111 protein-coding genes, 1 tRNA gene, 6 pseudogenes and 1 riboswitch (1 of these 119 running past the window's edge) are annotated in these 115343 nt (G+C 35.3%); of the genes and pseudogenes, 99 read left to right on the plus strand and 19 right to left on the minus strand.

Translation table 11 applies throughout. The annotated features are described in order from the left end of the window. Nucleotides 1-586, plus strand: a 586-nt coding sequence (locus RV14_RS04325) for a fibronectin type III domain-containing protein (protein WP_143139734.1), incomplete at its 5' end; no start/stop codon positions are given. A 155-nt stretch (nucleotides 587-741) separates the two neighbouring features. Here RV14_RS04325 and glmS read toward each other — a convergent pair. Beyond that, nucleotides 742-2550, minus strand: coding sequence for a glutamine--fructose-6-phosphate transaminase (isomerizing) (gene glmS, locus RV14_RS04330; RefSeq protein ID WP_071855079.1), 1809 nt, complete (start codon nucleotides 2548-2550; stop codon nucleotides 742-744). A 398-nt stretch (nucleotides 2551-2948) separates the two neighbouring features. On the opposite strand from glmS, the gene RV14_RS04335 reads away from it, so the two are divergent. From RV14_RS04335 to yihA, 7 genes are all read left to right on the plus strand, one after another. Further along, a complete protein-coding gene (locus tag RV14_RS04335) occupies nucleotides 2949-3239 on the plus strand; it encodes a hypothetical protein (RefSeq protein WP_071855080.1) in 291 nt (96 codons plus the stop codon). 13 nt (nucleotides 3240-3252) lie between these two features. Beyond that, complete coding sequence (sppA, locus tag RV14_RS04340; protein WP_071855081.1) at nucleotides 3253-4281, plus strand: signal peptide peptidase SppA; 1029 nt, start codon at nucleotides 3253-3255, stop codon at nucleotides 4279-4281. A gap of 2 nt (nucleotides 4282-4283) precedes the next feature. Beyond that, a complete protein-coding gene (locus RV14_RS04345; protein WP_071855082.1) occupies nucleotides 4284-4931 on the plus strand; it encodes an RDD family protein in 648 nt (215 codons plus the stop codon). A 48-nt stretch (nucleotides 4932-4979) separates the two neighbouring features. Continuing rightward, entirely contained in the window at nucleotides 4980-5927 is a 948-nt protein-coding gene (locus tag RV14_RS04350; RefSeq protein ID WP_071855083.1) for a hypothetical protein, read from the plus strand. Between the two features lie 136 nt (nucleotides 5928-6063). Continuing rightward, on the plus strand, nucleotides 6064-7347 hold the full coding sequence (gene tig / locus RV14_RS04355) for a trigger factor (protein WP_071855084.1): 1284 nt from the start codon (nucleotides 6064-6066) through the stop codon (nucleotides 7345-7347). A 176-nt stretch (nucleotides 7348-7523) separates the two neighbouring features. Next, entirely contained in the window at nucleotides 7524-8774 is a 1251-nt protein-coding gene (clpX, locus tag RV14_RS04360; protein WP_071855085.1) for an ATP-dependent Clp protease ATP-binding subunit ClpX, read from the plus strand. Nucleotides 8775-8991: 217 nt separating this feature from the next. Continuing rightward, complete coding sequence (gene yihA / locus RV14_RS04365; RefSeq protein WP_071855086.1) at nucleotides 8992-9585, plus strand: ribosome biogenesis GTP-binding protein YihA/YsxC; 594 nt, start codon at nucleotides 8992-8994, stop codon at nucleotides 9583-9585. Nucleotides 9586-9643: 58 nt separating this feature from the next. Here the strand turns inward: yihA and RV14_RS12205 are convergent, their stop codons facing one another. Further along, nucleotides 9644-9793 (minus strand): SPJ_0845 family protein, encoded by a 150-nt coding sequence (locus RV14_RS12205; protein WP_167359837.1) that lies wholly within the window; start codon nucleotides 9791-9793, stop codon nucleotides 9644-9646. Between the two features lie 136 nt (nucleotides 9794-9929). Here RV14_RS12205 and RV14_RS04370 point away from each other — a divergent pair, with 136 nt between their 5' ends. The 5 genes from RV14_RS04370 to RV14_RS04390 all read left to right on the plus strand — a co-directional run bounded on the left by RV14_RS04370 (nucleotide 9930) and on the right by RV14_RS04390 (nucleotide 15601). Next, on the plus strand, nucleotides 9930-11312 hold the full coding sequence (locus RV14_RS04370) for a hypothetical protein (protein ID WP_174544634.1): 1383 nt from the start codon (nucleotides 9930-9932) through the stop codon (nucleotides 11310-11312). Nucleotides 11313-11680: 368 nt separating this feature from the next. Further along, nucleotides 11681-11836 (plus strand): hypothetical protein, encoded by a 156-nt coding sequence (locus RV14_RS12210; RefSeq protein ID WP_167359838.1) that lies wholly within the window; start codon nucleotides 11681-11683, stop codon nucleotides 11834-11836. A gap of 155 nt (nucleotides 11837-11991) precedes the next feature. After that, a complete protein-coding gene (locus RV14_RS04380; RefSeq protein WP_071855188.1) occupies nucleotides 11992-12744 on the plus strand; it encodes a DeoR/GlpR family DNA-binding transcription regulator in 753 nt (250 codons plus the stop codon). Then, on the plus strand, nucleotides 12741-13655 hold the full coding sequence (gene pfkB, locus RV14_RS04385; RefSeq protein ID WP_071855089.1) for a 1-phosphofructokinase: 915 nt from the start codon (nucleotides 12741-12743) through the stop codon (nucleotides 13653-13655). Before RV14_RS04380 ends, pfkB begins: the two co-directional genes overlap by 4 nt. 17 nt (nucleotides 13656-13672) lie before the next feature. After that, nucleotides 13673-15601, plus strand: a complete 1929-nt coding sequence (locus tag RV14_RS04390; RefSeq protein ID WP_071855090.1) for a PTS fructose transporter subunit IIABC — start codon at nucleotides 13673-13675, stop codon at nucleotides 15599-15601. 832 nt (nucleotides 15602-16433) lie between these two features. On the opposite strand, the gene RV14_RS04395 is transcribed toward RV14_RS04390, so the two are convergent. Next, entirely contained in the window at nucleotides 16434-17987 is a 1554-nt protein-coding gene (locus RV14_RS04395; RefSeq protein WP_071855091.1) for a ClC family H(+)/Cl(-) exchange transporter, read from the minus strand. Between the two features lie 228 nt (nucleotides 17988-18215). Here RV14_RS04395 and pcrA point away from each other — a divergent pair, with 228 nt between their 5' ends. From pcrA to rlmD, 7 genes are all read left to right on the plus strand, one after another. After that, nucleotides 18216-20453, plus strand: coding sequence for a DNA helicase PcrA (gene pcrA / locus RV14_RS04400; protein ID WP_071855092.1), 2238 nt, complete (start codon nucleotides 18216-18218; stop codon nucleotides 20451-20453). 16 nt (nucleotides 20454-20469) lie between these two features. Continuing rightward, nucleotides 20470-22500, plus strand: a complete 2031-nt coding sequence (gene ligA / locus RV14_RS04405; protein ID WP_071855093.1) for an NAD-dependent DNA ligase LigA — start codon at nucleotides 20470-20472, stop codon at nucleotides 22498-22500. A 109-nt stretch (nucleotides 22501-22609) separates the two neighbouring features. After that, nucleotides 22610-22915 carry an Asp-tRNA(Asn)/Glu-tRNA(Gln) amidotransferase subunit GatC gene (gene gatC, locus RV14_RS04410; RefSeq protein ID WP_071855094.1) on the plus strand — a complete coding sequence of 102 codons (306 nt, stop codon included), beginning with the start codon at nucleotides 22610-22612 and terminating at the stop codon, nucleotides 22913-22915. Continuing rightward, nucleotides 22915-24387, plus strand: a complete 1473-nt coding sequence (gene gatA, locus RV14_RS04415; protein WP_071855095.1) for an Asp-tRNA(Asn)/Glu-tRNA(Gln) amidotransferase subunit GatA — start codon at nucleotides 22915-22917, stop codon at nucleotides 24385-24387. The genes gatC and gatA overlap by 1 nt, the downstream gene beginning before the upstream one ends. Next, nucleotides 24384-25814 (plus strand): Asp-tRNA(Asn)/Glu-tRNA(Gln) amidotransferase subunit GatB, encoded by a 1431-nt coding sequence (gene gatB, locus RV14_RS04420; RefSeq protein ID WP_071855096.1) that lies wholly within the window; start codon nucleotides 24384-24386, stop codon nucleotides 25812-25814. Before gatA ends, gatB begins: the two co-directional genes overlap by 4 nt. Nucleotides 25815-25823: 9 nt before the next feature. After that, complete coding sequence (locus RV14_RS04425) at nucleotides 25824-26861, plus strand: diacylglycerol kinase (RefSeq protein ID WP_071855097.1); 1038 nt, start codon at nucleotides 25824-25826, stop codon at nucleotides 26859-26861. A gap of 298 nt (nucleotides 26862-27159) precedes the next feature. Further along, complete coding sequence (gene rlmD, locus RV14_RS04430) at nucleotides 27160-28530, plus strand: 23S rRNA (uracil(1939)-C(5))-methyltransferase RlmD (protein ID WP_071855098.1); 1371 nt, start codon at nucleotides 27160-27162, stop codon at nucleotides 28528-28530. 290 nt (nucleotides 28531-28820) lie between these two features. Here rlmD and RV14_RS04435 read toward each other — a convergent pair whose 3' ends face one another. Next, nucleotides 28821-29609 (minus strand): glycyl-radical enzyme activating protein, encoded by a 789-nt coding sequence (locus RV14_RS04435; RefSeq protein WP_071855099.1) that lies wholly within the window; start codon nucleotides 29607-29609, stop codon nucleotides 28821-28823. Between the two features lie 145 nt (nucleotides 29610-29754). Between RV14_RS04435 and RV14_RS04440 the strand changes: the two genes are divergently transcribed. From RV14_RS04440 to RV14_RS04450, 3 genes are all read left to right on the plus strand, one after another. Further along, nucleotides 29755-30498: a DeoR/GlpR family DNA-binding transcription regulator gene (locus tag RV14_RS04440; protein WP_071855100.1), complete on the plus strand. Its 744-nt coding sequence runs from the start codon at nucleotides 29755-29757 to the stop codon at nucleotides 30496-30498. Between the two features lie 286 nt (nucleotides 30499-30784). Further along, nucleotides 30785-33226 carry a glycyl radical protein gene (locus RV14_RS04445; RefSeq protein WP_071855101.1) on the plus strand — a complete coding sequence of 814 codons (2442 nt, stop codon included), beginning with the start codon at nucleotides 30785-30787 and terminating at the stop codon, nucleotides 33224-33226. A 300-nt stretch (nucleotides 33227-33526) separates the two neighbouring features. Further along, a complete protein-coding gene (locus RV14_RS04450; RefSeq protein ID WP_084650286.1) occupies nucleotides 33527-34276 on the plus strand; it encodes a fructose-6-phosphate aldolase in 750 nt (249 codons plus the stop codon). A gap of 220 nt (nucleotides 34277-34496) precedes the next feature. Here RV14_RS04450 and RV14_RS04455 read toward each other — a convergent pair whose 3' ends face one another. Then, complete coding sequence (locus tag RV14_RS04455; protein WP_071855102.1) at nucleotides 34497-35672, minus strand: AraC family transcriptional regulator; 1176 nt, start codon at nucleotides 35670-35672, stop codon at nucleotides 34497-34499. Nucleotides 35673-35835: 163 nt separating this feature from the next. Here RV14_RS04455 and RV14_RS04460 point away from each other — a divergent pair. The 37 genes and pseudogenes from RV14_RS04460 (at nucleotide 35836) to clpB (ending at nucleotide 76156) form a co-directional block, all read left to right on the plus strand. Further along, nucleotides 35836-38042: pseudogene (locus RV14_RS04460) on the plus strand (glycoside hydrolase family 3 N-terminal domain-containing protein). A 12-nt stretch (nucleotides 38043-38054) separates the two neighbouring features. Beyond that, nucleotides 38055-39401 carry a PTS sugar transporter subunit IIC gene (locus RV14_RS04465; protein WP_071855103.1) on the plus strand — a complete coding sequence of 449 codons (1347 nt, stop codon included), beginning with the start codon at nucleotides 38055-38057 and terminating at the stop codon, nucleotides 39399-39401. Nucleotides 39402-39414: 13 nt separating this feature from the next. Next, a complete protein-coding gene (locus RV14_RS04470; protein WP_071855104.1) occupies nucleotides 39415-40296 on the plus strand; it encodes an ROK family protein in 882 nt (293 codons plus the stop codon). Continuing rightward, the gene (locus tag RV14_RS04475; RefSeq protein ID WP_071855105.1) at nucleotides 40293-41657 is read left to right on the plus strand and encodes a glycoside hydrolase family 1 protein; all 1365 of its coding nucleotides are present in this window, start codon (nucleotides 40293-40295) and stop codon (nucleotides 41655-41657) included. The genes RV14_RS04470 and RV14_RS04475 overlap by 4 nt, the downstream gene beginning before the upstream one ends. A 4-nt stretch (nucleotides 41658-41661) precedes the next feature. Continuing rightward, nucleotides 41662-42636 (plus strand): alpha/beta hydrolase, encoded by a 975-nt coding sequence (locus tag RV14_RS04480; RefSeq protein ID WP_071855106.1) that lies wholly within the window; start codon nucleotides 41662-41664, stop codon nucleotides 42634-42636. Further along, nucleotides 42633-44330 carry a DUF4091 domain-containing protein gene (locus RV14_RS04485; protein WP_071855107.1) on the plus strand — a complete coding sequence of 566 codons (1698 nt, stop codon included), beginning with the start codon at nucleotides 42633-42635 and terminating at the stop codon, nucleotides 44328-44330. The genes RV14_RS04480 and RV14_RS04485 overlap by 4 nt, the downstream gene beginning before the upstream one ends. Nucleotides 44331-44647: 317 nt before the next feature. Beyond that, entirely contained in the window at nucleotides 44648-45319 is a 672-nt protein-coding gene (locus RV14_RS04490; RefSeq protein ID WP_071855108.1) for an LCP family protein, read from the plus strand. A gap of 43 nt (nucleotides 45320-45362) precedes the next feature. Next, on the plus strand, nucleotides 45363-45803 hold the full coding sequence (locus tag RV14_RS04495; protein ID WP_071855109.1) for a hypothetical protein: 441 nt from the start codon (nucleotides 45363-45365) through the stop codon (nucleotides 45801-45803). A gap of 268 nt (nucleotides 45804-46071) precedes the next feature. Then, nucleotides 46072-46689 (plus strand): HAD-IA family hydrolase, encoded by a 618-nt coding sequence (locus RV14_RS04500; protein ID WP_174544635.1) that lies wholly within the window; start codon nucleotides 46072-46074, stop codon nucleotides 46687-46689. Nucleotides 46690-46745: 56 nt separating this feature from the next. Beyond that, entirely contained in the window at nucleotides 46746-47132 is a 387-nt protein-coding gene (locus tag RV14_RS04505; protein ID WP_071855111.1) for a DUF1149 family protein, read from the plus strand. Nucleotides 47133-47338: 206 nt separating this feature from the next. Beyond that, the gene (locus tag RV14_RS04510) at nucleotides 47339-48730 is read left to right on the plus strand and encodes an L-cystine transporter (protein ID WP_071855112.1); all 1392 of its coding nucleotides are present in this window, start codon (nucleotides 47339-47341) and stop codon (nucleotides 48728-48730) included. Between the two features lie 221 nt (nucleotides 48731-48951). Further along, a complete protein-coding gene (locus tag RV14_RS04515) occupies nucleotides 48952-49326 on the plus strand; it encodes a VOC family protein (RefSeq protein ID WP_071855113.1) in 375 nt (124 codons plus the stop codon). Between the two features lie 191 nt (nucleotides 49327-49517). Continuing rightward, nucleotides 49518-50456 (plus strand): oxygen-dependent tRNA uridine(34) hydroxylase TrhO, encoded by a 939-nt coding sequence (gene trhO, locus RV14_RS04520; protein WP_071855114.1) that lies wholly within the window; start codon nucleotides 49518-49520, stop codon nucleotides 50454-50456. 538 nt (nucleotides 50457-50994) lie between these two features. Beyond that, nucleotides 50995-51723, plus strand: coding sequence for a metallophosphoesterase (locus RV14_RS04525; protein WP_071855115.1), 729 nt, complete (start codon nucleotides 50995-50997; stop codon nucleotides 51721-51723). A gap of 517 nt (nucleotides 51724-52240) precedes the next feature. Further along, entirely contained in the window at nucleotides 52241-54427 is a 2187-nt protein-coding gene (locus tag RV14_RS04530; RefSeq protein ID WP_071855116.1) for a Tex family protein, read from the plus strand. Further along, nucleotides 54424-54888: a SprT family protein gene (locus tag RV14_RS04535; RefSeq protein ID WP_071855117.1), complete on the plus strand. Its 465-nt coding sequence runs from the start codon at nucleotides 54424-54426 to the stop codon at nucleotides 54886-54888. Before RV14_RS04530 ends, RV14_RS04535 begins: the two co-directional genes overlap by 4 nt. A gap of 46 nt (nucleotides 54889-54934) precedes the next feature. After that, nucleotides 54935-55693 (plus strand): YdcF family protein, encoded by a 759-nt coding sequence (locus tag RV14_RS04540; protein ID WP_071855118.1) that lies wholly within the window; start codon nucleotides 54935-54937, stop codon nucleotides 55691-55693. Nucleotides 55694-55869: 176 nt separating this feature from the next. Then, the gene (gene murC / locus RV14_RS04545) at nucleotides 55870-57204 is read left to right on the plus strand and encodes a UDP-N-acetylmuramate--L-alanine ligase (RefSeq protein ID WP_071855119.1); all 1335 of its coding nucleotides are present in this window, start codon (nucleotides 55870-55872) and stop codon (nucleotides 57202-57204) included. A 212-nt stretch (nucleotides 57205-57416) separates the two neighbouring features. Then, complete coding sequence (locus tag RV14_RS04550) at nucleotides 57417-57902, plus strand: MaoC/PaaZ C-terminal domain-containing protein (RefSeq protein WP_071855120.1); 486 nt, start codon at nucleotides 57417-57419, stop codon at nucleotides 57900-57902. After that, nucleotides 57895-58578 (plus strand): Bax inhibitor-1/YccA family protein, encoded by a 684-nt coding sequence (locus tag RV14_RS04555; protein ID WP_071855121.1) that lies wholly within the window; start codon nucleotides 57895-57897, stop codon nucleotides 58576-58578. Before RV14_RS04550 ends, RV14_RS04555 begins: the two co-directional genes overlap by 8 nt. Nucleotides 58579-58874: 296 nt before the next feature. Next, complete coding sequence (gene polA / locus RV14_RS04560; protein WP_071855122.1) at nucleotides 58875-61520, plus strand: DNA polymerase I; 2646 nt, start codon at nucleotides 58875-58877, stop codon at nucleotides 61518-61520. Nucleotides 61521-61570: 50 nt separating this feature from the next. Next, nucleotides 61571-62407: a DNA-formamidopyrimidine glycosylase gene (gene mutM / locus RV14_RS04565; RefSeq protein WP_071855123.1), complete on the plus strand. Its 837-nt coding sequence runs from the start codon at nucleotides 61571-61573 to the stop codon at nucleotides 62405-62407. Next, complete coding sequence (gene coaE, locus RV14_RS04570) at nucleotides 62371-63000, plus strand: dephospho-CoA kinase (RefSeq protein WP_071855124.1); 630 nt, start codon at nucleotides 62371-62373, stop codon at nucleotides 62998-63000. Before mutM ends, coaE begins: the two co-directional genes overlap by 37 nt. A gap of 52 nt (nucleotides 63001-63052) precedes the next feature. Further along, nucleotides 63053-63385 carry a CsbD family protein gene (locus RV14_RS04575; protein ID WP_071855125.1) on the plus strand — a complete coding sequence of 111 codons (333 nt, stop codon included), beginning with the start codon at nucleotides 63053-63055 and terminating at the stop codon, nucleotides 63383-63385. 384 nt (nucleotides 63386-63769) lie between these two features. Then, nucleotides 63770-64243, plus strand: a complete 474-nt coding sequence (gene nrdR / locus RV14_RS04580) for a transcriptional regulator NrdR (protein WP_071855126.1) — start codon at nucleotides 63770-63772, stop codon at nucleotides 64241-64243. Nucleotides 64244-64276: 33 nt separating this feature from the next. Next, nucleotides 64277-65659: a replication initiation and membrane attachment family protein gene (locus tag RV14_RS04585; protein ID WP_071855127.1), complete on the plus strand. Its 1383-nt coding sequence runs from the start codon at nucleotides 64277-64279 to the stop codon at nucleotides 65657-65659. Then, on the plus strand, nucleotides 65659-66585 hold the full coding sequence (dnaI, locus tag RV14_RS04590) for a primosomal protein DnaI (RefSeq protein WP_071855128.1): 927 nt from the start codon (nucleotides 65659-65661) through the stop codon (nucleotides 66583-66585). Before RV14_RS04585 ends, dnaI begins: the two co-directional genes overlap by 1 nt. A gap of 253 nt (nucleotides 66586-66838) precedes the next feature. Next, on the plus strand, nucleotides 66839-67273 hold the full coding sequence (locus RV14_RS04595) for an LptM family lipoprotein (RefSeq protein ID WP_071855129.1): 435 nt from the start codon (nucleotides 66839-66841) through the stop codon (nucleotides 67271-67273). Nucleotides 67274-67362: 89 nt separating this feature from the next. Continuing rightward, nucleotides 67363-68061: a tRNA (adenine(22)-N(1))-methyltransferase gene (locus RV14_RS04600; protein ID WP_071855130.1), complete on the plus strand. Its 699-nt coding sequence runs from the start codon at nucleotides 67363-67365 to the stop codon at nucleotides 68059-68061. Next, nucleotides 68061-69182 carry a Nif3-like dinuclear metal center hexameric protein gene (locus RV14_RS04605; RefSeq protein WP_071855131.1) on the plus strand — a complete coding sequence of 374 codons (1122 nt, stop codon included), beginning with the start codon at nucleotides 68061-68063 and terminating at the stop codon, nucleotides 69180-69182. The genes RV14_RS04600 and RV14_RS04605 overlap by 1 nt, the downstream gene beginning before the upstream one ends. Further along, a pseudogene (locus tag RV14_RS11865) lies at nucleotides 69163-69335 on the plus strand (transposase); the annotation flags it as partial. The gene RV14_RS04605 and the pseudogene RV14_RS11865, both read left to right, overlap by 20 nt. 166 nt (nucleotides 69336-69501) lie before the next feature. Next, nucleotides 69502-69878: pseudogene (locus RV14_RS04615) on the plus strand (transposase); the annotation flags it as partial. Then, nucleotides 69779-71011 carry a peptidase T gene (pepT, locus tag RV14_RS04620; protein WP_071855132.1) on the plus strand — a complete coding sequence of 411 codons (1233 nt, stop codon included), beginning with the start codon at nucleotides 69779-69781 and terminating at the stop codon, nucleotides 71009-71011. The pseudogene RV14_RS04615 and the gene pepT, both read left to right, overlap by 100 nt. A 124-nt stretch (nucleotides 71012-71135) precedes the next feature. Beyond that, nucleotides 71136-72041: a diacylglycerol/lipid kinase family protein gene (locus RV14_RS04625; protein ID WP_071855133.1), complete on the plus strand. Its 906-nt coding sequence runs from the start codon at nucleotides 71136-71138 to the stop codon at nucleotides 72039-72041. 14 nt (nucleotides 72042-72055) lie between these two features. Further along, nucleotides 72056-72328, plus strand: coding sequence for a DUF1294 domain-containing protein (locus RV14_RS04630; protein ID WP_071855134.1), 273 nt, complete (start codon nucleotides 72056-72058; stop codon nucleotides 72326-72328). Nucleotides 72329-72338: 10 nt separating this feature from the next. Continuing rightward, nucleotides 72339-73385, plus strand: a complete 1047-nt coding sequence (locus RV14_RS04635; RefSeq protein WP_071855135.1) for a lysylphosphatidylglycerol synthase transmembrane domain-containing protein — start codon at nucleotides 72339-72341, stop codon at nucleotides 73383-73385. Between the two features lie 161 nt (nucleotides 73386-73546). Next, nucleotides 73547-76156 carry an ATP-dependent chaperone ClpB gene (clpB, locus tag RV14_RS04640; protein ID WP_071855136.1) on the plus strand — a complete coding sequence of 870 codons (2610 nt, stop codon included), beginning with the start codon at nucleotides 73547-73549 and terminating at the stop codon, nucleotides 76154-76156. A gap of 310 nt (nucleotides 76157-76466) precedes the next feature. Here the strand turns inward: clpB and RV14_RS04645 are convergent, their stop codons facing one another. From RV14_RS04645 to RV14_RS04655, 3 genes are read right to left on the minus strand one after another with little or no spacing between them, the layout of a single operon-like run. After that, nucleotides 76467-77120 carry a DUF2238 domain-containing protein gene (locus tag RV14_RS04645; protein ID WP_071855189.1) on the minus strand — a complete coding sequence of 218 codons (654 nt, stop codon included), beginning with the start codon at nucleotides 77118-77120 and terminating at the stop codon, nucleotides 76467-76469. Between the two features lie 4 nt (nucleotides 77121-77124). Next, nucleotides 77125-77619, minus strand: coding sequence for a nucleoside 2-deoxyribosyltransferase (locus tag RV14_RS04650; RefSeq protein WP_071855137.1), 495 nt, complete (start codon nucleotides 77617-77619; stop codon nucleotides 77125-77127). Nucleotides 77620-77634: 15 nt separating this feature from the next. Continuing rightward, nucleotides 77635-78855 carry a GNAT family N-acetyltransferase gene (locus RV14_RS04655; protein ID WP_071855138.1) on the minus strand — a complete coding sequence of 407 codons (1221 nt, stop codon included), beginning with the start codon at nucleotides 78853-78855 and terminating at the stop codon, nucleotides 77635-77637. Nucleotides 78856-79001: 146 nt separating this feature from the next. Between RV14_RS04655 and lepA the strand changes: the two genes are divergently transcribed. Next, complete coding sequence (gene lepA / locus RV14_RS04660) at nucleotides 79002-80837, plus strand: translation elongation factor 4 (protein ID WP_071855139.1); 1836 nt, start codon at nucleotides 79002-79004, stop codon at nucleotides 80835-80837. A 93-nt stretch (nucleotides 80838-80930) separates the two neighbouring features. Here lepA and RV14_RS04665 read toward each other — a convergent pair whose 3' ends face one another. Beyond that, entirely contained in the window at nucleotides 80931-82067 is a 1137-nt protein-coding gene (locus RV14_RS04665; protein WP_071855140.1) for a tyrosine-type recombinase/integrase, read from the minus strand. 269 nt (nucleotides 82068-82336) lie between these two features. On the opposite strand from RV14_RS04665, the gene RV14_RS12620 reads away from it, so the two are divergent. From RV14_RS12620 to RV14_RS12640, 7 genes and pseudogenes are all read left to right on the plus strand, one after another. Further along, nucleotides 82337-82498: a hypothetical protein gene (locus tag RV14_RS12620; RefSeq protein ID WP_245785463.1), complete on the plus strand. Its 162-nt coding sequence runs from the start codon at nucleotides 82337-82339 to the stop codon at nucleotides 82496-82498. A 65-nt stretch (nucleotides 82499-82563) separates the two neighbouring features. Next, complete coding sequence (locus tag RV14_RS12625; RefSeq protein ID WP_245785464.1) at nucleotides 82564-82917, plus strand: hypothetical protein; 354 nt, start codon at nucleotides 82564-82566, stop codon at nucleotides 82915-82917. A gap of 20 nt (nucleotides 82918-82937) precedes the next feature. Then, on the plus strand, nucleotides 82938-83207 hold the full coding sequence (locus RV14_RS12630; protein ID WP_245785465.1) for a hypothetical protein: 270 nt from the start codon (nucleotides 82938-82940) through the stop codon (nucleotides 83205-83207). Nucleotides 83208-83342: 135 nt separating this feature from the next. Next, a complete protein-coding gene (locus RV14_RS12635; RefSeq protein WP_281245795.1) occupies nucleotides 83343-83426 on the plus strand; it encodes a putative holin-like toxin in 84 nt (27 codons plus the stop codon). A gap of 196 nt (nucleotides 83427-83622) precedes the next feature. Continuing rightward, nucleotides 83623-83827, plus strand: a pseudogene (locus tag RV14_RS13020) (hypothetical protein); the annotation flags it as partial. A gap of 4 nt (nucleotides 83828-83831) precedes the next feature. Beyond that, a complete protein-coding gene (locus RV14_RS04675) occupies nucleotides 83832-83954 on the plus strand; it encodes a phage holin (RefSeq protein WP_167359840.1) in 123 nt (40 codons plus the stop codon). Between the two features lie 2 nt (nucleotides 83955-83956). Beyond that, nucleotides 83957-84262: a glycoside hydrolase family 25 domain-containing protein gene (locus RV14_RS12640; RefSeq protein ID WP_071855142.1), complete on the plus strand. Its 306-nt coding sequence runs from the start codon at nucleotides 83957-83959 to the stop codon at nucleotides 84260-84262. A gap of 345 nt (nucleotides 84263-84607) precedes the next feature. On the opposite strand, the gene RV14_RS04690 is transcribed toward RV14_RS12640, so the two are convergent. Both RV14_RS04690 and RV14_RS04695 read right to left on the minus strand, forming a co-directional pair. Continuing rightward, the gene (locus tag RV14_RS04690; RefSeq protein ID WP_071855144.1) at nucleotides 84608-85246 is read right to left on the minus strand and encodes a hypothetical protein; all 639 of its coding nucleotides are present in this window, start codon (nucleotides 85244-85246) and stop codon (nucleotides 84608-84610) included. An 8-nt stretch (nucleotides 85247-85254) separates the two neighbouring features. Continuing rightward, complete coding sequence (locus tag RV14_RS04695; RefSeq protein ID WP_071855145.1) at nucleotides 85255-85437, minus strand: hypothetical protein; 183 nt, start codon at nucleotides 85435-85437, stop codon at nucleotides 85255-85257. 919 nt (nucleotides 85438-86356) lie between these two features. Here RV14_RS04695 and RV14_RS04700 point away from each other — a divergent pair. Then, nucleotides 86357-86663, plus strand: a pseudogene (locus tag RV14_RS04700) (phage terminase small subunit-related protein); the annotation flags it as partial. Nucleotides 86664-86702: 39 nt separating this feature from the next. On the opposite strand, the pseudogene RV14_RS11875 reads toward RV14_RS04700, so the two are convergent. Continuing rightward, nucleotides 86703-86867: pseudogene (locus RV14_RS11875) on the minus strand (DUF5067 domain-containing protein); the annotation flags it as partial. Between the two features lie 501 nt (nucleotides 86868-87368). On the opposite strand from RV14_RS11875, the gene RV14_RS04705 reads away from it, so the two are divergent. The 23 genes from RV14_RS04705 to RV14_RS04820 all read left to right on the plus strand — a co-directional run bounded on the left by RV14_RS04705 (nucleotide 87369) and on the right by RV14_RS04820 (nucleotide 105946). After that, nucleotides 87369-87665 carry a hypothetical protein gene (locus tag RV14_RS04705; protein ID WP_071855147.1) on the plus strand — a complete coding sequence of 99 codons (297 nt, stop codon included), beginning with the start codon at nucleotides 87369-87371 and terminating at the stop codon, nucleotides 87663-87665. 726 nt (nucleotides 87666-88391) lie between these two features. Then, entirely contained in the window at nucleotides 88392-88673 is a 282-nt protein-coding gene (locus RV14_RS04715) for a conjugal transfer protein TraF (protein WP_071855148.1), read from the plus strand. A gap of 105 nt (nucleotides 88674-88778) precedes the next feature. Further along, the gene (locus tag RV14_RS04720) at nucleotides 88779-89042 is read left to right on the plus strand and encodes a hypothetical protein (protein WP_071855149.1); all 264 of its coding nucleotides are present in this window, start codon (nucleotides 88779-88781) and stop codon (nucleotides 89040-89042) included. A 54-nt stretch (nucleotides 89043-89096) separates the two neighbouring features. After that, nucleotides 89097-90521 (plus strand): ethanolamine ammonia-lyase reactivating factor EutA, encoded by a 1425-nt coding sequence (eutA, locus tag RV14_RS04725; protein WP_071855150.1) that lies wholly within the window; start codon nucleotides 89097-89099, stop codon nucleotides 90519-90521. A 15-nt stretch (nucleotides 90522-90536) separates the two neighbouring features. Next, nucleotides 90537-91670, plus strand: a complete 1134-nt coding sequence (eutC, locus tag RV14_RS04730) for an ethanolamine ammonia-lyase subunit EutC (RefSeq protein ID WP_071855151.1) — start codon at nucleotides 90537-90539, stop codon at nucleotides 91668-91670. 13 nt (nucleotides 91671-91683) lie between these two features. Beyond that, complete coding sequence (gene eutL / locus RV14_RS04735) at nucleotides 91684-92337, plus strand: ethanolamine utilization microcompartment protein EutL (RefSeq protein ID WP_071855152.1); 654 nt, start codon at nucleotides 91684-91686, stop codon at nucleotides 92335-92337. A gap of 13 nt (nucleotides 92338-92350) precedes the next feature. Beyond that, the gene (locus RV14_RS04740) at nucleotides 92351-92887 is read left to right on the plus strand and encodes a BMC domain-containing protein (RefSeq protein ID WP_071855153.1); all 537 of its coding nucleotides are present in this window, start codon (nucleotides 92351-92353) and stop codon (nucleotides 92885-92887) included. Then, nucleotides 92887-94362, plus strand: coding sequence for an acetaldehyde dehydrogenase (acetylating) (locus RV14_RS04745; RefSeq protein ID WP_071855154.1), 1476 nt, complete (start codon nucleotides 92887-92889; stop codon nucleotides 94360-94362). The genes RV14_RS04740 and RV14_RS04745 overlap by 1 nt, the downstream gene beginning before the upstream one ends. A gap of 40 nt (nucleotides 94363-94402) precedes the next feature. Continuing rightward, nucleotides 94403-94690 carry a BMC domain-containing protein gene (locus RV14_RS04750; RefSeq protein ID WP_071855155.1) on the plus strand — a complete coding sequence of 96 codons (288 nt, stop codon included), beginning with the start codon at nucleotides 94403-94405 and terminating at the stop codon, nucleotides 94688-94690. A gap of 143 nt (nucleotides 94691-94833) precedes the next feature. Continuing rightward, entirely contained in the window at nucleotides 94834-95394 is a 561-nt protein-coding gene (locus RV14_RS04755) for a hypothetical protein (protein ID WP_071855156.1), read from the plus strand. Between the two features lie 13 nt (nucleotides 95395-95407). Then, the gene (eutD, locus tag RV14_RS04760) at nucleotides 95408-96040 is read left to right on the plus strand and encodes an ethanolamine utilization phosphate acetyltransferase EutD (protein ID WP_071855157.1); all 633 of its coding nucleotides are present in this window, start codon (nucleotides 95408-95410) and stop codon (nucleotides 96038-96040) included. A gap of 11 nt (nucleotides 96041-96051) precedes the next feature. After that, on the plus strand, nucleotides 96052-96654 hold the full coding sequence (locus RV14_RS04765) for a hypothetical protein (RefSeq protein ID WP_071855158.1): 603 nt from the start codon (nucleotides 96052-96054) through the stop codon (nucleotides 96652-96654). An 11-nt stretch (nucleotides 96655-96665) separates the two neighbouring features. Continuing rightward, nucleotides 96666-96926, plus strand: coding sequence for a EutN/CcmL family microcompartment protein (locus RV14_RS04770; RefSeq protein ID WP_071855159.1), 261 nt, complete (start codon nucleotides 96666-96668; stop codon nucleotides 96924-96926). Between the two features lie 12 nt (nucleotides 96927-96938). Next, nucleotides 96939-98057 carry an ethanolamine utilization protein EutH gene (gene eutH / locus RV14_RS04775; RefSeq protein ID WP_071855160.1) on the plus strand — a complete coding sequence of 373 codons (1119 nt, stop codon included), beginning with the start codon at nucleotides 96939-96941 and terminating at the stop codon, nucleotides 98055-98057. A 28-nt stretch (nucleotides 98058-98085) separates the two neighbouring features. After that, a complete protein-coding gene (locus RV14_RS04780) occupies nucleotides 98086-98535 on the plus strand; it encodes a cupin domain-containing protein (RefSeq protein ID WP_071855161.1) in 450 nt (149 codons plus the stop codon). 16 nt (nucleotides 98536-98551) lie between these two features. Beyond that, nucleotides 98552-98697: riboswitch (adenosylcobalamin (AdoCbl) riboswitch) on the plus strand. Nucleotides 98698-98742: 45 nt separating this feature from the next. Beyond that, complete coding sequence (locus tag RV14_RS04785; RefSeq protein ID WP_071855162.1) at nucleotides 98743-99138, plus strand: DUF4430 domain-containing protein; 396 nt, start codon at nucleotides 98743-98745, stop codon at nucleotides 99136-99138. Beyond that, complete coding sequence (locus tag RV14_RS04790; RefSeq protein ID WP_071855163.1) at nucleotides 99125-99685, plus strand: ECF transporter S component; 561 nt, start codon at nucleotides 99125-99127, stop codon at nucleotides 99683-99685. Before RV14_RS04785 ends, RV14_RS04790 begins: the two co-directional genes overlap by 14 nt. Nucleotides 99686-100106: 421 nt before the next feature. After that, entirely contained in the window at nucleotides 100107-100436 is a 330-nt protein-coding gene (locus RV14_RS04795; RefSeq protein WP_071855164.1) for an EF2685/EF0750 family sortase-dependent surface protein, read from the plus strand. Further along, complete coding sequence (locus tag RV14_RS04800) at nucleotides 100433-101092, plus strand: WxL domain-containing protein (protein WP_071855165.1); 660 nt, start codon at nucleotides 100433-100435, stop codon at nucleotides 101090-101092. The genes RV14_RS04795 and RV14_RS04800 overlap by 4 nt, the downstream gene beginning before the upstream one ends. Before the next feature lie 31 nt (nucleotides 101093-101123). Beyond that, nucleotides 101124-101837 (plus strand): WxL domain-containing protein, encoded by a 714-nt coding sequence (locus tag RV14_RS04805; RefSeq protein ID WP_071855166.1) that lies wholly within the window; start codon nucleotides 101124-101126, stop codon nucleotides 101835-101837. Beyond that, nucleotides 101830-102870 (plus strand): WxLIP family cell surface protein, encoded by a 1041-nt coding sequence (locus tag RV14_RS04810; protein WP_071855167.1) that lies wholly within the window; start codon nucleotides 101830-101832, stop codon nucleotides 102868-102870. Before RV14_RS04805 ends, RV14_RS04810 begins: the two co-directional genes overlap by 8 nt. Before the next feature lie 13 nt (nucleotides 102871-102883). Then, complete coding sequence (locus RV14_RS04815) at nucleotides 102884-104608, plus strand: hypothetical protein (protein ID WP_071855168.1); 1725 nt, start codon at nucleotides 102884-102886, stop codon at nucleotides 104606-104608. Nucleotides 104609-104689: 81 nt separating this feature from the next. After that, nucleotides 104690-105946, plus strand: coding sequence for a GHKL domain-containing protein (locus tag RV14_RS04820; RefSeq protein WP_071855169.1), 1257 nt, complete (start codon nucleotides 104690-104692; stop codon nucleotides 105944-105946). Nucleotides 105947-105993: 47 nt separating this feature from the next. Here the strand turns inward: RV14_RS04820 and RV14_RS04825 are convergent, their stop codons facing one another. Further along, nucleotides 105994-106728: a LytTR family transcriptional regulator DNA-binding domain-containing protein gene (locus tag RV14_RS04825; RefSeq protein WP_071855170.1), complete on the minus strand. Its 735-nt coding sequence runs from the start codon at nucleotides 106726-106728 to the stop codon at nucleotides 105994-105996. 1073 nt (nucleotides 106729-107801) lie between these two features. Here RV14_RS04825 and RV14_RS04835 point away from each other — a divergent pair. After that, nucleotides 107802-108593, plus strand: a complete 792-nt coding sequence (locus RV14_RS04835; RefSeq protein WP_071855172.1) for a hypothetical protein — start codon at nucleotides 107802-107804, stop codon at nucleotides 108591-108593. Between the two features lie 135 nt (nucleotides 108594-108728). Here the strand turns inward: RV14_RS04835 and RV14_RS12215 are convergent, their stop codons facing one another. After that, nucleotides 108729-108878, minus strand: coding sequence for a hypothetical protein (locus RV14_RS12215; RefSeq protein WP_167359839.1), 150 nt, complete (start codon nucleotides 108876-108878; stop codon nucleotides 108729-108731). Between the two features lie 298 nt (nucleotides 108879-109176). Here RV14_RS12215 and RV14_RS04840 point away from each other — a divergent pair, with 298 nt between their 5' ends. After that, nucleotides 109177-109377, plus strand: a complete 201-nt coding sequence (locus tag RV14_RS04840; protein WP_071855173.1) for a cold-shock protein — start codon at nucleotides 109177-109179, stop codon at nucleotides 109375-109377. A 100-nt stretch (nucleotides 109378-109477) separates the two neighbouring features. Here RV14_RS04840 and RV14_RS04845 read toward each other — a convergent pair whose 3' ends face one another. From RV14_RS04845 to RV14_RS04855, 3 genes are read right to left on the minus strand one after another with little or no spacing between them, the layout of a single operon-like run. Beyond that, complete coding sequence (locus RV14_RS04845) at nucleotides 109478-109849, minus strand: TIGR02328 family protein (RefSeq protein WP_071855174.1); 372 nt, start codon at nucleotides 109847-109849, stop codon at nucleotides 109478-109480. A gap of 2 nt (nucleotides 109850-109851) precedes the next feature. After that, nucleotides 109852-110127: a helix-turn-helix domain-containing protein gene (locus RV14_RS04850; protein WP_071855175.1), complete on the minus strand. Its 276-nt coding sequence runs from the start codon at nucleotides 110125-110127 to the stop codon at nucleotides 109852-109854. A 36-nt stretch (nucleotides 110128-110163) separates the two neighbouring features. After that, a complete protein-coding gene (locus tag RV14_RS04855) occupies nucleotides 110164-110418 on the minus strand; it encodes a hypothetical protein (protein ID WP_071855176.1) in 255 nt (84 codons plus the stop codon). Nucleotides 110419-110796: 378 nt separating this feature from the next. Between RV14_RS04855 and RV14_RS04860 the strand changes: the two genes are divergently transcribed. After that, nucleotides 110797-110870, plus strand: a tRNA-Ile gene (locus tag RV14_RS04860). A gap of 193 nt (nucleotides 110871-111063) precedes the next feature. Here the strand turns inward: RV14_RS04860 and RV14_RS04865 are convergent. Continuing rightward, nucleotides 111064-111555 carry a cysteine hydrolase family protein gene (locus tag RV14_RS04865; protein ID WP_071855177.1) on the minus strand — a complete coding sequence of 164 codons (492 nt, stop codon included), beginning with the start codon at nucleotides 111553-111555 and terminating at the stop codon, nucleotides 111064-111066. Nucleotides 111556-111572: 17 nt separating this feature from the next. After that, a complete protein-coding gene (locus tag RV14_RS04870; RefSeq protein WP_071855178.1) occupies nucleotides 111573-112385 on the minus strand; it encodes a Cof-type HAD-IIB family hydrolase in 813 nt (270 codons plus the stop codon). A 315-nt stretch (nucleotides 112386-112700) separates the two neighbouring features. Here RV14_RS04870 and RV14_RS04875 point away from each other — a divergent pair, with 315 nt between their 5' ends. The 4 genes from RV14_RS04875 to RV14_RS04890 form a co-directional block, all read left to right on the plus strand. Beyond that, on the plus strand, nucleotides 112701-113558 hold the full coding sequence (locus RV14_RS04875) for a glycosyltransferase family 8 protein (protein WP_071855179.1): 858 nt from the start codon (nucleotides 112701-112703) through the stop codon (nucleotides 113556-113558). Then, nucleotides 113551-114456: a glycosyltransferase family 8 protein gene (locus RV14_RS04880; protein ID WP_071855180.1), complete on the plus strand. Its 906-nt coding sequence runs from the start codon at nucleotides 113551-113553 to the stop codon at nucleotides 114454-114456. Before RV14_RS04875 ends, RV14_RS04880 begins: the two co-directional genes overlap by 8 nt. Before the next feature lie 34 nt (nucleotides 114457-114490). After that, entirely contained in the window at nucleotides 114491-114841 is a 351-nt protein-coding gene (locus RV14_RS04885; protein ID WP_071855181.1) for an iron-sulfur cluster biosynthesis family protein, read from the plus strand. Nucleotides 114842-115258: 417 nt separating this feature from the next. After that, nucleotides 115259-115343 carry the beginning of an SDR family oxidoreductase gene (locus tag RV14_RS04890; RefSeq protein WP_071855182.1) on the plus strand. The gene runs 809 nt beyond the window's last position, so the window shows 85 of its 894 coding nt (coding positions 1-85); the start codon lies at nucleotides 115259-115261; its stop codon lies beyond the right edge, outside the window.

Consider the following 115343-nt stretch of genomic DNA (forward strand, 5'->3'; position numbering starts at 1 on the left):
AGCAAAAGATCAAGCCGGTAATATTTCCGAGGCCAGCAATCAAGTACATCCTAGAACAAGTGTAGAAGAAGAAAATAATGAGCCTTTGCCGCCGAGTGAATTGCGAGCAGCAACAGTTATGGAAGATAAGGTCGTTTTAATGTGGCAAGCTGCTGATTCTAATGGGATAAGTGCTTATCAAGTTTATCGAAATGATGAGTTAGTAGGAGAGGTGCCAGCGGATATTTTGTCTTATACGGACGCTGGTTTAACAGAAAATACAAATTATTCCTATACAGTTAAATCAAAGGATCCTTCGGGCAATCTTTCTAAAGCTAGCAACTTGATCGTAGTTCAGACGAGTCAAAAACCAGCAAAGAAGACGCCTAAACAACCATCGTCTGACGATCCTGTGAACCATACAAAAAATAATACGACAGATAAAAGTATTCCAGCACAAATTATCAATAAGGTTTCAACTGATAAAACTCTGCTTGATAAATTACCGTTAACGGGCAGCCGCGTGCATCCAGCTTTGCAAATAGCGGGAGTAGTTATTGTAGGGGGAATAGCTGTGGTATGGTTTAAGCGACGAAAAAAGAGCTAATTCTTTTTTAAAAGAAAAATAAATAAAAATTTAGCCTCTAATTAATCTAATGGGAACAAAAAGATTTAACTTAACTTTCTAATACAAAACCGAAGAATTGCGATAAAAGTTTCTTTTTTATCACAATTCTTCGGTTTTTTGAAAGTAATTTTCGTTTATTCTACCGTTACTGATTTTGCTAAGTTACGTGGTTTATCCACATCTAGTCCTCTTAGTAAAGTTGCATAATAAGCAATAAGTTGAGTCGGTAAAACGGTGATTAAGGAAGTAAATAATGGATGAACCAAAGGTAATACTAAGTTATCTTCTTCTTTTTCTAGTCCTTTTGTTGCAATAATTAACGTCTTTGCTCCACGACTTTCTACTTCTTTAAGATTTCCGCGAGTGTGGGCTCCAGTTATTTTTTCACTAATTAAGCCGATAACTGGTGTATCTGTTTCAATTAAAGCAATGGTTCCATGTTTTAATTCGCCGGCAGCAAAGCCTTCTGCTTGAATATAACTGATTTCTTTTAATTTTAATGCCGCTTCTAATGAAACAGCATAATCTGTACCACGACCAATGTAAAAGGCATTCTGTGTGCCTGTGAAATAGCTTTCAGCCAATTCTTGCAAATAATCTTTTTGTGAGATGACTTCTTCCATAGCATTTGCAACGATACTTAGTTCGTGATCAATATCAAAATTTAAAGCAGATGGAATTTGCTTTTTGTCGCCAATTCCTTTTGCAAATACAGCTAAAAGTGCAATTTGAGCGGTATACGCTTTTGTTGAAGCTACTGCAATTTCAGGACCAGCGTGCAAAAGCAAGGTGAAAGAAGCTTCTCTTGATAAAGTAGAACCGGGAACATTTGTGATCGTTAACGAAGGATAGTGCAATTTATTTATTTTTACTAATACTTGTCGGCTGTCGGCCGTTTCACCGCTTTGACTCAAGAAAATAAAAAATGGTTTATCTGAAAGTAACGGCATGTTATAGCCAAATTCACTAGCAAGATGTACTTCTACAGGAATATGAGTAAGCGTTTCTAGAATAGGTTTTCCTGCCAATCCTGCATGATAGCTTGTTCCACAAGCGATGATGTAAATGCGGTCACTATTTTGGACGGTTGTTAAAAGCTGTTGATCTATTGTTACTTGGTTGCCATGATTGACATAAAATTGAGCAATTTTTCGCATGACGATAGGTTGTTCATCAATTTCTTTAAGCATGTAATAAGGATAAGTTCCTTTTTCTATGTCGCTTGCGTCAATTTGTGCTTCAAATGAAGTACGATTAACGGCTTGACCAGTAAGTGTTTCAATTGAAATTCCATTACGGGTTACCATAACTAACTCACCATCTTCAATTTCAACAAATTCTTTTGTATGTGAAATCATTGCCATGGCGTCGCTAGCAATTACATTAAATCCATCTCCTAAGCCAACCAATAAAGGACTCTTGTTTTTAGCAACAAACATTTTATCTGGTAATGCACGATCAACCATGGCAAATGCATAAGAACCTTTAACTAACTGTAAGGTTTTTACAAAGGCAGATTTTGTATCAAGTCCTTTATTGGAAAAAAATTCAATGAGATGAACAATAATTTCTGTATCTGTTTCACCTAAAAAGCGATCATTTATTAGATATTCTTTTTTTAATTCTTCAAAATTTTCGATTACTCCGTTATGAACAAGTACAAAGCGTCCACTTTGAGAAGTATGAGGATGGGCATTTGCATTTGAAGGTTCCCCATGAGTAGCCCAGCGTGTGTGTCCGATGCCAATTGTGCCAATCATATCCTTTGACAATTGATTCTTTAAGTTCTGTATTCTTCCTTGTGCTTTGACCAAAAAATCATTTTCATGAGTTGCCACAAATATTCCCGCTGAATCGTACCCTCGATACTCTAATTTTTCTAAACCATTAATCAATCCGGGAGTTACATTTTCTAATCCAATCATTCCAACAATTCCACACATGAGAAATCCCTACTTTCTATATCATAAAATCAAATGAACGTTTCCAATTGCGTGAATAGGTTCTTGTTCGATCTTCACAGATCGTTTTTTTGCTATTCTGTAGAGTGCAGTCCCTAGGGCCATCCGCCGAAAATTTCGATAAACCCTTTCCTCGTCATCTGTTTTCACAGATCAGGCGCTATTTTATTAATGATAAATGGTATATTCAAACTCCTTTTTATTTTTTTTTGGAAACTTCTTAAAGAATAACGTTTAATTATATCGTTTGTCAATTAAAAAGATAAAAAGTTGAATTGGTATACATGTAAATGTGATTGCTATATAAAATAAGTTTTGACTATCATCTTTTGACAGACTTCGGTACAATGAGAATGTAAAAATAAAAAGGAGGATAAGTAGTGGAAGCAAAGATAGAAACGATAACAGTAGGAATGTTGAAAAAACAGCTTGCTGAATTTGAAAAATTAAATTTTGTAAGTGATGAAACTAAAATTCTTTTAGATACAGGATGGGATAGTCTTCAAGAAATTGCACCTGATGCACTTGCCGTTAGTTGCGTACAACAATTTGTAGTGGAAGACGAGTGGACAAAAGAGAAATTTCGAGGATTTGTGCTGGAAGAAAAAGCTGAAAAAATGAATGGAGAAGGACCGAAAGAACAAGTGCTTGTCCTAAAAAATTTGTATTAAAGAGAGGGAATTTATGAATAAAAAGCGTTGGATAGCAGTTTTAATTGCAGCGGGACTATTCATTGTTTCAATAGTATCTGCTAGGTGGACATCAAATTTACAAGAAGAAAAACAAGTCGGTGGCTTGAATCGTTTTCTTTATGGAGATACTGAACTTTCTCCAACAGTTCTAGAAGAAGGAAATAGTACCGAAAAAATTGTTAAATTATCTGTGGAAGGTACGATTACAGATGAAGGTTCAACGGGTTTTTTTGCTACACAAGGGTACGATCATGAAAAATTCATGGAACAATTAGAAGCAATAAAAGAGGACGAAAGTGTCAAAGGAATCTTTTTGGAAGTCAATTCTCCCGGCGGCGGCGTTTATGAAAGTGCGGAAATTGCTAACGCTCTAAATGATATTCGTCAAACACGCCATCTTCCCATGTACGTCAGCATGAAAAATACCGCAGCCAGCGGTGGGTATTATATTTCAGCACAAGCAGATAAAATTTATGCAACAAAAGAGACCGTTACAGGGTCTATTGGAGTGATTATGTCAAGTTTGAATTATGCTGGATTATTAAAAAAACTGGGAATAGAAGATACAACGGTTAAAAGTGGTGCGTTAAAAGATATAGGTTCTAGTACTAGAGCGCAAACTCAAGAGGATCAAGCAGTTTTACAAGCTTATGTTGATAATGCGTATAATCGATTTGTTAAGGTAGTTAGTGCTGGCAGGCATAAATCAGTAGAAGAAGTGAAAAAAATAGCGGATGGTCGCATTTATGATGGCGAGCAAGCAAAAGAAGTAGGCTTAGTGGATGAGTTAGGATATCCAGAAGATGCACTAGAGGCAATGAGAAAAGAACAAGGTTTAGAAAACGCGCAACTTGTAGAATATACCACAAGTACTACAGGATTTGTCAATACTTGGTTAGGTTCAAAATTGGCGGAAATTCAAGGGTTAAAGACATCTGAAACAAGTCAGATTTTAACTTTTCTCGAAAAGCAAGGAACGATAGCATCACCAAAAGCCATGTATTATTATGGAGGTGAGTGAGCGTGAAGAAAAATGCTGGCGAAAAAATTGCTCATAGCGACCGTCCGAACGTAGGTCCAGATCCTGACTTTTCACAAAAAGTGCTTCGGTCTTTTAAGAAAAGCCCATTATCGGAAAGTGAAATAAAAGCGAAACAACAGCATTGGAAAAAATATACAGAAGAAACATCGGAGAAAGTAGAAATAAACGATTTTCCTAACTATTTTTATGCTGGATTTTGGATAAGATTAAGCGCGTTTGTTATTGATTTGATTTGTATTGGAGCGATTATGCGTTTAACGTTGCAAACTGCTGCTAATCTAGGTTGGCTGAAAATTTCAGACTCCTATTTGAGTGTCTATGGTCTAACTGCATTGGTTATTTATCTTGGGTATTTTATTTTGTTAACTAAATTGAATCATGGACAGACGATTGGAAAGATGGTTTTTGGTATTCGGGTAGTTTCTTTTGATGAGCTTGAGTTGAGTTGGTCAACGATATTAGTCCGAGAAGGCGCTTGTCGCTTTATTTTAAAATTTCCTTTGCTGTTTGTTGGATATTTTCCAATGATTTTTAATCAAAAAAAACAACATGTAGGTGATTATTTTTCAAATACAAGTGTTGTTACTCTTAATTTGATTAAAGCGTTTAATCAAGAAACAAATGCTTAAAGTAAATTGTTTTGTTGTTGATAAAAGAAGAGAAGGGAGAAAAAATGTGTGGAGCAAATTAACTTTCCTGATAAATATGAGAATCTCATGCGTTTGGCACGGCAAACATTAGCCGATCACCAATATTTTCAAGCAAAAACTTTGCTTCAACGTGCATATGAACAAAAGACGACATTTGAAGCAAACCGTCTACTTGTATTTTGTTTAATTGAAATGGACGAAAAAAAGGAAGCGTTAAATCAAGCATTTGCACATGAAAAGGAATACATGAACGAGGAAGAGACTGCGGCATTTTATTTTGATTTACTGATTCAAACCAATGATTACTTATATGCACGTAAGCTAATTGCCAACCATGATTTCTCAGATTCATTTGAACAGATCGTGTTGGATAAAATTCAACAAACGGAAACCTTTATGAGACAAAAAGAACGTCAAAAAATCCGTGAGATTCGTTGTAGCGTGGAATTATTGCCGAGGTTGTCTCCTACTGAACAATTACGAATGGTGTCAAAAATTGAAAAATTACCGTATCATGAATTTACTCAAACTGTAAGGAAACTGATTGTCCAGCCAGAAATTCATTTATTTGTGCGCGCCAAATTGTTAGAGTTATTAGTACAAGTAAAAAATAATCAATTGGGTTCTTATTTGACCATCGATAAGTTATTGATAGAAGTTACGCCAAATACATTGCCAAAGCCACAAGAACAGCTGGCTTATCAGAAATTATCGAGGTTAGCTGAAAACTATGAGGTGCAAAATGCGCCTCTTAGTGCGATTTTAAAAGAAGAATTTGTATTGCAATGTGCTCTTCTTTACCCTGTTTATGATACGTATGTCGGAGACCCTAAAAGTTGGTTTGATCATACTGTCAGTATCTATGAGGGTGCTACTGATAAGAAGCGAACAGAAGAAGAAAAAATTTTTGCGAAAAAAAGAAAAATTATTTTAAGAGAAATTCGTCTTTTTCAAGAACAAGAAAGTGGATTATAAGATGAAAAAGTCATGAAAAACGGGGATTCTACCTGCTCAATAGGTTTACAATTCGCAAGGGTTAGTGTACTATTTAAAGGTATGCATGAAACGTTTTTGATGTATAAAATGAATTTCTAAACTCGGAGGGAATTAAATGACTGCAACATTTGAAAAAAAAGGCACGAATGACGGTGTTTTAAAATTTACGATTGCGCAAGATGAAATCCAAAAGGGATTAACGACTGCGTTTAACAAAGTAAAAAGAAACTTGAACGTACCGGGGTTTCGTAAAGGAAAAGTATCGCGCCAAGTATTTAATCGTATGTATGGTGAAGAAGCGCTTTACGAAGATGCGCTGAACGCAATATTGCCAGAAAATTATGAAGCAGCAGTAAAAGAAGCGGGAATTGAGCCTGTTTCACAACCTAAAATTGATGTAGAGAGTATGGAAAAAGGTCAAGATTGGGTGATTACTGCTGAAGTTACTGTAAAACCTGAAGTGAAATTAGGACAATATAAAGATTTAATAGTTGAAAAGCAAGACCGCCAAGTAACAGATGCGGACGTTGAAGAACGCCTTAAACGTGAACAAGAAGCACAAGCGGAGCTAGTGATTAAAGAAGATGCTGCGGCTGAAAATGGAGATACAGTCGTAATAGATTTTGAAGGTTTTGTTGATGGAGAAGTGTTTGAAGGCGGAAAAGGTGAAAATTATTCGCTTGAATTAGGTTCTGGCTCATTCATTCCTGGGTTTGAAGATCAATTAGTCGGTAAAAAATCAGGAGAAAGCTTAGACGTAACGGTTACTTTCCCGCAAGACTATCAAGCAAAAGATCTTGCAGGAAAAGAAGCTGTTTTCAAAGTAACTGTTCATGAAGTAAAAGCAAAAGAAGTGCCTGAATTAGATGATGAATTTGCAAAAGATGTCGATGATGAAGTATCAACATTAACTGAATTAAAAGAAAAATATCGCAAAGAATTAACGGAAACAAAACAAAAAGCAGCAGATGATGCAAAAGACGAAGCAGCGATTCGCATGGCTGTAGAAAATGCAGAAATTATTGACTTGCCTGAAGTGATGATTCATGATGAAGTTCACCGTTCTATGGAAGAGTTTTTAAATAACATGCAACGTCAAGGCATCTCTTCAGAAATGTATTATCAAATGACGGGGACGTCAGAAGAAGATTTACACAAACAATTTGAAGGCGAAGCAGAAATGCGTACAAAAACCAATCTTGTAATCGAAGCAGTTGCAAAAGCTGAAAAACTAGAAGCAACGGAAGAAGAAATTCAGGCGGAAATTCAAGAGTTGGCTGATTCATACAATATGCCGATTGAACAAATTAAACGTGTTTTAACGGATGAGATGTTAAAACATGATGTTATCATGAAAAAAGCGATCAATTTAATTACTGAAACAGCAACTGAAGCATAAATATTGGTTGGAGAAAAAAGAGGAGGCTGAATAAGTCGCTCCTCTTTTTTCTTAGATTAAATTTTTTGAGTTTATTTAGCACTTTTGCTTTTTTTTGAATTATGGTATTATAATGAAAGACTTTTAAGTCTGTGATAGTTTCTTGCATTGAACGTGCAAGTTAAGGGGTGAAGACCATGTATGATAATCCAAATGGCAATGAGACCGTACGTTGTTCATTTTGTGGAAAAACACAAGAAGAAGTAAAAAAAATCGTAGCTGGTCCAGGGGTCTACATCTGTAATGAATGTATTGACCTGTGTAAGGAAATCATTGATGAAGAATTTTATGATGAAGCAGTACGTGAGTTAACAGAAGTACCAAAACCTTTAGAAATTTTAGAAATCTTAAACGATTATGTGATTGGTCAAGATCGTGCTAAACGTTCATTGGCTGTAGCGGTGTATAACCACTACAAACGAGTGAACCAGCAGTCCCAAGAAAATACAGATGATGTGGAATTGCAAAAAAGTAATATCTGTTTGATTGGTCCGACTGGATCAGGTAAGACATTTTTGGCACAAACTTTAGCGAAAACGTTAAATGTCCCTTTCGCAATAGCAGATGCTACGAGTTTAACGGAAGCAGGGTATGTTGGCGAAGATGTGGAAAATATTTTACTGAAGTTGTTGCAAGCGGCTGATTATAACGTGGAGCGGGCAGAAAAAGGAATTATTTATATTGATGAAATTGATAAGATTGCTCGTAAAAGTGAAAATGTTTCAATTACCCGTGACGTATCAGGAGAAGGTGTTCAACAAGCACTTTTAAAAATTCTAGAAGGAACTGTAGCGAGTGTACCGCCTCAGGGAGGTCGGAAACATCCTCATCAAGAGTTTATCCAAATTGATACTACAAATGTATTATTTATCGTTGGTGGTGCGTTTGATGGAATTGAAACAATTGTAAAAAATCGTTTGGGAGAAAAGACTATTGGATTTGGTACGCAAAATCAAAAATTGGCTGAAGGCGAAAGCGTTATGCAGCAAATTATTCCAGAAGATTTATTAAAATTCGGATTGATTCCAGAATTTATCGGACGCTTACCGGTAATGGCTGCGTTAGAGAAATTGACGACAGAAGACCTTGTACGGATTTTAACGGAACCAAAGAATGCATTAGTAAAACAATACAAAAAACTACTGTCTTTGGATGACACGGAATTAGAATTTGAACCAGATGCGTTAAAAGCCATTGCGAAAAAAGCGATTGACCGCAATACTGGTGCACGTGGCTTGCGCTCCATTATTGAAGAGATTATGATGGATGTTATGTTTGATATTCCTTCAAATGAAACGATTGAAAAAGTAATTATCACAAAAGAAGCTGCTGAACTTACAGGAGAACCGACTGTAATTTATAAAGATTCTGAAAAAAAAGCTGGATAGATACAAAAGGCTGTCGCAAAAGTTAAGTGGTGCTTTTACGACGGCTTTGTGTTTTCCTCACAAAAGTAACAGTTTTTTACGAATTATGATAAGCGGTGTTTGAAGAGTTTGAAATTTGACGCTAAGTCAGATCTTCTTAAAAAATAACGGTTGTTTCCAGAAGATAGTTCTTATTGCTCAGGTTGCTCTTTTTCACAGCCTTTTTAGGAGAGATTTTATGAAAGTACATCATGCAGAAATAGTTATTAGTGCGGTTGCTCCTCAACAGTATCCAGAATCTGATTTACCTGAGGTTGCTTTAGCAGGACGTTCGAATGTCGGAAAATCTTCTTTCATTAATACGTTAATTGATCGAAAAAATTTAGCGCGTACGTCGGGAAAACCAGGTAAAACACAAACTTTGAATTTTTATTTAATTGAAAATGTTTTACATTTCGTTGATGTTCCGGGGTACGGTTATGCAAAAGTATCAAAAATGGAACGTGCTAAGTGGGGGAAAATGATCGAAACCTACCTTACTACTAGAAAACAATTACGGACAGTAATTGCTTTAGTTGATTTGCGCCATAAGCCGACTCAAGAAGATGTTCAAATGTATGAATTTTTGAAATATTATGGGATATCGGTGATTGTAGTGGCGACGAAGGCGGATAAAATACCACGAGGGAAATGGAATAAACATGAAAGTGAGATCAAAAAAGCGCTAAACTTTGATGACGACGATCAATTTCTTCTATTTTCTTCTGTTACCAAACACGGAAAAGACGAAGCATGGCGGGCAATTGAAGAGGCAATAGCAGATAAAGCCTAAAAAATTTGCAGCACGCACAAGTTCTAATTTATAGGAGCTTGTCGTGCTGCAAATTTTTTTATTTTTTCTCAGATTCTTTTTTTTGTTCTTTTTTTGGTTTTAAAAAACGATCAATTTCTTCTTTAGAAGCCACTGTTTTTTCAGGATCAACCGCAAAAGATTCAAATAGTTTATCAAGATTATCTGTTCGTTCAAATTTAAGTCCCATTTTTTTCACCTCGTTAGTTAGTTACTTTTTATTTTATCATGGAATATAGACTAAAAATGCTTAAGGCGTTAAATTTTTGTTTTTTCTTATGTTTAGTTATAATTTGATTATAAAATAATTTGAAATAGGTGAGATTATTATGGGTTGTGATAAATTAATGATGAATATTCAATTAACAAATGTAAGTCGATCTCAAATAAAAAAAGAAATAAATGATTGGCTGGTTTTTATCCGAATAATATTTGAACCATCGTTTTTTCAGTCTTCTCATCAAATAAAACAACCTTTTGACTGGCAAACATTTTCACGTGAAGCGATAAAAGAATGCTATTTTTTGTCAGGAAATTTGAGTGTGGGGGACGACTATAACGAATGTAATATTTACTTTAAGGATCAACAATTATTAATTAAGAATATTTTAAAAAAAGAAAGTTTCTTTTTAAATGAATCCGTAATCCGTGATTATGTCAAAATCAAAATGGAAAAAAATGGAATATTTGCATACATTAGGGCATATGACGAATTTATTTATCATAATACAAAAGAAATAAATGAGCGATTTACTTTTGAAACAGCAGAAGAAATTGAGCGGTTGCCTAAGATGAAAGGGTTATCTAATAAAATTGTGATCGATTGTAATCAATTTCCCGGTTATGATTTATTTTATGAAGGAATGTGTTTTACTTCTTGTTGGGAGATGTATTATAGTTCTCATTATTATCAAATGATTCCTAAACAGATGTTTTTGGAAGTGCAACAAGTAGAGTATATCAAAGAATATCAAAATGAAGTCATTGAAATTCAATTGTATCGTGATCCTTTTAAATGGCAAGAAGCTGTAAATCTTCATTTTCAAGTTTATTATCGTGATCAATTAGGGTTTGATCATCTTGCTTGGGATAATGGTGTGGGCGTTTTAAAAGCACCTTTTGTTGAATATGCTTATACAAATTGTGGTATTCAATCTGTTCAATATCAAAATGAATATATGCAGCCTACGCAAAAGAAACTGGCGGTATTTTTTGTTACCCGAAATTATCATGCTGAAAAAAATGAATGCTGTGAAAAAAGGGTTAAAGGTAGATTGAATGCTCAAGCTTATTTTCCTTTGAAAGATGAAGAAAGGGCACAAATGATGTTTTGTAAAGCAATTGACCCGCGTATTTCATTAGATAATGGAATTGAGGCTTATTGTTACTATATAAGAGAATATTTAGAAATAAGCGTTGAAGATGAACAGTATAAAGAATATTTAGCTGTTTTACGTCTTTATGTTCCTGCTGAAAATGTGAGACGAGTACCTTTAAATGAGATTCGAAAGAGATTACCAGATATTAAGTTTAAACGTTTTAGAAAAAGACGTAAATTTTTTAGCTTTGATGTAAAAAAAGGAGAAAACCATCTGAGAGTAGAGTTTTATAATGATCCTAGGTTAAATAAATTTGAAACGTTGCAAAAAAATGAGGTGGATCGTCTGTGGCCTCAAGAAAGTAGGATATCAAATAATATTGTTGAATAGTTTCTAGAGGAATAAGGCTGCTTTTTTGAAGAATCTATAAAATTACTATTATTTTGTAGTTAAATAAATCTTTTTAGCTTGGTAGATGATAACAGAAATGATTTTTCAATGTTTGTGATGACGAGTTTTTAGGTGAAACTAGTCATGTGAACTGCAGTTTTATTTAAAAGCGGAAGTAGAAATAATTTTTTCACCGACCGATTGGTATTTACAGTCATTAATTTCATCAATTTTGACTTGGTTTGTGAAATTTAAGAAGTTTTGTTTTAAATACAAATACTTATTCATTGTCTTAACTTAATTAGCAAACATGAATGTTAAGGAGACGGTCAAAAAAATTGAGTAATTTAAATGAAAAAGGTGATAGAATGGATAAACACTTGTATTATCGTGTGATGGGACCAACAGCTGGATTTGCTTTACTTATGCTTCTTATTCCTGGTATACCAATGCGTTCTTTGTTTGGTTTTTTAGTAATGTTTCTTGGATTTGGTAGATATTATTATTTGATGTCCAGAAAATAAGACTAAAATAAAAAAGTGTTTAATTCTTTGTCCTTATTCAATAAAGAGTTGAACACTTTTTTGATTGTTTTAGAATATAAATGAATGTTTTTGAACGTTTTTTGTTGCTAATTAAAAAGAAATATGCTAATATGTGTCGTGAGGTGATCGTGGAAATGCTTACAGAAGAGCGCAGACAAAAGATACTACACTTGTTAGATCAACAAAAAATTGTCAAATCACAAGATTTAATTGCAATATTAAATGCTTCTGAATCAACAATTAGGCGTGATTTACAGGAATTAGAAAATGAAGGACTTTTAGAAAGAATCCACGGTGGAGCTAAAAAAGGTCAGCTTTTAGGTTTTGAACAAAATATGACTGAAAAAACACTCAAAAACATTCATGAAAAACAAGTAATCGCTCAACTAGCTGCGAGTTTGATTAATGAAGAAGATGTGATTTATTTAGATGCTGGCTCCACCACACTAGAAATGATCCCTTATTTGCAAGGAAGAAAACTAACGGTAGTAACGAATTCAGTAAAACATGCAGCAGGTTTGGTTGATTTACAACTTTCTACGATTATTTTAGGCGGACAAGTAAAATTATCAACTAATGCCGTGTTGGGCGCCAATGCATTGGATCAATTAAAGGATTATCACTTTAATAAAGTGTTTATGGGAATGAACGGTGCAGACTTAACGCATGGTTTTACTACGCCGGATCCAGAAGAAGCGGCAGTAAAAAAACTAGCAATGGCAAATGCAGAAGAAAGTTTTGTACTCATTGATCATTCCAAATTTAACAAGCTTAGTTTCACCTCTGTTGCTTCTTTATCAGCAGCTACGATCATAACTGAGCGTTGTCCTATAGAAATTGCAGAAGATTATCGTGAACGGACAACAATTAAGGAGGCAATACAATGATTTACACTGTAACATTAAACCCATCAATTGACTTTATCGTACGAGTAGAAGGATTAAAAATCGGCCAATTGAACCGAATGAAAGAAGACTTTAAAGTTCCGGGAGGAAAAGGAATCAATGTTTCTAGAATTTTGAAAAGAATTGGTTCAAATTCAACCGCTCTTGGTTTTTTAGGTGGATTTACCGGAAACTTTATATCGGATTGGCTGGAAAGAGAAGAAATTCATACTTCATTTACGACTGTTCAATCAGATACTAGAATCAATATCAAATTAAAATCAGATTCTGAAACAGAGATCAACGGATTAGGACCAATGATTTCAGAGGAAGAAATTAATCATTTAAAGCAAACGCTAAGTGCGGTGGAAAAAGGAGATATTGTTGTTTTGTCCGGCAGTACGCCAGCTAGCTTGAGAAACGGTTTTTACCAAGAATTAATTGAGCTTATTCGTGAAAAAGAGGCAGATTTTGTGATCGATACGACAGGTGATGAGCTTAAACATTCACTTGAAAAAAATCCACTTTTAATCAAACCGAATAACCATGAGTTGGCAGAATTATACCAAACAAAGTTTCAAAAAATTGAAGACATCCTTCCTTATGGGAAAAAATTATTGGCTGAAGGTGCGCAAAATGTCTTAATTTCAATGGCTGGTGACGGAGCGTTGATGTTTACGAGCGAAGGTGTTTATCAATCCAACGTATTGTTTCGTCCGTTAAAAAATTCAGTAGGTGCAGGAGATTCAATGATTGCTGGTTTTATTGGTGCTTATAGTAAAAATCAAAATCCGATAGAAGCGTTTCAATGGGGAGTTGCTTGTGGGAGTGCAACAGCATTTTCTGATGATTTAGCTTCTAGAGCATTGATTGACGAATTGTTACCCGAAGTTGAGATAACAAAAATAGATTAGTTTTCAGGAGGAATATGATGAATATTAAAGACTTAATGATCAAAGAGGCTATGATCATGGACTTGCAAGCAACCGATAAAACAGGTGCAATTGATGAAATGGTCCAAAAAATGTATGAAGCAGGCAGAATCTCTGATATTGAAACCTACAAAAAAGGGATCCTGGCTCGTGAAGCGCAAACCTCTACGGGATTAGGTGATGGCATTGCGATGCCTCATGCAAAAAATGCAGCAGTAAAAGAAGCAACAGTTTTATTTGCTAAAAGTAAAAAAGGCGTTGATTATGAAGCCTTAGATGGTCAACCGACTTATTTATTTTTTATGATTGCTGCACCAGAAGGAGCAAATGATACACATCTTCAAGCTTTAGCGGCACTATCTCGTCTTTTAGTTGATCCGGATTTTGTGGAAAAGTTAAAGAAAGCTAATTCACCAGAGGCTGTACAAGATTTATTTCAAGTGGCACAAGCGCAAAAAAATGCAGAAGAAAAAGCAGAACAGGAAAAGCAAGTAGAAAAAACAACTGCTGATGCAAAGAAATTTGTTATTGCAGTTACTGCTTGTCCAACTGGTATTGCTCATACGTATATGGCAGAAGATTCATTGAAGAAAAAAGCGAAAGAAATGGGCGTTGAAATCAAAGTGGAAACAAACGGCTCAGAAGGGATAAAAAACCGTTTAACGGCAGAAGATATCGCCCGAGCAGATGGTGTGATTGTCGCGGCGGATAAAAAAGTTGCTATGGATCGTTTTGATGGTAAAGCACTTGTCAATCGTCCTGTGAGTGATGGCATTCGTAAGCCGGAAGAATTAATCAATCTTGCGTTGAGTGGAACGGCTCCAGTTTATCATGGAGAAGGAAAAGAAAATTCATCTGATGAAGGAAATGCGTCGGGTACAATTGGACAAAGAATTTACAAAGATTTGATGAATGGAGTTTCCCACATGCTGCCTTTTGTAATTGGCGGTGGGATTGCGATTGCCCTTTCATTTATGGTTGACCAATTTATAGGAGTGCCTCAAGATCAACTGGCCAATCTAGGAAATTATAACCAAGTAGCTAGTTGGTTTAATCAAATTGGTCAAGCGGCATTTGGGTTTATGCTACCTGTTCTTGCAGGTTTTATCGCTTCAAGTATTGGTGATCGTCCAGGTCTAATTGCCGGTTTTGCTGCAGGAGCCTTGGCAAATGTTGGCGGGGCAGGATTCTTAGGGGCTTTAATTGGTGGATTTTTAGCAGGATACGTGATTGTCTTTTTGCGCAAGCTCTTCAAGAAATTACCTCAATCATTGGATGGAATTAAAACTATTCTCTTTTATCCAGTTTTTGGGTTGTTAATTACAGGTTTTTTGATGCTGTTGGTTAATGTCCCAATGAAAGCAATTAATGACGCATTAAACGGCTTTTTGACTAGCATGAGTGGATCAAATGCTGCGTTACTTGGTGCATTGCTTGCTGGTATGATGGCTGCTGACTTAGGCGGACCAATTAATAAAGCAGCTTATGTTTTTGGAACAGCAACTTTAGCTACAACAGTAGCAACTGGTGGTAGTGTTGTCATGGCTTCTGTCATGGCTGGTGGGATGGTTCCGCCACTCGCCATTTTTGTAGCTACTCGTTTATTTAAAAATAAATTTAGTAAAACTGATAGAGATGCTGGCTTAACGAATATTGTGATGGGCTTATCATTTGTTACAGAAGGGTCTATTCCATTTGCAGCAGCCGATCCAATCCGCGCCATCCCAAGCTTTATTATTGGTTCAGCTTTAACAGGTGGCTTAGTTGGTGCGTTTGGTATTAAATTACTTGCACCACATGGCGGAATTTTTGTTGTCTTCTTGTTGAGTCACCCAATCATGTATCTCGTATTTATTGCTATTGGGGCAATCGTTTCTGGTGTGATTTATGGATTATTAAGAAAATCACCCGCAGAAAAAATAGCTTAATTGTTATTAAAGATAAGCCTTCTTGTGAAAATCAGAGATGATTCTTATAAGAAGGTTTTTTAATGTTTGTGATCAAAATATTAAAAAAGGAAAATTTTTTAAACACCCAAATGACTGTTATGAAGGGGTTTGAAATTTATTAAACTTATTTTTTCTTTGCAGTAATTTTTCAAACAATAGCTGCGTTGAGAAAAAATTTTTTATACAAAAATGCTTGGTGAAGCAAGGTACCTTCGTTAACTAATTATGAAAGAGAAATCAAATGAAGTGAAAAAAGAGTCCACCTTTAAAAAAATGAAAATTTATAAAAGAGGTTAGTCCATATTACTTGTTTTTTATCATGTATACAATTGTAAGAAGCAGAAGCAAAAAAATTAAAGTAAAAAAAGAAAATCTTAAAAAAAAGTATATAGCGATGGTACCTTCTCCCACATTCATTAGTTCTCCTTTCTAAAAATGATATTATTAAAAATATATCATTTTAAACTATTTAAAAAGATATTTTATTTTTATACTTTACTAATAATAGTGTAGCATAAAACTTAAGGACTCGAAACAAATAAAGTAACAGAAAGTAAGAAGCATACTAAATAAAAATTGACTAAATTGAAATGATTAATAAGTAAATTTTTTAACTCGGATTAGAGATTTCCAATACAGTAAACAGTTAGAAATATCCATAAAAAATAAAAGACCATTAGATGAAGAAAATGAGCGTGGGGCAAAAGTAAAGAATACTTTTACTCCACGCTCTAAACATAGATAAACGGTGGAAACAAAAAGCAGCTCCTTCGGAGTTAAATACTTCTGTCCCAGCTTTATTGTGTAGATTTTAAAAGTGTTTATTGATCATAGTGGAAGAACGATCGAGGATTGCTTTTCGCACACTTAAAAGATGTTGCTCGTCTGTCAAAATAACCAAAATGTCTCCAATAGTTATGATGGTATCTCCATGAGTTAAGATTTCTTTATTTCCTCTGATGATAGAAACTAAGAGCATATGATTTGGCCAATTAAAATCTCGGACCATTCGTCCATCTAATGAACTCTCAGCAGTAATTGGAAATTCAAAAGTTGTTTTACCAACTAATATTGGCTGTTTTTGTTGTTGGAGCAAACGTTCTAACAGTGATTCATAAATCGGATTTCCTCCTAATAAGTCATCAACAATATACGCAAATAATGAAACCACTCCTAGAGGCATTAAATGGTTTAAGGAGCCCACCATTTCTGTTACAAGAATAATCGCAGTTAGTGGAGCTTTCCCAATTGCTGTAAAGTAGCCAGCCATGGCAATCACAATAAAATCTTTTACATACATGGAATTCATTCCCGTTAGCTGGACTAGCATTGTGCCATAAAAGCAGCCGATTAATGCACCTAATGTTAAGATAGGCAAAAAGATTCCACCAGGTAAATTTGCGCCATATGAAATCATGGAAAAGAAAAAACGCAATACAAAAAGACCAAAAATGAATGTTAAAGGATAAATCGCATGTCCTGAGGCGATGATGAGTTGATTTCCACCGCCTAATGTAGTAGGCCAAAAATAGCCAATTGGTAGAACTAGCAGGAACGGCACGAATCCATAAAAATGAGCAGGAAGTGGTAATTGACAATAAATTTTTGGTAAATTCAATAATACCCGTTGATAAATAAAGCCGAGTATTCCTAAAACAACTCCTAAAAGAATCAAGTAACCATAATAATTAAATGGCAACGAAGGAATCTCTCCTAAAGATAACACAGGTTTTAACCCAAAAAAATAAAGTGAAACAAAATTAGCAGTAATAGCAGAGGTAAAAGACGTCAACCAAACTAACGGAGAAAAAGAATGGTGAATTTCCTCTAACACAAATAATAAACCAGCAATAGGAGCATTAAAAGCTGCGGCTAAGCCAGCACTTGCACCACTTGAAATGAGAATTTTCTTTTCAGCAGAAGGACTATGTAAGAAGTAACTTGTCCCCTCTCCAACTACCGCACCTAATTGAATTGATGGACCTTCACGTCCTAAAAACAAGCCTGAACCAACCGAAAGGACACCACCAATAAATTTTTTCCATAAAACAGAAAACCATGAAATCGTCAATTCGCCTTGTAATTGACCTTCAACTTGTGGGATGCCACTTCCTTTAATGTCTGAGTCGCTTTTAATAAGCAAGCCCACAAAAAAAGCAGCGCCGATTGAAGTTACTAATAGAAGCAGCAAATCCCACGATTGTTTTTGGCTTAGGAGATACATTTTTTGTGTCAATTCGCCTAAGCGTTCAATCGTTAAACGAAAAAGACTGACCACGACCCCTGTTAGTAACCCAACTAGAATCCCCTTTAAAATATAGTAAAGCTGTGTTTTGTCTACTTGCTTAAAAAACATTTTTTTCATAACTAATCCCTCACTCCAATTTAATTTAGCGTGAATCAGTCATTTTTACAAGAGGAAAAGAAAATAAATTTATTTTCTTTTCAAATTCATGACATTATCAATGATTTTTCATGACTTTTGGCGATTATTGTTAATTGAGCACTTAAAGGAGTGAAGGAATATTTTCTTTAATGAACGCTAGGTAAATGCTATAATTAAAAGGATTGATAGTAAGAAAGGATGTTGTAAATGTCATCCAAAATTGAATTATTGAACGGGATGAATCCTCGACAAAAAGAAGCTGTTCTTCATACCGAAGGACCTCTATTACTAATGGCGGGCGCAGGTAGCGGGAAAACTAGAGTGTTAACGCATCGAATTGCATATTTAATTGAAGAAAAAGAAGTGAATCCATGGAATATCTTAGCGATTACTTTTACTAATAAAGCAGCAAAAGAAATGAAGGAACGAGTTAATGCGATCTTGGAAGTTGGGGGAGAAGATGTTTGGGTTTCGACCTTTCATTCGATGTGTGTACGTATTTTAAGAAGAGATGTCGATTTTATTGGATATAACCGTAACTTTACAATTATTGATTCTTCCGAGCAATTGTCTTTAATGAAACGTATTTTAAAAGAATTAAATGTTGACCCAAAAAAATATGATCCAAGAAGCCTTCTTAGCACCATTTCCCAAGCAAAAAATAAGTTGCAAAACCCTCAAGATTTTGCTAAGGGACAAGGCAATTATTATGAAGAGATTGCAGCAAAATGTTATGCTGTTTACCAAAAAGAATTACAGTATAACCAATGTATGGATTTTGATGACTTGATTATGAATACAATTCGCCTATTTAAAGAACATCCAGATTCATTAACCTATTATCAAAATAAATTTCATTATATCCATGTAGATGAATATCAAGATACAAATCACGCACAACATACGTTAGTAAATTTGTTAGCAGATCGATTTCAAAATCTATGCGTAGTAGGCGATGCAGACCAAAGCATTTATGGTTGGCGTGGAGCAGATATGCAAAATATTTTGGATTTTGAAAAAGATTATCCTCATGCAACTGTTATTTTGTTAGAACAAAATTATCGTTCGACTCAAAATATTTTAAAAGCTGCCAACCAAGTGATTGAAAATAACAACAATCGTAAACCAAAAAATCTTTGGACGGAAAATTGTGAAGGAAATAAAATTACTTATTATCGAGCAGACAACGAACGAGAAGAAACACGTTTTATCGTTGACCATATACAGGAAGAAATACGAGAACACAAGCGTAATTATGGTGATTTTGCCATTTTATATCGAACTAACGCACAATCTCGTGTGATGGAAGAAACATTATTAAAAGCCAACATTCCTTATAAAATGGTTGGTGGGCATAAGTTTTATGATCGAAAAGAAATTAAAGACATTTTAGCGTACTTAAATGTGATAGCTAATCCACAAGATTCAATCAGCTTTGAACGAATTGTCAATTCGCCAAAACGAGGGATTGGACCTGGATCAATTGAAAAATTAAGAAATTTTGCCACTATTCATCAGTGGTCATTACTTGAAGCCGCTCAAAATGTTGAGTTGACGAATATTGGTGGAAAAGCGGGGCAGCAATTAGGTTCCTTTGGTGAAATGATTCAGGCGATCACACAAATGGTTCCTTACCTGACGGTGACAGAATTGACAAAAGAAGTACTAGAACGTAGCGGTTATTTAGAAGATTTAAAGATTCAAAATACGTTAGAATCGCAAGCAAGATTAGAAAACTTAGAGGAATTCTTGACGGTTACACAGGAATTTGATAAAAAGTTTGAAGATCAAACACAAGAAAATAAAGATACACCAGAAGAAAAATTGATTGTATTTTTAAATGATTTAGCGCTAGTTTCTGATATTGATAATTTAGAAGAAGAAGCAACTCAAGTTACTTTGATGACTTTACATGCAGCAAAAGGGTTAGAATTTCCAGTTGTCTTTTTGATTGGTTTAGAAGAAGGAGTTTTTCCTCTTTCAAGAGCTTTGATGGAAGAAAGTGAATTAGAAGAAGAGCGAAGGCTTGCTTATGTCGGAATCACAAGAGCAAAAGAAACATTATATTTAACAAATGCGTTTTCTCGTACGCTATATGGTCGTACGCAATATAATCTCCCTTCTCGTTTTGTGGAAGAAATTGATCAAGAATTATTAGAAATTCAAGGAGTGCGCCCAATATCAAAGCAAACGAATCCCTTTGTAACTAAAACAGCAAAGTCCACTTATAAACAGCCCACAACGACGATTGTTTCATCAAAGACAGCAACTGGTGGAGAAAGTAATAATTGGAAAGCCGGCGACAAAGTCAAACATAAAAAATGGGGAGTCGGAACGGTGGTTCGAGTAAATGGAATATCTAAAGATTTAGAATTAGATGTTGCTTTTCCAAATCAAGGTGTGAAACGGTTATTGGCAGCTTTTGCACCGATCGAAAAAGCTTAAATTGGAGGGATAAACGATGAAACGTGAAAGAACAATTGATGAAGCTGCTAAAAAAGCAGAAGAACTGAGAAATCGGTTAAATCGTTGGTCCAAAGAGTACTACGTAGAAGATAAGCCGACTGTTGAAGATTACGTTTATGATAAAGAATATGCGGAATTAATGGCTATCGAAGAACAATATCCTGATTTAATCACGTCTGATTCTCCGACACAGCGAGTTGGTGGCAAAGTACTTACTGGATTTGACAAGGTCACTCATGATATTCCGCTATATAGTTTGAATGATGTGTTTAATAAAGAAGAATTGCTGGCATTTGACCAACGTGTACAAAAAGCAATTGGTCATTCTGTTGATTACTGTTGTGAATTAAAAATTGATGGCTTGTCTGTTTCTTTACGTTATGAAAACGGTGAATTTGTGCGTGGAGCAACAAGAGGAGATGGCACGGTTGGAGAAAACATTACAGAAAATTTAAAAACTGTACGTTCGGTACCATTAAAGTTAAAAGAAATGATTAGTGTTGAAGTTCGTGGCGAATGCTTTATGCCAAAAAAATCATTTGTTCAATTAAATCAAAAAAGAGAAGCGCAGGGACAAGATATTTTTGCCAATCCTCGAAATGCTGCTGCTGGTTCTTTAAGGCAGCTTGACTCTAAAGTTACTGCGAAACGAAACTTAGATACTTTTCTTTATACGGTTGCTGATTTTGGTCCTATGAAAGCACAAACGCAATATGAGGCGTTAGAAGAATTAGAAAAAATGGGGTTCCATACAAATCATGAGAAACGCTTATGTCGGTCAATTGATGAAGTGTGGACTTTTATTGAAGAATATCACGAAAAGCGCCTTGCCCTTCCTTATGAAATTGATGGAATCGTCATTAAAGTAAATCAGTTTTCGTTACAAGACCAACTAGGATTTACAGTTAAGGCTCCTCGTTGGGCGACTGCTTATAAATTTCCGCCGGAAGAAGTAGAGACAAAAATTGAAGAGATAGAATGGACTGTGGGTCGCACGGGTGTAGTTACGCCTACAGCACTGATGTCTCCTGTGAGAGTTGCTGGTACAACTGTTAGCCGAGCAAGTCTTCATAATGGTGACTATATTAAAATGAAAGATATTCGTCTGTATGATACAGTTCGAATCTATAAAGCAGGAGACATTATTCCGGAAGTGGCTCAGGTGGTGATGGAAAAACGAGCGAAAGATAGCAAAGAATATGCGTTGCCAACTCATTGTCCTGTTTGTCACAGCGAACTGGTGCATTTGGATGAGGAAGTCGCACTGCGTTGCATTAACCCCAAATGTCCTGCTCAAATAAAAGAAGGGCTCAACCATTTTGTTTCTCGCAATGCTATGAACATTGATGGTTTAGGACCTAGAGTATTGGCTCAGATGTATGACAAAAAACTAGTTTCAGATGTAGCAGATTTGTATAAATTAACTGAAGAAGAGTTGTTGACATTAGACAAAATTAAAGAAAAATCGGCAAACAACATTTTATCGGCAATTCATCTGAGTAAAGAAAATTCAGTGGAGCGTTTAATATTTGGTTTGGGAATTCGTCATGTAGGAGCGAAAGCTGCTAAGATATTAGCTGAGCATTTTGGTGATTTAGAGACGTTAAGCAAAAGTGATTTTGCAGCAATCATCGCATTAGATACGATTGGTGACATAATCGCTGATAGTGTTGTCACTTATTTTAATAATGAAGAGGTTCATGAGTTGATGACTGAACTAAAACAAGCGGGTGTAAATTTTAACTATAAAGGGATTCGCTTTTCACAAATCAAAACGATTGAGTCACCTTTTAAGGAAAAAACAGTTGTATTGACAGGAAAATTAACGCAATTTACACGTGAAGAAGCCAAAGAAACGATTGAAAATTTTGGCGGAAAAGTGACTGGAAGTGTTTCGAAAAAAACGGATATCGTGGTGGCAGGCGAAGAGGCGGGCAGTAAGTTGACGAAAGCACAGGCGTTAGGAATCGAAATATGGACGGAAGAAAAAATGGCAGAAGCGTTAGCTAAAAGTCGCACGTTTTAATAAGGGGATTGATTTTTTCAGATAAATTTCAAGAAATAATTTCAGATGAGAAACTCTTATGTTAAAATAGAGAGCAAAGTTTTTAACTCGTTTAGAAAGAAGGGGTAGTATGGCAATCAGTGAAGAACAAGTAAAACACGTGGCCAAATTAGCAAAACTTTCGTTTGCAGAAGAAGAACTGACAAGTTTTACGGATCAGTTAGGAAAAATCATTGATATGGTAGAAATGCTGGAAGAAATAGAGACAGAAGGTGTGCCATTTACATCAAACGTGGTTGAAACAGTGAACGTTATGCGGCAAGACCGAGCAAGCACTGGTTGGAGTCGCGATGAATTGTTGAGAAATGTGCCAGAAATACAAGACGGTTTTATTAAAGTACCAGCGATTATTGATAATGGGGAGGCTGGCGCATAATGACTAAGCTATATGATCTTTCTCTAGAAAAATTACACGCATTACTGGTTTCTAAAGAAATCACTGCACAAGATTTAACGAGAGCAACTTTTGAGCGTATCAAAAAAACAGAATCGGCGATTGCGGCTTTCATTACATTAAATGAGGAAAAAGCAGTAGCACAAGCAAAAGCATTAGATGAAAAAGGAATAGATGAAAATAACGTTTTAGCAGGAATTCCGATTGGCGTCAAAGACAACATTGTGACAAAAAATTTGTTAACTACGGCGGCTTCTAAAATTTTGTATAATTTTGATCCTATCTATGATGCAACTGTGATGGACAAAGTGTACCAAGCGGATATGATTCCAGTAGGTAAATTGAACATGGATGAATTTGCAATGGGTGGAAGTACAGAAACTTCTTATTATAAGAAAACAAAAAATGCTTGGGATCATTCAAAAGTTCCGGGTGGTTCTTCTGGTGGTTCTGCTGCATCAGTGGCTGCTGGACAAATTCCCGTGTCTTTAGGTAGTGATACAGGTGGAAGTATACGTCAACCAGCTTCGTTTAACGGAATTGTAGGGATGAAGCCTACGTACGGTCGTGTTTCTCGTTTTGGTTTGATTGCTTTTGCATCTTCTCTTGACCAAATCGGACCGATGACTCGTACTGTAAAGGACAACGCTTTTGCTTTAACTGCAATCAGTGGCTACGATGAAAAAGATGGAACTTCATCAGGCGTTTCTGTTCCTAAATTTGCAGAAGGATTAACAGGTGAAATTAAAGGAATGAGAATTGCTTTACCAAAAGAATACCTTGGTGAGGGAATAGCTTATGGAGTCAAAGAAACTATTTTGAAAGCCGCAGATACTTTCCGTTCATTAGGCGCGACGGTAGAAGAAGTCAGTTTGCCGCATTCAAAATATGGAGTAGCGGTATATTATATTATTGCTTCATCCGAAGCAAGTTCAAACTTACAGCGTTTTGATGGCATCCGCTATGGTTATCGTTCTGAAAATGTAAAAAATTTAGAAGATGTATACGTAAACTCACGTACTGAAGGATTTGGTGAAGAAGTAAAACGCCGAATTATGCTTGGAACTTTTTCGTTAAGCGCAGGGTATTATGATGCTTACTTTAAGAAAGCAGGACAAGTTCGAACATTGATCAAACGAGATTTTGAAAAAGTCTTTGCCAATTATGATCTGATCATTGGACCATCCTCTCCTACGGTTGCTTTTGGACTTGGTGAAAAGATTAATGATCCAATCACGATGTATATGAGTGATATTTTAACTATTCCAGTTAATTTAGCGGGACTGCCGGGAATGTCCGTTCCTGCTGGCTTATCTGATAATATGCCGGTTGGCTTACAAATCATTGGAAATTACTTTGATGAAAAAACTATGTATCAAGCTGCTTATGCTTTTGAACAAGCAACGAAATTCAGTAAAAACAAACCAGCGATTTTAGGAGGGAAAGGTGAATGAACTTTGAAACAATTATCGGACTTGAAGTCCATGTCGAATTAAAGACAAACTCAAAAATTTTCTCTCCAGCGCCTGCACATTTTGGAGCTGAACCAAATAGTAATACGAATGTAATTGACTGGGGATATCCGGGTGTTCTACCAGTAATGAATAAAGCCGCTTTGGAATTTGGGATGCGTGCAGCGCTGGCTTTAAACTGTAAAATTTCTAAACATACTCATTTTGATCGTAAAAATTACTTTTACCCTGATAATCCAAAAGCTTACCAAATTTCACAATTTGACCAGCCTATCGGTTATGATGGATGGATTGAAATTGAAGTGGAAGGAAAGAAAAAGAAAATTCGTATCGAACGCGTGCATTTAGAAGAAGATGCTGGTAAAAATATGCATGGGATTGACGGCTACTCTTATGTTGATTTAAACCGTCAAGGGACGCCATTAATCGAAATCGTTTCTGAAGCCGATATGCGTTCACCAGAAGAAGCGTATGCTTATTTAGAAGCTCTGCGGTCCATTATTCAATTTACAGAAGTTAGTGATGTGAAAATGGAAGAAGGTTCGATGCGCTGCGATGCGAATATCTCTTTACGTCCTTATGGTCAGGAAGAGTTTGGAACAAAAGCAGAATTGAAAAATTTGAATTCACTTTCATTTGTAAAAAAAGGTCTTGCATTTGAAGAAAAACGTCAAGCAAAAGTGCTGCTTTCAGGCGGAGAAATTCAACAAGAAACACGGCGATTTGACGAAACGACGAATCAAACTATTTTGATGCGCGTCAAAGAAGGATCAAGTGATTATCGCTATTTCCCAGAACCTGATATTCCTAAATTTGTAATTGATGATGAATGGATTCAGCGAGTAAAAACAAGTTTGCCGGAACTGCCGGCTTCACGACGTCAACGTTATATTCAAGAATTAGGCTTACCAGAATACGATGCAATGGTATTAACTTTATCAAAGGAAATGTCTGATTTCTTTGACGAAACTTTAAATAATGGTGCAGATGCAAAACAAGCATCAAATTGGTTGATGGGTGAAGTATCTGCTTACTTAAATAGCGAAAAATTAGAGTTAGCTCAAACAAACTTAACACCTGAAAATCTAGCGGGTATGATTCGTTTAATTGCAGATGGAACGATTAGCTCTAAAATTGCTAAAAAAGTTTTTCGTGAATTGATTACCAAAGGTGGTCGTGCTCAAGAAGTAGTTGAAAAAAATGGCTGGGTACAGTTATCTGATCCAAGTAAACTTTTGCCAATAATCAATGAGATTTTGGATAACAATCAACAATCTGTAGCTGACTTTAAAAACGGGAAAGATCGTGCTGTTGGCTTCTTAGTTGGACAAATCATGAAAGCAACCAAAGGACAAGCAAATCCAAGTGTTGTCAATCAATTACTTAAAGATGAATTAATAAAACGCTAGGAGTAAGCCATGAAAAAAGCTCGCGTTATTTATAACCCAACTTCTGGCAAAGAGTTAGTAAAAAAAAATTTAGCGGATATCCTCCAAGTATTGGAGGATTCCGGCTATGAAGCCAGTGCATATGCTACAACACCAGAAATAAATTCTGCCCAAAATGAAGCAAAACGAGCGGCGAATATGGGATTTGATTTAGTCGTGGCTACTGGTGGAGACGGCACAATTAGTGAAGTGGTGAATGGAATTGCCCCCCTTGAAAAGCGGCCAAAAATAGCAATTATCCCAGCCGGCACTACGAATGATTATGCACGAGCATTGAAGATTCCTCGTGATAATATCAAAGCAGCTGCGGAAGTGATCAAAAAGAATCAGATAGTAAAAATGGATATTGGTCATACAGATGATCGATATTTTATCAATATCGCTGCTGGTGGTTATTTAACTGAGCTAACCTATGATGTTCCTTCTGAATTAAAGAGTATATTTGGGTATTTAGCCTATTTAGCAAAAGGAGCAGAGATGCTTCCTCGCATTAAACCTATTAAAATGCGCTTGAAATATGATGAAGGAGAATACATAGGCAATGCTTCCATGTTTTTTCTAGGTCTTACGAATTCGGTTGGCGGCTTTGAAAAAATTGCGCCTGATGCCAAGCTTGATGATGGAAAATTTTCATTGATTATTGTGAAGACAGCAAATATTTTTGAGATTTTGCATATTGCTGCATTAATGTTAAATGGCGGACGACATGTAGATGATCCTCGTGTTATTTATACTAAAACGAGTCGTTTATTTGTTGAGACAGAAGATGATATCAATCGACCTGTTATGATTAATTTGGATGGAGAATACGGTGGAAATGCACCCATGTACTTTCAAAATCTGCATCAACATATCGAATTTTTTGCTAATACTGACCAAATTCCAGATGAAGCAATCACTGGATCAGAAGACTTAGAGGAGGTAAGCAAAGAATTTGTTAAGGAAGTTGAGCGTTTGACAGATGAAGATATTGATGGTGATGGAAAAATTGCAGACGAAGAAAAATGATAAAAAGGGTGGGACAGATGATCGTTCCACCCTTTCGTATGAGAGAAATGAAACGAATAAAAAAGATTTTTTTCGTTAGTGTATGATGAAAAATGGCGTAAAAATAGATGACGGTATGCTTGCGTATGACGATTCAGGTCAACGTAAATTTGTCAAAACCTAAGATAAACGGTGTTTCAAAGCCAATTCTTCGGTAGTAAGCTAGCATCAGTAAAAATGAAACAACTATTTTCTCTGATGTTTTCTTACTACTTGGAGTTAATCGGCTCTGTCACAATCTAAGATAAAGGAGTTATTTATGAAAGATCAACGATTGATTAAAAAAAATGAACGGTATACGGTAGAAATAATTGATTTAAGTTACGAAGGAATGGGGGTGGCTAAGATTGAAGGCTATCCGTTATTTATCGAAAATGCTTTACCGGGAGAACGAGTGGAAGTTCTTGTTTTAAAGGCTGGAAATAAATTTGGTTATGGAAAAGTTGAAAGTTGGTTAACAAAATCACCTGCTCGTCAGCCATTAAAAGATAATCGCCTACTTCGTACAGGAATTGCTCCTTTGGCGCATTTGAAATATGAAGACCAGCTTGCCTTTAAACAAAAGCAAGTCGAAAATGTAATGAGTAAAATTGCCCATATATCAGAAGTAGAAATTTTGCCGACGATTGGTATGGATGTTCCTGTAGGTTATCGCAATAAAGCCCAAATTCCCGTTAGACGAATGAATGGACGCTTAGCTACTGGTTTTTATAAAAAAAATAGTCATGATCTTGTTGAGATTGAAGATTATTATATTCAAGAGCCTGCGATTGATCAGGCAATTGCTCGTGTTAGAGAAATTCTACAACGATTTCAAGTACGCGGGTATAATGAGGTAAAAAATGAAGGACAAATTCGGCATATCATTATTCGTAGAGGACATTATTCTCATGAGATGATGGTTGTTTTAGTGACACGTAAAGAAAAATTTTTTAAAGGAAGAGAAATTGCGCAAGTGATCCATGAAGAAATTCCAGAAGTTGTATCTGTTATGCAAAATATCAATGAAGAGAAAACGAATGTGATTTTAGGTGATAAAGAAAAAATACTTTATGGTAGAAGCTATATTGAAGACCAGCTTTTAGGTAAGACGTATCGTATTTCTGCTAAATCATTTTATCAAGTGAATACACAGCAAACTGAAAAATTGTATCAAACGGCAATGGCATTTGCACAGCTAGAAAAAAAAGATGTGGTTATTGATGCGTATTCAGGAATTGGAACGATCGGGTTGTCATTGGCTGATCGGGTGAAAAAAGTATATGGCATGGAGTTGATTCCAGAAGCAATTGAAGATGCACAATTTAATGCGCTAATAAATAAAGTAACAAATGTTCACTATGAAGTAGGAAAAGCAGAAACGGTGATGAAGAAATGGCAAGAAAAAGGTATAAAACCGTCTGTGATTATTGTTGATCCGCCAAGAAAAGGGTTGGATCACAAATTTATCGAATCGGCGATTGAGATGTCGCCAGAAAAAATAGTTTATATCTCCTGCAATCCAGCAACTTTTGCAAGAGATGCCAGAGCTTTTGTGGAATTAGGTTATGAAGTCTCGAAAGTACAACCAGTCGATTTATTCCCACAAACACATCACGTCGAGACAGTAGCGTTGTTGCAACGACATTAAGATTGGAAATTTTTATTTTAAATACTTTTATAAGCATATCGTCTTCATTGATGGGAGAAATAAATTGTAGAATAAGAAGATCTGCGGCTATACTATTTAAATGAGAGGGCGACAAAATAGGTAGAATCTTCTATATAGAATAGTAGGAAGAAATGACTGGATAGTACTGTAAATTATAGATTTTCTATTCTAGAGATTGGAACAAAAAGCAGCTTGATTTAGCCAGCAGCTGTGTCTTTTCTATTCCAATCTCTTATTTGGCTAAAAAAGTGCGGGATTAAGGATGACTGTTATCGTACGAAACAATAGATATCATGTTCTTGCATAATTTGTTTAAAATAATTTAAATCTTCTGTGTGAAGAGGAGGGATATTTTTCATTTGATAAATTCGATTTAATTGTTCATATTTTTTTTGTCCAAATTGATGAAAGGGTAGCAATTCAATGTTGTCAACACCTAAGCGCTGAAATAAACGGGCAAACTGTTTTGCATCTTGCGGTTGGTCATTAAAGTTTGGAATGACTGGAATTCGGACGATTAAGTGTTTGTGATGTTTTAAAGCATAACTTAAGTTTTTTAAAATTAACTGATTGGTCACGCCAATGCCGGTTTGATGTTTTTCGGAATCATAGTGTTTTACATCAAAATATAATGTATCCACTTGTTGGATATAATTGGCAAATATATCTAACTTTGCATACCCAGTAGTTTCTGTAGCGGTGTGAATCCCTTTTTCTTTTAATACTCGTAACAATTCCGTTGCAAATTCTGCTTGATAGAGTACTTCACCGCCAGATAAGGTGACGCCGCCACCAGATTCTTCATAAAAAGCAACATCTTTCATGACTTCAGTTACTACTTCGTCGATTGTTTTATATTCTCCCACCATTGTGTTTTTTTTTCGTGTGTTTTCCCACATTTTTTCTGGTTTTCTACTTTGTGACTCAGGGTTGGCACACCAGTAGCATCGTAAAGGACAACCTTTAAAGAAAACAACAGTTCGAATACCAGGACCATCATGAATACTGAATTTTTGAATATTAAAAATGCATGCTTGTAATTTAGTCGGTGTTGTCATACATGATCACTCCTTTTTCAATCATGTATATTATATCATATGTTTTATCAAACGTAAATATTTATAGTTACGAATGAAATTTAATAAGAGTGTTATTGTAAGGATTTATTAAATATGATATGCTAAAAAAAAGTGAGGGATAGAAATGTCACGAGAAGAAGAGATTATTTCAATAGTGAGTAAGAATAAAAAAATGGAAGTGAATGAATTAGCCGAATTGCTAAAAGTATCTCAAGTAACGATTCGTAAGGATTTGGATAAATTAGAAGCAAGAGGAATTCTTCATCGCCAACATGGCTTTGCACTTATTAGTAATCAAGATGATATCAATTATCGGTTGGCCTCTCATTATGAGCTAAAACGCAAGATTGCATTGAAGGCGGCAGAACTGGTCAGTGACGGCGAAACAGTGATGATTGAATCAGGATCGACTTGTACGCTTTTAGCAGAGGAGTTGGCTTATAATAGAAATGATATTACTATTATCACTAATTCTTGTTTTATTGCTTCTTATATTAGAAAAGCAGAGTCAGTAAAAGTGGTATTGATTGGTGGGGAGTATCAAAAGGATTCACAAGTCAATGTTGGCCCCTTAGTTAGAAAACTGATCAATGCGTTTCACGTCGATAAATTATTTGTCGGGATTGATGGTTTTGATAAAAGACGTGGCTTTACTGGAAGTGATATTACTCGATGTGATACGGCTAATGCAATGATGAAGGCAGCAGATAAGACGATTGTATTAACGGATTCGAGTAAGTTTTCTCAAATTGGGGTGGTTTCTGAATTTGCTTTTGAAGATATTTCTATTGTTTTTACAGATAAAGGGATTTCGGAAGAGAAAGCACAATTTTTAAGAGGAAAAAATATTGAATTAGTGACAGTGTAGTCAATTATGGCGAAACAATATCGTAAAGGTAATTTTTTTATTTTTAGATTAATGAATAAAAAACAAGCAGACGATCACAAAAATTAGTGTTTCAAATTTTTGTGATCGTCTGCTTGTTTTTATTGTAACTATTTTTTTGTATTGCATGAAAAAATGATTTGTTTGATACATGCCATTTTATTTTTTTGAAAGATAATTAAATTTCCTTTGACACTTTGTGAATAAGTATGCTATATTTGTTTCGAAAGAAAGTTTAAAAGTTTCAAATGAAAAGGAGCGTGTAGGTATGAATACTCAAGTTAAATTAAAAACAGCAAGCAAGCAGTTTCATTTTGGTTTATTAACCGAACGGATGAATCATTATCGTGAAACAGTGTTAAACAAAAAACCTTATATATGTGCTGAACGTGCGTTATTAGCTACAGAAGCATATAAAGTGCATCAAAATCAACCAAGTGTTATGAAGCGGGCGTTAATGTTAAAAAACATTTTAGAAAAAATGTCAATTTACATTGAAGAAGAGACATTCATTGTCGGTAATCAGGCTAGTTCTAATAAGGATGCGCCTATTTTTCCTGAGTATACGCTGGAATTTGTGATAGATGAATTAGATAAATTTGAAAAACGTGACGGGGATGTTTTTTATATCACGGAAGAAACAAAAGAACAGTTACGTTCAATTGCACCATTTTGGGAAAATAATAATTTGCGTGCAAAAGCGGGGGCGTTACTTCCAGAAGAAGTCCAAGTGTATATGGAAACAGGTTTTTTCGGGATGGAAGGAAAGATGAACTCAGGGGATGCGCATTTAGCTGTAAATTATCAAAAGATACTAGCAAATGGCTTAAAAGATTTTGAAAGACGGACGCTTGAAACAAAAGCTACATTAGATTTAACGGTTCCTGAAAATATAGGAAAATATCATTTTTATCGCGCTGTATTGATTGTGATTGATGCAGTGAAGACTTTTGCTAATCGTTATGCTCAATTGGCAAAAGAAATGGCTGAAACAGCTGCTACGAAACAACGTAAAGAGGAATTGCTTGAAATTAGTCGAATTTGTTCAAAAGTTCCATATGAGCCAGCAGGAACGTTTGCAGAAGCTATTCAAGCTACGTGGTTTATTCAATTAATTTTACAAATTGAATCAAATGGTCATTCGTTGTCTTATGGGCGTTTTGATCAATACTTGTATCCTTATTATGAAGCAGATATTAAAAATGGCAACATAAATAAAGACAAAGTCGTAGAGTTATTAACTAATTTATGGATTAAAACGTTAACAATTAATAAAGTACGTAGTCAAGCACATACTTACAGCAGTGCAGGAAGTCCGCTATATCAAAACGTAACGATCGGCGGCCAAACAAGAGATAAAAAAGATGCGGTAAATGAGCTTTCTTTCCTAGTTTTGCGAAGTGTAGCCCAAACCAAACTTCCTCAACCTAACTTAACTGTTCGATATCATTCGGGGTTAAATCAAGATTTTATGAATGAAGCCATTGAAGTAATGAAGTTAGGTTTTGGTATGCCGGCTTTCAATAATGATGAAATCATTATTCCTTCTTTTATTGAATATGGGGTGAAAGAAGATGATGCGTATGACTATAGTGCAATTGGTTGTGTAGAAACTGCTGTTCCGGGAAAATGGGGGTACCGTTGTACGGGAATGAGTTATATTAATTTCCCTAAAATCATGATGATTGCTATGAATGATGGTATTGATCCTGTTTCAAATAAACGTTTTACAAAAGGTTGTGGCCATTTTACAAAGATGACTTCATATGAAGAATTAACAGAGGCTTGGGATAAAACTTTGCGTGAATTGACTCGTATGAGCGTTATTGTGGAAAATGCAGTGGATTTGGGAATCGAAAAAGAAGTACCTGATGTTTTGTGCTCTGCTTTGACAGATGATTGTATTGGACGAGGAAAGACTTTAAAAGAAGGTGGGGCGGTTTACGACTATATCTCTGCTTTACAAGTGGGAATTGCTAATTTAGCGGATTCATTGGCAGCGATCAAAAAGTTTGTTTTTGAAGAAGGAAAAATAACTCAAGAAGAGCTTTGGACAGCGTTAATGACAAACTGGGAAAGTGAACGCAGCCAAGAAATTCAACAAATGATTCTTGATGAAGGACTAAAATATGGGAATGATGAAGACGAGGTGGATCAATTAGTCGTTGAAGCTTATGACGTGTATATTGATGAAATCAAAAAATATCCAAATACTCGTTTTGGACGTGGACCAATTGGCGGGATTCGCTATTCAGGAACTTCTTCTATTTCTGCTAACGTAGGACAAGGACGAGGAACAATGGCTACACCGGATGGTCGAAAAGCATGGACACCCTTAGCAGAAGGTTGTTCTCCTTCACATAATATGGATAAAAATGGTCCAACTGCGGTATTAAAATCGGTGGCCAAATTACCAACGGAAAAGATTTTAGGAGGCGTTTTACTCAATCAAAAAGTCAATCCGCAAACATTAGCTAAGGAAGAAGATAAACAAAAATTAATTATGTTATTACGTACGTTCTTTAATAAACTAAACGGTTATCATATTCAGTATAATGTCGTGTCAAAAGAAACATTGATCGATGCGCAAAAGCATCCTGAAAAGCACCGTGACTTGATTGTTCGAGTAGCTGGTTATTCCGCCTTCTTTAATGCTTTATCAAAAGCGACGCAAGATGATATCATTGAACGTACAGAGCATGTGATTTAACCTATTTGCCAAACAACTGATCGGTTAGGGTCAGTTTAACGTCTTATGTGTAATGAAAGAAATGAACGACCGTTAATGTTTTGCTTTGCAAATCCCTAATAAAAAGTAAGAACTTGACCATGCTAAATAAGAAATCTAACTGCTGTTTTTTTAGAAGTGTATTCACTTTTTCTTGTAAATGGATATGTAAGCAAGAACAAAAAATGTTACAAAAGTTTTTTTATTAAAATAAAGAAGAAAAAGCATTAATAAATGACATACAGGGGTTGTAATGAGTAACGAAAAGGAGGATAAAAAAATATGGAATTTTTATTAGACACAGCTAATTTAGAAGAGATCAAAAAATACAAAAAAATTCTCTCATTAGCGGGGGTTACTTCTAATCCATCCATTATCAAAAATGAAGGAAAAATTGATTTTTTCAATCACATGAAGCAAATTCGAAAAATTATCGGTAAGGACAGAACGCTCCATGTTCAAGTGGTCGCTACAGACTATGAAGGAATGCTTCGTGATGCGGAAACAATCATTAAAAGAGTTGATTCAGATGTATATATAAAAGTTCCAACAAATGAAACAGGTCTAAAAACCATAAAAGAATTGAAAAAACGTGAAATAAAGGTGACTGCTACAGCAATTTATACAAAATTTCAAGCTTATTTAGCGATTGCTGCAGGAGCTGATTATATTGCCCCTTATTTTAATCGCATGGAGAACTTGAATATCGATCCAAAAGAAGCCATTCGAGAAATAGCAAATGAAATTTCACGTACGAATTGTTCAAGTAAAATTTTAGCAGCTAGTTTTAAGAATGTTGCACAAGTAAATGCTGCGCTTGAAGCAGGCGCTCAAGCAGCTACGATGGGGTGCGCTATTCTTAATCAAGCGTTGGCCATGCCTGCAATCAATCAAGCTGTTACCGACTTTTCGTCTGATTGGGAAACGAATTTTGGGAAAGAAAAGGTAATTTATAAAGAAAGAAAAAACAAAAGTTTACTGATAATAGAAAGTGACATTTTGGTATTGGAAGTCTATTTCTTTCACAATTAATGAACGGTAAGAAAAATGACAAGGAGGTTTTCTAATAGAAACATAAAATAAAAGGAATGAACTATTACATGCATGTAACGGATTTTTTCATGTATTTTTGGCAGTAATTAACACCTAGTCGGGGAATGTTCAACAAAAAGCAGTACAAATTTAATGGATGTGTGCGACAAAAGCGTTTTCGCTTTTGTCGCACATTTTTTATAAGGATAGGTAAAAAATTTTAAACTAAAGAATGTGCATAATGAATGCTTTTGTATTCTTTTGGTGTATGACCTGTTATTTTTTTAAATACTTGGATAAAATGACTTTGGCTAGAAAAAGCGAGTAAGTTGCTGATTTCATCATACGAATGATCAGTGAACAGTAATAAATGTTTTGCTTCGTTAATTTTTTTTTCTTGAATATAATGATGAATTGTTGTACCAATTTCTTTTTTAAAGTGACTACATATATGTGTTTTGTGTTTGTCAGTAATTGTTGCTAACTCATCAATTGTGATGCGTTCATATAAATGATTATCGATGTGATTAACAATGGTTTTTACCAGTAATGATTTGTGCGCTAACGGGTAACGATGAAGTAATTCCATAAAACGATAGGTTGCTTCTTTTATATACCGTAAACACTCATCAGATGTGTGAATATGAACGAGTCCTTGAATTAAAGAATCAGATAGTCCAAATGCTTGATTAATAGGAACCCCTTCATCAATGCTCATTCGAGTAACAATGGCTACAAAAGCAGCGAATTTTAATTTTAAACTTTCTAATTCAAAGGGAGATAAGGCGACTTTATAGGTTTCTTTCATTTTATTAAAAATCCAAATCACTTTTTCTGGTTCATTGCGTTTGATGTAATCTAAATAACGCAACTCAAAATGGTAAGAATCAAAGGTTTCTTTATGTACCCTTCGATCATAAAGATTGGTTTCTAAGCTATGATCAGTATGTAAATTTTTCTTATCTTTTTCTTGCTGAAAAGACCAATGAAAATCTTCTTTTTTTGCAGTTGTTTGAGTAAGAATGGTGTGTAAGAGTTGCAGATATTCTTCAAAGGAATATTTGTCTTCTTTGGAATAATGGATATTATAATGATATTCGTGCCCCATAAAAAAACAAGAAGTTTCTTTTGAACCGATAACACCGCAAGGACCAACAAGCATGTAAAAATCTTTTTCTTTGATTGAAAATGAAAAATGACCGTATAAATAAGTTTTCATATTGTACAGCTTGATTTTTTTTGATTTTTCAAATGGAATTGATTCATTGATAGAAACGTTTAATTCTAGGGAACTTTTGGGATAAATGATTTGTCCTTTTTCATTAAGCAGCATCATGGGAATGAGAAATTTTTGATATAAAAGATCCATCGTTAGTTTGATACTTTCAATATTCATGACAGAAAACACTTCCTATGCTAAAAATAATTACGTCCTTATCTTACACTAAATAGTTTGATAGATCACGAATTTTTTAATATAAATACGTTTTTTTTTATATAAAAGAGAGAGTTATTTATATATAATCAACCTAGTAAAACGGTTCCAAGAGGAGGTACGAATGAGAAAGCAGGAGTTACAAACATTATTTGAAAATTTATCCCTACAAGAAAAAATTGCTCAAACGATTCAATTAAATGGAAGTGTTCTAATCGAAAATGATGTGATGAATACTGGACCAATGGAAGAATTAGGATTGCCTAAAGAACTTAACGTGTATGAAATTGGTTCGATTTATAATATCAATGATCATCAAAAGCTAAAAGAATTACAAACAAAGGCTTTAGAAAATAGTAGGAACAAAATTCCAATGTTATTTATGTCAGATGTTATTTACGGGTTTCGTACGATCTTTCCCATGCCCCTTGCACAAGCTGGTTCGTATGATTTTGAACTCATTCAAAAAGCCGCAGAATTAACTGCTAAAGAAAGTTATTTAAATGGTTTACATGTGCTGTTTTCTCCAATGTTGGATTTATCACGTGATCCGCGTTGGGGAAGAGTAATGGAGTCACCGGGAGAAGATGTTTATACAGCAAAAGCGTTTGCCAGAAGTATCGTAAAAGGCTATCAAGGAAAATCAGGAATGCAAATTCCACAATATCATGTAGCGGCTTGTTTAAAACATTTTGCGGCTTATGGTGCGCCGGAATCAGGGCGTGAATATAACACAGTAGATCTGTCGAATCAACGCTTATTTAATGAATATCTTCAACCCTATCAAGCAGCAATAGAAGCGAAAATCGAGTTAGTCATGACTGCTTTTAACTTATTAAATGGAGTTCCAGCGACAGGAAATGAATGGTTAAATCGGGATATTTTACGTAGTCGCTTTGGCTTTGAAGGGGTTTTAGTTTCTGATTATGCAGCCATTAAAGAATTAATTCCTCATGGATATGCCAAAGATGAAATAGATGCTGCTAAAAAGGCAATGATAGCAGGAGTTGATTTAGATATGATGACTTCGATTTATGCCAATCATTTAGCTGAGTTAGTCACAGATTCTTATTTTATGACGTTGCTTGATGAAGCAGTTTGGCGTATTTTAACATTAAAAAATAAATTAGGCCTGTTTGAAAATCCTTATCGTGGATTAGAAGAAGAGAATACTGGTGAAATTTTAACGGATAAAGCAAAATGTGTGGCAGTTGAATTAGTTGAAAAAAGTTGTGTTCTTTTGAAAAATGAAGGGGCATTGCCGCTTAACAAAAATAAAAAGATTGCGGTTATTGGTCCATATGGGGAAAGTAAATTAACGTTAGGGTTTTGGGCTTCGGTAAGTGGCAAGCCGCAAGATACGGTTACCTTAAAAGAGGGATTGAGCGAACATTTTCAACCGAATCAGTTAACTTTTGCTAAGGGGTATAATTTATTTGATTCATATGAAGAATTTGGACCAATGAAAAAAGGCATGGAAATGCTAAATGGACCCATTGAAGAGGCTGAAAAATTAATGGACGAAGCATTGATGATTGCCAAAAAAGCAGATAGTATTGTCTTGACTTTCGGCGAACAATTCATTGAAAGCGGAGAAGGGGCTTCAAAAGCACATCTAAATATTCCTTTAAAACAACAACGATTGATAAAAAAATTGCATGAATTAAATAAACCAATTATTGGGGTGCTATACACAGGTCGACCATTGGTTTTAACTGAAGTAGAACAATACTTTGATAGTTTATTACTGGCATGGTTTCCAGGGACGATGGGGGGGTTGGCCTTGCGAATTTGTTGGTAGGAAAAACAAGTCCTTCTGCACGTTTATCGATGACTTTTCCTAGAAGTGAAGGACAAATACCGATCTACTATGCTCAATGTTCGACAGGGCGTCCATTAACTGGTGGTGAACATTCTGAGCGTTTTGTTTCAAAATATATAGATGAATCAAACGAACCACTTTTTAAATTTGGTACAGGAAAAAGTTATGCAGAATTTGAAAGTCATTTGTTAGCAAGTGAACGAGTGGATTCATTCATTGAAATAACTTATCTTGTTAAAAATCTTTCGTCTATTGCGGCTGAAACAGTTGTTCATCTTTATCTTCACCAAGAATATGCATCAATTGTTAGACCGGAAAAACGTTTAGTTGGTAGTCAAAGGATTTATCTAGATAAAAATGAAGAAAAACAGTTTAAATTAAAAATACCTATTTCTGATTTAGTTATTTTTAATAATAAAGGAGAAAAGTTAATGGAAGAAGGAGGCTATCATTTTTATTTAAATATTGCAGGAAAAGAAAGTGTTGCTAGATGGAATTACACGAAATAGGAGGAAAATATGATGGAAAAATTAGAAGGGTTTTTAAGTAGTAAGCTATTGCCATTATCTCAAAAATTACAACAAAATAAAGTATTAGCTGCTTTAATGGAAGGATTTATTCGTACAAGTCCGATTACTTTAGGAATCGCTTTGATCACGATCGTGGGAAATTTTCCTATTCCTGGATGGATTGATTATTTAACTAAAATTGGTATTTATTCGCATGTAGAAGCTATCACAAATGGTGCGACGGGTGTTTTTTCATTATATGTGGTTTATAGCTTGGCCTTTTCATATGCAAAACAACTTGGAACTAATGAACGAAACGCGTCAATTATTTCTTTAGCTAGTTTTGTGATGTTGATGCCACAAACAGTAGCAACGATGGTTATGCAAGATGGTAAAGCAGTAGATTCTACTGTTTCTGCGTTACGTTTAGATTTTTTGGGCGGTCAAGGATTGTTTATCGGTATGATCGTCGCATTAGTCGTTACCCAGTTTTATGCTTTTTTATCAAAAAAAAATATCGTTCTTAAATTACCAGACAGTGTACCGCCGATGGTGACTCAATCTTTGGCACCGGTTTTTGTCGTAACGATTATCTTTGTTTGTGTATTTATCTTACGTGTTTTGTTTGGATTGACTAAATCGGGTTCTATCTTCCAATTCTTTATTGACGTGATCAATGCGCCAGTTAATACACTTGTTGCGAGTCCATTATCTATTATTATAATTATGGAACTATTGGCAGTACTTTGGTTTTTTGGTATTCATAACGCAGTATTACAAGGTCCTCTTGGTGCTATTAGCATGACGATGGTTGTGTCAAATATTGCTGCTTTTCAAAAAGGAGAAGCTTTACCTTATTTAATTCCTTCAGTGATTTACATGGGCATGTATGCTGCGGGTTTCATGGGTTTTGTAACGTTTTTTATGATTCGCTGCCGATCTGCTAAAATGAAACAATTAGGGAAATTATCCTTTATTCCGTCTATTTTTAATATTACTGAACCGCTTATGTTTGGGATGCCGATTATCTTGAACCCATTATTCTTTATCCCTCAAGTATTTACGCAATTAATTGCTGGTTTTGTGACATGGGGATTGACTACGACGATATTGCCGATTTCCTTAAATCCAACGATGAGTTTATTGCCTTGGACCACTCCGACGTTTGTTAAAATGCCATTTTCTGGTGGAGTAAACTATACTATTTTAATGATCATTTGTATGGTGATTGGTATAGTTATGTGGTACCCATTTATTAAGATTGCGGATAAAAAAGAATATGAATTAGAATTACAAGCAGAAACAAAAAAAGAGGAAAAAACGTTGGATGAAGTCATTACAGAAGAAATCCAAGCGTAATGGAGGGGGAAAAATGGCTATTTTAGGAATTGATGTTGGCGGAACGATGATTAAAACTGCTTTTGTCCATCAAACGGAAGTTTCTTATAAAAAACGTTTTTTGACTCCAAAGAAAAAAGAAGATTTTCATCGATTAGTATCAGAAATAATTAAAAGCTACGAGCAAATTCAACCAATTCGTAAAATTTCTTTTTCAGTACCCGGATCAGTAGATGAGTTAGGGACAGTATCTTTTGGGGGAGCTGTTTCTTATCTCGATCAAATTCAGTTAAAATCTTTCTTAGAATTGAAAGAGATGGAAGTGACGGTAGAAAATGATGCAAAGGCAGCAACTATTTGCGAAATAAACTACGGAAATTTAAAAAATGTTCAGCAAGGAGCAGCTATTATTTTAGGAACGGGTGTTGGAATGGGGCTTTGTTTGAATGGTCGTCTTTATAAAGGAACACATTATCAAGCTGGGGAAATTAGCTTTATGATTCGTGATCGTCAAATTACAGGATCAGATTCTTTTGTGGAGATGGGACTTTCAGCGGTTTTGTTGATAAAAAAATTGGCGGAAGTATTAGAAGTAAAAAACGATGGAGAAGCAGTTTTTTTAGCATTAGAAAAAAATGGAAAAGCAGCAGCTAAAGAATTGTTTTTTAAGTATTGTAATGAGGTAGCTATGCTTTGCTTTAATGTACAAACACTTTTAGATGTTGAAAAAATTGTTATTGGTGGAGGAATCAGTCAACAAAATTATCTGATTCAGACTATCCAACAAGCCTATCAAAAATTATTTGAGGTAGCACCGATCATAAGAAAAACGCTGCGACCTATAAAAATTGAAGCGGCAAAATTTCAAGCAGATGCTAATTTGATTGGCGCAAGCATAAAGGAGAAAAAAGTATGAAGAAAAAAATACCTGCTAATTTTTTATGGGGGGCTTCTACAAGTGCTTACCAAGTTGAAGGGGCTTGGAATGAAGAGGGGAAAGGTCCCTCAGTTCAAGATGTAAAAGAAATTCCAGAAGGGACAACTGATTTTAAGGTAGCAGCGGATCATTACCACCGTTTTGAAGAAGATGTTCGTTTATTTAAAGAACTGGGGTTAAAAGCTTATCGTTTTTCGATTTCATGGAGCCGAGTCATGCCAAATGGTGTGATAAATCCAAAAGGGATCCATTTTTATAAACGGTTGATCCGATTGTTGCTTGAAAATGACATTCAACCAATAGTTACGGTTTTTCATTTTGATTTACCTGTTTATATTGCTGAAAATGGCGGTTGGGAAAATCGAGAAACGATCCAAGCATTTGCTGATTATTGTCAAGTATTGTTTGATTCTTTTGGTCAAGATGTTCCGCTTTGGCAAACTATTAATGAACAAAATGTGATGGCTTTAGCGGGTTCGGTGATTGGTACAAGTCATAAAAGCATGAAAGAAAAATTTCAAGAAAATCATCATATGTTAGTGGCACAAGCATTGGTTACTAAAAACTTTCATAATGGTGACTATATTGGCAAGATTGGACCAGCGCCTAATATTGCCAGTGTTTATCCTGCTTCTGATAAGCCAGAAGATCAAATGGCTGCTTTATACATGAGTGCGCTTAGAAACTGGTTATTTCTAGATGTTGCGGTTTTTGGGAAATACAATCATAATACTTGGCATTTATTAGAAACAATTGGTGCTGCGCCAACAGTAACGAAAGAGGATCAGCAAATACTATTAGAAGGAACGTGTGATTATATTGCTTTTAATTATTATAATACGATGACTGTTTCTAGTTATTTTGAAAAAGAGCAAACAATCGACCAACAAACTGGTTTTGGGATTCCTGGATTTTTTCAAACGGTAGAAAATCCACATTTACCAATGACTGAATTTGGCTGGCCTGTTGATCCGGAAGGGTTCCGCTTTACGTTAAATGAAATTTATTCTCGCTATCGTTTGCCGTTGCTTGTGACTGAAAATGGCATCGGTGCTTCTGAAAGACTTGTAGATGGGAAAGTCCGTGATGATTATCGTATTGATTATTTGCAAAAGCACATTCAACAGATGACTTTAGCAATCGAAGATGGGGTAGAGATTCTAGGTTATTGTCCATGGAGTGCCATTGATTTGATTAGTACCCATGAAGGTATCACAAAACGCTATGGATTTATTTATGTTAATCGAACAGAAGAAGAGCTTTTGGATTTAGCTCGTTATAAAAAAGATAGTTTTTACTGGTATCGACAAGTCATTGCAAATAATGGATTAGAGGAGTAGACGTATGAACGTGCAAGAATTTTCTTTTGATGAAAAAGCAAAGACTGAATTAACTGTTTATCTTCATGAAGAAAAGTCTAAAGATGCTTGTGTTGAGAAACGGCCATTTATTTTAGTTATTCCCGGAGGAGGATATTCTTTTTGTAGTGAACGAGAAGCAGAACCGATTGCTCTGAATTTTCTTGCGCAAGGTTACCATGCGGGGGTTTTACACTATCATGTAGGTAAGTTTCGCAGTTTTGAAGCCTCATTAAAAGATGCGCAAAAGGCATTAACACAAATCCATCAATTAGCATTGGAAACATCTATTGACATAGAAAAAATTACCGTTATTGGTTTTTCTGCTGGGGGCCATTTGGCGGCTGCATTATCCACCATGGCTAAAGTGAAGCCTAGCCTTTGCATTTTAGGTTATCCAGCCATTTTAAAATCGTTTGCGAATGTCATGCAAATAGATGCACCATCTTTAGAAAAATGTGTAACGAATAAAACTCCGCCGACCTTTTTATTTTCGACTTTTGAGGATAATGTTGTTCCCATTGAAAACTCATTGTTGTATTTGCGAGCGTTAGAAGAAAATGAGGTTCCTTTTGAAGCACATATTTTCCAAAAAGGACGACATGGGCTGTCATTGGCTACAAAGCGCTTTAGTGACCGAGATGAAATGATTGATTGCCGATTTGCTCGCTGGTTTGATGAATGTGTAGAGTGGATGGAATTAAATTGGGCAAAAGAATCAACGGATGAATTGCCAAAAATGCTTTCTCAATGGCCGATACGTTTTTTAATCAAAGAACCAGAAAATCGCACGCTTTTATACCGCTATTTTCCTAATTGGCAAGAAAAGAGTGTTTTTAAAATTATCAAAAACTTTAGTTTGCAACAATTGACGGTAATGCTTCCTGAGCGGTTTGCACAGAAACAATGTGATGAGCTGGTTGCGCAATTAGTAGATTCAAGAAAAGGAGAAACACAATGAAAGCATTTATTGTTCATGAAAGTTATAAAGCTTCTACAAATATATTTACTTATGAACCGCTTGAAATTTCAACTGTAAAAGGTTATAAAAATAGTTTTGCTGCTTGCCAGCTTTTACTACATGATGGACAGTGTAATCACTTTGTCATCGGACGTGAATTTTCCATTCCGGATGAGATCGAGATTCCCATGTATCGTATAGAGATGAAAAGTGAATTACCAGTAAAAAGTCAATTTGTTGATTATTACACCGGACAGCAAGGAATTGATTATGCGGATAAATTAGTGGAACAAACAGCAAAAACTTACGCTGGTGATCGCTTCGCTTGCCTTTATCTAGAATTTTTACTGGATGAAAAAATGACAGCTGGAAAGTATCCTGTGACCATCCAAGTCTATCGTTCACACTTAACTGCCAAAGATTCATTGGTTTTAAGTAAAACATTTACAGTGGAAGTTTCGGATTTTGCTTTTTCAAATGATTATCAAAAAGACTTCAATTTAGATATTTGGCAGCAGCCATCAAATCTTGCACGTAATTATGGGGTACCTTTATGGAGTGAAGCTCATTTTTGTTTGCTACAGAAAATGACAGAAAGCTTAGCAAAGATTGGTCAAAAAGCTGTTACAGTGATTGCTAGTGAGATTCCTTGGAAAGGCTGGTTTAACTATATCGTCAAAGATTATCCAGCAAATCTTTATGAGTATTCAATGATCCAAGTTGTCAAAACAAAAACAGGACAGCTTGTTTGTGATTTTTCTGTACTGGATCGGTATCTAAATTGTTTCTTTTCGGCAGGAATTTCTCAAGAAATTGATGTTTTTGGTTTACTGGGAGTTTGGCAACCGCCCTTTTTTCCAACGGTGAAGTTAGATTATCCAGAGAAATTAATGATTCGCTATTATGATGAGGAAACAGAAACGATGGCGTTCATTCAAGAAAAAGAAGAGGTACAAAATTATATTGCACAAGTTTTTGCACACTTTAAAAAACTTGGTGTTTGGGAGTCTGTCCGCATTGTTTCAGATGAACCTAAAAAACAGCAAATCAATTTTTTTAAGGAATCATTTAATGAATTAAAAGCTATTGACGATTCGATTCAAGTTAAAGTTGCTTTTGATAAAGAAGAAGTGCTTACTGAACTATTACCGTTAGTGGATTACCCAGTGACATCTTATTATTGCACATGTAAACATTTTCGTGAATTGAATGAAAGTCATTCAGGTAACATCCAGTATTATGTTTGCAACTATCCTGACAAACCGAATACCTTTTTGCATAGTCCGTTGCTTGAAACTCGTGTTCAGGGGATTTTGGCTCATTATTTCAACACGAATGGTCTTTTACGTTGGGCGTATAATTGCTGGCCAGAAAATGCCCGCAATGATATTCGTTACAACACAAGTTCATTGCCGATTGGCGACTTATGTTTGATTTATCCTTCTAATTCGGGGCGATTGTCGTTGTCACTTCGTTACAAACAATTACAAAGAGCAATAGAAGATTTTTATCTTATTAAACAGGCAGAGCAAAAAAATCCAACAAAAACGCAACAATTATTAGTGAATTTTTTAGGAAACGTGGATTCAAAAGAATGGATGCTTGATGCTCATACGAGTCATCCTGAATTCTTTCATCAAGAGGCTGCTTTATATGAATCACTAAGAACGCAACTGATTAATGTGCTGTCTTAACTGAACTTTCAAGTAGCGAAAAATGAGATTGGGAAGAAGTAACTCTCTGGAAGTTGCTTTTGCTACCATCGTTTATCTGTGTTTAGAGTGTGAAGTAAAAGTATTCTTTACTTTTGTCTCACACTCTTTTTTATTAACTATTGGAAAGATGATGTTCGATAATGAAGAAAAAAGATAGCTAGATTGACAGTTTGTCGTTTTAATTCCTTTTTTAGAAAAAGTGAGCGAATGAATTTCTAAATTTTTCTGAAGCCCTCACTTTTTGCCAGACAACTTTTTAGAAATATGCTATTTTAAAAAGATAAAGGGGGAGAAAAATGAATTTTTTAGTTGTATTAAAGGATCAAGTAATCCAGCGTTCTACCTTTCTTTATGTTCAATTAAATGAGGGAAAGACCCTCTTGCATTTTTCGCCAGAGTTTCATTTAGAAGGACAATCATTGGGAGAAATTTATCAATCAGAAGGATTGACTGCACTTTTGCTTTTTTTTAACAAGGAATTGGAATTACCGGTAGAAGAATATGTTGAACTTTCTTTGGTTAGTTGGAATAAAGTAGCAGCAAAATTATTTCCTGATGGATTGAAAATTAAGGAGAACGATCAAATTCTTCATCTTACAGTTGAAGACTTACAAGAAGAAATGCGTTATAAACTCGATGAAAAAGATTCTTTTTCTATTTTTCAAAGGCAGCAGAAAGTATTGAAATGTTTTTTAAATAAAATTGGTAAAAAACGTTATTTATTAAAAACAACGCAGATGTTGAACAGACATCCCGAATTGCTTCATACCTCCATTCAATTTACGCAATTATTCTCTTTAATTCGCCGATTTATTCGCTTAAAAGCAGTGCCTTCTAGAAAAATAACCTTACCATTAGAAAATACTTTTCGTGTAGTGAAAAGAGCACATGAAAAGAAAATAATCGTGATTGATTTTACTAAAAATCGTAATGTACTCCATCAATTGATTATGGAAAAAGCCAATTAAAGCTTTTTCTTTTTGCTTTGACATACTAGATGGGAGGGGTTTGATGGGACAAGTTTGGTTAAAACGTTTAATTGAATATAGAAGAAAATACAAACAGTTTACACAAGGACGCTATGCAAGAGTTGATGCACTTAATCGGATGTTGTTGATTGTTGCTTTATTTTTTAGTCTTTTTCGCTTTTGGCTTCCTTTTTTAAGCGGTTATCTTTTTCCGACTGTTTTAATAGGAATCATTGTTTATCGTTTTCTTTCGAAGAAAATTTATCCACGATTGAACGAAAATCAAAAATATTTACAAAAAGTTGATCGGTTAAAAAAATGGTTTTTTCAAAGAAAAAATAAAAAGAATGACAAAGAAACGATCATGTATTATACTCTTTTCTCATGTCCTGTTTGTCAACAAAATCAACGAGCTCCTCAAGGAAAAGGGAAAATCCGCGTTACTTGTAAGAAATGTGGGTTTCAATTTGAGACGAAAGTTTAAGAAAGTAGATGCATTATGGTGAGTAGATAAAAAGTAAGGAGCAATGGTTTGCATTTTTAACAGAAAAAGAAGAAAGGAAGTTGGGTATGTAAAGAGTTTACATGTGTGAACAAATTGAAAAAAGGTTCAAAAAACAGCTCAATGTCGTAAATTATTTAAGGGTACTACTTTCTTTTATACTAAATGAAAAAAAGGATTTTTGAGATAAGGTCCTGAGTATAAAAAAGAAATAACCTATAACGAACTAAAGGAAAGAAATGAAATGCAGATAAAAAATTATGTTTGGGATTTTGATGGAACGTTATTTGACACGTATCCAGCGATGGTAGATGGAGCGATTCACGCGATGAAAGTATTAGGTGTGATTGCTAGTGAAGAAGAGGTTTATCCGGTCATGAAAAAATTTTCCACCCGACAATTGATACAAAACTATCACTTAAAGGAGAAAGAATTTACGCCGCTTTTCCATCAATACGAAGCGCTTAGTCAGAAAAATTCCCAGCCTTTTGAAGAAACAGAAAAAGTATTGAGGACTTTAAAAAAACAAGGTACTAAACAGTTTGTCTTGACCCATCGTTTGACGGATTCAACGTGGCGTTTGCTTCAGCAATTCCATTTATCTGATTGTATTGAAGAAGTCGTCGGCATTGATCGCAATTTTCCTCGGAAACCAGCTCCTGATTCATTAAATGATTTGATTAGCAGACACCAGCTCGTCAAAGCAGAGACATTGATGATCGGTGATCGCTCGTTAGATATAAAAGCGGGGAAAAATGCCGGAGTACTTACCTGTTTATACGATAAAGATCATTTTTTACAAGAAATATCTGCCGATTTTGTGGTGGATAAATTAATAGAAATCCTTGATATAAAAGAGAAAACGTGAATTTCATATCCCTTTTCAAAATAGGATATGCTATAATTTTATTAAGGAGTGATCAAATGGAAATTAAAAGACAAAAAGAAGTAGTAGAAGCATTTCACTATGATTTGAAAATGCCCGATCAAGAAGTTGAAACAGATTTAAAAGTGGGCTTTTCGCCATTAAAAGAAACGATTGAAAATTATCCGAAAGAACATACGGTTGTAGGAGCGCGTCTAGAATTTCGTTTAGCATTTGATACATATGTTTTATCTGGAAGCGTTAGTCAAATCAATCATGTCTTGAATCGGAAAATTGAAGGTCAAGATGATGTCACTCAAGAAGAAGTCGATGAATTAGTCGCTCCATTATTTGATATCGTTAAACGCTTGGCCTATGAAGTAACTGAGATTGCATTGGATCAACCAGGAGTAAAATTAAATTTTCAATCTGAAAAAGAAGCATAAAAACAAGCAGTGATAGGTGTAACCTATCACTGCTTGTTTTTTCTATTACTAATTGTAAACATAACAGCTGCCATTGCTAGGTAAATCGTCTAAAATAAATGAGTCACTAAAAAATTACGTTTTTTTAGGAAAATGATTGAGAAATCATTTTTAGGAACCTTTACTTCCTAGATGGACCTGTCATTAAATATTAGAGGAGGAGAAAAATGACAACATACATCACCGTTTTAGTGGTTCTAATTTTTGCCGGTCTATTAGCCATTTTTTATTATATGCAAAAACACCATGCCAAATTTTCAACACGGACTTACACAGCATTAGCTGCTGGAATTATTTTTGGTGGAATAATGCAAATTATTTTTGGTATCCATCACCCAGTCATTCAACAATCAATGGGATGGATCAATCTTGTAGGAGAAGGATACGTCGCCTTTTTACAAATGTTAATTATGCCGTTAGTTTTCATTTCAATTGTTGGAGCCTTTACAAAAATGAAGGTTTCTGAAAAACTAGGTAAAATCAGTACAATCGTATTAACTTCACTACTTACAACCACAGCGATTGCCGCATTGATTGGTATTGGCACGACGATGCTTTTTGGACTTGCGGGGGCTAAATTTACAAAAGGCGCAGTAGAAACAGCCCGTATATCTGAATTAGCAACTAGGCAAGAAGCCATTCAGAAGATGACGATTCCGCAACAAATCTTATCCTTTATTCCTAAAAATATTTTTGCTGATTTCGCTGGTTTACGAGCAACGAGTACGATCGGAGTAGTGATTTTTGCCGCTTTTGTAGGAATCGCTTATCTTGGTGTAAAACGAAAAGCACCAAAGGAAGCAGCATTCTTTGCAAATTTAATCGACAGTTTATATAAAATCGTTATGCGTATCGTTACACTTGTTTTACGTTTAACGCCTTATGGTGTGTTGGCTTTAATGACGAATGTTATGGCTACAAGTGATTTTATTGCACTTGTGAATTTAGGAAAGTTCGTTTTAGCTTCGTATGTGGCTTTATTTGCAGTTTTTGTCGTTCATTCACTGATTTTGTTATCCGTTAAGGTGAATCCAAAGGATTATTTTAAAAAAGCATTTCCAGTTTTGAGTTTTGCATTTACCTCACGTTCAAGTGCAGGAGCCTTGCCATTAAACATTGAAACACAGACAAAAGCTTTAGGTGTAGATGAAGCGACCGCAAACTTTTCTGCAAGTTTTGGTTTATCAATTGGTCAAAATGGCTGTGCAGGTGTTTATCCAGCGATGCTAGCGACCATTGTTGCACCAGCAGTTGGCATGAATGTATTCAGTCTTGAATTTATTTTGATGTTAATTGTGATTGTCACCATCAGTTCGTTCGGAGTAGCAGGTGTAGGTGGCGGTGCAACTTTTGCTTCTTTGATCGTTTTAGGAGCAATGAATTTACCAGTGGCTATCGTTGGATTAGTGATTTCTGTGGAACCTTTAATTGACATGGCGCGGACAGCCACTAATGTCAGTGGAAGTATGGTAGCAGGGATTGTCACGAGTGCTAAAATTAAAGAGTTGAACCATGAAGTGCTTAAAGATGAGTCAAAAGTAATGGATGTCCATGTTTAACTATTCTTTAGAAATAGTTCAGATTGAATCTTTTAGATTCGGTCTGTTTTTATAATGTAAATATTTGCTATTTATTCCGAAAAGTTAATTTGTAACTATACTATCTAAAACAACAACCAAAACAAAAAGACTATTTATCAAGCATAGCTTTCCTGATTTTCATATGATAAACTGATAAAAGGCTAGAATTTTTGCTAAGAAGGAATTTAGGAGGAAGCACCATGTTTACTGATGAAATGAAAATTATGCTATATGTGGATGATGTACAAGCAAACGCTGCTTTTTGGATTGCGATAGGGTTTACAGAATTAGACAGACAAGAAATAGACGGCACATTGGTTATTGAAATTGCATCGTCTGCCAATGCTTCAACGTCTTTGCTTTTATATGATCGAGAATTTATTGAACAACATTCACCGGAAGTTGTTGGAAATACTCCTTCATTAATGTTTTATAGCAATCATATTTTTGAACTCTACAAAAAATTACAAGATCAAGGAACTATACTTGGTGAATTGGTGCAATTGGAAAATGAATATGTCTTTAATTTTGCAGATCCCGATGGAAATTATTTTGCAGTTACTGGTAGAAAATAGAAATAAAAAGCGGAGATCGGTCTCTTTTTTTAATGATTTTAACGGCAAAAATGAGATTTATTTATATAATATAAATATAGTTATATTGTGTAAATAAACTCTTTTGAATAAAATTACACAAGCAAAAAGATCGTCAACACCCTCTTTCTTTTTTATACTATATTTTAAGCAAAAGAAGGAAGGAAATAAAAATGAATTATCAAGTATTACTTTATTATAATTATACATTCATTGACGATCCGGAGCAATTTGCAAAAGCACATCTAACTTTTTGTCACTCACTGAATTTAAAAGGACGAATATTGGTAGCTAAAGAAGGAATCAATGGAACCTTATCAGGAAAAACTGAAGATACTGAAAAATATATGGAAATGATGCAAAACGATGCGCGCTTTTCCGATACTTTTTTCAAAATTGATGCCAGTGAAGGTCATGCCTTCAAAAAAATGTTTGTTCGTCCCCGTTCTGAGCTGGTTTCGTTGAAGTTAGCGGAGGATATCGATCCCAATGAATTAACGGGAAATTATCTTTCACCAAAAGAATTTAAAGAAGCAATCTTAGATGAGGAAACCGTTGTAATTGATGCAAGAAATGATTATGAATATGATCTTGGTCATTTTCGTGGAGCTGTGCGTCCTGAGATACGTAGTTTTAGAGAATTACCACAATGGATTTGTGACCATAAGGACGAATTTATGGACAAACGGGTGGTCACCTACTGCACTGGAGGAATTCGGTGTGAAAAATTTTCGGGCTGGCTATTACGAGAAGGGTTTAAAGACGTTGGCCAGCTTCACGGTGGAATTGCAACTTATGGGAAAGATCCTGATGTTCGAGGAGAATTATGGGATGGGAAAATGTATGTATTTGATGAACGAGTAGCAGTTGAAATTAATCAGGTGGATAAAAGGATTGTCGGAAAAGATTGGTTTGATGGTACTCCTTGTGAGCGTTACATCAATTGCGCAAATCCTGAATGCAACCGCCAATTTCTAACATCACTTGAAAATGAAAAAAAGTATCTAGGCTGTTGTTCGGCACAATGCGTTCAACACCCTCAAAACCGCTATCTTAAGGAACATCATGTATCTGATGAAAAAATAAAAGAAACGCTCGCGTCTTTTCTTTAAAGCTTTTAAATAAACATTAAATAAGCATCACCTAAAAAACCTCAACCTAACAAAAAAAATACACACTATGTTTTATTGCTAGGTTGAGGTTTATCATAAATGATAAAGAGAATGAAAGAAATACAATTTGATATTTTTTACATGTCTTCGAACATTCAGTTTATTTTTACATATAATAAATTTTTTTCGAGAATAAGCTAGATAATTAAATGAATAGTTGTTATTTAACCATCTAGCTTTTATGGTCACTGCTATCGTGAGTTTTTTTTAATCAAATGTTTATGAATTAATCGAGAACACTCGCGACTTTAGTTATGTAAACGTCTGTTAAAATTTTTAAGAAGTGTTTTTTGTATGTCGAAAATCCATTATGGACGTGGTTACGTCTATTCAGTATCCACTTATTTGGTTGCCCCTGCTTTTTATTAAATCCTTATTTGTTATTTTTTGCACAACAGGTTAAACTTTTAGATAAAGACGGAGTGTTTATAGCTGGTTTAAAATTGAGTTGAACAATGAGAAAAAGGAGGCAAAAAGGATGAAAACAATGATTTATGCTATCGGAGACGTACATGGAAAATATGAACTTTTTGAAAAATTAATAAAAGAATACGATCCTAAAATCCATCAATTAATTTTACTAGGAGATTTAAATGATCGAGGACCAAAAACAAAAGAATGCTGGTTATTGGGAATGAGATTAGTTAAAGAAACAGGAGCCATTTACCTTCGAGGCAATCACGAAGAATATTTTCTGCAATTTCTTCAAAATCCTGAAGCTTGGTATGAATCGTATCTAATTAACGGCGGGAAAGAAACATTTGCGAGTCTCTTGCATCCCGGAGCTGTCGAAGAATATTCTCCAACTGAAATGGCTCTAATGATTCGCTCAAGGTACGGCGAGCTAGTGGATTTTTTATGTGAACGTCCTCTTTACTATGAATGGAAAAATTATTTGTTTGTTCATGCTGGCGTAGATTTAACTAAAAAAGATTGGCGACAAACAAGTTCTAGAGACTTTATTTGGATTCGTGAACCTTTTCTTGAGGGAAAAAATCAGACGGGAAAAATCATTGTATTTGGTCATACGATCACCCCTTTGCTACATGGCGACATGCAGACAACTGATTTGTGGTTTAGCGATAATAAAATTGGCATAGATGGTGGTGCAGTGTTTGGCGGATCCATTCATGGGGTTATTTTCGATGAAAAAGGGATTGTTCAAGATATTGAATATCAAAATAATGACGGTGAATGGATAGGATAAAAATGAAAAATCTGATTCGTTCAATGCTTTGTTTTTAGCCAATGATAAATTGAACATGTTGCTGGTAATGTGTTTCAAAAGGAAGAACCTTATAAGACGTCGAACATAAAAGAAATGAAAGACTAAAATAGCAGAAATTTCATATGAAAAATTTTGCTAATTATAAAATAACTTCTACGTATTTAGTCTTGTGCGCATGGGTGTGATGAATGTTCCATTTTAAAAAGGTACTTAGAAAAATCAATGTGAGTGATTACTTTTGGTTTTTGAGAAATGGTTTACTTGTAACTTTTATTTTTTATAAAAGAATGAGAAAAAGTAATAATAATAGAAAGTGAATGAATCAGTTTTTTCAAGTATAGTTAACTGCTTAAGCTATTTTCTTCATTTGAAGTTTTTATCTAGTTATTTGTTTTTAGAAAATATGATAAAATAGATAGGAGTTATTTGCCAATCATTCTTAAAAGTGTCTTTTGTCTTTAACAAGAATGAGTTTTATTGAAAAAGGAGCATATTGATGACAGAAAAATTAAATCAAACGATTATACAATTGGTTCAAAAAGAACGAGTGGAATACTCTTCCAAACAGTTGACAGCAGTCTTAAACTTATTGAACGAAGGAAATACTGTTCCTTTTATTGCACGTTATCGAAAAGAAATGACCGGCAGTTTAGATGAAGTACAAATCCGGCAAATTGAAGAACGTTACATGTATCTTGAAAATTTGGAAAAAAGAAAACAAGAAGTTATCCGTTTGATTGATGAACAAGAAAAATTGACGCCTGAATTAGAAAAAGACATCACTTTAGCAGTAAAAATGCAGCAAGTAGAAGATTTGTATCGTCCATACAAACAAAAACGTAGAACCAAAGCCACGATTGCCAAAGAAAAAGGTCTAGAACCTTTAGCAAAATGGTTACGTCAATTGACAGACGGAAACGTTCAAGAAGAAGCCAAAAAATACATCAGCAAAGAAAAAGAAGTATCTACTATTGAAGAAGCTTTGCAAGGAGCCCATGAGATTCTTGCAGAAGAAATTAGTGACAATGCACAATACCGTACATGGATTCGTTCATATACTTATAATAAAGGCTCATATGTTAGTGTGGTTAAAAAGAAAGAACTTGATGAAAAAGCGGTGTATGAAATGTACTACGATTTTTCAGAACCTGTGCATAAAATTGTTTCTCATCGAATCTTAGCAACAAACCGTGGTGAAAAAGAAGGAATTTTAAAAGTATCACTGCAAGTAGAAGAAAAACCTATTTTTGCTTATTTGGACCGGCATTTAATCACCAATGACGCTTCTTTAGCAGCACCATTTATCAGAGCTGCTTATCAAGATAGTTACAAACGATTTATCCAGCCAGCAATTGAGCGAGAAGTTCGCAATGAATTGACAGAAAAAGCCGATGAACAAGCTATTGCACTTTTTGGTGAAAATTTAAGAAATTTATTGTTACAGCCTCCTTTAAAAGGAAAAGTAGTTTTAGGTTTTGATCCAGCATACCGTACAGGCTGCAAATTAGCGGTAGTAGATGAAACAGGAAAAGTTTTAGCCATTGAAGTCATCTATCCTCACAAACCAGCTTCTAAAGTAAAGCGTGAAGCAGCAGGATCGGTATTTGTTCAGCTAATTAATCATTATCAAGTAGACACGGTGGCAATTGGAAATGGTACAGCTAGTCGTGAATCGGAACAATTTGTGGCAGAACAATTGAAATCTGTCGACCATAAAGCTTATTATGCCATTGTCAATGAAGCAGGGGCTTCTGTATATTCTGCTAGTGATATTGCACGCCAAGAATTTCCTACCTTTCAGGTAGAAGAAAGAAGTGCTGTATCCATTGCACGCCGCTTACAAGACCCATTAGCAGAATTAGTGAAAATTGATCCAAAAGCCGTCGGCGTAGGACAGTATCAACATGACGTTTCGCAAAAACGTTTAGCAGAGCAATTGAAGTTTGTGGTAGAAACTGTAGTGAATCAAGTAGGTGTAGATGTCAATACCGCAAGTCCGCAATTATTACAGCACGTTTCAGGATTAAATAAAACGACTGCTCAAAATATTGTGACCTATCGTGAAGAAAATGGTGCTTTTGAGACCCGCGTGCAATTAAAAAAAGTACCGCGCTTAGGACCAAAAGCCTATGAGCAGGCCATCGGGTTTTTACGTGTGCCGGCAGGCAAACATATTTTGGATAATACAGGGATTCATCCGGAAAGTTACAATATTGCTAAAGAAATTTTGAAGATGAATGGGTTATCTGAAAAAGAACTAGGTAAAAAAGAAGCAGCTGTCATCCTCTCTCATTTGTCTCCTACAAATTTAGCAAAAAAATTATCCATTGGTGAAGAAACGTTAGCTGATATCATCGAAGGGTTAATTCGACCGGGAAGAGACATGCGTGAGGAAATGCCCGCTCCTTTGTTACGTGCAGATGTATTAAGTATGGAAGATTTGAAATCGGGAATGGAACTTAAAGGAACGGTACGCAATGTAATTGATTTTGGTGCTTTTATAGATATTGGAGTAAAACAAGATGGATTAGTACACCTTTCTAAATTAAGTAAGAAATTTGTCAAACATCCAACGGATGTTGTCTCAGTAGGAGATGTAGTAACTGTCTGGATTGAAGCAGTTGATGTGAATAAAGGAAGAATTAGTTTAACCATGCTTTCTCCTTACGAGGCCAAAAAGTGACACAAGAAGAATTACAGCAGCTTGTTGAAAATATCTCACTTGAGAGCTTTTCTTTACCCTTCAAACATCAAGCAATATTTAATCCGCGTTTACGAACGACAGGCGGACGCTATCATTTGACGGATCATCACTTAGATTTCAATCCTAAAATGTTTCGTGAAATAGATGAAGCAACGAGAGCAGGAATCATAAAACACGAGCTTTGCCACTATCATTTGCATTTGTCAAATAGAGGGTACCGTCATAAAGATGCAGAGTTTAAAACTCTTTTGAAAAAAACCGGAGGACTTCGCTATGCTCCCGTTCTTTCTTCGGAAAAAGCAAGCAAAATTGAATGCTACCAATGTCAGAATTGTTCGACTACATTTTATCGCAAGCGTAAAATTAATACGGATCGCTGTGTATGTGGAAAATGCCGTGGTAAATTAATCAGGAAGCAGCCAAATCATCTGTTAATTTGAATCTTCTTTATTAAACTGCTAGGAATAAAAAAGGAGGAAAAAGTAATTGACAAATCAAGTTGAACAGTTAAAGGATTGGAATTGTTTGCTGTCTTTTTTAGCGGCTGCAGATGAAAAAATTTTCAAGTCTGCACCATTAGTGATATTAGCTGGGAATTGCTTACCAATTTTAGCAGATAAAGCAGCAAAACTTTGTTTGAATGGTCAAGTCGAACAGATTTTTCTAGTAGGTGGAATTGGTCATGCCACTTCGTTTTTGCGTCAGAATTTTGCAAAGCAAGGTTTTTTATTTGATACTACAGTAAGTGAGAGTGAGATGTATTTTCGTTATTTAAGAGACAAGTATTATATTTCTGAAGAAAAATTTATTTTAGAGACGAAATCGACGAACTCAGGAGAAAATGCGCAAAATGCTTTAGATATTCTTCGCTCTAAAGGAAAAGTACCTGAGTGTATTTTTATAATGAATGATCCAACTTTGCAACGACGAACAAGAGCTACGTTTGAGAAAGTTTGGCAAGAAGAAAATGTTAAATGGTTCAATTATGTTCCCATTATTCCTACCATTATTGAATTAGAAAAAACACTTCGTTTCTCTCAACCGGAACTAAATGGTCAATGGCCAAAAGAATATTTTTATGCGCTAGTTTTAGGCGAAATGCTTCGTCTAAACGATGATGAAAACGGATATGGACCAAATGGAAAAAACTATATGAATCATGTGGAGATTCCACTAAATGTTTGGTCTGCTTATCAACGAATTTCTTCATCTGTTGCTGGGAAATTTTTACGTTCTTCTACCTGAATATAACAGTTAGTGAAAGAAATATTTTTGACTTTTCTTATTTTATGCAACCTGTTTGTTTCATATTAAGGCTTTGAATATATTTGGTTGAAATTTTTCAAGGTTTATATGATAATGAAAAACGTGTTGTAATAATAAATTAATCAATGGATGATATTTAAGAGAAGAGGATTCAAATGGAAAATCGAAATAAAATGTACCATTTTGTCGGTATTAAAGGGTCAGGAATGAGCTCCTTAGCACTTGTTTTACATGAACAAGGATTGAATGTGCAAGGTTCAGATATTAAAAAGTATTTCTTTACTCAAAGAGATTTAGAAAAGGCCAACATCAAGATTATGCCTTTTGATGCAGAAAATGTTCAATTAGGAATGACTGTCATTGCTGGAAATGCTTTTTCAGATGCTCATGAAGAAATTCAAAGAGCAAAAGAACTAGGAGTAGAAGTGATTCGTTATCATGAGTTTATCGGTGATTTTATCCAAAATTATACAAGTATCGCTGTGACGGGATCGCATGGGAAAACAAGCACGACAGGGTTGCTTTCCCATATGTTGGCAGGAATTCGTCCAACAAGCTATTTGATTGGTGATGGCACAGGGCATGGAGACCCTCAAGCTGAATTTTTTGCTTTTGAGGCTTGTGAATACCGCCGCCATTTCTTAGCGTATTCGCCTGATTATGTCATTATGACAAACATTGATTTTGATCATCCGGATTACTATACGAGTATCGATGATGTGTTTACAGCTTTTCAAACGATGGCAACGCAAGTCAAAAAAGCGATTTTTGCTTATGGTGACGATGTTTATTTAAGAAAGTTACAAGCAAATGTGCCGATTTATTACTATGGAGTTTCAAAAGAAGATGATATTCAGGCACGAAATATCGAACGTACAACAACAGGATCGGCTTTTGATGTGTATCATCAAGACCAACTTATCGGTCATTTTACAGTTCCTGCTTTTGGTAAACATAACATTTTAAATGCCTTAGGAGTGATTGCTGTTGCTTATTTTGAAAACTTGGATCTTGAAGAAGTAGCCAAAGAGATGTTGACTTTTCCGGGTGTTAAACGTCGTTTTAGCGAAAAAATAGTTGCTGATATGACCGTCGTTGATGATTATGCGCATCATCCTGCTGAAATTAAAGCCACGATTGATGGTGCTCGTCAAAAGTATCCGGATAAAGAAATTATTGCCGTTTTTCAACCGCATACTTTCACACGGACTATTGCTTTGATGGACGAGTTTGCTGAAGCGCTTGATTTAGCAGATAGAGTTTATTTGTGTGATATTTTTGGATCTGCGCGTGAAAAACAAGGGGATGTAAAAATTGAAGATTTGGGAGAGAAAATTAAAAAAGGCGGTCAAGTACTCAAAGAGGACAATGTTTCACCGCTGCTTGATTTTCACAACGCGGTAGTGATTTTTATGGGAGCGGGAGACGTACAAAAATTTGAACAGGCTTATGAAAAATTATTAAGCAATACAACGAAGAATGTATTATAAATTACTTGCTAGATTTTTTATTTAATGTATGACCTCTATTTTGTTAAAGTGCTGACTTAACAAAATAGAGGTTTTTTAGAAAAAGAACAATCAAAAATCTACTGTCGTTCATTTCTGTCGTTAAATGAATAATTCAATGAATGACACTTGCCTTTTTAGGGGGTTTTGGTACAATGTAAAGTGATTAATCTATAAACTGGAGGGTTACTAACTTGAATATAGGTAAACCGCGAAAATTGGGAAAAACAATCAACGAACTTGAGGAAGGAGACTCGTTGTCTTTAACAGAATCAATTGAAGATAATCAGTTATTATTGTATTTAGGAATGACGAATGATGCTAATCCTTTATACATCCAACATGATTTTGCTAAAAATACCGAATATCATCAACCAATCGTTCCTTCGGTGATGTTAATGGGAATCATTACGAGTGCCATTTCAAAACATTTGCCGGGTCCGGGTTCTCATGTAGTCAATTTTTCTGTAAATTTTATTGAACCAGTTTTCCATTATGAAACGTTGACTTTTCAGTTTGAGGTCATCAAAGTAGACAAAATGAAAAATGTAGTGACAATCTCAGTTGAAGCAGAAAATAGTCAGGAACATCGAGTATTAGATGCAGTAGTGATGGTGCAGCCGCCGCTTGAATTAGAACGAGAGATTGTCCTAGAAAGTAAAGGTGAATCATATGAATAATCAAAGAACTATCACAACCGGAATCAATCGTTTTTATGCAAAAGTTTACGGTTTTTTAGGTGGGGGTCTTGCGTTGAGTGCATTTGTCTCTTATCTGGCATTGCAAGTATTTCCTCTGCAAGTTTCTTCATTTATTAATAACTTTCCATTAGGTTTTATGGGGTTGTGGATTATTGAATTAGTTTTAGTTATTGTTCTTGGTGTAAAAGCTCAAAAGAATCCTAGTTTAGCAATCGGTGGGTTTATTGCTTACTCATTATTAAATGGATTGACTTTAGCAGTGACTTTAGCTATGTATGATATTGGTAGTGTGACTAAAGCGTTTATCACAGCAACGGGGATGTTTATAGGAATGTCTGTTGTTGGTTTGGTAACGAAAAAAGACTTAAGTGGTGTCGGTCGAGCGGGTATGGCAGCGTCGATTGGCGTGATTGTTGCGATCCTTTTGAATGTGTTTATTTTAAAAAGTAGTGCGGTAGAATTGTTTATCTCCTTGCTTTTAGTAGTGATTTTTGCTGGAATCACGGCTTATGACAATCAAAAGATTCGTACGATCTACATGCAATCTAATGCAACAGCTCATAGCGGGATTGCTGTGTTTTTAGCTTTGCAGCTTTATCTTGATTTTATCAACTTATTCTTAGCTTTCTTAAGAATTTTTGGTAGAAATAACTAATTGTAGTAGTTAATTCAAACAAGTTTTTTAAGATACTGGGACAGAAGTGTTTAACGCCGAGAAATAAGAAGGAATTTACGAAAATTATTTTTCAAATTTTTGTGAATTTCGGCTTATTTCCGAAGGAGTTGCTTCTATTCCTGTCATTTAACTGTTTTTAGAGCGTGAAGTAAAGTATCCTTTTACTCCATGCTCTGTTTTTGTTTTATAAATAGCAATTTTTCTGTTTTTCTTTTCGCTTTCCTAAGTATTCTTTGTTAGAATGGATAAGAACTTTATTGTAAGGAGTGAAGCAAATGACAAAAAATAAATTATTACTTGTAGATGGAAATAGTGTAGCGTTTCGCGCATTTTTTGCTTTACACAATTCACTTGAGCGCTTTAAAAATAGAAATGGGCTGCATACGAACGCAATTTATGCTTTTAACACTATGTTTGAAAACGTAATCCAAAAAGAACAGCCGACCCATGTCTTAGTGGCATTTGATGCGGGGAAAACTACTTTTAGAACAGAAATGTATGCGCAATATAAGGGAGGGCGTTCAAAAACACCGGGTGAATTAAAAGAACAAATGCCATATATTCGTGAATTGCTGACAGGCTTAGGTGTTCAACATTATGAATTGCCTAATTATGAAGCAGATGATATTATTGGAACTTTAGCTAAAAAAGTTAACAAAGAGGAGTTCAACGTGGTAGTTTTATCGGGGGATCGCGATTTGACTCAATTAGCAAGTGATGAAATCAAAGTCGATATTACAGTGAAAGGTGTAAGCGACATTGAAAGTTATACGCCTGAACACGTGGCTGAAAAATACGATGGATTAGCACCAACGCAAATCATTGATCTTAAAGGTTTAGCAGGAGATGCTTCAGATAATATCCCGGGTGTGACGAAAATTGGTGAAAAAACAGCTATCAAATTATTGAAACAGTATGGATCTGTGGAAGGAATTTATGCTCATATTGAGGAAATGAAACCAAGTAAAATGAAAGAAAATTTAGTCAATGATAAAGAGCAGGCATTTTTATCTAAAAAACTAGCAACGATCTATACAAATGCACCTGTAGAAGTTTCCATTGATTCATTGAAATATAAAGGGAAAAATTTAAAAAAATTAGTACCTTTCTACAAAGAAATGGAATTTAAGCAATTTCTTTCAAAATTAGCTATCGCTGAAGAAAAAGCAGAGATGGCAGATATTTTGTTTGAAGTTGTCCATGAATTTCATGAAGAGATGTTTTCTACAGATATGGCTTTATATGTAGAAATGATGGGAGAAAACTATCATACTGAAGAGATTGTAGGGATTGCTTGGGGGACAAAAGAGAAAATTTATGTGACTAACGATCTGACGATTTTTGAAAATGAAGCGTTTTATTCGTGGTTAGCTGATCCAACCCGTTTGAAAAAAGTTTATGATGCCAAACGGACATATGTTGCGTTAAATCGCTACACGGCTCAAACAAAAGGAATTGATTTTGATGTGTTGCTTGGTGCATATTTACTTGATACCAATGAGAAAAGCACCGATATTGAAGGTATTGCGGCTCATTATGGGTTTCATGAAGTACAATCGGATGAAGCTGTTTATGGAAAAGGGGCAAAAAAAGGATTACCTGAAGAAGAAGAGGTGTTTTTTGCACATCTTGCAAGAAAAGTATTAGCGATCAACGCTTTAACTCCTAAGTTAAGGGATGAATTGGAAGAAAAAAATCAAATGGAACTTTTCCGTGAAATGGAATTGCCGCTTTCAATCATATTAGCTGAAATGGAGATTAGTGGAATCAAAGTGGATGCTTCACGTTTACAGGAAATGAAAATCGAATTTTCAGAACGCTTGCAAGAAATTGAACAAAAGATTTATCAAGAGGCAGGAGAAACGTTCAATTTAAATTCCCCTAAACAATTAGGTGTAATTTTATTTGAAAAAATGGGTTTGCCAGTCATTAAGAAGACTAAGACGGGATATTCAACTGCTGTGGATGTCTTAGAACAGTTAAGGGAACAAGCGCCAATAGTGGAAGACATTTTAACGTATCGTCAAATTGCTAAGATTCAATCTACTTATGTAGAGGGATTGTTGAAAGTCATTCAAGCAGATGGGAAAGTTCATACGCGCTATCTTCAAACCTTAACACAAACAGGACGATTGAGTTCAGTGGATCCCAACTTACAAAATATTCCAATCCGATTGGAGGAAGGCCGAAAGATTCGACAAGCGTTCGTACCAAGAGAAAAAGACTGGTTGATTTATTCTTCCGATTACTCACAAATTGAATTGCGTGTTTTAGCGCATATCTCCAATGATGAACATTTAAAAAAGGCTTTTCTTGAAGGTCAAGATATCCATGCAAGTACTGCCATGCGTGTTTTTGGCATTGATCAAGCAGCAGAGGTGACACCAAATATGCGTCGCCAAGCCAAAGCAGTCAACTTCGGGATCGTTTATGGCATTTCTGATTATGGATTATCACAAAATTTAGGGATTACTAGAAAAGCTGCGCAGCAATACATTGATACGTATTTTGAAAAGTATCCCGGTGTTAAAGAATACATGGAACGAATCGTTCGCCAAGCAAAAGACCAAGGCTTTGTTGAAACTCTTTATCATCGTCGTCGTTATTTGCCGGATATTAACTCTAGAAATTACAACGTACGTTCTTTTGCAGAAAGAACAGCGATCAACACGCCGATTCAAGGAAGTGCAGCAGACATTCTTAAAATTGCTATGATTGAGTTAAACAAACGTTTAAAGGAAGAAAAACTTAAAGCAGTCATGCTGCTACAAGTTCATGATGAACTGGTTTTTGAAGTTCCCGAAACAGAGTTAGAGATCTTAGATAAACTTGTCAGTGAAGTAATGGAACATGCGGTTTCCTTACAAGTTCCGTTAATTACAGATAGCAGTTGGGGAAAAACGTGGTACGAAGCCAAATAATATACCTGTCTAGTTGATTAGATGAAAACAAATAATTTGAAGGAGAAAATATGCCAGAATTACCAGAAGTAGAAACTGTACGAAGAGGATTATTACGGTTAGTAATTGGAAAAAAAATCCAAAAAATCCAAGTTCGATGGCCTAAAATTATTGAACAGCCAGAAACACCTATTTTTGAAGCTTCCCTTATTGGTGAAGAAATTATTTCAATTAGTCGTAGAGGAAAATTTTTAATCTTTCACTTAAATCACTATGATTTAATCTCACATTTAAGAATGGAAGGAAAATATAAATTTGTTGAAAAAAATGCGTCAATTGATAAGCATACACACGTGATTTTTTTCTTTGAAGATGGCAGTCAGCTTCGGTATCACGATGTCCGTAAATTTGGGCGAATGGTGTTGGTTGAAAAAGATACAAGTGCCTCTTATAAAGGAATTATGAAATTAGGACCGGAACCGGTGCCTGATCAATTCTTACTAGAGGCATTTATTTCAGGATTAAAAAAATCCCATAAAGCCATTAAAGTGTTATTATTAGAGCAAAAATTAGTGACGGGGTTAGGAAACATCTACGTAGATGAAGTATTATGGGAAGCAAAGATTCATCCGGAACAACCAGCAAATACGTTAAAGTTAAAAGAAGCAAAATGGTTAAGAAAATCGATTATTGATGTTCTTTCACGAGCTATTGAAGCAGGTGGAACGACTATCCGAAGTTATTTGAATGCGTTGGGAGAATCAGGAAATTTTCAAGTAGCTTTACATGTGTATGGTCAAACAGGCAAACCGTGTGTGCGTTGCCATACACCTATTGTTAAAATAAAAGTTGCGCAAAGGGGGACCCACTATTGCCCAAACTGTCAAAGACTACGAATCGAAAAGTAGGCTATGTATTAGGATTGACTGGAGGAATTGCTACCGGAAAAAGTACAGCTGCTGCTGTTTTTCGAACGCATCACATTCCAGTGATTGATGGAGATACGATCGCGCGAGAAGTCGTTGAACCAAATTCACAAGGCTTAACCGCTTTAGCTCAAACCTTTGGCGAAGGAATCCTGCATAAAAATGGCACGCTTAATCGATCAGCACTTGCGAAAATAATCTTTTCTTCTTCTAAACAGCGAAAAAAACTGGATCAGCTTTTAGATCCGTTTATTCGTCAAGCCGTCAATAAACAAATTCAGCAAGCAGACGCTCCACTAATTGTTGTGGATTTACCTTTACTTTTTGAAAGACATTACGAAGAAGAAATGACTGCGGTGGCGGTTGTCTATATTCCAGAAATCACGCAGCTACAGCGTTTGATGAAGCGCAATCAATTATCCTTAGAAGAAGCAGAGAAAAGAATTCACAGTCAGCTTTCGATTGAACGAAAAAAAGAACGGGCAGATTTCCTTTTTGATAATACTGGCAGTGTAGAAAATTTAACAACGCAAATTGAAAATTGGCTTAGTGACTTTAACAATCGATTTCTTTGAGTATAGTTGAGGACTTTGCTATGCTAAATATAAGGAAAAGAGGGGGATTGCTATGGGGCATTTAAAAAATCAAAAAGATAAAGTAGTAGGCTCTGCAAAAGAAAAACTAGGGGAAATTTTAAATAAAGAAGAACTAGCAGAAGAAGGACGGGATCAATCCGCAGTCGCTAAGGAAAATGAAGAACGTCGTCAAACTAGAATAAAAGAATTGGATGATCAACAAGCAGAAAAAGAAGCCAGACGACAAGATTTGACAAAAGAACGAAAAAAGCAAAAGACTGCTCACACAAAAGCACCGCTTCCTGAAGCAGATCACATTCCTAAACAGCAAAAAATTGATGAGCAGCGAATGAAGCATTACACAGGAATTGAAGAAAAAATTTGATCGTCTTGATGGAAAAGAATCAAACGTAACGATTGTACTAACTGTTAAATCGTTGCTGTTTGGTTCTTTTTTGTAGTGATTGCCATCTTTTATTTATATAGACAACTTTTTAATTTTCCGTTGATTTCAGCAAAAAATTGATCTTCTACATGTGATTTTTATACAGGAGAGTCGCATGGAAGAAATGTTTCATGTTATAATACAACTAGTTGCAAAATAAAGCGATTTTTTACAAAAAAAGCAACTGAGAATAAAAAGAATTGTTTTTTGCATAATTATTAATATATACAGATTATTAACTAAATATGAACGGCTAGCTCCTATATTTAAGCCATGATACATAAATAGTTAATTGATAAACCCACGATATGAAGAGGTGAAAAAATGAGATGTCCTAGATGTCAACACAATAATTCCCGTGTGATCGATAGCCGTCAAGCCGATGATGGACGTGCGATCCGCAGACGAAGAGAATGTGAAAACTGTTCTTTTCGTTTTACAACCTTTGAAAGAATTGAAGCAGCCCCTTTATTAGTAATCAAAAAAAATGGTGAACGAGAAGAATTTAACCGCGACAAAATTTTAAGAGGGTTGATTCGCTCGGCAGAAAAAAGACCTGTGGCTATGGAACAAATGGAACAAATTGTGAACCATGTAGAAAACCGAGTGAGAAGCCTTGGTGAAAATGAGGTATCCACGATCTTAATTGGGGAATATGTCATGGAAGATTTAGTGGATCTTGACGAGATCGCCTATATTCGTTTTGCTAGCGTGTATCGACAATTTAAAGATATGTCGGTTTTCTTAAAAGAACTACAAGATATTGTTGAGAAGGCAAAAGAAAATAAGAAAGAATAAATCAGAACCAACAAGTAAAGGAGGCCAATTTCCTTGGACAGTGCATGGAAAGAGCTTCAACCTAAAAATATATACCAAGGAAGAAAAAGCTATCCTCTTAAAGAAGAAGGAAAATCATCATTGCTGTATCTTTATCAACCATTAATCGGTGGTGAAGCTTTGAGTTTGTATTTTACACTTTTATCAGAAATTTCTTTAGAAAGTGGAGAAGGACCTGAAGGACTACACGCAGATCTTTTAAGTAGCTTGAATTGCGGACTACCGAAATTTTATGAAGTACGTAAAAAATTAGAGGGAATCGGACTTTTAGAGGTTTTCTTCAAAGAAGATCCTAGTTTAGGTTCTTGCTTTATTTATGAGTTATTAGAACCGCTGGACCCCTTTGCATTTTTTAAAGACAATGTGCTTTCTTTTTTATTATTAGAAAAAACTGGTCAAAGACGGTTCGATCAATTAATTCAACTATTTAAGCCAAAACGTTTTTTAACGAACGATTATCAAAAAGTAACAAAAAAATTTTTAGAGGTGTATCGTTTTAGTGAAGAAACGTATGCTGCAAATCAAAACAAAATTGAAAAAGTTCAACAGTCGTTTGCGGTTTCACCACCATCATCCTTATTAAAGAAAGAAGGACCATCATCCTTTGACTGGTCATTTTTAACAGACTGGCTTACAAGAAAACATATTTCCTCTCTTAGCCTTGCTTTGAAGGAACAAGTGATGATGTATCATCTTCTTTACGGATTTGACGAGCTAACGCTAGGAGAATGGATCGTTCAGGCGTATGATTTTACTTTGCAAGAAGTGTCGTTGAAAGAATTGCAACGCTTGGTATTAGCGAATCAGCAGTATCAAAAAAATACGGTCGTTGAAAAAGAATCTGCTCTTTCTAGAAATAAAAATAAAGCGGAAAAAACGGTAACGACTCTTACAAGTGCCGCCTTGCAATTGGTTACAGAGGTAAAAAGTATCCCACCTATGAAATACTTAAAAGCGCTAAAACAAGAAAAAGGCGGCTATATTTCTAAACAAGAAACTTGGCTGTTACAAGACTTGGTCGCCCAATCTGGACTTTCTAGCAGTGTGGTCAATGTTTTAATCAATTATGTTCTTGTGATTAAAGGACGTTCAAGTTTAACTGCAAGTTATGTCAATACGATTGCCAATGAATGGGCTCAAAAAAAAATAGCGACACCAGAAGAAGCGGTCGAACATATACGAAAGATCAGTAAAGCAGCTCAAACGACTAAAAAATCACAACCATCCTATTCACCAAATCAACGAAAGGTTCGTCGTGAAAAATTGCCTGACTGGGTTAACCAGCCAAAAGAAGCGAAAAAAATCAGTAGTGAGAAAAAAGCGGAAATTGAGCGCCGATTCAAAGAATATTTTGCGAAAAAGGAGGGGGATAAGTAGTGGAAGATGTAGGTAAAGAATTAAAAAAAATCATTAGTAGACGAAATTACCAGCAAAAATTTGCAGAAATGATCGAAGACGTCTTAAATGATTCGGACGTCCAAAAATTTTTGGATGGTCATAAAGCAGAATTAACTCAAGCTGATATCGAAAAAAGTTATGCAAAATTATATGAATTTGTCCAAGAAAAACGGAAATATCAACAAAATGATCCAACGATGATTGCCCCCGGTTATGAACCTAAGTTGACTTTGAATTTTCATTATGTGGATGTAACGTACGTGCCGACTGAAGCTTTATTAGCGAAAAAAAGGCAAGAAGAAATCAGAAATCGAATGAAATCAGTTGACATGCCAAAAGATATCCAAGATGCTTCATTTAAAAACTTTGAACGAACGGATGGTCGAAATACTGCGAGTTTTGAAGCGCTAAATTTTGTTGAGCAATATAGTGCTGATCCAAAAGCGTACCACAAAGGACTTTATTTAGTGGGCAGCTTTGGTGTAGGTAAAACGTATCTTTTAGGAGCAACAGCAAGAGAATTAGCAGAAAAAGGATTTACTACGACCTTGGTTCACTTTCCAACTTTTGCAGTGGAAATGAAACAAGCGATTGGTAAGGATCAAGTAGCAGAAAAATTAGATGCGGTTAAACGTGCGCCTGTTTTGATGATGGATGACATTGGTGCAGACGCTATGAGTAGCTGGATCAGAGATGAAGTGTTTGGTGTCATCTTGCAGTACCGAATGCAAGAGCAGTTGCCGACATTTTTCTCCTCAAATTTTACGATGGAAGAGTTAGAGCAGCATTTATCTGTCACTCAACGGGGGGATGAAGAACCATTAAAAGCAAAAAGGATTATGGAAAGAATCCGCTATTTGACAAAAGAAATGGAAATGACTGGTCGCAATCGAAGAAATGGTTAGTGAAGCGTCCGTTTATCTTTAAGAAAATTTGGTAGAAGATACCCAGTGCGATAGGAAGGAAAAAGAAGGGTCAATTAGATACTAGCATGTTTCTTTAGGATGATGACTGCCTTAGAAGATTGTTGTCACAAATTTAGAATACTTAATTTTAATGAGTCGTTTGATTGAAACAGGTAAGATGGTTAGCAATTAGAACATAGGCGTTATACTCAGGTGAACGAGTAGCAGAAAAAAGTAGTTGGGGGATAGATGAATGAACGTAATTTTTTCTTGTTTGATTATGACGGGTGTGCTTTTTTCATTGACGGGTTGTGGCAGTAAAGACGAAAGTCTTGAGTCGATTGATTCAATTAGTGCGGAGATAACCAAAAAAACAAGTAATTCTTCAACAGAAGAACAAAGTGTTTTTAAAGGTTGTATTGAAAGTATCGCCGAAACGACTGACACGACACTTCAAGTTAAAGTAGTTGATATAAAAGAAATCAGAGATCCGGAAAATATTGGTACCTCTTTTGCTAGTGATGGGGTGATATTAAATGTTTCGGTCGACCAATTAGATGGAGGAAAAGAAGCGTATTATAAAGGGGAAACTATTAAATTTGTCTTAGCAGGAAATGGAATGATGACTGCGTCTATTCCACCTCAGATTCCCGGAAACTCGATTATTAAAGTTGTCGTTGTTAAATAATATAGAAGCAAGGAGATTTGAAGTTTTTTTCTTTTCAAGTCTCCTTCATTTATCAGAAAAATGTTATAATACGTGGAAGGAGTGAAGGTATGAACCACTTAGATTTATCGAAGCGTCTAGCGACGGTGGGAAAATTTGTTCCACCCGGTGCGTTTTTAGCAGATATTGGCTCTGATCATGCTTACTTGCCTGTTTCGTTAATGCTCAACGGGAAAATCGAATTTGCAGTGGCTGGTGAAGTTGTGAGAGGACCTTATGAATCGGCAAAAAAACAAGTGCAAAAAAATGGTCTAGACAAACGGATCATTGTGCGACTTGCAAATGGCTTAGAGGCAATAAAAACTACAGATCAAATCAATGCTATTACAATAGCAGGTATGGGCGGCTCACTGATTTGCGATATTTTGGAAGCTGGAAAACAAAAGAAGCATTTAATAGGGAGTGAACGTTTGATTCTCCAACCCAATATTGGTGAACAAACTTTAAGAAAATGGTTGCAAGACAATGAATATCAGATTGTTGCGGAGAATATTTTAGAAGAAAAGAAAAAAATTTATGAAGTGATTGTGGCAGAAAAGACTAAAAAAATTCCTATGTATGATGAAAAAGAAAGAATGTTTGGTCCTATTTTATTAAAGGAAAAATCAGAAATTTTTAAAAGAAAATGGCAAAGAGAAAAAAAACAGCGACAAGTTATTTTAAATCAATTAACCAAAGCGGTTAACCAGCAAAAGCGAATCGAAGCAATCAAAAAAGAGCTTCAATTAATTAAGGAGGTATTAGGCTAGTGGCAGTAAACGGCAAAGTATTTATTCGTAAATTTGAAGAATATTGTCCGCAATGGCTTGCCGAAAAAGGAGATCCAGTCGGATTACACGTTGGTACCTTGAATAAACCTATTCAACGAGTGATGATGACTTTGGATGTTCGACCAGAAGTTGTTCAAGAAGCCATTGAAAAAAAAATTGACTTACTGATTGCAAAACATCCCCCTATCTTTCATCCGGTTAAACGATTGACAACGGATACTCCGCAAGAAAAAATGTATACAGAGCTATTAAAACATGAGATTGCAGTATATGCAGCGCATACTAACATGGATATTGTTGAAGATGGATTAAATGATTGGTTCTGCGAAAAATTAGCGATTAAAGTTGAAAATTATTTGTTAAAAACACACGAACATTATTATAAAAAATTGGCAGTATACGTACCGACTCAAGCTGCTGAAACATTACGAACGGCATTAGCAGAAGCTGGTGCAGGAATTCAAGGAAATTATGATTGCACAAGCTTTACCAGTATGGGAGAAGGGCGCTTTCGTCCCATTAAACAGGCAGAACCTGCTATTGGTAAAAAAGGACAATTGACGCAAGTTGAAGAAGCAAAAGTAGAAGTGATTTTTCCTGAAAAACTTGAAAAACAAGTACTTGAAGCGATGGATCGTGTGCATCCTTATGAAGAAGTTGCTTTTGATTTGTTTTCTCTTAATCAACCAGTTCAAACGTGGGGAATCGGTAGAATTGGAGAACTCTCAGAAGCAATGCCGTTAGAAATATTTTTGAAAATTGTAAAAGAAGCATTTCAGTTAGATGGACTTCGTGTTGTTTGTCCTGATTCTGACAATCTCGTGGTTAAAAGAGTAGCGATATGCGGTGGTAGTGGTGAAAAATTTTATCCTTACGCTTTGGCACAAAAAGCCGATGTCTACATTACTGGAGATATTGATTATCATACCGCACAAGATATGCAAAGTGCAGGATTGATTGCTATTGATCCGGGACATTACATTGAATCATTGTGTAAAGAAAAATTTGTTGAAAAATTTGAAACATGGAAACAAGAAGAAGGTTGGTCGCTTGATTTCTTTGTGTCTGAAACGAATACCAATCCTTTTCAATTTCAATGAATTAGATACTAATAATCATTCAGTGTTTCTACTTATTATCATCAATTACTGGTAACTAAATATCGTAGACAAGTAATGGGTGATGAAATATCTGAATTTGCTAAAGCTACTTTTGAAAGAATTTCAGAATCATATCCTATTACTTTAGTTGAGTGAAATCATGATAAAGATCATGTTCATATTTTGGTCTAAAAATTTTTGTCTTTTGACAACTAAAAAATGAGGTTCCCAACGCTTGCAAAATGCAGGCAAGATTTTCCATTTTTGAAAGAAGTGGATTGTCTTGCCTTGGTGAATGCACAACTCAATCTAGAGAAGTCGTGTGTTGTTAGCTAAAAAGAAAGGCATAGATCTTTTTGAAACGAAGAATTACCAAAAGCAAAAACGAAAAATATTACGTTTGCATGAAAAAGTAATGAACCAACGTACTGATTTCCTGAATAAGTTGAGTATAGAAATTATCAAAAACCACGATATTATTTGTATTGAAGACTTAAATACAAAAGTATGTTGCGTCATCATAAACTAGCGAAAAGTATTTCGACTGTTTCTTGGTCTAGTTTTGTGACTAAATTACAATACAAGGAGAGTTATAAATGTACGAAAATCTTTTACCGCGTTTTTTACGCTATGTTAAAACAGAAACACGTTCTGATGAGACGAGCCAAACCACCCCGTCTACTCAAACACAGGTAGATTTTGCGCACGTATTGAAAAAAGAATTAGAAGAATTAGGCTTATCTGATGTTTTTTATAATGAAAAAAATGGATTTGTAATTGGAACGTTACCAAGTAATACTGAAAAGAAGGTTCGTTCGATCGGTTTTATTGCGCATATGGATACTGCTGATTTTAATGCGGTTGGTGTTAATCCTCAGATAATCGAAAATTATGATGGCGAATCGACTATTATTTTGGATAGTAATGAACAGTATACATTAAACATCAAGGATTTTCCTAATCTAAAAAATTACAAGGACCATACGCTGATTACAACGGATGGAAGTACTTTGTTAGGCGCAGATGATAAAGCTGGAATTGCTGAAATTATGACGGCTATGGAAATTTTGATAAAAAATCCAATGATTCCTCATGGTGAAATTAAGGTAGCGTTTGGTCCGGATGAGGAAATCGGTGTCGGTGCGGATAAATTTGATGTGGAGCAATTTAATGTCGACTTTGCTTATACCGTGGATGGCGGTCCTTTAGGAGAATTACAATATGAAACCTTTAGTGCTGCACAAGCAACGATTTCAATTCAAGGAAAAAACGTGCATCCCGGTACGGCTAAAGATACGATGATTAATGCGCTACAATTGGCAATTGATTTTCACAACCAATTACCAGCGGATGAAGTACCAGAAAAAACAGAAGGGTATGAAGGATTCTTCCATTTACTGGTTTTAAACGGCAACCCAGAAGAAGCAACAATGAGTTATATTATTCGCGATCATGACCGTGAAAAATTTGCGGCACGAAAAGCAAAGATTATGGAGATTCAAGAAAATTTGAATCGCCGTTTCGATCACCCTCGTGTAAAAGTTACTATGTATGATCAGTACTACAATATGCGTGAAGTGATTGAAAAAGATATGAGTATTGTCGAACTAGCAAAACAAGCAATGATGGAGTTAGCAATTGAGCCAGTTATTGAACCTGTTCGCGGCGGAACGGATGGCTCAAAAATCTCTTATTTAGGTATTCCTACACCTAATTTGTTTGCTGGCGGAGAAAACATGCACGGAAGATTTGAGTTTGTTTCTCTTCAAGTGATGGAAAAAGCAGTGGACGTCATCGTAAAAATTGCAGAATTAAATACAAACAGTTAAAATTATTAGGTGGGATAGATTCGTTTATTGTATGTTTCTGTCTTTTACATTAGGGGGGAAGACGTGATCCGATAGGGACAACACGTCTAACCCCTTGGCTTTTGTGTTATATAGGGGAAAAAGAATGAAAACGTTACTGGTTTTTTATAATCAGAGTTCTGGACAAGATAAAGGAAAAAAGTTAGCTAATTGGTTTAAGGAGTATATCAAAGAAAAGCGCCCCAAGCTAACGGTGCATTTGACAGAGACTGGCCCGTCAGTTAAACATAAAACTTTAGTTAAAAAAGCAGAAGACTTTCAAGCAGATACCTTGATCATTATTGGTGGTGATGGAACGATTCACCATATTGTACAGGCATTTCAAAAAAAGCTTGATCGATATCAAGTAGGCTTATTACCGGGAGGCACGGTCAATAACTTAGCACGTGTACTTGAAATCCCGTTAGAAAAAGAAGATGCTGCTAAAATTATTTTAGAAGGACATGTACGTAAAATTGATTATGGAAAAGTTAACGATGAAGTAATGATTTCTACATTAACCATTGGGATTTTAGCAGATACGGCTGTTTGGATTAGTCAAAAAGAAAAACAACGATATGGTTCATGGATTTTTGTCAAACGATTTTTACAGCTATTATTAAAAAATCGACACTACCATTTGGACATCAAAACTGAAAAAGAACGGTGGCGGGGGAAAGCGCAATTGTTAACAGTGACTATGTCAAATTCTGTTGGTGGTTATACTAATTTTGATGATTCAGCTTCGCCAGATGATGGCATGTTTCACGTAACGATTATTCCTTCTCTTGATATTTTTCGTTTTGGCTTTTATCTACCACGATTGATGAAAGGAAAAATTTATTCTGTGCCGGGAATTACTTATTTGACGGCAAGTCAAATTCATGTTCAAGCAAGGGAAAAGAAAGTTGGTACGCGTACAGATGGCGATGCTACAGATGATTTGCCTATTAAGTTAGCAGTGATTCCCAAAGGGTTATCAGTCTTTGCGCCTAAAGAAAAAGATAGCTAGAGGTGAAAAAATAAATGGATGCGGTAGTACACAACCCACTGTGGTTTTATTTAGTACTTGTAAATTTGTATTTATTTTGTTTGATGGGGTACGACAAATATCAAGCAAAAAAAGGAAGTTGGCGAGTGCCAGAAAATAACTTGATTTTCGTTAGCTTATTAGGTGGAGGAGCTGGCGGATTGATCTCGCGTGAGGTATTTCATCACAAAACAAGAAAAAAGAAATTTACAATTGGATTTACGACAGGAGTCGTTATTGATTTGATTTTAATTTATTTTTTTCATTAAGGAGGAATCAATGTCAGCAAAGAAAATAAAAACAAAAATTGTATTAAATTTAGTTTTAGTACTAGGGATTTTTGGTATTATTTATTATTTAATTAATCAATCATTTGCTGAAATTTTTACTCAAATTTTGTCAACTAGTTTATTTACTTTTTTGGCAGCTCTTCTTTTAGGAACTTTCTATCAGTTGATAGAAGGTCGTTCGATTAAAGAAATAGCGCGCCCATTTACGCCAACTTTTTCAACTATTGATGGTTTTTGGACATCTTGTTATGTTGCTTTTTACCGAATTGTTTCTTTTGGGACAGGTACGTTATTTTCAGAAGTTTATTTCTACAATAAAAAAGGAATGAAGTATTCTCAAGGCGCTGGTGTCACGACTTTGCATATGATTATGTATAAATTAGCAGTTATGACTTATGCAATAATCGGCTTAATGCTCCAATTTTCACTATTTTATTCAAAAGGACCTACGATGATTGGGTTTATTCTTGCTGGAGTTATTTTAACTGGTGTGATTGTTGTTTTTTTATTACTCATTTCAAGCAGTCTTAGCATTCAAGTTTTCTTTGTGAGTATTTCACACAAATGGTTGAAAAGTAAGCGAGCAAGAAACTGGGTTGATGCATGCAATACACAAATCTATTCCCTCAGAGAAACAGTGCAGGCAATTGTTAATGATCAAACAGCGTTACTGCGTATTTATTTTTGGAACATGGTTAAACTGATTTTTTGGTATGTCTTGCCTTATATTTTTTTAGTTGAAAATCATTCAAATCTTGACTTTTTATTAACTTTTTCATTTGTTAGCTTTGCAGTTGTATTATCAGGCGTTGTACCTACGCCAGCAGGAATCGGTTCTTTTGAATTCATCTACTTATTATTGTTCAAACCGCTTGTTGGAACAGTAGATGCGGTTTCTTCTTTGTTACTTTATCGTTTCAGTTCATTTATTTTACCATTTATTTATGGATTTTTTTATGTTCTAGCAGATCGGCGCAAAATAATCAAACAGGAAATTAGCGATGTAAAACGGCAAAAACAGCAGCTTAAGCAATAAATCTGACAGCAAAAGCGAAAAAATACATTCCTTTTGCTGTTTTTTTCTTTTTAATTAACTGACAAGTGTTATCTTTTGACCAAAACTGACCAAAGAGTTATAATAAATAGTGAAAAAAATGGTGAGTACCATTAAAACTCTTCATTCGGGAGGCAAGTTAGATGAATATTGAAAAAATGACGACAACACTCCAAGAAGCAATTGCCGAAGCACAGCAAATTGCTGTTACAAGAAAACATCAAGAAATTGACATTTCCCATTTGTGGAAAATCTTTTTACAACCAAATCACTTTGGTCGCAATCTTTATACGGATGCGGGAATAAATGTGGAAGAGTTGGAAAAAGAAGATAATCGTCTATTAGAGGAATATCCGACTGTTTCAGGAGATCATGTACAGTATGGTCAAAATTTAAGTCAAAATTTGTTTCGCTTATTAAATGAAGCAGATCAGTTAAGAGAAAGCTTTGAAGATGAATTTCTTTCTACTGAAGTCGTGATTCTTGCATTAATGAAACTAAAACATCATCCATTAACGGTTTATTTAAATAAACAGGGATTATCAGAAAAAGAATTACGCAGAAATATTGAAGAATTGAGAGGAGGAGAAAAAGTGACATCTAAAAATCAAGAAGAACAATACAAAGCGTTAGAAAAATATGGCGTAGATCTTGTGCAACAAGTCCGAAGTGGAAAGATGGATCCTATCATTGGGCGAGACGAAGAAATCAGAGATGTTATTCGTATCCTTTCACGTAAAACGAAAAATAATCCAGTTCTAATCGGTGAACCCGGTGTAGGAAAGACGGCTATTGTGGAAGGATTAGCGCAACGAATTGTACGAAAAGATGTTCCAGAAAACTTAAAAGATAAAACTATTTTTTCTTTAGACATGGGGGCATTGATTGCCGGAGCAAAATTTCGCGGCGAATTTGAGGAACGCTTAAAAGCAGTTTTAAAAGAAGTGAAAAAAAGTGATGGTCGAATTCTTTTATTTATTGATGAAATTCATAATATTGTCGGTGCAGGTAAAACAGAAGGAAGTATGGATGCTGGCAATTTGTTAAAACCGATGCTAGCTCGTGGTGAACTCCATTTAATTGGTGCGACTACTTTAGATGAATACCGTCAATACATGGAAAAAGACAAAGCACTAGAACGGCGTTTTCAAAAAGTTTTAGTAAAAGAACCTACAGTAGAAGACACTATTAGTATTTTACGAGGATTAAAAGAACGGTTTGAAATTCATCATGGAGTAAACATCCATGACAACGCGTTAGTAGCGGCGGCGACCTTATCTGATCGTTATATTACGGATCGTTTTTTACCGGATAAAGCCATTGATTTGATTGATGAAGCAAGTGCGACGATTCGCGTGGAAATGAATTCAATGCCGACAGAGCTAGACCAAGTGACACGTCGATTGATGCAGTTAGAAATTGAAGAAGCCGCATTGAAAAAAGAATCAGATGATGCCAGTAAAAAACGGTTAAAAAATTTACAAGAAGAATTAGCAGATCTTCGAGAAGAAGCTAATTCAATGAAAATGCAATGGGAAACAGAAAAAGAAGAAGTGAATACTGTTTCTGCAAAACGAGCAGAAATCGACAAAGCCAAACATGAATTAGAAGATGCAGAGAATAATTATGACTTAGAACGTGCAGCAGTGTTACGTCATGGTACGATTCCTCAATTAGAAAAAGAATTAAAGGAATTAGAGGCAAAAACCAAAGATAGCGACATCAAGATGGTGCAAGAATCCGTTACGGAAAATGAAATCGCCCAAGTTGTTGGTCGGTTAACGGGTATTCCCGTCACAAAATTAGTCGAAGGAGAGCGTGAAAAATTAATCAAACTCAATGAAACGCTGCACAAACGAGTAATTGGTCAAGACGAAGCAGTGGATGCTGTAAGTGATGCGGTGATTCGTTCTCGGGCAGGCTTGCAAGATCCTAATCGTCCCTTAGGTTCTTTTTTATTCTTAGGACCGACTGGTGTAGGAAAAACTGAATTAGCAAAGGCATTAGCTGAGAACTTATTTGATTCTGAAGATCATATGGTGCGCATTGATATGAGTGAATACATGGAAAAGCATGCAGTGTCACGTTTAGTTGGAGCGCCTCCCGGCTATGTTGGCTATGAAGAAGGCGGTCAATTGACGGAAGCTGTGCGCAGAAATCCTTATACAATTGTCTTACTTGATGAAATTGAAAAAGCCCATCCAGATGTTTTTAATATTTTATTACAAGTTTTGGATGATGGCCGTTTGACAGATTCTAAAGGACGAGTCGTTGACTTTAAAAACACAGTCCTTATTATGACAAGTAACATCGGTTCTCAGTTATTATTAGAAGGTGTTTCAGCAGATGGCACCATTCCTGAAGAAGTAGAAGAGCAAGTTCGAACGCTTCTTCGCGGGCATTTCAAGCCGGAATTTTTGAATCGAATTGATGATACAATTTTGTTCACACCGTTAAGTCTTGAAAATGTGAAAGGAATCGTTGATAAAATGGTTGCTCAATTAGCAAAACGGTTAGAAAATCAAGAAATTATCTTAACTATCAGTGAAGAAGCGCGGACATGGATTGCAGAAAATGCTTATGAACCTGCTTATGGTGCTCGTCCGTTGAAACGTTTCATTACAAAAGAAGTAGAAACGCCGTTAGCCAAAGAAATTGTGGCAGGACGTGTTTTACCAAAATCAAAAGTCATGATTACATTACTGGGTCATACACTTCAATTTAAGACAGAAGAATTAGAAGAACTGGCATAAAAAATAGAAATGTAACTATTCTTGGAATAATGAGGAATAAAAGGTAAAAATGCCTTTAAAAGGTTAGGCTTTTATGGCGTAGAGAAATTCCCTCCTTTTTATAAAATTTATGGTTAAACAGCTAAGGATTTCGTTAAATGGGCTGTCTATTTTCATCTGTATTTCTGATACGATTTTTTATCTTTAAACAAGACTTTCGTTTTTAGTTGAAGCTTTTATCATAAAAATAGCACGCTTCTAAAAAGTTAACTTTTTAGAAGCGTGTTTCATGATTTAGGTTTTTTCTATTTTCTACATAAATTGCTAGCTTTTATTTCAATATTTTTAATCGGTAATTTTCAAAATAGTTGGGATTATTTTTTCCTTGCAACCAAGTAAAAATCCCCATAAGTAATGCTCCGATTGTATTAGTCAATAAGTCCCCCATTGTATCCATCAACGCTGCACGACCAACAAATACGGTGCCGTTAGAAGAGGCAAAACGTTGGAGGTTCATTCCCAAAAATTGGTCACATAAAAACTCCCAAAATTCCCAAAATACACCACATACTCCTGCAAAAGCAAAGCCAAATAATAAAAACAGCCACGGACTAGTTTTGGAAATAGGCGCTTCTTTTAGTAATAAACCAATCAAACCATATCCTAGTGCAGTTAAAACCATGGGGCTTACTGCATGTAATATTTTATCCCAAAAAGAAACGATACTAATCAAATGCATCCCGGTTCCTAAAAAGACTGAAATGAACAAAAAAAACCAGTAAAATAAAACGATTGCATCGGGTATGCACAATTTAGTTAATTTCTTTACGATTTGTGGAAGAAAAATTAATAAAATGCCCGCAGAAGATTCAATGATAAAAGTGATTCCTTGCTTCGTTGAGTATTTTTTTAAGAAAAATTCATAAAGATTATAGCAAACCACCAAAGCGCCAAAAAAAAGCAATGCTGTCTGTATTTTTTTCATTGTGTTAGTCACCAAATGTTCCTCCAATAAGATAATTTTTTAAAGCACGATACAATATCTCTTCATTTGAAACAACTACTCCGTTTTGTTTAATTAATCCAACAGTATAAAGATTCAAATAATGGAATTGGTTTTCTGCAACTTCTTGTAAGGCCTGAATTTTTTGAGGATTCGTGCTACCTTGTTGCCGGCTATCCGTATAAAGTCCAATGATTGGTATTTCTTTTGCGTATGCCACACCAATTTCTGAAGCCACTCCCGGATCAATTGTTATCCCGTCTAATAAGGCAATCATCAAGTCGCTCTTAAGTATTTGTTCAGTATCTGCTAAGGCAATCGTTTTACTGTTTGCATAAGCTGTTTTATCATTGATTGCTTCATTTTCTTGTGGAAGATAAATCACTAAACTTTTTGAAATACGTCTGATTTTCTCCACAAGCATTGCATTATAAAGAAAGTCGCTTTTCGCAAAAAGTGGAGCAGCAAAATAAATTTTCATTTTTCATCGTCCTTTTTAGAAATAATCACTGAAGTAAGCTTCCATAGTTGGAAGTATCAATTCGAGTGTTTTTAGTGTTTCCTCATCTGTTTTGAGTCGTTCAATCCGAGCAAGATAAGAAGCTCGCCGATAATTCATCATCAAACAAGTCAATGTTTGAATGGATAAATAAACAGGCTGTCCTACAGGTTCTTGCAAAATTGTCAATTGTCCCTCTTTATCCCATATTAATCCAAAAATCCCGTTGTTCCATGAAGCAATGGGATCTTCGACAACAAAGTGAAAAGGTTTTGCCACAGAAACAAATGGAAATTGTTTAAGAAACTCTTTGACATCAACAATTCTTGCCATGTAATAAGGTTCAATTTGCTCTTTGATTTGACTATCTTCAATTAAAAAAGCAAGCGGTTCATGTTTATAAATATCACCTTGGATCCAATAGACCATAGAAAAATGAGCAGAAATAAAATTCCATAAACCATTGCGTGCCTCTTGATTTAAGTAAAACATTTCTTTTACGTGAAAAATCTCTTCAGCTACCCAGTAAAACAATACACCAATAGGTTCACGTTCATTTGTATAATAAATAGCCGCTGTTCGTTCTTCTTTATTTTCAAACCGCCAATATTCTTCCCAGTGAAAATGACTGCGGAACAAAGCACCGTGGTTCTGGGCGGTAAATTTTTGATATACTTGATAGACATCCAGATGATCGACTGGCAAACGCTTCACCATACCGTTTACAGGTACATGCTTTGGCAATTGTGTATCCCGAATTTTAAACGTCAATTTATCAGACATGATTTCCCAGCCTTTACGCCGATAGTAAGGAATGTTGTATGGATATAAGTAAGAAATCCATTGTTTCTTTTTACGCATATTGTCTAAAGCCACTAAGATTAAATCTTGCATCAAGCCGTGATTTGCATATTCTGGATAGGTGCCGACTCCTGTTAGACCGCCCATTTTATAAGGCGTACCATGAATATTTACTTCACATGGATAAATTGCAATTTGTGAAATTAATTTTTCTTCATGAAACCAGCCAAATACTTCAGATAATTCTAGGATCGGACGCTTGGAGCGGATAAAGGCGCGCTTATTTTCAAAGCCACTTTCTTCAATGTCTGCTTCCGTTACTTGAAAAACATAAGACAATAACGCATTAAATTGATCGACATCTTTTTCAGTTACAGATTTTAGTTCAAGATTTTTTTTAAAATCTTTTTGGTTCATTCTTTCATCTCCAATTATTTACTCGCTTCTAGTATAACAAAAATTGCTAAAAAAAACTTCTAAAGCCGACTAGGTAAAAAGTCTTTAAATTCCTTCTTTTCATTGATATAATAAAAAGTGCTGATTAAACGAAAAGAGGAGACGCTATGGATATAAAAAAAATGAAGCAACGCCAAGAGCAAATTCGAAATTTTTCGATCATTGCTCATATCGACCATGGTAAATCAACGCTGGCCGATCGTATTCTAGAAAAGACGAACACTGTGACGTCTCGGGAAATGCAAGATCAGCTATTAGACTCAATGGATCTGGAGCGTGAACGTGGTATCACGATTAAGTTAAATGCGGTTGAGTTGAACTATACGGCTAAAAATGGTGAGACCTATATCTTCCATTTAATTGATACGCCCGGGCATGTCGACTTTACCTATGAAGTATCAAGAAGTTTGGCAGCTTGTGAAGGTGCAGTGTTAGTTGTCGATGCGGCACAAGGAATTGAAGCTCAAACTTTAGCCAATGTGTATTTAGCTTTGGATAATGAACTTGAAATTTTACCAGTGATCAATAAAATTGACCTGCCGGCAGCAGATCCTGAACGAGTACGTCAAGAAATTGAGGATGTTATTGGGATTGATGCGAGTGAAGCTGTTTTAGCCAGTGCAAAAGCTGGAATTGGTATTGAAGAAATACTTGAACAAATTGTTGAATATGTTCCTGCGCCGTCAGGAGACATTGAAGCGCCTCTAAAAGCGTTGATTTTTGACTCTGTTTATGATAGCTATCGAGGGGTAGTTTTAAACGTTAGAATTACAGACGGTATGGTTAAACCCGGCGATAAAATCAAATTGATGAGCAATGGAAAAACATTTGACGTGACAGAAGTAGGTGTTTTTTCACCAAAACCTGTCACAAGAGATGTTTTGATGGTCGGCGACGTAGGATATATTACAGCAAGCATTAAAACCGTTCAAGATACACGTGTAGGAGATACCGTTACTTTGGCTGATAATCCAGCACAAGAAGCGTTACCGGGTTATCGTAAAATGAATCCAATGGTTTATTGCGGGCTATACCCCATTGATACTTCTCGCTATAACGATTTGCGTGAAGCTTTAGAAAAGCTGCAATTAAATGATGCCGCATTGCAATTTGAACCGGAAACTTCTCAAGCGTTAGGTTTTGGTTTTCGCTGTGGGTTTTTGGGCCTTTTGCACATGGATGTTGTACAAGAGCGTTTGGAACGAGAGTTTAACTTAGAACTGATTACGACTGCTCCGTCGGTTATTTATCATGTGAATAAAACGGATGGATCTCTGGCAATTGTAGACAATCCAGCTGATTTTCCCGAACCCGTCACGATTCAAGATGTAGAAGAACCATTTGTAAAAGCTCAGATTATGGTACCGAATGACTACGTGGGGGCAGTCATGGAATTATCTCAAAGAAAACGTGGCGAATTTATTACCATGGATTATTTAGATGAGTATCGAGTAAATGTTGTTTATAACATTCCACTTTCTGAAATCGTCTTTGATTTCTTTGATAAATTAAAATCTAGTACGAAAGGCTACGCTTCACTTGACTATGAAATGTCTGGCTATCAAAAAAGCAAGCTAGTAAAGATGGATATCTTGTTAAACGGCGAAAAAGTCGATGCTCTAAGCTTTATCGTTCACCGAGACTTTGCTTATGAACGTGGAAAAGCCATTGTTGAAAAATTGAAAAAACTAATTCCGCGTCAACAATTTGAAGTACCCGTTCAAGCAGCAATTGGACAAAAAATTGTGGCTCGTTCAGACATTAAAGCATTGCGTAAAAACGTATTAGCAAAATGTTACGGTGGTGATGTCTCACGTAAACGAAAACTTCTTGAAAAGCAAAAAGAAGGAAAGAAACGAATGAAACAAATCGGCAGCGTAGAAGTCCCGCAAGAAGCCTTCATGGCTGTTTTGAAAATGGACGAGGATGAAGGGAAAAAGTAATAAGGGTTTGTTTGAAAATCCTGAAAAAATATACCGCATTTACATGGAATTGCCACCGGATTGCCACCGGTGGTTTTTTTTCGGTGGCAAACCTTAAGAATTCCTTCTCAGATTCTCCATGATATCGACTGTTTCATTTCTCATCTTATTTGTGACATGAGAATAGGTATCCATCGTAATTGAAATTCTACTGTGACCTAATCGTTCAGAAATTTCCTTCATCTTTGCCCCATTTTCAAGAAGAAGGGTAGCATGGGTATGTCTTAAAGAATGGAAATTGAAAGAGATAGACAAGGCATTTGATATTCGTCTAGTATTCCATTTTACAACACTTGGTGTAACCAACTCACCATTTTCTTTCGTACAGACTGCGTTTGATTCATTGTAAAATTTTCCATATTTCCTTCTATTTTCTAATTGCTGTTTTTTATGTTTTTTAAGTATAGATTGTAACGTTTGTCCAATGAAGATCGTTCTATTTGAACTCTTAGTCTTTGGTGTACCATATATCCATTCTTTATCTTGCTTTACCATCTGTTTTTCTACAGTAATTGTGCCAACAGAAAAATCTATATTATCCCAAGTAAGTCCACAAACTTCTCCCACACGCATGCCGGTATAAAATCCTATATTAAGAGGAATATAAAAAGGATGTCCCTCGGGAGTAATAGAAAGGATTCGTTCGAAATCATCAATAGTAATAATCTTTAAATCTTTTTTTGTTGTTGGAATATCTTCATATTTTGGTATCTTAACGTATAGCATGGGATTTTGTTTCAATAACCCCCACGGATAAACAGCCATGTTCAAGGCATTTTTAAGGACAGAGTGAGTAATAGTCATCGTCTTCTTTGAGTAACCTTTTTTAAACTCATCATTAATAAAGTTTTGAAGTAGAGCAGGAGAGAGGCTAGTTAGCTTTTTCTTGCCCAAATAACCATTGATATGATTTTTGATAGTATAACGATAATTTTCGTATGTGTTGAATTTCAAGTTCAATTTGACATATTCTTCCATCCAGAAATCAAGGTATTCTTTTACTCGGGTGTCTGTGTCTAAAAAGTATTGACCAGTTTCATCAATATCTATCAAAACCTTACGCAAAGCTGCTTCAGCTTCTTCTCGACTATCTCCTCCGACTTTTTCAACTTTCTTTCTTGATCCATCTTCATTGATATCTTCAAAATAATAATACCAACGTTTTCCTCTTTTTCTAACTCCACCGCGCATAATTTATTAACCTTTCGCGGTTTTTTGGCGGAATAATGGCGATTTTTCGCTATATTAACGTGTTAGTATGATAGTATCGAAAGAAGAGGAATTCGGCAAATAAAATAAACAAGTTTTCTACATTTCAGACGGCAGCAACAAAAAAATAAAATGTGGTTTCAACAGCTGCCGTCTGATTTTACATAATTGATCATCTCAACGAGGTGGTCTTTTTATTATTTACATAATCAGTTATCCTTTAAATATAAATTTGCAAAGGAGAAATGATCATGGGTGAAAAACTGGATGCAGCTAAAAATTTTTTATTTGAAAATGTTTTGTCAGTAGTGATCGAACATGGAAAAGATTTTCTAAAAGAAAATGCACTACCCCTATTAACAAACGAAATTGCAAGGCAAGGTGGTGATATATTGATTATGGAGCTAATTTAATACCTGGTATTGGTGGAGCTATAACGGAATTCAGGACGAATAAAAAAATAAGAAATTTAGAAGTTATGGTTCAAATTATTAATAAAAGAAATGAAGAATTAAAGGAAAAATTCGAAAAGCAGACTTTGGAGAATAAAGAAATTTTAGATGAAATATTTGAAATGATTATGAGGAAAATTGAATCCACTAATCAGTCTGAAAAAATTGAATTTATGATCAATGGTTATTCAGAATTTTTAAACTTGGATAATCTATCTTTTGATGTAGCATACTTATATTTTGATACCCTTGATAAATTGACCATTTTAGATATTTCAGTTCTTAAATTGTCATATAAAACTAATACACTTGACGATATCGATGGATATAATAGCTACACAGAGTTATTAGAGGCGTTTGATATAAACTATGATCAATAATTGCGGTACGAGAAAATTTAATGAGAATAGGTCTATTAGAAAACGAATACGATGAAAAACTAGTAAAGGATTTAAAAAATCTTCAAATTGCAATTGGCGAAATTAGAAATTCAACAGAAAGTATTCTAGTCGCTCTATCAGGAAAGAAAAACGCTAAATTAAAAAGTCTATCTAGAAAAAGCGAAATCAAGCTAAAAGCAAAAGACAGACTGACTATATCAAAATTCGGAAGAGACTTTATACGTTTCTTTATTCTTAATAATAAACATACAACTGAAAATGCTAGATGAAAAACAAAACTAGCAAATGCACGAGCCTTGTTTTATAATAGTTTTTGTAGAAAAGTGAAAAGTGGTGGCTAGTCCCAATAGAAATGGGGTGACGCCTATGTTGATTTGTGGCTTGATCCCTAGAAGGGAGTAGGCATGTCTGTTTATCAAGCATTGTCGCTAATGATTGCATTTGCAACGTTAGTCTTGCTTATTGCAGATTACAAGAACAAAAAATAACCATCTAATCACTTTGGCAGGGAGTTAGATGGTTCAAAACATTTAATCAAAAGCCAACGTCTTTTTAACGGTTCTACAAAGGGACGTGTTAGCAACACGTTCTTTTTCTATATTCATTATAGCATGAAGAAAAATAAAATCAATCAGGATCGCTCGTTGAGTGGTCTTTTTATTTTGTCTGGGGGAGGCAATGTACATGAAAAACTACTGGTATGTATCATTATCAAATAGATATCTTCAACCGAACGCAGATGATCCATCAGAGTGAGAAGTATTCCATCGTTGAAATGAGGAGAGAAGCAACTCCACATGAGATTGATCGCTGCAAACTGATTTATTGTGGTCACGGCTATTTCAACGAACAGAATATACAATGGCATTGTGCAAATTGTGAAAAATATCGTGATGAATCCTGCACAATTATTTGCGTTGGTATTTGCCTTATATGGCTATATTGTCGATCCAACAACGAAAGGATTTTCAGATAGTCAGCAAGCTTTAACTTATGAAAAACCGAAAGGGGAATAACTATGTCATTAAATATAGTAGATTTATCAAACAAAAATGGCTCAAAAAATGTCGTAGATTATCCTGCTGATGCTTATATGTTTAAAGCATCAGCAGGCTGTAATTTTGTGGACAAATACTGCGATCAATTTGTTCAACAAGCCATAAAAGCTAATAAGCCTGATAGTTCATTTTTTAAAGCTAGCTTATTGAAATTTAAAATAAATTTACAGAAATTGTCAGATTCGTATAATCAAAGTAGTGAAGATTTAAATATACAAGTTTCAGGAACGTTTTTTTCCAGACGAAAATTTTCAAAAAGAGTATAATCGTTTATTTATTTCTATTACGTTGTATCCACACACAGGCTGTGAATTAGCATCACAAATAGCATATGAAATTCCTTACGAATTGATTGGAAAAAGTATATCATTTGATTATACTTTTCATATTTCTAAGAAGATAATTCATAAAAAGATAAATAAATACTTTTGCTTATCATTGGCAACTACTTCGAAATGTGATGGAGAAATGGGAATTAGCGCTTCTCTTGAAGCTGGAAAGTTTTTTGAAAATTATTTTCCTATTAATGCTATTGATCTCCTGGGGGATGAATGAAATGGCGAATAAATTACTAATCCAAAAGAAAACAACATCATTCCATATAAGTCTAGTTATGATGGAAACGGGGGTGGTGGAGATATGACGAGGTATGTAACAAAAAATGAATTTGATTCCTCAATCATTATTCCAATACTTTTAAAAAGCTTATTGAAAAAATAAGGTATAATTTTACGTTCAGATTTGATTTTTGTTTTATTAATATTACCGTAGCGACCATTATAAGCTAATGATATATTTGCTTCTCCGAATTCAGTGGATACGTGCAACTGGTACATAGGAATTCCTTCTGTTTCAAGATATGAAATTTTTAAATTATCACCAGATTCTACGCTAATTACTTTGCCAGTCGGCTTATAAATAAGTTCAGAATTTTTTTCATCAATTTTTTTATATTGCATTATTTGTAATTTCATAGGGACATTTTCGGGAGAAAACAGTACAATCATATTTGAATTTGAATTAACATCTATTTCATCAAAAATATTATGAACACTGATTCTTTCCTTTTGGCTTATAGGGTAAAACTCTAACGTTATATCTTCATAATAAGTTTTATTGAATGAAAACCCCAAAATTAAAACAAAAATTGCAAATATAAACTTAAAAAATCCAATATATAAGCTTATAATGGTTTGCTTTTTTTCATACCAAGCATAAATTTTTTCATAAATTTTCCTCTTACTATACAATTTAATTATTAATGAGCGAGGTCTTTTTTGCGTTCTGCAATTAATTGTTCCAGCTCCTCTAAATCTTCAAAGGTAGCTTGGTTCCTAATGAACGATCGGGAGCGTGAACGATTGCTAAGATACTTAGCGTGCTCTTTGTTTTTTTCTTGCCATTTCTTATTGGCTTCAGTTTGCTTATTTTTTTTGGTCATTTTGATTTCTCCTTTTTTCAACTTGTGTCAAAGCGCCGACAACTAACAGAATAATAAAGTAGGTCAACCAGTTAATAATATTGAACAGCATCAATCCTAGACCAACAAAGACAACTAGCAGCAAAGTGATAAGATATACTTTTCTTTTCATAATTGACGTGATAAACTGATGGAAAGGGAGAGAAGCCTTGCGGCTCTCTCATCAGTCGTCGTTGTCATCTTTTAGTAGTTCTTTCAGAATCTTAGCGGATTGAAGAATTCCTAAAACGATAGCGACGGCTTTTCCTATTTCATCAAGTCTCACACATTTCACCTCCTCCTTAACTATATTCATATTATACTATGCATAGTATAATAAGTCAACATTCTAGCTATAAATAAAAAAATGCCACCGGATTGCCACCACTAGTTGAGGTTAGCTCGGTAGATTTGAGTCCATCTTAGAATAGCAGGGGATAAAAAAAGCTTCTAGAGTACTTATCACTAAAAGCTTAGAGACTATTTCAAATTGTTAGAGAATAACACAGTATAAATATAGCGAAAAGAAGCCTTCATGGCTATTTTGAAAATGGACGAGGATGAAGGGAAGAAGTAATAAGGGTTTTTCTCTATTCATTAAAACCCTTGCGCTGACTTTTCCCACATTTCTCCCACGTTAAAATGGGAGATGATCAAAAGACACTATTGACATCTTTGAAAAGTTGTCGATAGTGTCTTTTTTCATTTTTTTAGTTACAAGTGGTAAGTATCCATAGTAGTAGCTCATTTAGAATGCTTTATCTTGCTTGTATCAAAATATGGTAGATAACGTTTCTGGTTCGATTTAAAGATATTAATTGAAGCTGATTTGATGTTAAAAGATATTGAAGATTAGAAAACAAACCTCAACTTAAATAGAATGTGAGGTGGTGTGTATTGAATAACAAGAAAACGTGATTCAAGACGTGACGAATCTAAGAAAATTTAGTTAGATTCCAATGGAGAAAAGCAATTAAAAGAAATTGTATCCGAACTGAATGTTTCAGATTAGAAAATGGAAATTGCAAGATCAAAGGAGTACTGAATTGAAAAGTAACGTTACTTTTCCTAATGGTAACGTTACTAAACAAGGAGGCGCTCCTTTTGGTAATAAAAATGCCTTGAAAATAGGAGAAGATGAATCTATATTTTTCGAGACGCTAAGCGATGAAGAAAAGGACATCTATTCTAGTTTGAATGATGATCCTTAACTCGCAATATTTAAAGGTTGTATCACTTTCTGTCTAGTTTTGTGTACTTTTTTTTGAAGAACTGTTACTTTCTAAATTAACCATAGTAGAAGTATCCGTGGTCGTTTTCTGTGGAGTATCCGATTTTGGTTCTTTATTTCCACAAGCTCCTAATACAATACTAAAAAACAAAATCAAACCTAAACCAACAATTTTTTTCATAGTTCCTCCCAAGTGAATAGATAATTTATTCCCACTTAAAGGCAGACAGTGATGGTCGCCAAGTTAAAAATCATTTATTTTCGGAAAGCCTATATAAATTTAGAGAATTGAGAAATATTTATGCTTAATTTAATACGGTCATCTTCAATATAGTTTTTCCAATGATCGTTTCTAGTTAATCATAACGTCTATTGACAATAAAATCAAAAATTTACTGATTAACACTTGAAAACTGTTGCTAGCAGTAAGAGGAAAGCTCAGATAAAAATTTAGAATAGCCATTAAATAATTATTTATAAGGGGATTAGGATTTACACTGACCTTAAATGTAAGAAGAGAAGTATCAAAAAAGAAAAAGTAATAGAATAGAAAAAAGACGGATTTTACTGTGTGAAGTTCCGTTTTTTTCTTTTTTGAAAGGCAGATTATACTTTAAAGTGCAAAGGTGATAGAACCCTATCACTAGTGCATTTTAAAGTATTTTTTTATGGAGGAAAGGACATGAAAATTTTTAAATGGTCTGTCGAAACAATCGTTTGTAAAAATGATTATTCATTAGAAAGTTTTTCTTTTGTCATTGAAACGATTGGTGATTCTAAGCAAGAGCTTTTTCAGATTGCTAAGTATAAAACCCAAGAATTTCTAAAACAAAAAAAACAAACATTTCGACGAATCAATATTTGCTGGTTAAAGTTGAAAAAGTCTTATCAGGTAAGTAACTATCAACGATTCATTCGATTGTATGAGAGTAAAAGACCTCGAAAAGCAATCATGAACATTCTCCAAATTCCTTTCTGAAAACTTCGAGAATATGAAGAATATTATAACGGAAATACAAAACAGCTCACTAAAAAGAAATATCTTGGATTAAAAAAATATATGAAAAATGAGCAAATACGTAGACGTTATAAAATTCCTGAATGTGAATTCAAACAGTTTCTACGAGGAATGTAATCTTGTGTACCATCTAATTAAATAAAATAGACACTTTATTGTGTGTAGGGTCGAGTAAACATTTGTCTGATTCGATAATTCGATAATCAAGCTTTAGGACAATGCAACCCTTTATCAAAACTCATAACTGCGCTAAACTTTGGTGGGGTAACCAAGTTGTTTACAAGGACAATGTAACCACATGGCAAGCGACAGGCATAATAAATTTTTGTATTGAATAGTAAATCTTTATTTACTAATGGATAAATTTGTAAATTTTCCATTGGCAAGTAAAGATTTTTATTTTGGAGGTGCAGAATTGAGAGTAAAAAAAAGAGAAAAATAAACAGGTTTTTACTTACAGTGGATCACTTGATGTAGAAGTAAAAAAATGTGAAAAAGAAATAATTAAAATCAATGAGCTACTCCCTTTTTTAGAATTTTCGTTTAAAGAAGCAAAAAAAGCATATGAAAGAAAATCGAAACGTCTAGAACAATTAGTTTCTTTTGTGGAGCTTGCGAAAGCAGAATTGTCTAAAAAGTCAGATTAACCTATTAAAATAACGTCATATATTTATAGGAGGGGTATTTTTGAAAAGAGAATTAACAGAAAAAGAGCAATTTCAACATGGAGATATTGTTAGGATCGTTTCTCATACTAGAAATTGTGGGATTGATCAAACGGTATTTACGGCTATTGTCGTGGATACGAAAGAGTATGGTTTAATTGCGATACCACAAGATTTTCAAGGGATGATGTATAACGCTGCTGGTAAAGGGTCTGCTTGGGAATTAGAGATTGAATGGTTATTAGACTATGATGTCGAAATCTATCTTTTAGAACGTTTTAATGAGTTACTTGGTGTGGTATGATTATTCTAGCAATACATTAAATAACTGTCAGTAGAATTTAAATTTATTGTTGAAAAAGTCATTTGTGTTAGTCGCTCTTGTCATTTATTATCAAGGAGATTAAAAATGAAATGGAATAAATTGAACAAAAAACAAAGACGGCTGTTTGTGACTGCTATTGCAGTCATAGCTGTAGGTGGTTCAGTTGGCTATAAAGTGTATGCAGATATTCAAACACAAAAACAAGTGGAACAGACACAGTTACTTGTAAATAAACAAGCTACAGCATTAAACAAGCTTCAATTAGAATTACAAAGTTTGTATAGTAATGAAAAACCAGATTTCTTGAGTAAAGATGCGACCAAAGAAATGTTGCTTAAAGAAGTGTAGAAGAAATTCTAGGCTATCTTTAAGCATTTTTTTATTAACAGAAAGGAAAAAAGAATGGGAAAAGAAAAAATTCTAACAGTAGGAATTGATTTAGGTACATCGACTACGCAGTTAGTCTTATCTAAACTGACGATCGAAAATTTTGCCTCTGCGTTTTCAGTTCCCAGAATCACTATTACGGATAAAACAGTCATTTATCGCAGTGAAATTATTTTTACTCCTTTGATGAGTCAAACGCAAATTGATGATGAAGCAATTAAAGCGTTTGTTTCCAAGCAATATCAATTGGCCGGAATCAATAAAAAAGAAATTCAAATGGGGGCAGTGATCATTACCGGAGAAACGGCTCGAAAAGCCAATGCAAGCAAAGTATTGCAAGCGTTAAGTGGTTATGCCGGAGATTTTGTCGTCGCTACGGCAGGTCCTGATTTAGAAAGCATCATTGCTGGAAAAGGAGCGGGAGCAAAAAATTATTCAATGACTCGACATGCCTCGGTAGTAAATCTTGATATTGGAGGTGGTACGAGTAATTTAGCAGTATTTAAAGAAGGTGAAATAAGCGATACGGCTTGTTTTGATATTGGCGGTCGTTTAATAAAATTTGCTCAAAATGGAACGATTTGTTACATTGCGCCAAAAATTAAGCAGATGATCCAGCAGCTTTCTTTACCGGTGAAGCTTGGTGAAAAAGCAACAGCAGCTTCCATACAGCCTGTAATTGATGAATTGGTTAAAGTACTTGAAAACAGCGTTGGAATTGGTGAAAAAAGTCCATTCTATGAGTTGTTGATCACAAATCATGGACTGCGTTTAAAAGAAGAAATTCCTCTTGTGACTTTTTCTGGTGGAGTGGCTGACTGTTTTGTTGATGAAGCATTGGCAGATTTTAAATACGGAGATATTGGGTTATTATTGGGCGCTGCGCTGCGAAAATCACGTATATTTTCAGAAAAAGAAGTCTTACAAAGCAATGAGACAATCCGCGCGACAGTCGTTGGAGCCGGCTCGCATACTGCAGAAATCAGTGGGAGTACGATTGCTTATGATGAAAAAATTTTGCCTATTAAGAACTTACCAATTTTAAAAATTTCACAAGTAGACGAAGAACTAGAAGCAAAATTGATGGGACAGCGGATTAAAGAAAAGCTTGCGTGGCATCATTTGGAGGAAACACCGCAAATTGCGTTGGCGCTGCAAGGCATGCTTAGTCCTACTTTTGCAGATATTCAACGCTACGGCGAAGGAATCGTTAGCGGCTTAACAGCATTAATTCGCGAAAATGTTCCACTAATTGTCATGGTAGAAGAGGATATGGCAAAAGCTTTGGGACATGCGCTGCATAGTTATTTGCCGCACGCTTATCCTTTTATCTGTATCGATTCAGTTAAAGTAGAAAATGGCGATTACATTGACATTGGTCAACCTGTAGCTCAAGGCGCAGTGTTACCAGTCGTTGTGAAAACATTAGTATTTAATTAAGGGAGTGACAAGGAAATGATTTTAAAAACGAGATTATTTGGCAAAGTCTATCAATTTTCTTCCGTCAAAGACGTATTAGCCAAAGCAAATGAGGAAAAATCAGGAGATCGTTTAGCCGGTGTCGGAGCCAGCTCTTCTGAAGAGCGAATAGCCGCAAAAGTCGTGTTGTCTCATCTGACATTAAACGATTTATTTAATTATCCAGTCGTAGATTACGAAGAAGATGAGGTGACACGAATCATCATCGATCAAGTCAATCACCCGATTTTTGAATCGATCAAGCATTCTATTTTAAGTGAAATGGTCGAGGAAACGCAACCATCAAAAAAAGGCAAAGAAGCAAATCATACAAATGAAACAAAGGCACCAATAGCAGAAGAAGGAATGATTGAAGACATTACCGAAGTTGATTTACGCAAACAACTCTTAGTTTCCAATGCAACATCACCAAATGACTATTTACGGATGAAATCCTTTACGCCAGCTCGAATTGGTGTAGGTCGAACCGGAACACGCTATCTGACTTCTTCTATTTTGCGTTTTCGTGCCGATCATGCAGCTGCTCAAGATGCTGTATTTTCTGACGTGGATCCAAAATTAGTAGAAGAAATGGGCTTTATTTCAACGCAAACGATTTGTCAATCCAAAGATGAATACTTGACTCGTCCAGATTTTGGTCGCCAGTTTGATGAAGAAAACATCGCACGCATCAAGCAGGAAGCGACTCATAAAGCTAAGATTCAAATGGTTGTAGGAGATGGTTTAAGCTCGGCCGCCATTACTGCCAACATTAAAGACATTTTACCGGCCATTAAACAAGGATTAAAAATGTATGGATTGGATTTTGATCAAGTCGTATTTGTTAAATATTGTCGTGTGCCGGCAATGGATAAAATTGGCGAGGTGACCGATGCGGATGTCGTATGCCTTTTAGTGGGTGAACGTCCCGGCTTAGCGACAGCAGAATCAATGAGTGCGTATATCGCTTATCGTCCAACAGTTGGAATGCCGGAAGCTCGCCGTACCGTTGTTTCAAATATTCATAAAGGCGGGACATCTGCCGTTGAAGCAGGCGCATACATTGCTGAACTACTCAAAAAAATACTAGACAGGAAAAAATCCGGCATTGAACTAAAAGAAACAGAATAGGAGAAAAAAGCCAATGAAAAATGATCGTTTAGGTGCAACTGTTTTAAGTATGCAAGTGATTCCGAACGTGGACGCCGCTTTAGCCCAACAACTTGGTTTGACTCCTAACATGCGCTCGCTAGGAATTGTTACTGCTGATTGTGATGACGTGACTTATGTTGCGTTAGATGAAGCAACAAAAGCCGCAGAAGTAGAAGTTGTATACGCCAAAAGTATGTATGCAGGAGCAGCGAATGCTTCAACAAAACTTGCCGGTGAAGTGATTGGAATCGTGGCAGGACCAAGTCCGGCAGAGATCAATAGTGCGATAACGGTGATTAAACAAGTTATTGAAGAAGAAGCAAGTTTTATCAGTGCAAATGAAGAGGACAGTATCGTTTATTTTGCGCATGTTGTTTCTCGTTCAGGCAGGTATTTATCAAAAGAGTCAAACATTCGTGAAGGAGAAGCGATTGCCTATTTGATTGCACCGCCTTTAGAAGCAATGGTGGCACTTGATGCGGCATTAAAAGCTGCAGACGTTCAAATCTGTAATTTTTTTGGACCGCCGTCAGAAACCAATTTTGGCGGAGCACTTTTAACCGGCAGCCAGTCTGCATGTAAAGCCGCTTGTGCCGCATTTGAGCAAGTGGTTCAGCGAATTGCAGATAATCCATTGAGTTATTAAGGATGTGTAAGGAATGAAAGCAATCGGAATGATTGAAGTTCGTGGTTTCTTAGGTGCGATTGGTGCTAGTGATGCAGCATTAAAAGCCGCAGATGTCCAATTATTGAATGCAGAAAGTATTCGTGGCGGACTTACGACTGTCCAATTAGGCGGAGATGTGGCAGCCGTTTATGCAGCCGTTGACGCTGGAGTAGCTGTTGCTAAAAAGCTGGACTGTTTAATTTCCCACCATGTGATTCCGCGTGTCGCTCAACAGACAGAACAGATTTTAACCAAAGCAATTTCAAAAAAAATAAAAAAAGAACCGAAAAAGCACGTGGATGAAAACCAGCAAGAAGCAGAAAAAGCAATTGCTAAAACTGACTTGCCGGATCAACCAACAGATAAAAATGAACGGATCACTGAGTTGCAGGCAAAACGTGTTTCTGAATTACGAAAAGAAGCCTATCAGTTGGACGTGAAACAATTGAAACCTTCAGAAATTAAATCTGCAAGTAAACAAGCATTAATTAACGCAATTCTAGCAGAAATAAAGGGAAGTGACAGATAATGGATAAAGACTTATGCTCCATCCAAGAAACAAGAGACTTAATTGCTTGTGCAAAGAAAGCACAATCCCGCTTAGCCGCATGCTCTCAAATGCAGATTGATCAAATCGTAAAAGCTATTTCTGAAGCAACCTTTTCGCAACGTGAACGTTTCGCTAAAATGGCTGCCGAAGAAACCGGCTTTGGAATTTACGAAGATAAAATTATAAAAAATGCGTTTGCTTCAAAAATAGTTTATGAAGAATTAAAAGAAAAGAAAACAGTCGGAATTATCCATGATGATCCGCAAAAAAAGGTAACAGAAGTTGCTGTGCCGGTGGGAGTAATTGCTGGATTAATTCCCTCAACGAATCCGACGTCAACCGTCATTTATAAAGCGTTGATCGCATTAAAAGCTGCAAACAGTATTGTCTTTTCTCCACATCCAAACGCTGTGCAATCTATTTGTGCAACGGTTGAAGTCATTCGTGCAGCGATTGAATCGGCTGGAGGACCAAAAGACAGTGTTTGTGTTATTACAACACCTACAATGGCCGCAACAAATGAGTTGATGACTCATCAAGATACAAAATTAATTTTAGCAACTGGTGGTCATGCGATGGTTAAAGCAGCGTATTCTTCTGGAACACCTGCGATCGGTGTAGGTCCCGGAAATGGTCCAGCCTATATAGAACGAAGCGCACCAATTTCTGTGGCCGTTCGCCGCATTATGGATTCAAAAACATTTGATAACGGTACCGTCTGTGCTTCTGAACAATCCATTATTGTTGAAAAAGCAATGAGTGAAGCCGTTCAAACAGAGTTGACCAAACAAGGCGCTTATTTTTTAAATGCAGAAGAAGCTGAAAAATTATCTCGGTTTATCTTGCGACCAAATGGAACAATGAATCCACAAATTGTTGGGCGTTCCGTGCAGCATATTGCCTCACTGGCGGGCTTAAACATTCCGTTTGATCGTCGTTTAATTGTCGCTAAGGAAAGTCATGTTGGTCTTAAGTACCCATTTTCAAGAGAAAAGCTTGCGCCAATTATCGCTTATTATACGGTAGAAAATTGGCAAGAAGCCTGTGACTTATCTATTGAGATTTTAAAAGGCGAAGGTGCAGGACATACCATGTGTATTCACACGGAAAATAAAGAGATTGTTCGTGAATTTGGCTTAAGAAAACCTGTTTCTCGTTTACTAGTCAATACTTCCGGCACGTTAGGAGGAATCGGGGCTTCCACGAACTTAGTTCCAGCACTTACTTTAGGCTGCGGGGCAGTGGGCGGAAGTTCGACTTCTGATAACATCGGTGTAGAAAATCTCTTTAACGTTCGCCGGGTAGCGTATGGTGTCACAGAACTTGCTGATATCCGTCAGAAATTTGGAAAAGAATCTCATGAATCCACCGAATCTGTCGTTGGGGGAAAAGCAACGGATAAAGAAGCTTTAATTGATTCTCTCGTTGCTCAAGTATTAGCACGGTTACAATAATATGTAATAGATATCAATGAAAAAATAGGAGGAATTTATAATGTCAAGTACAAATGCTTTAGGAATGATTGAAACTCTCGGTTTAGTAGGAGTTGTTGAAGCAGCAGATGCAATGGTGAAGGCAGCAAATGTGACGTTGATTGGAAAAGAACAGGTTGGCGGAGGCTTAGTGACAGTAATGGTGCGTGGGGATGTCGGTGCTGTGAAAGCCGCAACTGATGCCGGGGCTGCCGCAGCAGAACGGGTTGGAGAATTATTGTCTGTACATGTGATTCCACGACCACACACTGAAGTAGATGCGATTTTGCCGTCGGTACCTGAAAAATAATTGCTTGATGGTCGAGTATCCCAAAAATAGGCTCTTATTTTTGGGATCATTCGACTCGTTTAAAAAAAAATTCAGTAAAAAATAATTGGATTTTTAAGAAAAAGTAACTTTTCTAAAACAACGGAATGAAGGTGAAGGTAGAGATGAGTGTGATTACGGAAGAAATGCTGCGAAAAATGCTGTTGAAAAAAGAACTGCTTCCGGGAACCAGTTTTGCAGTTTCAAAAAATAGTTTATTAACACCTGCTGCTTCCGGGTATTTGAGAGAACATCAAATACAAGTAACAGTCACTGATTCGTCATTTTTACCGGCACGGAAAACACAGCAGCCGGTTCAATCAAAGAAACCGAATGCTTCAAATAATCACGGCAAACTTCGTTTAGAATTAAAAAAATTACAAAATTTATTGTCTTTTTACTTGATAGAAGAAACCAGTATGTGTGCAGAAGGCTGGCTGTATTTTGAATATCAACAATTATGGCTAAAAAAATTCAGTCAATTTGATGAACCGGTTTCTTTAAAAAATGTACCTGCACCATCCAAAAACGTTTGTAGTTCTTTCCCCCATTCAAGAACATGGCAGTATTCGATTAACGAGATTCATTATCAGATCGAAAAAATCTGTCAGATGTTGGAAGAACTTGCACCAGAACGTTTATCAATTTTTAATTTATGGGCAGAAAAATTGCAATCGATCATTTAACTGCTGCAAGAAGATGGAAAATGTGAATCATGTAGAAGAAATTGTCAATGAAGTCGTGCAGCAAATTCGCAATCAGCAGCGTTCATTTGAAGTGGAAGCATCCGGAAGACACGTTCATTTAAGTCGCAAAGAAATTGATGCACTCTTTGGTCAAGGCTATCAATTGACCAAAGTGAAGGAACTGTCTCAACCCGGACAATTCGTCTGTAAAGAACGTATTACAGTTGCTGGACCTAACGGGTTGTTTCAAAATGTCGTTATTTTAGGTCCCGAACGTACGGAATCACAAGTGGAAGTTTCAATGACAGATGCACGTGTTTTAGGCATTCGTGTGCCTGTCAGAAAAAGCGGTCATATCGAAGGAACGCCGGGTGTTGTATTGATGAATAAAGAAGCCGTCGTTCAATTAACTAAGGGACTGATTGTTGCAAAACGACACATCCATATGACACCTGAAGACGCAGCTAAAAATCAAGTAGTCAATGGTCAAATTGTGCAAGTGAACATTCAAGGAACTCGACCTTTGATTTTTGCCGATGTCGTTGTTCGCGTCAATCCGAATTTTGCAACGTATATGCACATCGATTACGATGAAGCAAATGCTTGCGGATTGAGCAAAGGAGATCGCGGATACATCTGCAAGTAAGGAGGAATAATTTGAAGATCACGGACATAGAAAAATTGATCCAAAAAGTAATGGAAGCACTCATTCATCAATTACCCGCAGCTTCATATAAATTCGCTTTAATCGAGAAAACAACAGTTCCTCCTACATTATTTTCTGAATTTGCCGTGATTGATTGGCTAGAAACGAGTGATCCAACTGAAAGAGACGGCTTGGTCGTTCATCAATTGAACTTTTCTCAAATGGCAGCGATCCATCAGCTACTTTCGATTGATAAAAAAACGGCAGCCATTCAATCTTTTTTATTTGCCGGAAAACCAGTTCTCGTTTTGCAAATGGAACCATTCGAAAATCAAAGAAAAATGAAATATCATCTAGCAAAAAAAATAACGCAACAAAAAGAACAATGTCGCCTTTACGGTCTCTATTTTGCGCAAGAAAAGGAGGGATATACTTCGTTTTTAACAGACTGCCGAAAAAAAACATTGCCGCAAAATATTTCTAAGCGAACCTACATCACGGAAGAACAATTGAAAAAAAGAATCCAGCAAAAAAGTAAAGTATTAATAACATCCAAAGAACGGTTGACACCATTAGCGAAAGACTATGCGCACAAACATCAATTATTCAAGTGAGGAGGTATTTCATGTTATTAGGAAAAGTTACTGGCAGTCTGTGGTCTACTAGAAAAGATGAAAAACTGAACGGTTGGAAATTAATGATGATCGACATAGTAGATGAAAATGACATACGCCAAGGTTTTTTAGTTGCTGCTGACAACGCAGGAGCAGGAATCGGAGACAAAGTATTAGTCAGTCAAGGACAGGCAGCTAGAATTTCAGCGACTGATTCAAAAATCCCCATTGATGCGATGATTGTTGGTGTAATCGATACAATTGAAGGATAAAGGAGATTGTCTATGAGTATCAATGAAATCATTATGTACATCATGGTTTTTTTTATGGTGATTGGCGGAATAGATAAATGTATTGGAAATAAATTAGGATTAGGAGAAAAATTTGAAGAAGGACTCATGGCCATGGGATCATTAGCGTTATCCATGGTCGGAATCATCACGTTAGCGCCTATTCTTGCTAAGGTATTTAGTGTGATCGTCGTGCCCGTGTATGAATTTTTAGGAGCAGATCCTTCCATGTTTGCAACGACTCTTTTGGCAAATGATATGGGCGGTTTTGCTTTAGCACAACAAATGGCACATGATCCGCAAGCCGGTTTATTTGCTGGGACAATTTTAGGTGCGATGATGGGACCAACAATTGTTTTCACGATTCCCGTCGCCTTAGGAATTATTGAAAAAGAAGATCAACAATATTTAGCAACTGGAGTCTTAAGCGGCATCATTACCATTCCATTTGGATTATTAGCTGGTGGTTTAGCAGCAAATATGCCAATGCGAATGATTTTGCCGAACTTATTGCCAATTGTCATTGTTGCTGCATTGATTATTATTGGTTTGTGGCTAGCGCCTAAAGGGATGATCAAAGGCTTCAACATTTTTGGTAAAGGAGTCGTCATTGTTGCCATTGCAGGACTTGTAGTCGGAGCGATTCAACAACTTGTGGGAATTACTTTAATTTCAGGAATTACACCGGTCTCTGAAGGGATTGAGACGGTTGGAAATATTGCATTGACTTTAGCTGGCGCTTTTTGCTTAGTTGCTGTAATTACAAAAGTATTCAATCAACCATTAATGAAATTAGGAAAAGTACTAGGAATGAATGAAATTGCTGCCGCAGGAATGGTTGCAACATTAGCAAATAATATTCCAATGTTTCAAATGTTAAAAGAGATGGATCGACGAGGAAAAATCATCAATGTTGCTTTTGCAGTCTCTGCTTCTTTTGTTTTAGGTGATCATTTAGGTTTTACAGCTGGGGTGGCAAAAGAAATGATTTTTCCTATGATGGTCGGAAAACTAGTCGGCGGAGTCACAGCAATTTTTGTTGCGATTTTTATGGCCAATCGTTTATTAGCAAAAACGCCGCAGACTCAAGAAAAAACGATAGAAAAAATTTAAAGAATAGAAGAATAGGAGGAAAATAGCCATGACAACTTGGGATCGTCAAATGATTGAACACTTTGTACGACAACTCATAATGGAAAAATTCATGCCGGCAAAGCAAGTAGATCCAAGCGGTATTTCTTCAGTGAAACTGGCAGAAATATCACTAACAGAAGAAGATCGTTTAGATACGGGGAATTCTACGGATCAAGTCTATACCAAAGACTTATTTTCATTGCAAGAAAGTCCTCATCTAGGCTGCGGTTTGATGGAAATGACAGCGACGACCTTTGACTGGACATTAGACTATGATGAAATCGATTATGTCATCTCGGGACAATTAGATGTATTAATTGATGGTCGTAAAATTTCAGCGAAAGCTGGCGAAATGATTTTTATTCCGAAAAGCAGCAGCATTCAATTTTCAGTGCAAGAAAATACTCGTTTTTTGTATATCACTTATCCAGCCGATTGGCAAGCACAAACAAAATAGACAGGTTATACTTCGTTCATGTATACTAAATTAAATGTTTTTAGGAATTCAGTGAAAATCTGAAACGGTCCCGCCACTGTGAGAGAATTCATTTCTCGTAGTCAGATACTAGACATTTAATGGTTCGGTTTCCTTACTTCGAGGCAAAGTAAGGGACTTTTAATAATGAAAAAGCCTCATTGTGTTTAAACAAGGGAGGAAAAAAATATGGCAAATAAGAAAAAAATCGGGCGCTGGTTCATTGGCATTATGACGCTAGTTCTACTAGCAGGTTGTAGTGCTGGTAGCAAACAAACAGCAAATACCTCTAAGAAAATGATAGAAGTCGCTATCACAGTTACGAAAGACCATGGTGCAAAGAAGATTGCTGATAAAAAAGTTTCAGTTAAAGAAGGAACAACGCTCGATACCATCATGAAAGAAAATTTTGACGTCAAAGAGCAAGGCGGAATCATCACTTCGATCAATGGAACGACTCAAGACAAAGAAGCTGGAAAATATTGGCTTTTTGATCTCAACGGGCAGCCTGCAACAAAAGGAGCAAAAGACATCAAACCTGAAAATGGCGATAAGATAAGCTGGGATTTGCATGGAAATTCGTAATCAATATGACCGCGTGTCAATCACCAGCGTTAAAAGCATTACTTTAGTTGCGTTGTTTTCGGCGTTGACTGTTTCTGGAAGATTGCTATTTGCATTTATTCCAAATGTTCAACCAGTAACTTCTTTGATTATTTTGTTTACTTTATTACTAGGCATTCGTTATGGGATGGTTGAAGCCATTCTTGTAATTGTCTTATCCAATCTGTTTTTAGGGTTTGGCATCTGGACGTTTGGACAGATTTTAGGATATATCGTGATCGTTTTACTGGTAGGTCTTTTGATTCGACCTAATTTTAAGAAAATTCCTTTTTCGGTGATGATTCTTTTTGCTGCTGCGATGGGTTTTCTTTATGGTTTTATTCAAGCCTTATTTCAGATTCCATTTTTTGGATGGGGATATTTTGTGGCTTATTACGTCAGCGGGCTTTTATTTGACGTCTATCATGCAGTCGGCAACGCAATATTTTACGTGATTTTAGCTCCCCTACTCCTTCCGTTATTAGATAAATTACTGATCGATTATGGCAGCAATCAGTTAATTGAGTAAAAGAATCTTGTCGGACGTCAAAAGAATAAATCAAAGTTTTGTTAAAAGAGCAGACAAAAGTCCTATCGGCTTTTATCTGCTCTTTTAAAATGACGGCAAGCACCGAGCAAAAAGAAAATTAATGAGTGTTCTATTCTACCAAGAAGAAAATCTATGAACCAACAACAGCACCTGCAAAACGAAATCAAGTTTTTGCAGGTGCTATTTTTGGTTTGTTAGCTAAAGCTCATGAAAAGAAGGATTTAAAAAAATAGGAGAAAAGACTACTATTTATCGCAACTTTCAAAGAAATCGCTTTCAAAATTATGAAATTTAATTTTTCTTTGAGTATACTATAGACGATCTGAATTGTAATGATTCTAAAGAGATTCAGTTTTCGTTTGGGGGTGCTACTTGATAAAAAGTGTATGGAGGAAAACCTATGGCAAGATTTGGTAAAGACATATTTTTTTTAGTCGTCGTGTTAGGGTGTATGCAACTGTTAATGAGTGTTGAACCCACTGTTTTTGCGGCAAGTGAAAGAAGCAGTGTTGGTATTACATTTAAAGGAAGTATACCGCAACAAAAGACCAACAATTCAGACAAGCAAACAAAAAATGAAGAAGAAAATCATCACGTGATCGCTAGAAAAACGTTACCTAAGACAAACGAAAAAAAAAGTTTGATCACGGAGAGAATTGGTTTTATACTCGTTGGTGTTTGCCTATTATTCATGTTGTTGAAAAGAAGAAAGAAGGAAGAAAAAAAGTGAAAAAAATTGTTTTAGCCACCATATTACTCAGTGCAGTAGGATTAGGAAGTACAGTAGTTCATGCCGAAGATTTAAAGGGAACAAGTACGGCTAAAATCGGGTTGTCTCAACAAGATCCAGATCATCCAGTTGGTCCAATTGATCCCGTAGACCCTGATGATGATCCTAATTCAAATGATCCTACTGGAAATACAGGAGTATTACGTATCGATTACATTTCAAATATTGATTTTGGCAAGCAAACAATTTCAGGTTCTACTCAAACATATGCAGCTCAAAAACCAGCATTGCGTACAGAAGCACAAGTCTCCGACTTACGTGGCACCGGCGCTAGCTGGAATTTACAAGTAAATTACGACAGCGAAAATTCAGGATTTCAAACGCAAAGCGGGCAGACATTAAAAGGTGCACAATTGACGCTACCTGTAGGAACATTAAAGACAGTTGAGAACAATCAATCGGCAGCACCTACAACTTCGACAGTTGTTGTGAATACAGATGCTCAAAATATTATGACTTCTGATGCGAATACTGGGTTGGGAACGTGGGCAGACCAAATGAATACATCAGAAGTTTCATTACAAGTTCCTTCAGGTAATTTAGCTGGAGACTATACAGCAACACTAGAATGGACACTAACGGATGCGCCAGCTTAAGAATTAACAAAAATAATGGGGGAAAATCATAATGAAAAAACAATTTTTATGTTCATTTGCAGCAACCACTTTACTAGCAACTACTTTTTTTAACGGAAGTTTTGTTTTTGCAACTGAAAATGATGAGCATGCGATTTCAAACGCAAAAATTACCTTTACAGGAGAAAATACGGATCCAGTAAATCCAGTCGACCCAGATGATCCGGATAATCCAGATAATCCAGTCGACCCAGATGATCCAGATAACCATGGAACTGATGACAATGGTCCGTTGTCGATTGACTATGTATCCAATATTAGTTTTGGTACGCAAGAAATTTCAAGTAGCAATCAAGTGTATAGTGCTTTAAATGCGGAGCCACACGTTCAAATCACGGATAAACGAGGCGTGGAAGGCGGGTGGGAATTAACCGCAGCGACTTCCAAATTTACAGCAACCGATGACTCAGAATTAAAAGGAGCCGTGTTGACTTTCAAAAATGGTGAGGCGCGGACGAAATCAGATAATACGAGTGGTAAACCGGCAGTAAATGAAGAAATTACCTTTAATAACACCGATGCCCAAGATGTTATGACGGCTGCTAGTTTAGCTGGAGAAGGAACTTGGTTGGATGTATTCCCTGGTGAAGAAGGGCACAATACGGATGTTCAACTAGTTGTACCATCCGGAAGTGCTCAAGCCAAAGAATACACGGCAACGATTACTTGGACGTTAACAGCAGGTCCAAGTGACGCAAATGAATAAAATTAGAGGAAAACGTTTTGTTGAATCTTGCTTGTTCATAGGAATGTGTTTACTTGTTCTAGCTTTAACAACGGTAAAACTGTATGCCGATTCTTCGGAATCTGCATACAGTGTAAGTGCAAATATTCCTTCTTTTCAACATAATAAAAATCTTTCTTATTTTGATTTATTATTGAAACCAAATCAAAAAGAACAAATATCTATTCATTTACAAAACAACAGTCAAGAAAAAGCTAGCTATCTTGTCAAGGTAAATAATGCAGCAACGAATAGTAACGGCGTCATTGATTACAGTCAAACGAATTTAAAAAAAGATGCGTCTGCAAAATACGTATTAAATCAGCTAGTCACGCCACCTTCACAAGAAATTAAACTTCAAGCAGGAGAGGCAAAAGATGTCTCCTTTCAAGTAGCCATGCCAAAACAAGCTTTTTCTGGAATTATTCTTGGCGGAATCCACATTAGTAAAAAAGACACCATCAGTAAAAAAGTGGAAGGTACAGCAATTAGAAATAAATACGCTTACGTCATCGGGGTACAATTGGAAAATGACACAGCCAAAGTAGAACCGGAATTAAAATTGTTATCAGCTAACCCCGGATTAGAAAACTCTTATACTACTATTTTTGCAAAGGTTCAAAATCCTACACCAACCATCATAAATAAAGTCAGCTTTGATGCCGTCATTACAAAAAAAGGTTCTGATAAAGTGCTGTACCAAACAAAAAAAGAAAATATGTCGATTGCACCAAATACAAATTTTCGTTTTCCAATCAGTTTAAACAAAGAAAAAATGGCAGCTGGAATCTATACAATGACAATTGACGCGAAAGAAGGAAAGAACAATAAAAAATGGCATTTAACTGCCGATTTTAGGATTCAAGCAACTAAAGCAAGGAAAATAAATCAGCAAGCCATCTTAGAAAAAAAGGAAAAAGAAATTCCCTATTTACCAATAATGATCGTGGTAGGAATCTTATTACTACTGATTATTCTCTTTTTAAGTTATAAATTGTTTAAACAAAATAAGTAGGTGAGCATACTAAATGAATAGTCTAAAAAAGTTTCCCTTTGCCACCCAATTTATAATTATAGCTAGCTTAGGAATCGTTGGTCTTTTTGCTTGTTCCAGTCATGCGGCAGCAGCCAACTACCCTGACAATCAAACAGCAGATATTTTAGACGGACATGTTCAAGCTGCTATCTCTTATAAAAAAAATAATTCACCTAACTATACAGCAATTGGTGATACGGTAACAGTTACAACGACACTTGAAAAATTAGATAACGGCGTCTTGCCTCCTATTTTTAATCAATCTTCTATGCTCATCCTCTTTCCAGATGAAACACAAGGATTAAAATTAGAGGGAGAGCCAAGTTTTGTCTACACGAAAGGAATCTTATCCGATCAAGGAAAGTTTGTAGATCCGTCAAAACAACTTTGTCATGATATTTTTTGGGCCTTTAATACTGAAGCAAAAATGATGTATCAGGACACTCTTTCTTATAATGGTCGTATGACACAACTGCCGATTACCAATCAATATGAGGATGGTCCATATGATGATACGTATAGTCTAACAAATATCTTAGTAGATAAAGGAGATAAGATTGTTCTTTCTTATAAAGCAACAGTGACAGAAGCAGCCTTAAAAAATAAAGAATTCATCCTGCATACAGGAATTTATGACAGTACTCAAGGTGATTTTGATTGGAATCACTTTTTAACAACTAAAATGCCTGCCATCCAAAGTCTTAGTGTTGCTTTTGATGCGGCGAGTAAGAACAAAGTCATTGAACTTACAGATGCCAGTTCTTATCAAACTTGTTTAACAGGAACGTGGTCTGGAAGCATTGATGACTTGCACCCTACATTAAGCATCAATCAGCAATCAGTCACTATCCCAGTAAATAGTTTTAAACCCAATAAAACATTTTCTATTCCAATTGATTTGACAAATTATGGGGTCATAGGACAAAATAAGATACACATTGAGCTAAAAGATAGCAATCATCAAGTAGCAACTGATGATGCGGTTGTGACTTTAGTTCAAACGGATCAGCCGCCCCAATTAAAGCTATCAACGGCAATCGCCAATCAAACGATTCAATTAACTCCCAACATTTTAACCTTTAAAATAGATGGGCAATACAAAGACGATAGTTTAACAGAAAAAATTTACTATAATTTAAACGGCCTTTCTCACCAGTTAGGTAAAACGTTAAACAACCAAAATAAAGGAAAATGGACTGATTTTTCTCAAGAAATGCCGTTAAATGAATTAAAATATGGGGAAAATACCATTCAATTATATGTTGTAGATACAAAAGGTCAAAAATCAAATGTAGAGACATTTATTTTGCAGTTGACAAAAGGCAGTGTGCATTTTAAGAAGGTAGACACTGAAGTAAATTTTCCCAATTCTGTAATTAGCGGACAGAGGCTTTATTCATTTCCTCAAAAGCCCGTTGAAATCAGTATTGAAGACACTACACGTTCACCAGGTCATTGGCAATTAACTGTTCATCAGATTACACCTTTTAAAAATGAAAAAAGAAAATTACCTGCGTCACTTTATTATCAAGATAACTTGAACAAATTAACAATTACAGCAAATGATCCAGTAATTTTACCTGTCTTAAGAGAAAATGCCACTAATTATAGATTACAACAAGATCAGACCCATCAATTTGGTTTAATGATTTTACCGAATGCTTATACCGGTGAGTATGAATCAAAATTGGAGTGGACGTTAATTGAAGCCCCTTAAACGAAGGAAGAGAGAAGCAAGCAATTGTTTTTTCTTTCTTCTTTCTTTTTGTATGATGAAAAGAAGTAAGGAGAGTTTAATATGAATGCAATGATGTTTGTTAGTATGGTCTATCTCAGTTTTTTGATTGGGATTCGTCTATTGTTTAAAGATAAACTGACCTATCTTTTTATGTTTATATATGTGATAGTAGCGCTTGCTAATATTTTATTAATAAAATATACAACTTTTTTTCTTTTATTTCTCTATTTTTTACAATGCTATTATCTTTATCTTAAAGTAGAAAATGTTTATCTTGCTATCGTATTAGATAATTTTTTAATAAGCTGTGTCGGCTTAGTAATCTTTTTGACAGTAGACATCCCTAGATATTTTGGAATCCATCACGTTTATTTTTTTAGCATGTTAGGAGTAGTCATAGAAATAATGGTATTTAGTTATATTAAGTATTTAGATAGAACCTACCATATTTTTGATTACTTTGCAGGCTACACAAAGAAAATGAAACTAAATACCATTTTATTCACTACCTTAATGGGACTGCTTTATTTGATTCATGCACGCCTAAACTTCTATTCTTTAGATTATGTGTTGACTTCTATTATTATGATAGGATTCAATTTATTTAGCAGTATTTCTTTTATCGTTCTCATTGTAAATCGAAAGAGAGAAAAATTCGTGTCGACCTATTTAAAAGATCTTAAAGAGACGAAAGCATATTATGAAAAACTAGACGAATTTCGTCATGACTATTTAAATTTTATCACGGCTTTAGAATATGGAATCACCAATCAAAGTACCGAAGAAGCTCAAAAACTTGTGGAACATTTCAAAAATTATTCGTTAGAACGAATTGAAGATGCGAGACATCATCCAATGAAAAAAATCAATGATTCCGTGATCAAAGGGCTATTATATGATTTCATCGAAAAGGCCGAAAAAAAGCACCTTACGTATGATATTCAGGTTTTAAATATGATTACAACGGTTGATATGGATTCCATTGATTTAATTCGTCTGCTGTCAATTGCATTAAATAATGCAATTGAACATTATGTTTCGTCAGATCAGACAGTACCGATAAAAATTTCTTTAGATGAAGTAAATGACATGTTTGTATTTTCTGTTGAAAACCCAGCCAATTTGGAAAATAGCGGTGATTTATCCTTATTATTAAAACGCGGACATTCAGAAAAGAAAAGTGGTGGATTAGGACTGCATAATTTTTCTTGGATTGTTAGCCTCTATGAAAATGTTAGCTATAGTTTACGATATGACAAGCAATCCAAAGTATTTGAATTAGAATTAATCGTTTCTTCGACATCAACAAAGAAATAATCGCTTTTGTTGATGTCAAAGAAAGTGGGAAGATCGTTGTTTCTTTATTAAAGTTGATCAATATACGTAAGTAGTTTTTTTATGCTACTGGCACTTAGCAGCAACGTATCATCATTTTTAAAAATAACTTCTAAGGTTTGCTTGTTCACTTCTTTAATATTATATGGATTGATCGAAAAACTTTTTAAAGCATTGAAGTATTTGTAAGGTTCGAACAGCTGCTTCACATGTTTCATTTTATCTTGAATAATAAAATTTTCAGAAATTCCGAAAAACTCTAATGAAGAGCGAAACCCTTTAACCGTCACAATATAATTAATTTCGTCTGGATGAATGAAGTAGACTTTCAACGATCCTTTTAACTCAATGATCACATCAGTATCATCTTGCTTTTTTAACTTAGTAGTAATTAGTTTTTCTAACTTTGTAAATACAGTCTTCATTTCATTTTTTGACAAGTATAAGTCAGGACGTATGTGTTGATTAATGATTTCTAAACCTTTAGAAGTGTCATTTGACAAAAAAATAATACAGCATTCAGGATTGATTTCACGTATCTTCTTTGCAAAGTCAATTCCTGAATGAAATGTTTGCAGATCAATGTCAATTAAAAAAATATCGGCTGCTGAAAAAGGAAACGACGCTAAGTTTTTATAGATTTGTTCTAATTGATTGATCGGAAAAACTTCAACGGGAATGGAACGTAAATTACTATAATTCATTCGTTCATTTAAAAACAGTTGTTGATGAAAAAGATTATCCTCAATGTAATAAATCTTCATAAGTTTACGCTCCCTTATAAGGTTTATTTCCTTCTAAGTATAACAGATATTATTAGAAAAGTTATTAAACCTTTGCTTTTTTAAAGGGAAAATTCAAATTTTAAGTGTCTATTAGAAAGAATATTTAAAGAATGAATAGCGAGGCTAAGGGTGAATAATAACAATTAAAATACAGTTGGCTAATAAAGTAAGAACTAGAGGAAAAAGAATCTATAATTATTTAAATAGTTGAAAATCAATGTAAAAATATGAAGGGTTATAGGAAAATTTTTTCATAGTAAACAACTTGCGTATAAGAAACGAAAAAGTCGACTAGAGTTGGAGTATTTTTGCCTCCTTTTTTCAAGGAAACGATTTCTAGTGGAAGGAAAACGTTAAGCTAATTCGCTGTAACCTATCATGAAATTCATATGCAATTTTTCTTTAGACACTACGAATCATAAATAATTTTTTACTTTATAAACAAGTTATGCAATAAGCCGTTCCTTTTAGCAGAAACGACTTATTGCTGTTTATTTGGTAGAAAAATACTGTTGTATAAAGATGTATTCTATCTTTTTTTAGTAATTAAGAAAACGGCAAACAAATAGAAAATGCTAGAAATAATCAATCCTTTAAGATAATCTTTAAATAATTCAGCAGGTTGTGCGTAGGAATACTCAATAATTTTGACGATAAAATAAAGAGAAGGAAAAGAGGAGACAAGTAATAAAAGATCAAATTTATTCCATTTAGTGAAAAAAAACATAAAAAGAATGATACCAATAAAAGGGACCCAAAATAATAGCTTGCTTAACGTAACCATATGTTCACCTCTCATGCCTCTAGGTCAATAATAGCATGTTCTTAAAAGGGAACAAAGAAATTTGAATCCAATAAGAAATGTATAGCAATTTGCAATACTGACTAGAAATGACCACAAACGAAAAAGCAAATCTTAGACGTAGAATTTTATTCATGGGATAATAGTTCTAACACAAGTAAACAAAGAAAAAGAGAAGAAATTACGGGACCATCTATTGTGAATCATGTAAATTAATTAAAAAAATGATGTAACTATAGAGGAGGAAAAAATGAAAAAAATCAAATACGTTGTTTTATTGGTCTTAGGTATCTTATCACTTACTTTTCATGCGGTGACAATTGAATCATCGCCAACTAGTCTCTCCTTCACTGTTGAAAATAATCGAGTAGTCTACGATGTTGCTGCCAAAACTGTTACCATTCCAGTCAAAGTCAATCAAAATCTATCAACCGATCAATTGAAAGTGATGTTAACATACGGTTGGGATGGACATGGGAGCGCAAACACTGTAATTGGTGAAAACGTGCTACCCAATGTTCAGTGGCAATCTGGCGTGGAGTATTTCCTTATCATTTATAGTGAGATGTCCATTGATGAAATGAAAAGTAAAAATAAATTAGATTTAGTCTTTTATTATAACGGTGAAACAAGTGTTACTGAAAATTTAAGACCTGTACAATGGACTATCCGATCGAAAGATAACGATGATAGTAGCAGCGGAAGTATAGACAGCAGCAGTAGTGACAGCGACGAAAATAGTGATAGCAACAGTGGAAGTATAGACAGCAGTAGTAGTGACAGCGACGAAAGTAGTGATAGCAGCAGTGGAAGTATAGACAGCAGCAGTAGTGACAGCCATGGAAGTAATACTAGCAACGTAGATATTAGAAATGGAAATGGGACTAATCATAGCGCTGCTAGACGCCGAGCCTCAAATAGCCTGATCAATGATTTCAAAAAAACTAGCAGAAGTAGCCAAGATGTTTTACCAAAGACAAATAGTGAAGATCAGAAAATCATTGGCATACTAAGCGCTGTTTATCTGAAATACAATCAATAAGTTAGAATCAATGAAAAAAGAAGAGTGTGGACTGTCGAGTTGAACAAGAGAAAAATTAAAAAGCACCTGCCATGAAATGATCAGGTGCTTTTTAAAGTGAGTTAGAACTGCAAGCGTTCATTGAGATTTTCACTCCTATGCGGATTTTTTCAATTCTTGCACTGCTTGTTCGATCGTTACACCAGTGGCTACACGAGTAGAATCTGTTTTGTCAAATACCACAAACAAATTTAAGTCGGTATTTAGTGTGACGCGATATTGTAAGTCTTTGTTATCGAATGTCATGTTCATTCTCCTTTCTTAAAATCTTACGAAAGGCAACTACACGTTGATAACGAAATTCCATTTTTATTGTAACATATAAAAATGGAATTGCCAATAAAGGAGGGTAAAAAATATTTCTTGATCTTTTTGAAAAAAGAAGTGAATCTCTTGCATAATGAATCTGAGTGTGCTATATTATTGAGGTAATCTATTTTGAAGTGTAATTTGAGCTGACTGTTTAACTATCGACTCCTTTTGCCTATCAATAATTTATTGCAATAAAATCGTACGTTGATACGTATTAGGAGGAAATATATATATGAATAATGGTACAGTAAAATGGTTTAATGCAGATAAAGGATTTGGTTTTATCACAGGTGAAGACGGCAATGATGTTTTTGCACATTTCTCTGCAATTCAAGGGGAAGGCTTCAAAACGTTAGATGAAGGTCAATCCGTGACGTTTGATGTTGAAGACGGTCAACGTGGTCCTCAGGCAGTTAACATTTTTAAAGCATAGTAATAATATAAATAAAACTACTCTTTTTAATCTTAGAAAGAGTAGTTTTTTGTGTTTGCTATATTTTTGATAAGAGATTCAACTAGGGAAGGAACACCTGCTAGTTGATCATCAACTGAATGCCTTTTTGTTTTAGATTTGTTAAACAAATCATTAGATACGTTTCATTGTGTTCGGGATAAATCGGTGTTGTTAACTTTATAGGAAATAAAAAGGAATAAGCAGCACAAGCTTTTCCTCGATATTCAGGAACATCCCAATCGTTAGCAGGTGCATAGTGGCGACGGCGCATTTCCTTTAGAACGAGTTGATGGTATTGATAGAGTTTATAAGGGGAATACTGAAACACATAGTCAACCGTTACATGTTTTTTTCCCCAGCCATTTCCTCGTAACGCACAGCATTCTCTGTGTTGGCCTAGCAACTGTTGTCTCGGAAGTAAGGAAATTAATTCCTCATGCCATAAACGCATGTTTATTCCTCGCTTTCCTTTTTGTAAAATCGCTCACTTATACGTTCTGGTTTTTCTGATCGACCAATTAGATAATCTACAGAAACGTTATAAAGATCCGCAATGAAAATTAGCTCCAACACACTCGGGCACTGATCACCTTTTTCATATTGTTCGTATTGCTCAAGAGGAATCGTTGTTTGTTCTGCCGTTTCTGGTACCGATAGCTGGTACTTTTTTCTTAAAAAATCTAATCTGCAACGTAAAGTGTCTAATAAAATCGCTTCTTCAATACTCATGAACAAGCTCCTTTCTTTCATAAATAATACGATCAGCTACTTTTTTTTATTTAAATAAATCAAATACGCAATTGGGAAAAACAAAGAGAAAACTAATCCAATTAATGCTGCGATAAACAATTGATCGGGTTCAAAATACTGATAATTCAAAATTTTATATAAAAAAAAACAGGCAGGTAAACAGAGTGCTGCTAAGTAAACACGTTCTTTCTTCCATTTTATTAAATAACAAATAATAGGAATCAGAATAAGTGCAGGAATCAGAATAATCAATCGGCTTAATGTTATCACAGGATTGCCTCCTTCTTCATTTTTGTTTAAACATAGTTAAATCTGTCGTTTGAAAGAGACATGTAAGTCAAGAAGAGAAATGATCCCATGATCTTCCAATCCTAAATTAATAATCTTTAAATCAAAGATAACATGTTAGCTGGCGCAGAACAAATGATACGCCGTTTAATAAATAAACAGCAGGCGCTTGTTAAGAAATGAATAATGGTAAGTTTCTGCAATACAAGGTACGTTTTTTATCCTGCGGATACAAAGAAGTAGTAAGAGGTACCTATAGAAGACAAATATAAGACAAAGTTCATTTTGTATAAAAGTGTATTGCTTCCACTTAACTGCCATGCTATAATAAAAAAAGGTTATTTTAAGTAATGAAAGATTGTACCCTTAGCTCAGTTGGTTAGAGCTGACGGCTCATAACCGTCCGGTCGTAGGTTCGAGTCCTACAGGGTACATTAAGAAAAAACATCCCAATAATAAGCAAAATTATGTGATTGTTTGTTAATCTAGCTGGCATATTTTTGAAAATCAGTAGTTTTTCCTCTACATTCATAAAAGAGAAAGAATTTAATAGACGCTGTAAACACATGCCAAAAATGAAAATCGAAAAAACGTAAACCAAAGCACGGGGCTGGTTTACGTTTTTTTTTACTTCACCTGAATATTAAAATCTTTAAGCAAATCAAGTGCTTGTCTTCCATGTTTATTTTCAGAAACACAGGTTGAATTAACGAAAAAATTAGCTTCTGGAAAGACACTTTGTAAAGCAATGGTATTGGCCAGCACACAAAGATTAGTTTCGATTCCAGCAACTTCAATCTGTTTTTTTTCTTCTCGTCGAGTCAAAACGGATTGTTTGATTTCAAGTAATGCTTCTGGCGGCATGGTAAAGTAGTATTTTTTTACAACTTTTTCATTTTCTTGAGGAGATACAGCAGGAATAATTTGTAAATCTTCCTTTTCTTCATCTTGATCTTTTCGTTGAATGGGAATATCTCTTGTAAAAAGAATATATTCTTGCTTTTTTCTTGCGTTTATTAAACGTTTTTGGATCTGATCAATAAGTTTTTTTGCATCAGGAACGTAATATTTGCTTGTAGGATCAAGAATATGATTTTGCATGTCCACAATCACCAACATTTTTATTGCCTCCTTTTTCATCCACAATAACTATTAATAATTGCGGCCACCCCTGCTTCTTCATTGGTTTTTGTTACTTTATCTGCAAGAAATTTGACTTGTTCTTGTGCATTGCCCATGGCAATGCTGGTGCCGCTAACTTTTAACATCGCCAGATCATTTTCTTGATCACCAAATGCGACGATTTCATGAGGTTCTATTTTTAAATGATCTGCTAAAAACAGTAGCGAGTGGGCTTTGGTGACATCTTTTGGCGTGATTTCTAAAAAGTGCGGATCAGAAAAGACAGAATCAATTCCCGCTTTTTTTAAATCTTGTTGCAATTTTTTTAGTTTTTTTTCTTCTTTGTCTGTTAAAGCTAATTTTAAATAACTTAAGGAAGGATCTTCTAATAATTTTACAACTTCATCAAATGTTTGATGCTGCAAGTTGAAGTGTTGATAATAAGGATCGTCTTTGACTAAATTCGCTTCATCAAATGTCAGTTGATCGTCTTGTGTTTCACGACTAGCAATAATTGAAATTTTAGCTTTTTGAGCTAAGAAAAATGCGCGTTTTAGCGTAGAAATTTCAATGCTAGCTCGTTTTAATACATGAGCAATTGCGCCTTTTTTCATTTCTGCGACAAAAGAACCATTAGAAGAAATCAAATAGCCGTCGATTCCTAATTCTTCAAACACTTCTTTGGCAGAGATGCTATTTCTGCCAGTCGCAATCGTGACAACTCCTCCTTGTTTAGAAAAGTTTTGAAGTGCTTCAATATTTTGTTGAGGGATATTTCCCCTTCGATCAAGTAATGTCCCATCAAGATCAATTGCCGCTAATTTCATATTTTTCGCTCCTTTTGTGTTTGCTTACTCTAAGATTAAATGAGAATTTCATAAAATAAAAATAAAATGCTTGCTGTGCTTTTGATTTTTTTAAAATATTCTCATTTTAAATCACCATATATAAGTAGTTTTTCATTTTATAAAATGAATAAAGAATCAGAAAACAGTCGAAGAATATATTTTTAATCCGGTAATAAGCGAGTATTTTTATGAAAAATTCAGTAAATACGAAGCATATCTTTTGCATTAAATTTTAATGAGGAATATTCTGGATATAGAAAGGTTAGAAAAAGATTAAAAAAAGGAGTGATTTTAATGGAGACGAATTCTCGCATCGTTCCAGTTGTAACTGCTTCAGATGAAAATTACGCTCCTTACTTAAGCGTGATGATCGCCACTGTTTTAGAAAATGTTAATCAATCAAAACATATCTATTTTTATGTCATTGATGATGGAATTTCTGAATATAGCAAAGAAGGATTAAGACAAACCGTCAAAAACTATCCCGTGAAGGCAAGTATTCAATTCTTAACTGTCGATAAAAATATTTATGAAGATTTTCTAGTAAGTGACCATATTACGACAACCGCCTACTTAAGAATTTCTTTACCTAAACTCTTAATGAAATACAACTATAAAAAAGTGCTTTATCTAGATTCAGATATTTTAGTCATGGATGACATTGTCAAATTATATGAACAGCCATTAAATCATCAAACCATCGGCGCCATCATTGATCCCGGGCAAGCGAAAGCATTGAAACGTTTAGGAATTGATTCGAACGCGTATTACTTCAATTCTGGTGTAATGGTCATCGATATCCAACAATGGAATCAAAAGCAAATTACTGAAAAAACGATTCGCTATTTAAAAGAAAACGGGCAGCGGATCATCTATCACGATCAAGATGCGTTAAATGCCGTTCTTTATGAAGACTGGAAACAACTAGAGCCCAAATGGAACATGCAAACGTCACTGATTTTTGAACGGCACCCAGCACCAGATGCTACGTATGAAAAATTGTATCAAGCTGGAAACGACGCCCCATCAATCATCCATTTTACTGGACACGATAAACCATGGAACACACTAAAAAATCATCCGTATACGAATGCATACCTAAAAAAATTAGCACATAGCGTGTTAAAGAAAGTAGGAGAGGTAAATGAATAGAAGAAAAGAAATTGCCATCGTTTCAAGTTGTAATACCAAATTTGTGCCTCATCTAGCGGCGCTGTTTGTTTCAGTTTTAGAAAACAGTGATCCCAAAGTGTTTGTTCACTTTTACGTTATTGACGACAACATTGATTTTGAAAGTAAACAATTGTTACGTTTTTCCGTAAAAAATTCACGAATGAACACCGATGTAGAATTTTTAAAGATCAATAAGAAGTTTTTTGAAAAAGTAGTAACGAGTGATCGCATTCCTGAGACGGCCTATTACCGAATTGCAATTCCTGAACTATTTAGAGGAAGAAATGTTGAACGACTTTTGTACATGGATTGTGACATGATCGCCGTAAAAGATGTAACGGCTTTGTGGCAGCTTGAATTTGGCGGAAACATTTTAGCAGCTGTTGAAGATGCTGGTTTCCATCAACGCTTAGAAAAAATGGCCATCCCCGTTCAATCAACGCGTTACTTCAATTCAGGATTGATGCTCATTAATGTAAAAAAATGGTTAGACCAAGACATTACGAAAAAAGTCTTGACATTTATTGAAGAAAACCCTGAAAAATTACGTTTTCACGATCAAGATGCGCTAAATGCTATCTTACACGATCGTTGGCTTTCCTTGCATCCAAAATGGAATGCGCAAGGTTACATCATGGCAAAAGCAAAACAACACCCAACTATACAAGGCGAAAAAGAATATGAAGAAACTCGCAAAGATCCTGCCATCCTCCATTTCTCCGGACACGTGAAACCATGGAGCAACGAGTTTCGAGAACCAACGAAAAAATATTACGACCAATATGCAAGCATGACTGCTTTTCGTTGTGTGGCAAATTTCCCCAAATATCCGCTTTATGCACGAATCAATCGCAACACAGAATATACTACTCACTAGAAAGAACTTAAACAATTGGAAGGAGACTACTTATATGGAAATTACGATGACCAAACATGCAATGGAAGCTTTGATTGAAAAAGTCGGGAAAGACTCAAAAATTGCTTTGGCACTGATTGATTCTTCCGACCCATTTTTAAGAGACCGTGGTGCTTGCGCCAAAGGCAGTTTTTTCCAAATTATTCCTTTTTTTACAGAATTAGGAAAATACGTCAATAAAATTGATCATCCTACGTTAGAAATTTATACCTCTAGATTAGAGCAATCTTATTTAGGCAGACGCTTAAATTTAGCTTATAACCAACAATTGAACAGCTTTTCGCTTGAAAATGAAATTGCAGTATTAGATCGCAACATTAAACTAAACCATTGTTTCTTTAGTTAAAGGCATTTTTCAAAAGGAAGAATAAGCCTGCTTGATTATACCTTTATCGGAAATGAAAAAGTAAGTACAGCAGATGAAAAATACTTCAATTAGTTGTCAATGACGATAGCAACACGAAGAAAATTGAATGGGGAATTGATACATACGTTCTATCAAATAATCTATTTGTCAGAACGGGTTATCCAGAAAAAGAAGCCTTTAAAGTTGAAAAACTTTAAAAAATCAGCTCTAACTGATCCAAATTCCTTCGTGTTACTGAATTATCTGAATAAAAAGGAAAAATCGAACAACGCATCACACCGATTTCATTCATAAGAAATACTCATTACTTGTATGAACAAAAGTACCCGTGGGGTATCATGTACCGAAAAGATTATACAAAATAACTGTTGAGTTAAAACAATAAGGAGGATACACATGACAAAACCAAAATTAATCGATCCAAGAAACCAGTATTACACGGAAGAATTTCCCAAACAAGATCAAGAAACACCAGCACTAC

It is taken from the genome of Enterococcus ratti, from assembly GCF_001886195.1.
In the GTDB taxonomy this organism is placed as follows: domain Bacteria; phylum Bacillota; class Bacilli; order Lactobacillales; family Enterococcaceae; genus Enterococcus_B; species Enterococcus_B ratti.

What these genes read in the sequence shown, in the direction of transcription:
- glmS (WP_071855079.1), bottom strand. Translation starts at nt 2,550, where the DNA reads ATGTGTGGAATTGTTGGAATGATTGGATTAGAAAATGTAACTCCCGGA.
- sppA (WP_071855081.1), top strand. Translation starts at nt 3,253, where the DNA reads ATGAATAAAAAGCGTTGGATAGCAGTTTTAATTGCAGCGGGACTATTC.
- tig (WP_071855084.1), top strand. Translation starts at nt 6,064, where the DNA reads ATGACTGCAACATTTGAAAAAAAAGGCACGAATGACGGTGTTTTAAAA.
- clpX (WP_071855085.1), top strand. Translation starts at nt 7,524, where the DNA reads ATGTATGATAATCCAAATGGCAATGAGACCGTACGTTGTTCATTTTGT.
- yihA (WP_071855086.1), top strand. Translation starts at nt 8,992, where the DNA reads ATGAAAGTACATCATGCAGAAATAGTTATTAGTGCGGTTGCTCCTCAA.
- RV14_RS12205 (WP_167359837.1), bottom strand. Translation starts at nt 9,793, where the DNA reads ATGGGACTTAAATTTGAACGAACAGATAATCTTGATAAACTATTTGAA.
- RV14_RS12210 (WP_167359838.1), top strand. Translation starts at nt 11,681, where the DNA reads ATGGATAAACACTTGTATTATCGTGTGATGGGACCAACAGCTGGATTT.
- RV14_RS04380 (WP_071855188.1), top strand. Translation starts at nt 11,992, where the DNA reads ATGCTTACAGAAGAGCGCAGACAAAAGATACTACACTTGTTAGATCAA.
- pfkB (WP_071855089.1), top strand. Translation starts at nt 12,741, where the DNA reads ATGATTTACACTGTAACATTAAACCCATCAATTGACTTTATCGTACGA.
- RV14_RS04390 (WP_071855090.1), top strand. Translation starts at nt 13,673, where the DNA reads ATGAATATTAAAGACTTAATGATCAAAGAGGCTATGATCATGGACTTG.
- RV14_RS04395 (WP_071855091.1), bottom strand. Translation starts at nt 17,987, where the DNA reads ATGAAAAAAATGTTTTTTAAGCAAGTAGACAAAACACAGCTTTACTAT.
- pcrA (WP_071855092.1), top strand. Translation starts at nt 18,216, where the DNA reads ATGTCATCCAAAATTGAATTATTGAACGGGATGAATCCTCGACAAAAA.
- ligA (WP_071855093.1), top strand. Translation starts at nt 20,470, where the DNA reads ATGAAACGTGAAAGAACAATTGATGAAGCTGCTAAAAAAGCAGAAGAA.
- gatC (WP_071855094.1), top strand. Translation starts at nt 22,610, where the DNA reads ATGGCAATCAGTGAAGAACAAGTAAAACACGTGGCCAAATTAGCAAAA.
- gatA (WP_071855095.1), top strand. Translation starts at nt 22,915, where the DNA reads ATGACTAAGCTATATGATCTTTCTCTAGAAAAATTACACGCATTACTG.
- gatB (WP_071855096.1), top strand. Translation starts at nt 24,384, where the DNA reads ATGAACTTTGAAACAATTATCGGACTTGAAGTCCATGTCGAATTAAAG.
- RV14_RS04425 (WP_071855097.1), top strand. Translation starts at nt 25,824, where the DNA reads ATGAAAAAAGCTCGCGTTATTTATAACCCAACTTCTGGCAAAGAGTTA.
- rlmD (WP_071855098.1), top strand. Translation starts at nt 27,160, where the DNA reads ATGAAAGATCAACGATTGATTAAAAAAAATGAACGGTATACGGTAGAA.
- RV14_RS04435 (WP_071855099.1), bottom strand. Translation starts at nt 29,609, where the DNA reads ATGACAACACCGACTAAATTACAAGCATGCATTTTTAATATTCAAAAA.
- RV14_RS04440 (WP_071855100.1), top strand. Translation starts at nt 29,755, where the DNA reads ATGTCACGAGAAGAAGAGATTATTTCAATAGTGAGTAAGAATAAAAAA.
- RV14_RS04445 (WP_071855101.1), top strand. Translation starts at nt 30,785, where the DNA reads ATGAATACTCAAGTTAAATTAAAAACAGCAAGCAAGCAGTTTCATTTT.
- RV14_RS04450 (WP_084650286.1), top strand. Translation starts at nt 33,527, where the DNA reads ATGGAATTTTTATTAGACACAGCTAATTTAGAAGAGATCAAAAAATAC.
- RV14_RS04455 (WP_071855102.1), bottom strand. Translation starts at nt 35,672, where the DNA reads ATGAATATTGAAAGTATCAAACTAACGATGGATCTTTTATATCAAAAA.
- RV14_RS04465 (WP_071855103.1), top strand. Translation starts at nt 38,055, where the DNA reads ATGGAAAAATTAGAAGGGTTTTTAAGTAGTAAGCTATTGCCATTATCT.
- RV14_RS04470 (WP_071855104.1), top strand. Translation starts at nt 39,415, where the DNA reads ATGGCTATTTTAGGAATTGATGTTGGCGGAACGATGATTAAAACTGCT.
- RV14_RS04475 (WP_071855105.1), top strand. Translation starts at nt 40,293, where the DNA reads ATGAAGAAAAAAATACCTGCTAATTTTTTATGGGGGGCTTCTACAAGT.
- RV14_RS04480 (WP_071855106.1), top strand. Translation starts at nt 41,662, where the DNA reads ATGAACGTGCAAGAATTTTCTTTTGATGAAAAAGCAAAGACTGAATTA.
- RV14_RS04485 (WP_071855107.1), top strand. Translation starts at nt 42,633, where the DNA reads ATGAAAGCATTTATTGTTCATGAAAGTTATAAAGCTTCTACAAATATA.
- RV14_RS04490 (WP_071855108.1), top strand. Translation starts at nt 44,648, where the DNA reads ATGAATTTTTTAGTTGTATTAAAGGATCAAGTAATCCAGCGTTCTACC.
- RV14_RS04495 (WP_071855109.1), top strand. Translation starts at nt 45,363, where the DNA reads ATGGGACAAGTTTGGTTAAAACGTTTAATTGAATATAGAAGAAAATAC.
- RV14_RS04505 (WP_071855111.1), top strand. Translation starts at nt 46,746, where the DNA reads ATGGAAATTAAAAGACAAAAAGAAGTAGTAGAAGCATTTCACTATGAT.
- RV14_RS04510 (WP_071855112.1), top strand. Translation starts at nt 47,339, where the DNA reads ATGACAACATACATCACCGTTTTAGTGGTTCTAATTTTTGCCGGTCTA.
- RV14_RS04515 (WP_071855113.1), top strand. Translation starts at nt 48,952, where the DNA reads ATGTTTACTGATGAAATGAAAATTATGCTATATGTGGATGATGTACAA.
- trhO (WP_071855114.1), top strand. Translation starts at nt 49,518, where the DNA reads ATGAATTATCAAGTATTACTTTATTATAATTATACATTCATTGACGAT.
- RV14_RS04525 (WP_071855115.1), top strand. Translation starts at nt 50,995, where the DNA reads ATGAAAACAATGATTTATGCTATCGGAGACGTACATGGAAAATATGAA.
- RV14_RS04530 (WP_071855116.1), top strand. Translation starts at nt 52,241, where the DNA reads ATGACAGAAAAATTAAATCAAACGATTATACAATTGGTTCAAAAAGAA.
- murC (WP_071855119.1), top strand. Translation starts at nt 55,870, where the DNA reads ATGGAAAATCGAAATAAAATGTACCATTTTGTCGGTATTAAAGGGTCA.
- RV14_RS04555 (WP_071855121.1), top strand. Translation starts at nt 57,895, where the DNA reads ATGAATAATCAAAGAACTATCACAACCGGAATCAATCGTTTTTATGCA.
- polA (WP_071855122.1), top strand. Translation starts at nt 58,875, where the DNA reads ATGACAAAAAATAAATTATTACTTGTAGATGGAAATAGTGTAGCGTTT.
- mutM (WP_071855123.1), top strand. Translation starts at nt 61,571, where the DNA reads ATGCCAGAATTACCAGAAGTAGAAACTGTACGAAGAGGATTATTACGG.
- RV14_RS04575 (WP_071855125.1), top strand. Translation starts at nt 63,053, where the DNA reads ATGGGGCATTTAAAAAATCAAAAAGATAAAGTAGTAGGCTCTGCAAAA.
- nrdR (WP_071855126.1), top strand. Translation starts at nt 63,770, where the DNA reads ATGAGATGTCCTAGATGTCAACACAATAATTCCCGTGTGATCGATAGC.
- RV14_RS04595 (WP_071855129.1), top strand. Translation starts at nt 66,839, where the DNA reads ATGAACGTAATTTTTTCTTGTTTGATTATGACGGGTGTGCTTTTTTCA.
- RV14_RS04600 (WP_071855130.1), top strand. Translation starts at nt 67,363, where the DNA reads ATGAACCACTTAGATTTATCGAAGCGTCTAGCGACGGTGGGAAAATTT.
- pepT (WP_071855132.1), top strand. Translation starts at nt 69,779, where the DNA reads ATGTACGAAAATCTTTTACCGCGTTTTTTACGCTATGTTAAAACAGAA.
- RV14_RS04625 (WP_071855133.1), top strand. Translation starts at nt 71,136, where the DNA reads ATGAAAACGTTACTGGTTTTTTATAATCAGAGTTCTGGACAAGATAAA.
- RV14_RS04630 (WP_071855134.1), top strand. Translation starts at nt 72,056, where the DNA reads ATGGATGCGGTAGTACACAACCCACTGTGGTTTTATTTAGTACTTGTA.
- RV14_RS04635 (WP_071855135.1), top strand. Translation starts at nt 72,339, where the DNA reads ATGTCAGCAAAGAAAATAAAAACAAAAATTGTATTAAATTTAGTTTTA.
- clpB (WP_071855136.1), top strand. Translation starts at nt 73,547, where the DNA reads ATGAATATTGAAAAAATGACGACAACACTCCAAGAAGCAATTGCCGAA.
- RV14_RS04645 (WP_071855189.1), bottom strand. Translation starts at nt 77,120, where the DNA reads ATGAAAAAAATACAGACAGCATTGCTTTTTTTTGGCGCTTTGGTGGTT.
- RV14_RS04650 (WP_071855137.1), bottom strand. Translation starts at nt 77,619, where the DNA reads ATGAAAATTTATTTTGCTGCTCCACTTTTTGCGAAAAGCGACTTTCTT.
- RV14_RS04655 (WP_071855138.1), bottom strand. Translation starts at nt 78,855, where the DNA reads ATGAACCAAAAAGATTTTAAAAAAAATCTTGAACTAAAATCTGTAACT.
- lepA (WP_071855139.1), top strand. Translation starts at nt 79,002, where the DNA reads ATGGATATAAAAAAAATGAAGCAACGCCAAGAGCAAATTCGAAATTTT.
- RV14_RS04665 (WP_071855140.1), bottom strand. Translation starts at nt 82,067, where the DNA reads ATGCGCGGTGGAGTTAGAAAAAGAGGAAAACGTTGGTATTATTATTTT.
- RV14_RS12620 (WP_245785463.1), top strand. Translation starts at nt 82,337, where the DNA reads ATGGGTGAAAAACTGGATGCAGCTAAAAATTTTTTATTTGAAAATGTT.
- RV14_RS12625 (WP_245785464.1), top strand. Translation starts at nt 82,564, where the DNA reads ATGGTTCAAATTATTAATAAAAGAAATGAAGAATTAAAGGAAAAATTC.
- RV14_RS12630 (WP_245785465.1), top strand. Translation starts at nt 82,938, where the DNA reads ATGAGAATAGGTCTATTAGAAAACGAATACGATGAAAAACTAGTAAAG.
- RV14_RS12635 (WP_281245795.1), top strand. Translation starts at nt 83,343, where the DNA reads ATGTCTGTTTATCAAGCATTGTCGCTAATGATTGCATTTGCAACGTTA.
- RV14_RS04675 (WP_167359840.1), top strand. Translation starts at nt 83,832, where the DNA reads ATGAATCCTGCACAATTATTTGCGTTGGTATTTGCCTTATATGGCTAT.
- RV14_RS12640 (WP_071855142.1), top strand. Translation starts at nt 83,957, where the DNA reads ATGTCATTAAATATAGTAGATTTATCAAACAAAAATGGCTCAAAAAAT.
- RV14_RS04695 (WP_071855145.1), bottom strand. Translation starts at nt 85,437, where the DNA reads ATGACCAAAAAAAATAAGCAAACTGAAGCCAATAAGAAATGGCAAGAA.
- RV14_RS04705 (WP_071855147.1), top strand. Translation starts at nt 87,369, where the DNA reads ATGAAAATTTTTAAATGGTCTGTCGAAACAATCGTTTGTAAAAATGAT.
- RV14_RS04720 (WP_071855149.1), top strand. Translation starts at nt 88,779, where the DNA reads ATGAAATGGAATAAATTGAACAAAAAACAAAGACGGCTGTTTGTGACT.
- eutA (WP_071855150.1), top strand. Translation starts at nt 89,097, where the DNA reads ATGGGAAAAGAAAAAATTCTAACAGTAGGAATTGATTTAGGTACATCG.
- eutC (WP_071855151.1), top strand. Translation starts at nt 90,537, where the DNA reads ATGATTTTAAAAACGAGATTATTTGGCAAAGTCTATCAATTTTCTTCC.
- eutL (WP_071855152.1), top strand. Translation starts at nt 91,684, where the DNA reads ATGAAAAATGATCGTTTAGGTGCAACTGTTTTAAGTATGCAAGTGATT.
- RV14_RS04740 (WP_071855153.1), top strand. Translation starts at nt 92,351, where the DNA reads ATGAAAGCAATCGGAATGATTGAAGTTCGTGGTTTCTTAGGTGCGATT.
- RV14_RS04745 (WP_071855154.1), top strand. Translation starts at nt 92,887, where the DNA reads ATGGATAAAGACTTATGCTCCATCCAAGAAACAAGAGACTTAATTGCT.
- RV14_RS04750 (WP_071855155.1), top strand. Translation starts at nt 94,403, where the DNA reads ATGTCAAGTACAAATGCTTTAGGAATGATTGAAACTCTCGGTTTAGTA.
- RV14_RS04755 (WP_071855156.1), top strand. Translation starts at nt 94,834, where the DNA reads ATGAGTGTGATTACGGAAGAAATGCTGCGAAAAATGCTGTTGAAAAAA.
- eutD (WP_071855157.1), top strand. Translation starts at nt 95,408, where the DNA reads ATGGAAAATGTGAATCATGTAGAAGAAATTGTCAATGAAGTCGTGCAG.
- RV14_RS04770 (WP_071855159.1), top strand. Translation starts at nt 96,666, where the DNA reads ATGTTATTAGGAAAAGTTACTGGCAGTCTGTGGTCTACTAGAAAAGAT.
- eutH (WP_071855160.1), top strand. Translation starts at nt 96,939, where the DNA reads ATGAGTATCAATGAAATCATTATGTACATCATGGTTTTTTTTATGGTG.
- RV14_RS04780 (WP_071855161.1), top strand. Translation starts at nt 98,086, where the DNA reads ATGACAACTTGGGATCGTCAAATGATTGAACACTTTGTACGACAACTC.
- RV14_RS04785 (WP_071855162.1), top strand. Translation starts at nt 98,743, where the DNA reads ATGGCAAATAAGAAAAAAATCGGGCGCTGGTTCATTGGCATTATGACG.
- RV14_RS04790 (WP_071855163.1), top strand. Translation starts at nt 99,125, where the DNA reads ATGGAAATTCGTAATCAATATGACCGCGTGTCAATCACCAGCGTTAAA.
- RV14_RS04795 (WP_071855164.1), top strand. Translation starts at nt 100,107, where the DNA reads ATGGCAAGATTTGGTAAAGACATATTTTTTTTAGTCGTCGTGTTAGGG.
- RV14_RS04805 (WP_071855166.1), top strand. Translation starts at nt 101,124, where the DNA reads ATGAAAAAACAATTTTTATGTTCATTTGCAGCAACCACTTTACTAGCA.
- RV14_RS04810 (WP_071855167.1), top strand. Translation starts at nt 101,830, where the DNA reads ATGAATAAAATTAGAGGAAAACGTTTTGTTGAATCTTGCTTGTTCATA.
- RV14_RS04815 (WP_071855168.1), top strand. Translation starts at nt 102,884, where the DNA reads ATGAATAGTCTAAAAAAGTTTCCCTTTGCCACCCAATTTATAATTATA.
- RV14_RS04820 (WP_071855169.1), top strand. Translation starts at nt 104,690, where the DNA reads ATGAATGCAATGATGTTTGTTAGTATGGTCTATCTCAGTTTTTTGATT.
- RV14_RS04825 (WP_071855170.1), bottom strand. Translation starts at nt 106,728, where the DNA reads ATGAAGATTTATTACATTGAGGATAATCTTTTTCATCAACAACTGTTT.
- RV14_RS04835 (WP_071855172.1), top strand. Translation starts at nt 107,802, where the DNA reads ATGAAAAAAATCAAATACGTTGTTTTATTGGTCTTAGGTATCTTATCA.
- RV14_RS12215 (WP_167359839.1), bottom strand. Translation starts at nt 108,878, where the DNA reads ATGACATTCGATAACAAAGACTTACAATATCGCGTCACACTAAATACC.
- RV14_RS04840 (WP_071855173.1), top strand. Translation starts at nt 109,177, where the DNA reads ATGAATAATGGTACAGTAAAATGGTTTAATGCAGATAAAGGATTTGGT.
- RV14_RS04845 (WP_071855174.1), bottom strand. Translation starts at nt 109,849, where the DNA reads ATGCGTTTATGGCATGAGGAATTAATTTCCTTACTTCCGAGACAACAG.
- RV14_RS04850 (WP_071855175.1), bottom strand. Translation starts at nt 110,127, where the DNA reads ATGAGTATTGAAGAAGCGATTTTATTAGACACTTTACGTTGCAGATTA.
- RV14_RS04865 (WP_071855177.1), bottom strand. Translation starts at nt 111,555, where the DNA reads ATGTTGGTGATTGTGGACATGCAAAATCATATTCTTGATCCTACAAGC.
- RV14_RS04870 (WP_071855178.1), bottom strand. Translation starts at nt 112,385, where the DNA reads ATGAAATTAGCGGCAATTGATCTTGATGGGACATTACTTGATCGAAGG.
- RV14_RS04875 (WP_071855179.1), top strand. Translation starts at nt 112,701, where the DNA reads ATGGAGACGAATTCTCGCATCGTTCCAGTTGTAACTGCTTCAGATGAA.
- RV14_RS04880 (WP_071855180.1), top strand. Translation starts at nt 113,551, where the DNA reads ATGAATAGAAGAAAAGAAATTGCCATCGTTTCAAGTTGTAATACCAAA.
- RV14_RS04885 (WP_071855181.1), top strand. Translation starts at nt 114,491, where the DNA reads ATGGAAATTACGATGACCAAACATGCAATGGAAGCTTTGATTGAAAAA.